Genomic DNA, 115,343 nt, shown 5'->3' on the forward strand with positions numbered 1-115,343 from the left:
CCGTTAAACCTGAATCTGGCTTCATCTGAATCTTTGGAAATCTCCTGGCAGGACAACGCTGGAGGCAATGCCGAAAGGGAAAATGACCTCGTTCAGATCCTTATCTCTGCAGAAACCGAAAACCAGTCTTATTTTGTAGAAAATGCAGCTAAACGATCAGACGGTTCTTACACCGTAAATCTTCCGGTCAATTTCCGGAATAAGACGCTTCACGCCTGGATCGCATTCCGATCTGCAGACGCAATGCTGGCTTCCAATTCTCAGTATGCAGGAAGCATCTCATAACAACAGTCAGCCGGAAGATTTTCTTCCGGCTGCTTTTAATATTAAACTTTGTTAAAAACTTGTTATTTTAAATTTTTATAACATATTTTTGTATTGTTATTGATTCAGTCTATCAATTTTTGAAAATAACTTTAGTTAAACTAATAATTATAAAGCTTTAAATTTTATTATTATGACAAACTCTTACGAAGGTATTTTCGAAAATAATAAGAAATGGGTCGAAGGCAAATTAAAAGCCGATCCCAACTATTTTCATAAACTGGCGAAAACGCAGCATCCGGATTATCTTTACATAGGATGTTCGGACAGTCGGGCAACAGCAGAGGAGTTGATGGGTGTAGGACCAGGCGAAGTTTTTGTTCACAGAAACATTGCCAATGTAGTCAACACACTGGATATGAGTTCTACAGCAGTGATTCAATATGCAGTTGAACATCTGAAAGTGAAACATATTATTGTTTGCGGACATTATAATTGTGGTGGCGTAAAAGCAGCAATGACGTCTCAGGATCTTGGACTTTTGAATCCTTGGCTGAGAAATATAAGAGATGTTTACAGACTTCATCAGGAGGAATTAGACTCGATAGATGAAGATAAAAAATACGATCGTCTTGTGGAACTGAATGTTCAGGAGCAATGCATCAATGTAATAAAAATGGCCTGCGTGCAGGAACGTTATATTTTGGAAGAATATCCGATTGTTCATGGTTGGGTGTTTGATCTTAGAACCGGGAAGATTATAGATCTGGAAATCGATTTTGAGAAGATTTTGAAAGACATCCAGAAAATTTATAACCTGACAGATTCTGATTGGGTAATGAGCAAAAAGAACAACAAAAATCTGAGTTAAGATTGATATATGAAGTTTTGGAGCATAGTAACATTAACGATTTTTCTCAACTTTACGGCACTTCCAGGAGTAGCCGCATTGTTCGGTTGGGAACTGCCGAGAACCAATGTTATCGTGAACGAAGAAGAAACCCACGCCAACACTTTTGTCTTATCAGAAAAGAATATTCCTAAAACTTTGGACATTCATGATTTTTTGAAATTTTATGAATCTGTTCCTCAAAAAAATACAGCAGTGAACTGGGAAGTCAACATTTACTTTTCCCCTTTTCTCAGTATTTTCTCTCCTCCTCCGGAAGCTTAATTTATACTGCGTTTTTCTACAAACGTAAGTTTTTAGTTTGCTGTTCTATTTACAGCAGGCTCTGTTCGGTATTAAGTCAATCAACATTTTTTAGAATAATTGATACTAGCAAGTACTTATATTTTAAAGTACTTCATTCGGGCCATTAGCAAAAAGCTAACTGCTGGGAGCTAATTATCAGTGACTTCTGCTATACTATTATGCAAAAATCAAAATCTTTGATTGGAGGGATCAAAGAAAATTTTCCTTCCGGTCTAGTCGTTTTTCTTGTGGCATTGCCACTTTGTCTTGGGATCGCCTTAGCTTCAGGAGCGCCACCACTTTCCGGCGTCATTGCGGGTATTGTTGGAGGCATTGTAGTCGGACTTATCAGTAATTCCAATGTATCAGTTTCCGGTCCTGCAGCAGGTTTGACGGCAATCGTATTGGTTGCTATTACAGATCTTGGCGCATTCGAGCTGTTTCTCTGTGCGGGAATTATAGCCGGGGTTTTACAGTTAATTCTAGGATTTGTCCGGGCAGGAAGTATCTCGAATTATTTCCCGAATAATGTTATCGAAGGCATGCTTGCCGGGATTGGGATCATTATTATTTTAAAACAAATCCCGCACGCCTTGGGTTTTGACAGCGATTATGAAGGGCACGAATCTATTTTCGACAAAGGCCTTAATTTCGGATACTTCTCAGAATTGTTTGGTGCTATAAATCCCGGAGCAATTGTGGTAACACTGGTTTCTGTAGGTATATTATTGGCTTGGGATCACGTGACTGTTCTTAAGAGACTCAAACTTCTGCCAGGAGCCTTGGTAGCGGTAATAGCAGGAATTCTGCTTAATGAATTTTTTAAATTCACAGGAAGTTCATTAGCCATCTCCGATAAGCACCTTGTTACATTGCCTACGCCATCATCATTGGAAGATTTTAAAAATCTGATCACGTTTCCGGATTTCAATGGCTTTACAAATCCTAAAGTCTGGATTGCTGGTGCAACCATTGCTATTGTCGCGTCAATAGAAACACTACTTTGTATAGAAGCTTCTGACAGACTGGACGTAAGACGCAGAATAACTGATACCAACCTTGAATTAAAAGCTCAGGGAATTGGAAACCTTATCAGCTCTTTCATCGGAGGATTGCCAATGACTTCTGTTGTAGTAAGAAGTTCTGCCAATGCCAACGCTGGTGCAACATCCAAACTATCTGCAATCATTCATGGTGTTCTACTGCTAATATGTGTCTTGACGATTCCTTTTATATTAAATCTAATTCCATTGGCAACTCTGGCCGCTGTTTTAATTTTAGTTGGGTATAAGTTGGCAAAACCAGCCACTTTCAAACATTTTTGGCACAATGGGAAATATCAATTCATCCCTTTCGTAGCAACAGTGGTAGCTGTAGTAGGCACAGATTTATTAAAAGGTGTGGGAATCGGATTACTGATTTCTATTTTCTATATCCTTCAGGGAAATATGAAAAGAGCTTATTACCTCAGCAAAGAAACCCTGGATGATGCAGACGAGATCACGATAAAACTGGCAGAGGAGGTTTCTTTCCTGAATAAAGCAGCCATCAAGAAAACCTTGAAAAACGTAAAATCAGGCTCAAAAGTTATCATTGATGCAAAAACAACCTCTTATATCACGACCGATGTTCTGGAGATGATCCAAGATTTTGCCAATGTAAGAGCGAAGGAAGAAGACATAGAAGTGGAACTGATTGGCTTCAAAACGTCTTACAGAGACTATGCAAGTGACGAAGATTCGCACGTAGTGATTACTCACAAAAGAGCGATGTGATTTTAGCTCAGCAAGTTCAAAAAAACTTGATTGGAATAATTAAATTTACTTTAACAATAAACACAATTTTTAATTTTTAAATAAAAAATATGAAAGCACATACATTTGAAACACAAACGACCATTACACCTGAAAAAGCATTAGATATCCTGAAAGAAGGTAACCAAAGATTTGTAAATAATCTGAAGGCAAACAGAGATCTACTGGCTCAGGTAAATGACACGCGTGCAGGACAATGGCCATTTGCAGTGATTTTGAGTTGTATAGACAGCCGTACATCTGCAGAATTAATTTTCGATCAAGGTTTGGGCGATATTTTCAGTGTGAGAATCGCCGGTAACTTTGTGAATCAGGATATTCTGGGTTCTATGGAATTTGGCTGTAATGTGGCAGGTTCCAAACTGGTTGTAGTCCTGGGTCACACAAAATGTGGCGCGTTAAAAGGCGGATTGGACGCAGCAGCAATCGAAGGTCTTGGGATGGATAATCTGAATCATTTGATTGGACATTTTGATCACATCATCAAGGATATTATTCATGAAGGTGAGGAACGTTCATCTAAAAACGAAGATCTTCTGGAAAGACTAAACCAAAGCAATGTAAGAAATGCTCTGGACGAGATCCGAAGCCAAAGCTCAACACTTAAAAAGCTTGAGGACGAAGGCAAAATCAAAATCGTTGGCGCTAACTACGATGTAGAGACTGGCGTCGTGACCTGGATATAAAACATCTTTTTTTCATACAATTAATTAGGTTCGTAGGCCGGGTAATTTATTTATCCGGCTTACTTATTTGTATTCAGGTTATACGCCAAAAAAATTGTAAAAATTTACGTTATGTCATCTGAAACTTGCATTTAATGTAATGATCGCAAGTATAAGTAGTTTTTTTTGATTATATTTGAAGAAAAAGCTATGAAAAAACTTCTACCCATTTCTATTTTATTCTTTGGAATTACATCTGCACAAAACTATGGTCTTAACGAAAATTTTGAGACTGAAATCAATTCAGTTCGTTGGTCCAAATTAGATTTGGACGGCGACGGCAAGACTTGGAAGCTCACCTCTTCGCAGAACTGGACTTCGGGTCTGGGATTCAATGGTTATGTCTATGTCTCCGATTCTTATGACAGTGTTAATAACCAGCCATTAAATCCGGATAATGTTTTGGTTTCGCCAACATTTATATATGAGGCTCCTCGTATTAAAAATGCTAATGCATTATTGGGCATTTCATTTAGAATATCGGCTTCTGATCCGGTAAAATTTTCAGAGACATATGCAGTATATCTTTTGCCAGCCAATCAAACATTTACCGGAACAGAAACACCAATCTTTTTTGAGACTTTAACTTCTGGAACGACGTCCAAATCAGTTTTTGTAGAACACTGGAATTGGGATAATATAGGGCAGGAAGTGAAATTGTACTTCCGCCACTACAACAGTCAAAATCAAAACGCTTTGGTAGTAGATGAAATAGTAAATTATAATTTTACAATGTCTGTAAGTGATGTGGTTTACAAAAATAAAACTGTTATTTTCCCTAATCCGGCTAAGCGTTTCATTAAAATCGATTTGAAAAACGAAACAGTACAAAGCGTAGAAGTAATAGATGTATCTGGCAGGAAATGTGATATTAAATTAAATAATAATGAAGTAGATGTTGAAGGTTTAAACTCCGGGATATATTATATTAAAATAAATACTAAAAATGCTTCGTACATCAACAAATTTATAAAAGAATAATTGCGGAAGTTACTTCCCATTGAAACCTGTCATTGTATTTTGAATGCCTGCAAATACAAACGATAAAGCGGCTTGAGAAAACTTTTCGATTCTTTCGGAAAGTTTTTCTTTTTCAGCCTCATTCCATTGCCCCAAAACATAATCTACCTGCTGACCTTCTTTGAACTCGGCTGCGATGCCGAAACGAAGTCTAGTATAAAGATTGGTATTAAGAACGGCTTCGATATTTCTAAGTCCGTTGTGTCCGCCGTGGCTTCCCTTCATTTTCATTCTTAATGAACCAAAGGGCAAAGCCAAATCATCTGTAATGATTAAAATATTTTCCAATGGAATGTTTTCTTTCTGCATCCAGAATTTGACCGCGTTTCCGGAAAGATTAACGTAAGTATCCGGCTTCAGAACGAAGACTTTTCTGCCTTTGTATTTACCTTCTGCCAAAAGCCCAAAGTTAGAAGATTTGAAAGGTGCTTCTATCTTCTCGGCAATCTTTTCAGCCACCTTGAAACCGATGTTGTGTCGGGTTTCTGCGTACTCTTCTCCTTTGTTGCCGATGCCGACAATAAGATATTTCATTAATTATTGGTATTCAAATTTTGTTAGGACGTAAGTGGTAGAGACAGAAGTCGGGTAGCCATCTTTGTCGTAGATATAAGTTGCCGTTTGAGTGTCTTCCATATTTGTACCTCCCAGATTAAATATAACATTCACAGTTGCAGAATTATTTTTCGCAAATCCTGTAATACTGCTGGCATCAGCCTCTGCATGAATTGTCGAGATCAAAAAATCTTTTGGTAACAAGTTATACGGATTGATCTTATTATCGTAGTTCGAAAGATTGACAGTCAATTCGATTTCCTGTAAAAAATCAAATACCGGTACAGGTAATCCAAGATCCATCGAAGATTTGAAATGCCATTTTGAAATGTTATTTCCTGTGTAAGAAAGGTTGGATACAAAGTTGGCAACTATGCCGGTGTTAGCCTCATTATATATATCTTCTTTTATCACAGAAGGCCATCCGTTGGAAGCATAGGTAAGGTTGGCAATACTTTTTATAGAACCACCGCTTTCCGTATGTGTCACATTCAGTTTAGTGATTTGATTATTAGTATAAACCGGAACGATTTCTTCCGTACTAATAGTTCCCAGATTATTTTCTGTTCTGATAACTTTTAAGATATTACCGGAAGGCTGATAAGTAATATTTATTTTAATACTGCCATCGTCTGTTGCTACACCAGTTAATTTTTTATCGGCATTATAGGTATAGTTGTATACCAAAACATCGCCTTCATCATCTATTGTTACTTTTTTCAGTAATTTGCTGGGAGTGTTTCCTGGTTCCCCAGTTCCGGGAATTGTAGTAGTCGGATCATAATCTACACCTTGCAAAAAGTCACCGTTTGCGTCCTGATTCGGAACACAAGATGACAGCATCAATATTCCGAAGATGAGTGAGAAATAATATAGTAAGTTTTTCATTGTTTGATTTTCTATTTGCAAAGTTAACTTTTTAAAATAAATTTTGGGATTTCAAATTTTTAAATGAAGATCAGCTACTTATAATCAAAATTCTCTACAGAATTCTGGTTTTTAAGTTTGCTAACTTCTTCAATGTAAATCTTCAGTTGTTTTTCGGTTAGATTTCCGTTTCTCTTGTAGATATCTGTTCTTCTTTTGACTTCAGAATCATAATATTTTTTGAATCCGTCATTGGTTTCATACTTTCGCCACAAAGTATAATATTCGCAGACATTTCCTAGAAGATCATTGATTTCTTCAGTTGTCCTTTCATCCACATTTTTACCTAATGATGTTACGGAGCAATACATCGGCATTTCATCCGTCTCTACCTTTTTATAAAAATCTTTGTATTTATCATCAATCAAATATTCTATCTGTTCTTTATTAAAATAAATATCTTCATTAATGTCTTTCAATGTTGCAAAACTGGCAGCGCTGTTATTTTTATTAAAAATATAATTGGCATAAACTACAACTTCTCCTTTTCCCAAACCTGGCGAAATACCATAATGTTGCGAAAGATAAAAAAGCGCCGGTTCGGAATAATCGATTTGGTCTTTCAGATTGGCGACGAATATTTCTATTCTGATTCCGTCTTTGTCTGTTGCAATCCGTTTTTCAAGATCTTTAAAGGTTCTGTAATCGTACAAAGTATCCGAAGCTTTTTTGAAAGTCCGGATCGGAGATTCTGCGCTGTAGGTTGTAAATCCACTGGCAGCCACATATTTTTTGTTGTAAAGGACGCCATCCATCCGGTACATGTTTTTCCGGTAAGCGTAGTAGAAATTGATGGTATTTCTAATGAATCTTTTTTGAGAATTAAAATCAATGGAATAAACAGGAACGCTCTTGTCTTTAGAATTAAATCTTATCGAGACGCCGCTCAAACTATCATCCTCACTCAGAAAAGTCATCTCTTTGTCATAATGGTATTTCAGAATCTGAGCATCGCAAAAAGCTGCTATCATTAGGAATAGCAATAGAATAAATTTATTTTTATTAAAATATTTGTTCATTAATGATTTAAAATTCGATTCAAAACCAGATTCACCTCATCCACATTTTTCACGTTATCTTTCCGCATCATCAGCTGGTTGTTCTTTTCTTTTAACGTAGCTTCTTTCGGATTTTGTGTGAGGTAAGCAATTATTTTTTTGAATTTATCACTTTGATAGAATTTGTCCTGAGGATTTGCCGGGAAGTAACCGAGAAATACTCTGTTCTTTACTACTAATTTCTCAAAACCAATTTCCGCAGCCAGCCATTTCAATTCTACAGATTTCAATAGATTAATCGCTTCATCAGGCAATTCTCCGAATCTATCTTTCAATTCATTTTCGAAGTTTGCAAGGTCAATTGCATTATTGATTTCAGCTAATTTTTGATATAATGACAATCTTTCCTCAGTCGAACTCACATAATGATCCGGAAGCATCAACTCCAAATCTGTATCAATATTGACTTCTTTATTAGATTTAAATAATTTCTGACGATCTTCCTCATTTTCAAAAAGGTCTTCAAAATCCTCATCATCTTTCAATTCTTCCAAAGCCTCCTGCATCATTTTCTGATACGTTTCAAATCCCATTTCGTTGATGAAACCACTTTGTTCTGCTCCCAACAAATCGCCCGCACCACGGATTTCCAGATCCTTCATCGCAATCTGGAATCCACTTCCAAGGTCAGAAAATTGCTCAATTGCCTCCAATCTTTTTCTCGCATCGGAAGTCATCATATCAAACGGCGGTGTGATGAGATAACAAAACGCTTTTCTGTTGCTTCGTCCAACTCGTCCACGCATCTGGTGAACATCTGCCATTCCAAATCGGTGAGCATCATTAATGAAAATCGTATTCGCATTCGGAACGTCAACACCACTTTCTATGATGGTAGTAGCGACCAGAACGTCATATTTTCCATCCATAAAATCAAGGACATTTTGCTCCAATTGTTTGCCTTCCATCTGTCCGTGACCAATCACAACTTTCGCATCCGGAACCAAACGCTGAATCAATCCTGCAATATCTTTCAGGTTTTCAATTCTATTATTAATGAAATAAACCTGTCCGTCACGCTGAAGTTCATATGAAACCGCATCACGAATAATTTCCTCACTGAAACCGATGATACTCGTGTCAACCGGCTGACGATTTGGTGGTGGTGTTTTGATGACCGAAAGATCTCGTGCAGCCATCAATGAAAATTGCAAAGTCCTTGGAATAGGGGTTGCAGTCAATGTCAGTGTATCTACATTGGTTTTCATCGTCTTCAGTTTATCTTTTACAGAAACGCCGAATTTGTGTTCTTCATCAATAATCAATAAACCTAAGTTCTTGAATTTCACTTTCTCCGAAGCCAATTGGTGCGTTCCAATCACGATATCCACTTTTCCATCTTTCAATCCGGCTAAAGTTTCGGATTTCTGTTTCGCCGTTCTGAATCTATTCAAGTAAGAAATATTAACCGGAAAATCTTTCAATCTTTCTTTAAAACTTCTGTAATGCTGGAAAGCCAGAATCGTCGTCGGAACCAAAATCGCCACTTGCTTGCTGTCCGTCGCCGCTTTGAAGGCCGCACGAATCGCAATCTCCGTTTTCCCGAAACCTACATCACCACAGATCAAACGGTCCATCACGCCTTCGTCTTCCATATCGCGCTTCACATCAAAAGTCGCTTTTTCTTGATCCGGCGTGTCTTCGTAGAGGAAACTCGCTTCCAACTCATTTTGAAGATAAGAATCCGGTGAATATTGGAAGCCTTTCGCGGTTTTTCGTTGCGCATAAAGCTTGATCAAATCAAATGCGATCTGCTTGACTCTTGCTTTTGTTTTTTGTTTTAAGGATTTCCATGCTGGCGAACCGAGTTTGCTGAGGACAATTTCCTTTCCGTCTGGTCCGTTGTATTTTGAAATTTTATGAAGAGAATGGATACTCACATAAAGCAGATCACCATTTTTATAAGTCAGTTTGAAACATTCCTGGATTTTCCCATCATTATTGACCTTCACCAAGCCCATAAATTTTCCAATCCCGTGATCGATATGAGCAATGTAATCGCCGATTTTTAAAGACATCAAGTCCTTTAAAGTCAGCTGTTCGGATTTCGCAAACGTATCTTTGGATTTGTAACGCTGATAACGGTCAAAAATCTGATGATCCGTATAAACCAAAATTTTATGATCAAGATCCACAAATCCTTGATGAAGTTCGGATTTGAAACTTTTAAATGGAATCTGATGTCCCAATTCTTCAAAGATCGATTGCAATCTTTCCCTTTGCTTTTCCGATGAGAAAGAGATCCACGTATCAAAACCGAGAATTTGTTTTTCCTTAAGGTCATCAATCAACAATTCGAAATTCTTGTGAAAACTTGGCTGTTGCGTTTGGTTGAGTTCCAGATTTTTATTTTTTGGAAGTACAAAAGGTTGCGAACTGAAATCAATCGTTTTGAATTTGATCAGTTTATTCTGGAATTCGTTTTCAGAAATGAATAATTCTTCGGGTTTTCTATGGCTGATTTCTTTGCTTAAAGTTTCGAACTTCTCAAACGATTTCTCATAGAAACTCTTGACTTTTTTCACACCAAGAAACAGGTTCTTTGAAACAATTAAACTGTCATTAGAAAGCAATTCGAAGAATGAAACTTTGTTCCCGGAAACCGAAAAATTCATATTGGAAACCAACTGAAATTCAGTGATTTTGTCTAATGAAAGCTGAGATTCTATATCAAAGGTTTTGATGCTTTCTACCTCGTTTCCGAAAAATGTGATCCGGAAAGGTTTTTCATTAGAGAAAGAAAAAACATCCACAATTCCACCTCGGACAGAGAATTCTCCAGGCTCGGAAACAAAATCGGTTTGATTGAATTGGTAATGATTCAGCAACTCATCCACAAAATCAAAATCCAATTGGTCGCCAACTTTGATCTGATGAGAAATAGCCTTGAAGTCTTCTTTCTTCAACACTTTTTCGGACAATGCGCCAACAAAAGCAACGATGACTTTCGGAGATTTGCCGGAATTAATTTTATTAATAACTTCCGTCCTCAAAACCAAATTGGCATTCTGCGTTTTCTCGACTTGATAAGGTTCCAGATGTGTTGCCGGGAAATAAAGCACGTTTTCTTTTCCCAATAAATCTTCCATTTCCGAATTGACATACAGCGCATCTTCCTTATCATCAATAATGAAAAGAATATTTTTTTTGTGTGTCAAAAACAATTCTGCCGTGAAGATAGAAACCGCTGAACCCGCAGTTCCTTTTACAGAAATATGTTGATTGCTATCTAATTGTGAAAATATCTCACTTCCAAACTCTTTCTTGAGCAAATCGGGAAGCAGATTTTCATTGATTTTTTTTAATTCCATTCTGAAATATATGTAAACAGGAAAACGATTCCGAGCTAGTTCCCGGAATCGTAATTCTTTGCAAAATTACGAAATTTAATATTCAATAATAATTCATCTCCGTGATTTTGAGGATGAAAAATTAAACATTAATTTAGTCAAAAATTAAACCATGAAATCAAAATTTATTATTGGTTCCTCAACTCTCGTCCTACTGTTGACAGCTATCAGCTGCGGCCAGGATTATGTAGACAATTCCAGAATCTATGTAGAGGGGAAAATCACTTCTCAGAATCAATCTGTCGACAATGTTGCCGTCAGTTTGGAAAACTCCTATTATGTTCTTTCAAAAACCAATACCGGAAACGATGGCTCTTTCAGATTAGGCGGACCAGACGCAACCGATGAGACGGAATTGGTCTTAAACAAAAAAATCCTCAGTTTCTCTGCAGACCGTCAGGGTTGTGTTTTGCGCAACGATTCACTGTCCATCATCTTACCGGAAGATAGAAATTATGTTAAATTTTCTAACATTACAATTGAATAATGAGAAAAATTATATTATTAACCGCATTTTCATTCTGCGTGTTTTCATTTGCTCAAAAAGCAAAATGCACTTTGGGCGTGAACGGCGTAGGTATTTTCCCGATGGGCAATAATTACCTGAAAGATGGCGTCGAAAGTTTTGCTGGCGTTGGCCTTACCTTTCAAACCATTTTCCGAAACAATATGGGATTTGGAATAGAACTCAACCGGTCCTTTTCTGATGTGAAAAACAAAAGCATCTATGGCGAACTTGACAGTCCACGACTTACGAATATAGGCGCGTATTATATTTACAAATATCCGTTTACCAATTCTTTAGGTGTCCAAGGACAAGTTGGGTATAGCTTGATGGCACTCACAAGTCAATCCAGCAATTGGTCTAATACTTATACAGAAAATGCCAGTGCTTTTTTCTTTGGAACGGAGCTTTCTTATCATTTTCCGAAGGCTAAAATTGTAGAAATCTATGCCTCTCCAAAACTATATTTTTTTGACTCCTTGGTCAAATTTGAGGAGAAGAACATTGACAGATATTATTCCAGAGCGGCTTTGCTAAATATCAATGTTGGCGTAAGAATCTATTTGAACTAAATAATTTCGGTAATAAATATTATAATTAATTAACTTTACGTTCTTTAATAAATAAAACTTTGAAGTTTTCATTTAAAATATTATCCGTTATTGGTTGGATGTGCGTTCTTTTCACACAATGCAAGGATGACGATGCCAATATTTTCCGTGCTTATGTGGAGGGAAAATTTACTTTTTCTGATGCCAAATTATTAGGAGAGCCAATTCATCTTGTGGTTGATAAAAAAATCATTGCAGAATCTTTTGCAAAAGAAAGCGGAAGTTTTGTCTTGGCCGGACCTTATGACAAAGGCGCTTACAAACTTCAGCTGAAAAGTTTTAAAATCAAATCTTTTTCTACCGAAACCGTGGGTTGCAAAATTTCTCCAGATTCCCTCAGTATAGAGATTCCAAACGGTGTGACTTATGTTATCTTTAATGACATTACTTTGAAATGATGAAGAGATCTATTTTATTTTTCATTGTCGTTTTTTCGATTTCGGTTTCTGCGCAGCGGAGAAAACAGGATTGGACAGAACAAGTAAGGTTCTCTGTAGATCCGCACTTGAAGGTAATGACATCGATGGGTAACAATTTCTTGAGCGATGCTTTTGGATATTTCTACGGTTTTGGAATTGGACTCAATACCAATCTTTACAAGAATTTTGGTTTGGGTGTAGAATACACATATTTTCTCGCAACTGTAAAAGACCGTGACAGGTTTGGTTATCTCGGTGCACCGTCAATGAATAATTTTGACTGGTATGTTTTTCATAAAGATAAAATCACGGAAGATTTTTTCGTAGAAGAAATTCTGGGTTACAGCACTTACCGGATCAAAAGTCCATACCTGGATAATTCTGGAAAATTTTCAGAAGGCAGTGGCGGACTTAATTTGGGAGGCAAAGCGATTTATGTTCTGGATGTAGAAGGCGTTCAGGAAGTTGTTTTTGGTGCAAAGCTCAATTTCTACAATGCCAAAATCGGAAATCAAAATCCGGATATTGAAAAATATTATTCTAAAGCGACATTACTGAACATCAGCCTTGCTTACCGATTCAATTTTTAAGGAGATTTTAAGCTATTATAATTTCTGGTTAAAGTTTTATATTTCTCATTTTTAATCAATTATTACTATAAATTTGTTAAACCAAAACATCACAGACATGAAAAATCTATTGACAACATTACTGCTCACTTTCGGGCTAGGAATGGTAACAGCGCAAGCTACACCAGCTGCAACGGTAGCAAAAAAAACAACTCAGAAAACTGAAACACAGGCGAAAAAAGGCGAAGCAAAAATTGAAAAAACAGCAACCGCAGCAACTGTAAAAATGAAAAAAGACGGCACGCCGGACAAACGATATAAAGCCGCCAAAACCCTGAAAAAGGACGGAACGCCAGACAAGCGATATAAGGCTAACAAGTAATTTATCTCGCTCTTTTTAAGAGAAGGATAATTTAATTTTTCATAACTTTTATTTTTTTAAGACTTTGCAAATTTTGTAAAGTCTTTTTTTTGGTTCACGATTTGATTATAAATTATGACCAATCTAAAAATAATCTGCTATGAGTAATCCAAAACCAATGCTTACACTTTCTCAAGTCATGGAAAATTTGAGAAAAAAAGGAATAACCGAAGAATTACGAATGACCGATGAGAAAAAGTTTGTCATCAATGGTACGGAAAAATCATATCAACCAAGTGATTTGAAGATAATCAAAACCTACAGATTCGAGGGTGCAAGTGATCCCGGTGATAATGTTGCGTTGTATCTTGTGACAGACCATTATGATAATAAAGCAATGATAATAGACTCTTACGGGGCAAACAGCAATTATGACGGTCCTGAATTTGATGAATTTCTGAAAAGCATTCCCGAAGAAGAAATTAAAGAAGAATATGATTTCTAAAAAATTACTTTTTTAGTTTTTTATAGAAACCTTGTCTTTTAACAGACAAGGTTTTATTTTTTTAAATCTTGATAATAAGTAAAGTTTTCTTCAAACCATCTTCAATTCCTTTCCAATAGAAGTTAAAGAACGATCTTTCTTTATTTCTCTCAACATAGATGTCCACAGATTCCGGGAATTTCTGAGAATCCTTTTTCACTAGAAGATTCGCAACACCGGACAGGAATTTCTTTTTTTCTTTGGTGTCTTTATCCAGCAAATTCACTTTCAGATCTTTGTGTGTGATCTTGAATTTTCCATTCATAATATCATTATTTCCTTTGAAATTATAATTGAGACTTGTAATAGTTCCGGTCGCAGTGATATTCATATAAGGTTTGATGAATGGATTGATGTCGTTTGCCGGCAGATCATTAATGTAACCGCCAATTGTGAAATTATCCCGAAGATCCGAGGTATCAAAGTTCCAATTGACTTTCATCGGAGAAACGCCCATAAATTTGCAATTGATGACAATCGGAACTTTCGTATTGGCGCCTTTCTTTTTATTGGAATTTAGATTTTTGACATTCATATTAAAATTGGTGAAAAAAACTTTTCCAGGCCCATTATTGTCCGGCTTGTCTTCTTCATAGACCAATTTGGAGTTTACAAGATCCAGATTATCAACAATTAAAGGGAATTTTATATTTCTGAGAACTTTGGAATAGAGCAATTTTTCTTTTGGATTATCCTTCGGGATTTTGCTTCGGAAAATATTAGCGTCTACATTATGAAGTTTCGCGGATTTCAAATGAAGGTCGAGTTCTTTTTCAAAAGTCCAATCGACGCCGGAGAGTAGAATTCTGTTTGCCGAGATATTAAACTGATCATCTTCCATCGGAATTGTTCTCACAAACTCGGCACGCGACATTTTTGGAATCAGTTTAAAATTCACCAAATCAATTAATTGCGAAGACATATTGAAGCTTGACAAACTGAGATTGTAATATTTCCCCGAATCGTAAAAAAATGTGTTTCCAACAATTTTATAATCAGTGAATTTGAAAGGCAGTTTGTTTTTCGAAGTTTCCTCATTCATTACCAAATCTTTCATATTTGCGTCAAATTTCGCTAGAGAAAGTGATTTTTCGCCATTCAATTTTAACATTGATAATTTTCCATTTTTAATATCAATATTGCTGAAATTGAAATCGATTCCTTTTTTCTTAAGATTTGCTTTGATAATTTTCTGATCACGATTTTGGATCACGAATTCCGGATCAATAAACTGCGCATTTTTTAGATTCAATTTGGTCTTATCGAAAACCAAATCAGTGAAAGAAATTTTCTTGCTTTTAATACTGAAAAGACTTTTCTGCTTTGTAAAACTCTTTTCCCAATCTTTAAAATCCAAAACAGATTTCAATTCAAAATCATTGATTTCCAATTGGCCATTATTGGTTTTAATATCCGAAGAATTAATCGTATAAACATCATTGATTCTGGCGAAGAAATCTTTTGCTGTGATTTTGTAGCTATCAAGGGCAAAAGGTAATTCCTCCGGATTATCGTTCAGACTTAGGTTTTTGATTTCAAGATTCAGATTCTTCGCGGCGAAAACTTTTGAATGGTCTGGTTTAATAACTTCGATGTTTCCCTTAATAATATCGACATTTCTGATGAGAAAAGGCATTTTCTTTTTGACTGAATCCACCGTTTTCGGATTTGCCAATGCAATCTTAAGTCTGGGATTAGTTAGCGTTACAGAATTGGTATTGATCTGATTATTTTTAATTAAATCTATAATTCCTAATCTACTGATGTTCAAATCACTTATAAATCCATCGATAGCTAAGACATTTTTGTCTTTCGGATTTTTGGATTTAATTAGAACATTATTTGCCGAAATACTTCCGCTGAGAATTTCGACATTCAACGTTTTATAAGTAATTGCGTAAGGTGTTTTATTTTTGATATAATCCGGAAGTTGATACTTGAGCCAAAGGCTGAATCCGACATTCACTATTAATATGAGAAGCAAGACACTTCCGATAATAATTCCGGTAACTTTTAAAGTTTTTTTCATCTAATTTTTTCTAACTAATTGATTACTAAAAACCGTTCCAACTTTACACTGTCAACTCCACCACATAACCTTCGTGTCCTCTTACATTAATGAAATCATCACCTTCAAAAGCAAGATATTGCCCTTTGATTCCCTTCAAAACCCCATTGAATTCCGGTTTTTTGTCCAGCGTGAAAACATTGATCTTCTCCGGTTTTTCATAAGGAAAATCTAGTTTGATGATATTGTCATCGCTTACAGCAAACTTTTTGAAATCGTTGGGGAAATAGTCTGCAATCTTGTTTCGGAAGTCGATCAGATCTAGTGTATCTTCATAATCATCCAGAAGCATTTTCTTCGGATTGGTTTTGTCGGCAATGTGTTTTTTGAGTTCCACCTCTATCATTCCTGCTTCGTAGCGGTTTTCGGTAATGGCAATCGGCAAGGCGAAAGTTGCTCCCTGATCTATCCATCTTGTCGGAATTTGTGTTTCCCTCGTTACACCAACTTTCACATCGCCCGTGTAAGCCAGATAAACAATATGCGGAACCAGTTGGATTTGTTTCTCCACTTCCAAATCTCTTTCTCCAACGCCAAGATGCGCTGTGGACAATTCCGGACGGATGATTGTGTCACTCGCATACGGACTTTCGAAAAAACATTTTTTGCAGAAACCCATTCGGTAGATTTTCTCATCGCGGCCACAGTTCACACATTCGTAGCCAACGTGTCTGATGTTTAGATTCTTACCAAAAAGCTGATTCATATTGATGAGGTCGCCATTCAGGTTTAGATAATATTGGATTGGTTTTCCATTTTGAGAAATCATTTTCAGGATTTGTCCGGTAAACTGCATTTTGTAGTGGATTTGAAATTGGGATTAAAAGTAAACATTATTAATCAATTTTTAAATCAGACATGGATTAATTGTTTGAAATAAACTTTTGATAATTGGCAATTTAATTTAAAATGATAAATTTGCACCAATTAAAAACATTTTTATGAAAAATATTTACGCATTACTGACTTTCCTAGTAGCAACGTTTGCTTATTCTCAGACAACCATCTATTCAGAAAGTTTCGGAACACCTTCAGCCACAACTCTATTAACCGCTTACACAGGTTATCAGAATAGTTCTCCAATTACCTATTCCGGGACGGCAGATGTACGAACATCCACACCTTCGGATTATGCTGGTGCAAGTGCAGGCGGGTGTGTCTTTATTGGCGCAGTAACCACTGCTTCCGGAACACCCATCAAAACGCTTATCATTAGCGGAATCAACACGTCAAATTACACAAATCTTGCTCTATCCTTCGGACATCAAAAAGGTACAAATGCGAGCAGCAACGAATTGAAAGTTGAAGTAAGTTCTAATGGAACAGACTGGACACCGCTTACTTACACAAGACCTACAGGTGCAGGAACTTCCACATGGCTCGTAGTAAACCCAACTGGAACAATTCCTTCCACATCTACGCTTTCTATCAGATTTTCCAATCCTGCAGATTCTAATGTAGGTTTCAGAGTAGATGATGTAAAAGTAACAGGGAGTGGAACTTTAGCTGTAAGTAATGTGAAGAAAGGACATTTCAATATTTACCCAACTGTTGTAAGCAATGGTATGATCTGCATTACTTCTGAAGGTAATAAAACTAAAAAAGTAACTGTCTATGATTCTGCCGCAAGACTTGTAATAAGCAGAGGTACTGAAAAGGAATTAAATGTTTCACAGCTTGCAAAAGGAACTTATGTAATGAACATCGAAGAAAACGGAGTCGTTGAATCAAAAAAGTTTATCATTAAATAAAATAATCAGTCAAATTGTAAAAGAATCTCCTAATTAAGAGATTCTTTTTTTGTTTAATTCTTATCTTCGCAAGACAATGGATGTTATGAATTATCTTATCACTGGCGGAAGTGGCTTTATTGGTTCTCATTTGGTAGAGCAACTTTTGAAAAATGGACATTCTGTCATTAATATTGACAACTTCGATAATTTTTATGATTATAAGATCAAAGTTCAAAATACTTTGGAATCTTTAGGTTCAAATTCAGAATTTAATTTTACAGAAAAAGAAAATGATATTCGAAATTTAGCAACTCAAACTAAATCAGATAATTATCAACTTTACTATCAGGATATTCGGAATAAGAAAGGCTTGGAAGAGATTTTCCGCAATCATAAGATTGATTTGGTAATTCATTTAGCGGCTTTAGCAGGCGTTCGTCCTTCCATTGAGCGACCTTTGGAATATGAAGAAGTCAACATCCGAGGAACTCAGAATCTTTTGGAACTTTGCAAGGAATTTGGAATAAAAAAATTCGTTTGCGCTTCATCATCAAGCGTTTATGGAAATAATGAGAAAATTCCGTTTGCAGAAACGGATAATGTTGACAATCCTATTTCGCCTTACGCAGCGACAAAAAAATGTGGCGAAATTGTAGGTCATGTTTATCACAGCCTGTATAAGATTGACATCATTCAACTAAGGTTTTTCACGGTTTACGGTCCAAGACAAAGACCAGATCTGGCAATTCACAAATTCACGAAACTGATTTCAGAAAATCAAGAAATCCCTTTCTATGGCGATGGTTCTACGGCAAGAGATTATACATTCATTGATGATATTATTGATGGAATCTTGAAATCAATCAAATATCTTGAGACGAATGAGAATGTTTATGAAATCATAAATTTGGGTGAAAGTGAAGTTGTAACGCTTTACGAAATGCTATCAGTCTTAGAAACCACAATAGGCAAAAAGGCAATCAGAAAAATGTTGCCAATGCAGCCCGGCGATGTGCAAAAAACCAATGCTGACATTACCAAAGCAAAGACATTGATTGGATATGCGCCAAGTACAAACTTCCAAAATGGCATAAAAAAATTTGTGGAATGGTTTTTGGGAAATCCGCAGTATTAAGCTACGAATGCAACCGAATTTAAATATTAAATAAAATAATTTTTAAATATTGTTGAAAATCAGTAGAAAAGTGTATAAAGTATCACCTAATTTTTTACTTTTGCAAAAAATTTAAATTATGTATTGGACATTAGAATTAGCATCTTACCTTAGCGATGCACCTTGGCCGATGACCAAGGCAGAATTGATTGACTACGCTATCAGAACCGGAGCGCCTATGGAAGTTGTAGAAAACCTACAAGCCATCGAGGACGAAGGAGAAATCTATGACGCGATAGACGAAATCTGGAGTGACTATCCTACAGACGAGGATTACCTCTGGAACGAAGACGAATACTAAGATAGCATTTGGCTGATGGCATTTTGCGGTTAGCCTTTGAAAATAAAATTATTAATGCGATTAGCCAAAAGCTAGTTGCCAAAAGCTGAATAAATGAGTTTTTTAAATACAGTTCTTAAAAGTTTTTTGGGAGACAAAAATGCAAAAGATCTTAAAGAAGTAAAAAAAGTTGTCGCAAAAATTAAAACAGTAGAATCTGGAATCCAAGCATTATCTGATGATGGACTGAGAGATAAAACTGCAGAATTTAAAGATAAAATAAAATCTGCAACTGCTAAGTTTACAACCCAAATCGAAGAAACTAAAGAGCAGATAAAAGACTCAACCAATGTTGACGAAAAAGAAGCACTTTTTACCAAAATCGAAACGCTCAAAAAAGAGTCTTACGAAGTTGAAGAAAAAGTATTGGCTGAAATTCTTCCGGAGGCATTTGCTTTGGTAAAGGAAACATCCCGTCGTTTGGCGCAAAACGGAGAAATCCGCGTAACAGCTACAGACAGAGATCGTGAACTGGCAGCTACAAAAGATTTTGTGGCTCTGGAAGGCGATATTGCTGTGTGGAAAAACCATTGGGATGCAGCAGGAACACCTGTAGTTTGGGATATGGTTCATTACGACACACAGTTTATCGGTGGAGTTGTACTTCATCAGGGTAAAATTGCTGAGATGGCAACGGGAGAAGGAAAAACGCTTGTTGGAACTTTACCAATCTATCTTAATGCACTTCCTGGTCGTGGTGTTCACGTTGTAACGGTGAATGACTATCTGGCGAAACGTGACTCCGCCTGGATGGGACCTTTGTACGAATTCCACGGACTGAATATCGACTGTATCGATCTTCATCAGCCAAACTCAGACGCAAGAAGAAAAGCATATCAGGCAAGCATCACTTACGGAACGAATAACGAATTTGGTTTTGATTATCTTAGAGATAACATGGTGACTTCTCCAACTGAATTAGTTCAGGGTGAATTAAACTTTGCTATCGTAGATGAGGTAGATTCTGTTTTGATAGATGATGCAAGAACGCCATTGATTATTTCCGGTCCGGTTCCACAAGGAGACAGACAGGAATTTGATGTTCTAAAACCTTCTGTTGACAGAATCGTAGAAGTTCAGAAAAAAACAGTTTCAGTTCTTTTTAATGAAGGAAAAAAACTAATTGCTGCTGGAAAAACCAAAGAAGGTGGTTTCAAATTATTGCAGGCTTACAGAGGTCTTCCTAAAAACAGACAATTGATTAAATTCTTGTCGGAAAGCGGAAACCGTGCATTGCTACAAAAAGTTGAAGGCCAGTATATGGCAGACAACAACCGTGATATGCCGATCGTAGATAAGGATCTTTATTTCGTCATCGATGAGAAAAATAATCAAATTGATTTGACCGATAAAGGTGTTGAATATATGTCTGCTGGTAATGAAGATCAACAATTCTTTGTACTAACGGACATCGGAACAGAGATCGCTGAACTTGAGAAGAAAAACCTTTCGAAAGAAGAAGAATTTGCTGCCAAAGAAGAATTATACAGAGATTTCTCTATCAAATCTGAGCGTATTCACACTTTAAATCAGTTACTTAAAGCTTATACATTATTCGAAAAAGATGATGAATATGTGGTAATTGACGGCGAAGTGAAAATCGTTGACGAGCAAACTGGCCGTATTATGGAAGGAAGACGTTATTCCGACGGACTTCACCAGGCAATTGAAGCGAAAGAAAATGTAAAAATCGAAGCAGCAACTCAAACGTTTGCGACGGTTACTTTACAGAACTACTTCCGTATGTACAACAAACTGGCTGGAATGACCGGAACTGCGGAAACAGAAGCTGGAGAATTCTGGCAGATTTACAAACTGGATGTAGTGGTAATTCCTACCAACAGACCAATCCAAAGAGATGACAGACAGGATTTGGTTTTCAAAACCAATCGTGAAAAATACAATGCAGTAATTGAGGAGATCGAAAAATTAGTTGCCGCTGGAAGACCTATTCTGGTTGGTACAACTTCCGTTGAGATTTCTCAATTATTGTCAAGAGCCCTTCAATTAAGAAAAATCCCTCACAATGTTTTGAATGCGAAACTTCACAAGAAGGAAGCAGAAATCGTAGCTGAAGCTGGTGGCGCTGGTGTTGTAACTATTGCAACCAATATGGCGGGTAGAGGAACAGATATCAAACTGAAAGGCGAAGTAAAAGCCAACGGTGGTCTTGCGATCATTGGAACAGAAAGACACGATTCGCGTCGTGTTGACAGACAGTTGAGAGGTAGAGCAGGTCGTCAGGGAGATCCTGGAAGTTCTCAGTTCTATGTTTCTTTGGAAGATAACTTGATGCGTCTGTTCGGATCCGAAAGAATTGCGAAAATGATGGACAGAATGGGTCATAAAGATGGCGAAGTGATTCAGCACTCTATGATTTCCAAATCTATCGAAAGAGCGCAGAAGAAGGTGGAGGAAAATAACTTCGGTGTCAGAAAAAGATTGTTGGAGTATGATGATGTAATGAACAAACAGCGGGACGTGATCTACAAACGTAGAAAGAACGCATTGTTCGGAGATCACCTGAAATATGACATCGTGAATATGATCTATGACACCGCTGCAGCAATTGTTTCTCAGCACAAAGCAACCGGAAATTATAAAGATTTCGAATTCGATATCATTAAATATTTCACAATGGAATCGCCTGTAACGGAAGCAGAATTCTCAAGCACTCAGATTCCTGCGCTTACAGACTTGGTTTTTAAAGCTGCAAAAGAAGATTATGATTTGAGATTGAATCTTCTGAAAGAAAATGCTTATCCAATTATTGAGAATGTTTTCCTTAACCAAGGATCAATGTTCAAAATGATTCAGGTTCCTTTCACAGATGGAACTAAGACGATGACGATCGTCACCGACTTAAAAGAAGCTTACGAAACCAAATGTGAATCGCTGATCACAGATTTTGAAAAGAATATTTCTTTATCAATCATTGATGAAAACTGGAAAACACACCTGAGAGAGATGGATGACCTTCGTCGTTCTTCCCAAGGTGCAGTTTATGAGCAGAAAGATCCATTGGTAATTTACAAGCAAGAATCTTTCTTCCTTTTCAGCGAAATGGTAGAAAAAGTGAATAAAGAAATCGTCTCTTTCTTGTACAAAGGTGAGATTCCTGCATAAGGAGATTGCAATATAAATAGAAAACCCGTTGATATTCAACGGGTTTTCTGTTTATATTAATTCTAAATAAAATGATAAAAATCATAAAGTTTGCTAATTTAGAATAAGTAAAAATAATAACTTTGCAAAAATTATTTATAACAATGAAGAAAGTAATTGTAAGTGCTGTGGTTTTGGTTTCCACGTTGGCTTATGCTCAAGAGAACGATACAATAAAGTCAAATAATATTGAGGAAGTTATTGTTAACGGTTATATTACTAAAAATATAGAATCTGCAAACAAAATGCCTCTTAAAGATATTGAAAATCCTCAGGTTTATAATACTGTTAATAAAAATGTTCTAAAAGAACAGGTTGTTACCAACTTCAATGATGCTCTTAAAAATGTAACTGGTATTACGCGACTTTGGGAATCTACAGGTAGAGGGAATGATGGTGGAGAATATTACACAATGCGAGGCTTTTCTCTTCAGCCAACTTTGGTAAACGGAATGCCTAGCTTAGCTAACGGAACTTTAGATCCTGCAGGTATTGAAATCATCGAAGCAATAAAGGGACCTTCCGGAACTTTGTATGGCGGAAGTGTAATTTCTTATGGCGGTATGATAAACGTTGTAACAAAAAAGCCTTACAATCATTTTGGTGGTGAAGTTAATTATGTGAACGGAAGCTATGGATTGAATAGAATAACAGCCGATGTGAATACGCCACTTAGCAAAAACCTTTTTGCTAGAGTGAATACAGCTTATCAGAAAAACAATACTTTTCAAGACGCTGGTTTTAGCGAATCTTTCTACCTCGCTCCATCTGTGAAGTTTGTTGCGAATGACAGATTGACTTTTAATATAAACTCAGAGTTTAAAAATTCTGAGTCGGCAAACGCACCGATGATTTTCTTAAACAGAAATCTTCCGCTAACATATTATTCTATTGGCGTTTTCAAAGAAAATTATAAGAAATCATACACCAATGATGATTTAACAATGAATAACTCTAGTTTCAATCTTCAAGCAGTGGCGGATTACAAAATTTCTGATAATTGGATATCAAAAACAATCCTTTCAAAAAGTAATACTAAAACAGATGGTTACTATCATTATCTATACGATCAATCAAACGGAAAAGACTTTACAAGATATATTGCCAATGTAGGAGGTGAGACAAATACTACTGGAATTCAGCAAAACTTTGTGGGAAATTTCAATTTTGGAAATATTAAAAATAAATTACTTGTTGGTTTCGATTATTTTCAAAGAGATTTCGTACAGGGAGGAACTGGTTGGATCAGTTATGGGGTTGTAGATATCGTAAACCAGACTGATACAAAAGCCGCTTTTTTAACTAAGGGATCTGTTGATAACGCCATAGTGGCAGCTGGAGAATTTGCTGGACAGGAAATTGGTCATGCTGAAGCAAAAATTTACAGTGCTTACGTATCAGATGTTGTAAATATTCTTCCAAATCTATCAGCAATGTTAAGCCTTCGATTAGATCATTTTACCGGAATGGCAACCGCTTACGCTACAGATAACTCAAAAGAAAAAACTACACTTTCCCCCAAATTAGGTTTGGTGTATCAGCCAATTCAAGACAAAGTTTCGATTTTTGGTAACTATATGAATGGTTTCCGAAATGTTGATCCTTCGACAATTCAAATTACTGATGATCTCGGAAATGTTTTGAGCAGTGAACTTCGCTATTTTGATCCTGAACACGCCAATCAATGGGAAGTTGGTACAAAAGCAAATTTAGCTGGCGACAAATTCTCAATTACTGCAAGTTATTACAATATCAATGTAAAAAACAAAGTGATGGGTAATGGCATAAATGTAAATCAAGGTGGAGAAGTAGACAGCAAAGGTTTTGAGGTAAGTGTTTTGGGAAGTCCAATTCCTGGGATGAACTTAATTGCTGGATACAGCTACAACGACAGTAATGTTGTAAAAGGCGACGAAGGATATCCTGGAAACAGAACAGAAGATTCAGGTCCTAAAAATCTAATCAACTTCTGGGGAACTTACAAAATACAGCAAGGAGTTCTTAAAAACTTCGGACTTGGTTTTGGAGGGAATTCTGCCAGCAGATTTTATACGCTGAACAGAGGTAACATTGGTGCTTTCCCACTTCCAAGTTACATCATCATGAACTCTTCACTTTCTTATACAGAAGATAAATACAGCATCATTTTGAAACTGGACAACATTGCCAACAAGAAATATTTCTCTGGATGGTCTACAGTTACACCACAAAGACTTAGAACTTTGTCTTTAAGCTTAAATTACAAATTCTAAAAATAAAAAACCTAAGTTTGCCGCTTAGCTTTTTCAAGATTTATGAGGAAAAAACACCATCATAAGAAGAAACCTGGTTTCTTTAAAACTTGGTCAGCCAAACTGCATTTGTGGTTTGGCTTGTCCATTGGTACGCTGATTTTTATTATTGCGATTACTGGCGCATTGTTCGTTTTCAAGGATGAGGTAGAAAATTTTTCCAGAAAAGAATACATCTACCACCACGAGCAGAATATTGATCAAAAACAAATTCTTCCGATCCGTGTGATGGAAAAATTGGTAAATGAGCAGACCAAAGAAAAATATCCGATCCACTGGGTGAATGTCCCGATTGATAAAACAATGTCCTATCAGTTCTACTGGTATGAGCATCAGCCGGATCAATGGAATTATTTTGATGAATTTCCGATTTATAAATTAGCTTACGTTAATCCTTATACTGGAAAAGTACTGAAAGTTTATGATGAGAAAAACGGATTCTTTGCCATTGTAAAATCCATCCACTGGAGTTTTCTTTTGAAACAAGATTGGGGAACTTATGTTGTTGGGATTCCGGTTATTATTTTCTTATTAATGCTTATCTCCGGAATTATTCTTTGGTGGCCGAAGAATAAATCTGCCAGAAAACAACGCTTCAAATTCCAATGGAAAGATACCACACGGTGGAAACGAAAGAACTATGATCTTCATAATGTCCTCGGGTTTTACTCATCTATTTTTGCTTTGATTCTTACAATCACAGGATTGTTTTACGCATTTTTTGTGGTTCAGGCGATGATCTATTATACTTTTTCCGGAGGCGAAACGGCTTATCCGGACTTTTCAAAGATCACGACCAAAGCACCGATTGAGATGAGAACCGACAAAACTTTGGACAAAATTTCGGACAAAGTGAAAGAGCTTTATCCTACAGCTTACGGTTTCAGTCTGGACCTTGGACATCCGCACATCGATGATCACGAGCATCCAAATTTCGAAGTTTACGTAAAACATTTGTCTTACTCATATCACAAAAGCAGCAGTTTGATCTTTGATGAGAATTCTGGAGAACTTCTTCACACACACGATCCAAAGGACAAAAATTTTGGAGAAAAAACGGTTGCTGCCAATTATGATATCCACGTCGGAGCGATTTTAGGTTTGCCAACAAAGATCATTGCATTTATTGTTAGTTTAATAATTGCCTCAATGCCAATCACCGGATTTATGATCTGGTGGGGAAGAAGAAAGAAAACACAGATAAAATAATTGATAAAAAAACCTGAATTTAATCATTCAGGTTTTATATAAATTTTAATTCATACTATTTTGGTATGAATTATTTATTTTTTACTTTTGCTCCTTATTTTTAACAAACTATGAGCAGAAATTCTTACTTCGTAAAAAAGTGGACATTCCTTTTTTTTACTTTTACATTCATCCATTCCTTCGCACAAAATTCTGTCTATGGGAAAATTTTGGATAGCATTAATAATAAATCAATCAGTTCCGTAAAGATCACTTCGAAGTCTGACAAAAATTTATCTGTACAAACCGATCAAAATGGAAATTTCACCTTAACTAATATTAATGATTTCCCTTTCGATTTTAAAATTCAGAAAAATGGTTTCGAGACCAGATCTTATTTAATCAAAGAAAATCCTACAGACACTTTATTCATAAAACTTCTGCCAAAAGACGTTGAAATCACAGAAGTCATCGTAACAGCAAGACGCCGTGAAGAAACCGCACAACAAGTTCCCATTCCAATCAATGTGATTTCCGGAAAAAAAGCTGAAGAAACTGGCGCCTTCAATGTTAATCGATTAAAAGAATTAGTCCCTTCGGTTCAGTTTTACAGTTCAACTCCCAGAAATACGAGCCTCAGCATTCGAGGTTTGGGTTCTACTTTTGGTTTGACGAATGACGGTTTGGATCCCGGCGTTGGTTTCTATGTCGATGGCGTTTACTATTCCAGACCCGCAGCTACAACTTTAGACTTTGTAGATATTGAAAGAATCGAGGTTTTACGTGGACCACAAGGAACTCTATTTGGAAAAAATACAACGGCCGGAACTTTCAATGTGACTACGAAACAGCCAAGTTTCACAACCGGCGGAACGGCTGAAATCAGTTACGGGAATTATGGTTTCATTCAGGCAAAGACTTCGGTAACCGGAGCTATTTCAGATAAATTTGCCAATCGTTTTTCAGCGTCAGGAACGCATCGGGACGGAACAATTTATAATTCCAGAACCAATCAGGAGCTTAATGATATTAATTCTATCGCAATCAGAGATCAGTTATTATACAAACCGAATGAAAATCTGAAATTCATATTAACCGGAGATTACAACAGATTAAGAGCAAATGGTTATGCTCAGGTAATTGCTGGCGTTGTAACCACAAAAAGAGCAGCTTACAGACAATTCAATAATATTATTTCCGACCTCGGATATACACTTCCAGCAATCGATCCTTTCAACAGAACTGTCGATACAGACACGCCTTGGAAAGCTGAGCAAGATATGGGCGGATTATCATTAAATGCAGAATATACTTTAGGAAAAGGAAAGATTGTCTCCACCTCAGCGTGGCGTTTCTGGAACTGGAATCCATCAAATGACAGAGATTTTACAGGACTTTCGGCTTTGGCAAAATCACAGGCACCCAGCAAGCATCAGCAATGGAGTCAGGAAATCCGCTGGTCAGGAAACTTTAACGAAAATCTAAGCGGTGTTTTTGGCGTATTCGGAATTTGGCAAAGATTAAGAGCCGACGAAAACGGACAAATTGAAGAAGCCGGAAAAGATCAATGGCGGTTTTCTCTTGCATCAACGAATCAGGCTGTCATTAACCAGTGGAAAACGCCTGGATTATTGGAAGGTTATGGCATCAAATCTTATCCAAGTCTTAATTCCTTCAGTGGTGCAGCTTACGGTCAGTTGGATTGGAGTTTTACTGATAAATTAAGTTTGCTTCCCGGAATACGTATCAATTATGATAAGAAAGAGATTGATTTCAAAAGAATCACTTACGGTGGTTTGCAAACCAATGATCCGGCTTTGATCGCTTTGAAGAATTCCGTTTACAGCAATCAGGAATTCAATGCATCAATTGATGACACCAACTTTTCCGGACAACTGACTTTAGCTTTTAAACCAACAAAAAATTACAATCTTTTCGGAACATTTTCAACGGGATTCAAACCAGTCGGACTTAATCTTGGCGGACTTCCAACGAATCCAGACGGAACAGCAATGACAGAACTTGCAGTTGTAAAGCCGGAACGAATTTTACATTATGAACTGGGTTTAAAATCTCAGCCATTTAAAAATTTCATTTTTAATTTAACTGTTTATAATTCAAGCATCAAAGATTATCAGGTTCAGGTTCAGGCGACTGATCTTCAGATCAATAGAGGCTATCTTGCCAATGCAGAAAAAGTTAGAGTTCGCGGCATTGAAACTGATCTTTCTTATACCTTCAGCAATTTATATTTCTATTCAAATCAGGCTTACACAGAAGCGATTTATAAAAAATTCACCAATGCGCCGCCAGCATTAGAAAATACGGGTGGACCAACTTTCGTGGATATTTCCGGAGGCGTTTTGCCGGGTGTTTCAAAATGGGCAGGTTCTACAGGAGGCGAAATTAATTTTTCAGGAAAATTCCTTAATTACAATGGTGATTATTTCTTTGCTTTGGACAGTTATTACCGTTCGACTTTTTCATCAAGTCCTACGCCGTCTCAGTTCTTGAATATTCCGGGTTACGCTTTATTTAATTCCAGATTCGGATTCCGAGTGAGACAAGGTGTCACCACTTATATTTGGGTAAGAAATATTTTCAACCGCGATTATTTTGAGCAATTGCTTCCGGGAGCTGGAAATGCCGGACATTATGCTGCAGTTTTAGGCGATCCGAGAACTTATGGCGTCACAATAAAATATAATTTCTAATTTTTAAAATTAACCAAATATTTAATTCATATTAAATTCCTTTTTTCTAAATTAGGGGTCTTAAAAATTCAATCGATGTCATTAATTGATTTATCACGACAAATCGCCATAGGTATAGATATTGGCGGAACCAACACCAAATTCGGTTTGGTAAACCACCGTGGAGAGATCCTCGCAAAAGGAAGTATAAAAACTGAAGAATACAGGCAGGTAGAAGATTTTATCGAAGCTTTGTATGTCAACATAAAACCTTTGATTGATGAGGTTTCCACCAACACAACTTTGGACGGAATCGGCGTTGGTGCCCCCAATGCAAATTACTACACCGGAACCATAGAATTGGCACCAAACCTTCCATGGAAAGGAGTGGTTCCGTTTGCCAAATTGATGACAGAAAAATTTGGCGTTCCCTGCAAAATGACCAATGATGCCAATGCTGCTGCACTTGGAGAAATGATGTTTGGAGCAGCAAGAGGAATGAAGGATTTCATTATGATCACACTAGGAACAGGCGTAGGAAGCGGAATCGTAGCCAGCGGAAGCCTGATCTACGGTCACGATGGATTTGCCGGAGAATTGGGACATACAGTTGTAAAACCCGGCGGAAGAAAACACTGGAGCACAGGTTCTGAAGGAAGCCTTGAAGCTTATGCTTCTGCTACCGGAATTGCTATTACTGCAAAAAAATTCCGTGCTGAGTTTCCGGATTCTATGCTGAATCAATATCCTGAAGAAACCATCAATTCTAAAACCGTACACGAATGTGCGAAAGCTGGCGACCCTACAGCAATAGAAGTTTTCCGTTATACAGGACAGAAATTAGGAGAAGCATTAGCAAACTTCGTAATGTTCTCTTCTCCAGAAGCAATATTATTATTCGGAGGTGTGATAAAAGCAGGAGATTTCTTATTGAAACCTACCAAATTACATATGGAAAGAAACCTGTTGCCAATTTTCAGATCAAAAGTAAAATTGGTTTTCAGTGAATTAGACGAAGCGGATGCAGCTATTCTTGGCGCAAGTGCCTTGGTCTGGGAAAATAAATAATTGTTATAGAGAAATCCTTTGATGCATCATTTTAATAGGAATAATATTTGCTATTAAGATGGAGGAAAATCAAAGGATTTTTCTTGCGCAAAATGAAACGTTATTTATTAATATTCTTAAGCTTTTTCCTAGTCAACTGTAATGGACAGGAGAAAAAATCAAAACCTTTAACAAATCAAAAAATGGATAAAAACAATTTGGAATATGCCACATTGGCAGGCGGATGTTTTTGGTGTGTGGAGAGTTGTTTCCATATGCTGAAGGGTGTAGAATCTGTAACTTCTGGATACTCAGGAGGTAAGAAAGATAATCCTACTTACGAAGAAGTTTCTACAGGCACAACCGGTCACGCGGAAGTGGTAGAAATCGCATTTGACCCGAAAGTTATTTCTTTCAAACAATTATTGGAAGTATTCTGGTTTCTTCATAATCCTACAACGCTAAACAGACAAGGAAACGATATTGGAACACAGTACAGATCTGCAATTTTTTATCATTCCGACAAACAAAAGCAGGAAGCAGAAGAGTCTATGAAAGAGTCTGAAGCAAAAGGAGAATGGAACGGAAAATATGTAACAGAAATTGTTCCTTTCAAAAAATTCTGGTCAGCGGAAGCTTACCACCAAGGATATTACAACGCCAATCCAAACCAGCCTTATTGTAGTGCTGTAGTCGGACCAAAGATCCAAAAATTCAAAAAACATTTTGGGGAATTGGGTTGGTTACAAGAAAAAGTGGAGCAATAAGCTCCACTTTTTTATTTTAGAATAATTTGTTAATCTTTATTTCCACGCTTGGTTGCGCTTGTCTTCAGATCTTTTTCTTCCATTATCAACATTATAAGCAAAACCAATTCCCAGAGTTTGCTTCAGCTGGGTTTTCTTGATCTGATTGTGATCATACAAAAGATCTAAAGTGACATTTGTAGAGATATATCTATTAACTTTCAAATTAAGAATTCCGGCGTATGAAAGCACCAATCTCTCGGGATGATCCAGATAATTTGAGAAAACTGAAGCATTATTCTGCAACGTAATATTTTCCATCAGCTTCACTTTGTATTGAGCAGTTACCAGGAATCCAAATTGGAAAAGCATAGAATCGCCATCGCTTTTCAAACCATAATTGCCGGCCCATTGCAAATCCTTATCCATCACAAAAGTGAATCTCGCATTTGCAGGCCTCAAAGTCATTGTGAAATTATCACTGGGTTTATAAGTAAAACCCGCACCAACATTCACATAACCCGGTGACATAAAGTTAGAGATTTTTTTTGCTTCGGGATTGTTCCCATCTGCATATCCCGGCGCAAACTGAGAAATCAATCCTGCACCAACAGATGCGTACCAATCTCCTGAAATCTTACGACCATAGTTGGTAGAAATATTAATGACGTCCTGCGTTTTTCTGTTCCCAACGCCTTGCGTGTTATTCATTCCGTAACCCAGAATGACAATGTTCTCCCAAAGATCCTTATCTTTTTCGTAAGTCAGATTGTAGTTCACACCTGCTTGCCAGCCAAGATTATTGGCGCCGCCGGCAACCCAATTGGAGAATGCTGATTGGTTGAGCATTAGCGTATTTTGTCCCACAACAGACCATGCTTTTATGGAATCCTGAGCAGGTTTGTCCTGCGCAAAAGTACTGAAAGCCGCAAGGAGGCTTCCTAAAATAATTGTTTTTTTCATCATTGTGCATTATTTAAGTTGGTTAATTTACAAAAGGTTTTATGACACCAGTTGTTGTATCTCTGTCCACTTTATAGCCGAGATTATAAGTAATCCCAAATCCTAAAGTCTGTTTTCTCTGTAGTCTTTTGATTTGATCGTGATCATAAATCATATCGATCGTCACAACACCAGAAATATATTTGTTGAATTTCAGATTCAAAGCGCCGCTGTAATTGATATCTACTCTTTCCGTATGCTCCAGATAATTGCTGAAGAAGTTGACCTGATTCACATAGGTAATGTCTTTATAAATCTTGATTTTGTAAAGAATATTCAGCATTGCACCAAGCTCCGCTCGCATAGATTGGCCATCTCTTTCCAAACCATACAATCCTTTCATTTGAAGTTTGTCATCAAGAACAAAGGTAAATTTGCCATTCAACGGGCGCAAAATCACCTGAAAATTATCATTGGGATTGTAGGAAAAACCAAGACCCACATTCAGATAACCAGGTGCCATAAATTTAGAAATCCGATCATCAAACAACGGATCTGGCGTATTGGCATAATTAAATCCTGGCGTAAACTGTGACAAAAACTGAAAACCTGTAGATAAATAATAATGTTGTGCTAATTCATAACCATAATTCGTCATAATATTAATGTAATCATCTGTCTTTCTGGTAGATTGTCCGGTGGAAGACACAAATCCGTAACCTAGCTGGATATTATTATCAAGATAGTGTCTGTTTTTTTTATAGACAATATTATAATTTACCTTTCCGATCACGCCAATATTGTTATTTCCTCCCGCATACCAATTCGCAAACGATGATTGATTAAAAACTAAGCTGTTCTGGCCAAAGAAAAACCAACGTTTCAGTATCGGTAAATTAAGGATTGATGAAGGCGTAAGCGGGCTCGTATCTTCCGTATTGGAAACAATGATGGTATTATTGGAAAGCTGTACAGAATCTTTCTTTAATGATCTGATATCAACGATTTTTGGATTGGACAAGCTATCAATATCAATGGCCGTAGAATCCCATCTTCTTTGAGCAATCGAGTCAATCAATTTCTGATAATCAGTAATTTGAGCTTTAGAAAAAAAGACCATTACAACCGCAAAAAACACCAATACCTTTTTCATTAATAACAAATTTTCAACAAAAATAATAAAACTTAATTTTTAAAAAACGGACTTTATAACCAAATTCTCAAATATTCACTTCTTTTTTGAGGACAAAATTACCTTTTCTTCAAAATGGCTGTAAAATTGCGATTCTCAAATCCATGTTTTTGAAAACCTTTCATTTAAGATCATTTTTTGTTCCCATCGTCATGCTGGCATTGATGTGGGGCTTTTTCCTGCTTCAGAATCTTGGATTTTTCGGAGGCTGCTATGGTGCCATTATCCCACTTGTGCCTCAGGGCTTGAGCGGAATTATATTTGCGCCCTTGCTGCACGGCAGTCTGGATCACATCCTTGGAAACTCATTGCCGATAGCAATTCTTCTTTTCTTGTTGTTTGAGTTTTATCCGAAGATTGCCTTTAAGATTTTTTTGATTGGTTGGATTGCGTCAGGATTGTTGGTTTGGATGCTGCCGCCAATTGATATTATCACCGGACAATGGAATTACAGCTGTATCATCGGCGCTAGCGGATTGGTTTATATGTTGGCATTCTTCATTTTTTTCAGTGGTGTCTTCCGATGGAATATGAAATTGTTAACGGTTTCCTTGGTCGTTGCATTATATTACGGAAGTCTGATATGGGGAATTTTCCCGGAAGAGTTTTTCTCCAATTTACAGGAGCCAAGCAAAATCAGCTGGCAGTCTCATCTTGCAGGAAGTATCACGGGAATTATTCTGGCACTAATTTTTAGAAAACAAGGTGAAAAAAAAATAAGATACATCTGGGAATATCCTGAGTATTACAACGAAAGAGACGATAAATTGTGGCAGGAATATATCCAGAATCATCCGGAAGATTTTGAAGAATTACCTCAGTTCAAACAGGAAAATATCTGGCAATATCTGGATGAGATCCGGAAAAATGAAAAATAATTTCTAAATTGGTCATACACAAATGACCGTATGAATTCTGAAGAACATCTCTACATTCTAGCCTTAAAACAGTGCAAAAACATTGGCAATATCAACCTGAAAAAACTGATCAGCAGTATAGGATCAGCTAAAAAAGTTTGGGAATCTTCGCCAAAATCGTTAATCTCCGTATCCGGAATCGGGAAAAGCAGCATTCAGAATATTGGAAATAAAGAATTTCTGAAATCCGCTGAAAAAGAACTGAAATTCTGCGAAAAGCATGAGATCAAAATCATTTCTCAGGAAGAAAATCTCTATCCAAAACATCTTCTGAACTGTGATGATTCGCCGGTTATTTTATTTTACAAAGGTATTTTGAATAACGACCTGAATCCTGTAAGCATCGTTGGGACGAGAAAAATGACTGCTTACGGCAAGCACTTTATTCAGGAGTTGACTTCCGAATTATCCTCCTCAAATGTATGTACTATCAGCGGACTGGCTTTGGGTGCAGATTCCTGTGTTCACGAAGAATCACTTAAAAATGACATTCCAACAGTGGCTGTTTTAGCGCAAAGTCTGGACAAAATCTATCCTGCTTCCAACAAAAATCTAGCTAAGAAAATCATCGAAAACAACGGGGCACTTATCACGGAATATGCTTCGTATGAAGGCATGGCAAAAGAGAATTTCCTGCAACGTAACAGAATCATTGCGGGATTTTCGCCACATTTGATCGTGGTAGAAACGGCTTATGGTGGTGGATCTGTGACTACGGTTACGGCGGCCAATCAATATAACAGAGATGTTTTCGCATTGCCAGGGAAAATTACTGATGTCTATAGCCAAGGCTGTAATCATTTGATAGCGAATAACAAAGCTGAAACTATTGTCGATATAAAAACGCTCGTCAAAAATCTGAATTTAACACCTCAACCAGAATTATTTCCGAAAGAAGAAACCAGAATTGAGATGGATCCTGATAAAAAAGAACATCATAAAATACTGGAAATCATTACGGATAATAAAAATATTTCTCTGGACATATTAGCAGAAAAGTCGGGCATTCTTCATCACAAAATGTTGCCCATTCTTCTTGATCTTGAGTTATACGGCTATATCAAATGTCTTTCCGGACGACTATATCAGTTAAGTTAGGAAAACATACATTTCGGAAATTTGAATTAATTTAATATTAAATTAAACAATCCTTAATACAAAAGACGTAATTATACATTATGCAAAAAAGTTAATTGATATAAATGAATTATCAATAAAAATCAAAATATTACTTGCGAAATTCGAAAAAGAATTTAAATTTGTTGTCATAATTGTAGAACAATGGAATTATTTAACGTTGAAGAAAAGATTCAGGAATTTATGGCGAAGATCGAAGCCAAAAATCCTAACGAACCCGAATTTATCCAAGCTGTAAAAGAAGTTGCGGTCACCGTAATTCCTTTCATTGCTACGAAAAAAGAATATACCGGAATGAAACTTCTGGAGAGAATGGCTGAGCCGGAAAGAGTGATCATTTTCCGCGTGCCGTGGATAGATGACAAAGGCGAGATCCAGGTAAACAGAGGCTTCAGAATCCAAATGAATTCTGCAATTGGTCCTTACAAAGGGGGTATCAGATTCCATCCAACCGTAAATCTTAGTGTTTTAAAATTCTTGGCATTTGAGCAAACTTTCAAAAACTCACTTACAACTTTGCCAATGGGCGGTGGAAAAGGAGGTTCTGATTTTGACCCACAAGGAAAATCGGATATGGAAGTGATGCGTTTCTGTCAGGCATTTATGATGGAACTTTGCAAACACATCGGTCCTGAAACGGACGTTCCTGCCGGAGATATTGGTGTTGGCGCAAGAGAAATCGGATATCTTTTCGGAATGTACAAAAAAATCAGAAACGAATTTACCGGAGTTTTGACTGGTAAAGGCTTGGCTTATGGTGGATCATTAATCCGTCCGGAAGCAACTGGTTATGGCGTTGTTTACTTCGCTGAGCAAATGTTGAAAACCATTAATGAGACAATCGCTGGGAAAACAGTTGTGGTTTCAGGATTTGGAAATGTGGCTTGGGGCGTTATCAAAAAAATCAATGATCTTGGTGGTAAAGTCGTGACTATTTCTGGTCCAGACGGTTACATCTACGATAAAGACGGGATCTCAGGAGAAAAAATCGAATATTTGTTAGAATTGAGAGCAACTGGAAATAACAGAGCTGAAGATTATGCTGTAAAATATCCGGAAGCACAATTCTTCGCAGGGAAAAGACCTTGGGAAGTAAAATGCGATATTGCGTTCCCTTCTGCGACTCAAAATGAGTTGGATCTGGAGGATGCAAAAGTTTTGGTGGCAAACGGTTGTCTATGTGTAACTGAAGCAGCAAATATGCCTTCGACACTGGATGCAATCAATTATTTCCTTGATAATAAAGTGTTGTTCTCTCCAGGAAAAGCGTCCAACGCTGGTGGTGTTGCCACTTCAGGTTTGGAAATGACACAGAACTCCATCAGACTAAACTGGACTTCTGAAGAAGTAGATGCAAGACTGAAAGAAATTATGATCGGCATCCACAAAGCTTGTAGAGATTATGGAAAAGAAGAAGATGGTTATGTCAACTACGTGAAAGGTGCGAATATCGCTGGCTTCGTAAAAGTGGCTGAAGCAATGTTGGCTCAAGGTGTAGTTTAATTAAGATTCTAGAAGTTAGATTTTAGAAATTAGAATCTAAACTTTCATCATAAAAAAGCAGCTAAATTATTTAGCTGCTTTTTGTTTTATTTAGGAATAATATTACTTCGGTAAACCTCTCTTCAAAGCGTAATTTGCACGTTCGATTGCTTTCTTCTCTTTCCAGTTCATGTATTGTCCTTTGAATTTGGTTTTCATAAAATTATCAAAACCTCTCTGAACCGTAAGATTCCAAAGCGAATTAACTTTCACACCCCAACTTTTGTCCCAAGCTCGCAGAGACAATGAAAAACTCCCATCAAGATATTTCATCCAGTGCCACCAGCCGGTCGGCATGAAAAGTGTATCGCCGTGCTCCAGAAAACATTCGATGCCCTGAACGCCGTCTAAGGCAGGGAATTTTTCAAAATCCGGATGCTCTATGTCAAAATCCTCCAAAGCATAAGTCGCGTATGGAAGACAGTACAAACGATCTTTCCATTTTTGTTCGAAAAGCAAAACATGTTTTCTTCCGTTGAAATGCGTGTGGAAAATATGAGCAAGATCGATATCAAAATGTAAAAAAGTCACAGAACTTTCTCCACCGAAAAACATACTTGGATATTTGTCCAGAAAACCACCCATCAATTCTTTTGGAGGGATGTAATCTTTCAGAATATCTGGTGCATGTTTTATTGGATCGAAGAAGAAAATCCTGAGATCTGTAGGCTCCCTTTGGATGAGATCGATATAATCAGCGAATTTCATCTCCGTAGTTGGCGTATTGATAGGCGCCGCAGGATCAGCTTTGGCACTGTCGTACAAAGGAACCGTCACGTCTCCCACCACTTCTTTGATGTAGTCCATTGTCCATTTTTTGTAGGCTGGCCAATTCTTCGCCATATTTTTGATGACAACAGGTTTGCGCGGTTTCAGATACTTTTCGTAAAAATCTTCCTTGCTTATATCATCTACAATATCAATCGGTTTTAAAATAACTCCCATGTTAATCTAATATTAAGAAACAAATTTATTAAATTTTAGTCTTCATTATCTATAATTATTTTAAATAATCGAATATGATGTTATAAATGAATAATTATAATTTATTCATCGAATCATTATCAATTAAAGAATATCAGAGATTTAACTTTCATCTTTTTATGAACTCCAACAAAAAGTTTGTAACATTTTACAAGTTCCTTTTACTAATACTTTAGTGATACATTTAAAACTATGAAAAAACTTCTATCTTTCTTTTTCGTACTTGCTTTTTCTTTAATCGTTTTTGCACAAAAAACCGTGACGGGAATAATAACTGATGCCGACGGAAAAGCGCTTGCAAGCGCAAGTGTAACCATTGAAGAACCTGGGAAAAACGCCATACTTGCTTATGGGATTTCCAATGCAAAAGGAGAATATAAGGTAAGTTTTACCTCTGCGGAAAGCAATCTGGATTTGAAAATCAAGGCTTTCAATCAAAAACCAATTACGCAATCCATCAAAAATGATGATCAGAAACTTAATTTTTCTTTGGATTCTCAGGCAACTGAAATCCAGGAAGTAAGATTAAAAACCAAATTAATTACCAAAAAAGGAGACACCATTTCTTACGATCTCAAATCTTTTGAAAATAAAAATGATCGAACGCTTGCCGATGTTTTGAAGAAAATTCCGGGAATCGAAGTGAATAAAGATGGAACAGTTCTATATCAGGGCGAAGCAATTAACAAATTCTATGTCAACGGAAAAGACCTGATGGAAGGCGGTTATGGAACCATAAACAACTCACTCCCGAAAGACGCTGTTTCCAAAGTAGAAGTTCTGGAAAACCACCAGCCTGTAAGTATTTTGAGAGATAAAGTTCCTTCCGATCAGGCAGCACTTAATATTAAACTTAAAAAATCTGTGACGATGACCGGTCGTGGCGAAGTTGGCGCAGGATTCAGTCCATTACTTTGGAATGTGAAACTGACGCCGATGTTCTTCGGACAGAAAAACCAATGGGTTGTGAATTACAAAGCCAATAACAACGGAGAAAGTGTTGAAAAAGAAGGCAATTTATTGAGTTTTGGAAGCCGCTGGGAAGGCAGAAGATCTCAGACTTCACAAAAATCCTGGACCAATGTAGAAACTGCCGGAACGCCAGATGTTCCTGAAAAAAGATATTTGCTCAATAATGTACACTTCTTCTCAGCTAACCTCTTGACAAGCCCTTTCAAGAACAAAGAATGGGAACTGAAAGCGAATGTGAGTTATACAAATAACGATGTAGAAAGAGATTCTCACACCAAAACGGTTTATGATGATAATGAAATCAATGGAACACTTGCTGGAAGAACTTTAGAGCAATCCAGAAGCAATGATTTCTACACTAATGCTGCAAAAGCAGAATTAATTTTCACTAAAAATGCTAAGAAAGGTTTCTTTAAAAATACAACAACATGGAACGGATTCTGGAACGCCAATCGTGGTTTTTCTGAATTAGATACAAACGTTGATGCTTCACCATATATTTTTGGAAACCAATCTTTGGAATCACCTTCGGGAAGTTTTCAGAACTCATTGAGTACCATCATTCCCTGGAAAGATAAGCTGATCAATGTGATGAGTTATTTCAAATATCAAAGAGACAAGCAGACGATGAGTGTAAATCCTGCGAGTTATACCAATTTCTTTACAAATTTGAATACATCCAATGTTTTTGACACTTACAGACAACAAACACTTTCTGAGACGATGGAAATTAACCATTCCGCTTCGGTTGGATTTACTTTCAAAAAGTTGACAATTATTCCCGAGATTGGTCTTAACATGAACTTTAATAATCTGAAATCACTGTTAACCGGATCAGCTGGCGGAACGTATTACACTGTCAATAACCGTTCTCAGAATAATATTGATTGGAACGAGTTGACACCTTACACGCAAGTGGCTTTCAATTATAAATCTGACAGATTGAATATTAATTTAACAGTTCCGATAAATTTCTACAGCATCAAATATCAGGATAATCTTTACAACCAATTGACTGACAAGACGAAAACTGCTTTCGAACCTACATTCTTTGCAAGCTATGACTTTGCATCGTTCTTCAAGTATTGGGTTTTTGCCAATCAGAGTTATGATTTTGGGAATTTCGGATTTCTGTATGGCGGAGATTTGTTGACTTCCGCAGGAAATCTATCAAGAAGATATGTAACTGATTTGACAGATTCTCAAATGCCGGATTATCTCAGCAGAAATATCGGAACACGTTTGGAATACAGAAATCCGCTAAATAATCTTTTCTTTAACGTACGATACAACTACGGAACTTTGAAAAGGAATATTGCGGAAACATTTGATACAGCGGGCGGAATCGGTGGAACAATTGGAATTGTAGCGGTGGAAAATTCGACAAAATCTCAAAGTGAAAGTGCTGAGATTGGAAAATATTTACCAAAATTCAAAAGTAATATCTCGACAAGTTTTACCAATACAGATTCTAATTCTTTCAGTTTCTTCAACGGCAATTTCATCGAAAGTAAAAACAATATCCAGACTTGGGCAGCGAAGTTTAACAACGCTTATTTCAGTTGGTTAAGCGTGGATTACAATATCAGTATGAACTGGAGCAATAACAAAAACGTGACAAGTTCAAACTCTCAGAAAAACTCCGGCTGGAATCACAATCTTGCGGCTTACATCTATCCTTCCGAGAATCATACTTTTGGTTTCAACTGGGACAACAGCGTCACTTCTACCCAAGGCAACACTTATAAGAATCCATTCTACGACATTTCTTACCAGTACACTTGGGTTAAGAGAAAAATCGATTTCGAATTGAAGTGGCTGAATATTACAAACAGAAAAGTTTACGAAATCGTAAATGTGGATATTACCAGAGGATACACACAGACGCAGAGTTACAACATCCGTCCGAGCCAGTTTATGTTCACTGTAAAATTCAATTTCAAGTAACACACTATTTTAATTATACCAAAAAAGGTAGCATAAATTTTTGTCTGCCTTTTTATTTTTTTTAATTTTAAATCACTAAAAACTTAGTTATGAAAAAAACATTTTTATTTATGATGACTTGTTTGAGTTTACTTTCATTGGCTCAGGGAACAAGGATAATGTATGAGTACAAATTTGTATCAGATCTGGAGAAAAAAGATTCTGCAAATACGGAATTAATGTACTTAGATATTAAGAAAGACGGCAGCAAATTCTACAGCCGGCAGAAGTTCTACAGCGATTCTATCCGCGACGCTTATATCCAAAAACAATTGGCTTCCGGCGCAACCAATTTCACCTATAATGATAACAGTGCCGGAAAGGTAGAATATTCCGTCAGCAAATCTTATCCGGATTTCAAAGTCAATCTGCACACTGCAATTGGCCCAAATCGTTTCAATGTTTCTGATGCAAAAAAGATGGATTGGAAAATCCTTCCGGATAAAAAAAAGATTGACAAGTTCGATGTTCAGAAAGCGACTCTGGATTTTGGCGGAAGAATATGGACAGCTTGGTTCTCGCAGGATTTTCCTTTTCAGGATGGTCCGTATAAATTTCACGGATTGCCAGGTTTGATTTTGGAAATGGAGGATTCCACAGGAACGCACATTCTCAAGTTTGCCGGGAGCAAAAAATTTGATGAGATCGAAAAAATTGAGAAAAAAGATATTGAATCAACAGCTCCGGGCGGAAGAGTTGTGAGGTTTGGAAATATGGCAGGCGGAAAAGAACTGGAGGTTTCTGAAGAACAGTTTATCAAGCAGTGGAAAGAATATAAAAACGATCCGGTGAAAGATATGAGACAAAACCTATCCAGACCAGGCGTGAAGATGAAATTGAATATCAACGGAAAAGAAATGACAGATCCTGCAGAAATGCTGAGAAATATGGAGAAATTCCAAAAAGACCTCATCAAACAGAATAGCAACAAAATAGAACCTGCGCTTTATCCTTAGATTAATTAATAATCCATATTTTTATAGTCCTCTATTTGGAGGACTTTTTTATGCAAAAATTCAATCAACTACAATGAGTTATTTACCTAAACTTAAAAATATAAAAGCGTTTGTGTTCGATGTGGACGGCGTTTTCACAGATGGCAGCGTTTATCTTTTGCCCGACAAAAATATGAGCCGTGTGATGAGCGTCTTAGATGGCTATGCTGTGGTTCAATCCATCAAACAAGGCTATAAAATCGGAATCATCACAGGCGGAAACGATCCAATGGTACAAAACAGAATGGAATATTTGGGAATCAAAGATTATTATGCAAAATCTTCGCACAAGATTTCTGACTATGAAGATTTTAAATCGAAGTATAATTTGAAAAATTCTGAAATATTAATGATGGGCGACGATATTCCAGATATCGGAATTATGAAACTGGCGGAGATTTCTGCTTGCCCTGCCAACGCCGTTCCGGAAGTGAAAGCAATTTCAGATTATATTTCTCCGGTTTTTGGTGGGAAAGGTGCAGTCCGAGATGTTATAGAACAAGTGATGAAAGTACAGGGAAAATGGAATCTGGACGAAGAAACAAAATCAGCCTAGAAATCCGAAAATGAAATTATTACTAGCTTCCCAATCACCCAGGCGAAAAGAATTATTGTCTCAGCTTGGCTATCAATTCGAAACTGTATCAATCGATGTTGATGAATCTTATCCTTCACATTTATTACCAGAAAATATTGCGGAATATGTTTCCAATAAAAAGGCTTCGGCTTTCAAAGTCAATTCAGATGAAATTCTTTTGACTTCGGATACCATCGTGGCGTTAAATCAAAAAATTCTCCTTAAACCAAAAAATGAAGAAGGAGCTTTTGAGATGCTGAAAAATCTTTCCGGAAAAAAACATCAGGTTTACACCGCTTTTACAATCAAAACCATTGATAACGAGATCAGCAAAACAAGCAAAACAGATGTTGAGTTTTCTGAAATAAGCGATGATGAAATCAAGTTTTACATCAATCATTATAAACCTTTTGACAAGGCCGGATCTTACGGAATCCAGGAATGGCTGGGAATGGCAAAGATCAAAAACATCTCGGGATCTTTCTATGCGGTGATGGGTTTTCCTGTAGATCTCGTCTACGAAGAACTCAAAAAACTGAACTGCTTTCCGGAGAATTTTTAAAACTCAATTCTTTAGATAATTTTCCTTGCAAAAATTCGTTATTTTTACAGATTGAATACTCAATTTCAAATTGAAATTAATTAGATGAGAAAATATTTACTAATCATACTTGCTGTCCTAGGCATATTGGCCTGTAACCCTCGGAATAAAAAGAAGAAAACCAGAAGCGGTCCGATCAACAGGTTTATGACTTATCACAATACTTTATTCAACAGTAAGGAAGCTCTGGCTGCAGAAATGGAAAGCCGGGACAAAGGTCACATTGATAATTTTTACGATCCCTATATTTCGGTTTACACAACGGAAGATGTTGCTGCTGAACCAAGTGGTTTTTCCGGTACTTCCGATTCCAACAATGATAGCGGTGCACCAATGGGAATGGGTGGTATGAGAGGCGGATCCAGGTCTGCTAATTCTGCTACTTTTAATAATACCGATAATGAGAAGATCGCAATGGGAGGTGGTGCTGGAAATAATGGCAACAAAAAAGGCGCTAGTATTCTCCAAATCACCGAAGCAAAAGCTACAAAAGCCATCACAAAATACTCGGTTCTGGTAAATGGTGTTGAGAAAAATAAAAAAATATTTGATGCTTATATTCTTTTAGCGAAGGCGAGGATGTATCAGGGAAAATATCTGGAATCTCTGGATGCGCTTAGTTATTTGTTCAATACAATGGATAAAGATAAAAGAATTCCATTAGCCCACATTTATAAAGCTGCGAACTATACAAAATTAAAAGAATATTACCGCGCTGATGAGGTATTTAAAGAATTAGAAGATAATCCGAAAATTAAACTTAAAAAAGAACACCTCAGAATCCTTAAAGTCTATCAAGCAGATAACTTCCTGAAATGGGGAAAAAAGGAATTGGCTGCCGAAGTTCTGGAAGATGCCTTTAGCGTAAACAAAGACAGGAAAACCAAAAGCAGGATTGCATTTTTACGCGGTCAGATTCTTTCTGGGCTTAACAGAAAAGAAGAGGCAAGAGAATCATTTGCTGCTGCTTACAAATATGCAAACAGCTATGAATTCGAAGTGAAATCTCAGATCGAAATCGCTAAAACATTTGACGGAAAAGCCGACAGTTACGAAGAAGCAATGGCTTACCTTGCCAAAATTGCTAAAAAAGGAACTTACGCTTCCCGTAAAAATGAATTGTACTATGCAAGCGGCTTAGTTGCAACCTCTGCTGCAAAAGATTCTATAGCGGATTCTTTTTTCAGAAAGGCACTAAAAGAAAAACAGTCGGATCCGCAAATCCGTGGGCTTACCTATTCCGAAATTGCTAAAAAATATTTTGCCAAAGACGATTATCTTACGGCTGGTATTTATTATGACAGTGCTTTGGCTGTGATGAGCTATCAACCGGAAAAAGAACGACTGACGGACCTGACAGCTAACATCAAAAAATTATCAAAGAATTATTATGTCATCAAAAAAAACGACAGTATTCTCAATCTTTCAAAAATGTCGCTTGACCAGCAACGAGAATATTTTGCGAAACATATCGAGAAGATAAAAGCAAAAGAACAAGCCGCAGAAATTGAAAAAAGAAAAGCAGATCGCAGCAAAGGTTTTGATGACGGAGACTATAACGCCAATTCTATTTTCGCAAACAATTCTTCGGATGCCAACAGTTTTCAGAATTTTGGGATAACTGGCGGGTCAACATTTTACTTTGCGAATTCCAATAATATTCCGAGAGGGGAGAGTTCATTTAAACAAACCTGGGGTAACAGAAGTTTATCTGACAACTGGAGATATTCTGCAAAGACGACAACGATTGAAGAACTTAAAAATGAAGCCTTAGGTTTGGCAAACGCTCCAGACCCAAGACGACTGGAACCTGAATTTTACATTGAGAAAATCCCAACTTCTGCCGAGCAACTGGGAAGACTTAAAAAAGACAGAGACACGGCAAGCCTTGGAATGGGAAGAATGTACGAATCATTTTTCGGTAATACAAAGTTAGCAACCAAAACACTTTTTGATTTGGTGGAAGCCAAGCCTGATGAAGAAACAGATTTGCAGGCTTTATATAATATTTTCGTTTTTAATTACGAGAAGAATCCAGGTGAAGCGGAAAAAGCGAAACAGCAGATTCTGGAAAAATATCCATACACTTCCTACGCAGAATTTGTAAAAAATCCAAAGAGTAAAGATTTTAATAAGTCAACAGAAGACGTGGAAAAACTATATGCAGATGCGTACAAACTTTATGAAACAGAAAAGTTCAAAGAATCCTCGGAGATGATAGACAAAGCTATTGCAGATTATCCGAAAGACGCCTTGGTTCCTAAGTTTTATTTGCTGAATGCTTATAATGCAGGGAAAAACGCTGGTAAAGAAATCATGATTTTGCAATTGGAACAGATTGTCCTCAATTATGCCAAAACGCCTGAAGGTATTAAAGCAAAAGAACTTCTGAAATATCTGAAAAGCGATGTTAAGCTGGAACTGACAGATGATACTGGAAATGTGGTTTCTCAAAAGCCTCAACAGCAAAACCCGAACATTGATGCAGAAAAAGAAAAACAGCTAAGACAGCAGGATGTGGATAAAAACGAAACCGGAAGCATTGCTGCTCCAGTAAGCAGTGGACCAGGAATTCCTGGAAATGACACGATGTCTGGACAGAAAAACGAACTCCAAAATAAGCCCGAGCAAAAGAAATAAAAAAAGAGAGCAATATTAAATTGCTCTCTTTTTTGTTATGTTTGTTTCAATTATACTTTATCCAGCTGCACCGTAAAGTGTCGCAGAATTGCTGGTTCTTTGGTGATTTTATAACCTTTTGTAATAGCGTTTCTCCTTTCAAACACATTGATGATGGCAGCTGCCACATAGTCCATGTGATTATTGGTGTAAGTTCGTCTTGGGATTGCCAACCTTAATAATTCCAGTTTTGGATATCGGTTTTCTCGGGTTTCAGGATCGCGGTCTGCAAGCAAAGTTCCAATTTCCACACCTCGGATTCCCGCTTCCTTGTAAAGTTCGATGGCTAAAGTCTGTGCAGGGAATTCCTCCCTTTTGATATTTGGTAAAAAGTTGAGTGCATCTATAAAAACTGCATGTCCGCCGATAGGTTTCTGAACAGGGATTCCGGCTTCCATTAATTTATTTCCGAGATACTCAACCTGCGAAATTCTACTTTCCAGATAAGCAAATTCTGTTGCCTCATCCAATCCGGTTGCCAATGCCGACATATCTCTTCCGGCCATTCCGCCGTAAGTGATGAAACCTTCGTAAATGATTGTAAAATTCGAAGCTTGTTCAAAGATTTCTCTATTTTTCAAGGCGATGAAGCCACCGATGTTTACCAAACCGTCTTTCTTGGAACTCATTGTCATCCCGTCTCCATAGGAGAAAATTTCTTTACAAATTTCTTTAATAGTTCTGTTTTCCTGTCCTTTTTCTCTTTTTTTGATGAAGTAAGCATTCTCTGCAAACCTTGCGGAATCAAACAAAACCGGAATCCCATATTTGTCTGATAATTCTTTTACAGCTTTAATATTTTCCAGAGAAACTGGCTGCCCGCCGGAAGAATTACAAGTAATCGTAATCAGACAAAACGGAATTTGTTCTTTTGGATGAGAACTGTAAACCGCTTCTAATTTTTCTAAATCAATATTTCCTTTGAAGGGATGAAGATCGTCGATGTCAAAAGCTTCATCAATTGTACAATCGATGGCGTGCGCTTTTCGGAATTCTATGTGGCCTTTTGTGGTGTCGAAATGTGAATTTCCAGGACAAATGTCGCCTTCTTTTACCATTACAGAAAACAGTACATTTTCCGCTGCTCTTCCTTGGTGTGTTGGCAATAAATAAGGAAATCCTGTAATTCTTTCAACAGTGCTTTGCAGCGCTTCGAAAGATCTTGATCCGGCGTAACTTTCGTCACCGATCATCAGTGCGCCCCATTGCTTGTCGCTCATCGCACCTGTTCCGCTGTCTGTCAGCAAATCGATGAAAACGTGGGAACTTCTGAGATTGAATAGATTATAATCGGCTTTTTTCAGCCATTCTTCGCGTTGTTCTTGAGTAGATTGGTATATTTCTTCGACCATTTTGATTCTGAATGGTTCTGCGTAAGGTAATTTCATGATAATGAATAATTAAGAATGAATAATTAATTTGAAAGTTTAAATTAATTGGTAACATCTTGATCAGAAACAGAATCCCGCAGCCCGGCTTGAGTGAAAATCCTTTTTTGTGTGTAATTAAATTCTACTGAACTGAAAGCGTCTGCAAAAAAGATTGACTTCGTCGAACCACTTCGTTAGGTTTGAGAGCGGAAGGCGGATAAAGCTGCCCTAATAAAATGTATAATTAATTTTGTTGAAGTAATAATGAACAGAAACATTCATTATTGATCGTTAATTATTAATTCGAAACTACTCCGGTGCTTTGAAAATGTTATCGTCTGAATGGAATCCGGCAACGCCTCCGCTTACTGCAAATTTCATGGCTTCGGCAGCACTCATTCCCGTCACTTCCTTTACGTTATTGAATTTGGTAATAATGACCCAGCCAGAAACGGCGTAGGAATGCGGCAGATAAACGGCGATCATATGTTCAAGATCTACGACGGACATATCGGATTGTGTCAAAAATCCAATTCTCCATATTTCCGGATTTTCATTGGTCTTGACCCAAACCGGCACATTGAATTTTTTCTTGTCGCCAACGAAAGATCCTAGAACGTCTTTCAGAGAAGTATAGAGAAATTTGATTCCGGGAATATGTTCCAAAACATAATCTACACCGTCAACAATCAATCTTCCAATGATAAATTTATTTCCGAAGAAACCTATAAATGTGGTTCCGAAAATCACGATGAAGAATATCAAGCCAGGGAATCTTTCCGATACAGAAGGTACAAGATTATCTATGCTGAAAACCACACTCCAGATGACCCAAACCGTAATCGCAAGCGGACCGATGATAATCAATCCCTGAATAAAGGATCGTATGAAGAGCCGAAGATAATCGTTGAGATTTCTGTCCATTTTAGATTTTATCCGTGGATGGTTTCTTTGTTTCCGTAGGATTTCATAATGTTGGCTTCGTATTCCAGCCACTCTTCCCAACGTTTGTTCACTTTTTCCGGATCGCCAAGCTGTCTTGCAAACCCGATAAATGTTGTATAATGATTGGCTTCTGAAACCATCAGGTCGTGATAGAATTGCTTTAATTCTTCATCTTTAATATTCTCTGTCAGAACTTTAAAACGCTCGCAGCTTCTGGCTTCTATCATCGCTGCAAAAAGCATTTTATCGATAATCTGCTCGTCGCGGTGTCCACCTTTTACCAGGAATTTGATTAAGTCATTCACATAATCGTCTTTGCGGGTTCTTCCAAGAACGCCACCTCTCTTTTTGATGATCTCATGAACCTGGTTGAAATGATCCAATTCCTCTTGTGCAATTGCCAACAGTTCTGTGACCATTTCTGTATGTTCTGGAACCATTGTGATGAGTCCGATTGCGTTTGTCGCTGCTTTTTGCTCGCACCAGGCGTGATCTGTAAGGATTTCTTCCAAATTATCTTCGGCAATATTAGCCCAACGTGGGTCTGTAAGAAGTTTAAGACGGAACATTTTATATTTTTTGTAAAAATAAGGATTTGTAGCTTCTTAATGAATATTTTATCGATTAAAATTAATTTCAGAATTATGTCATTGTAAAAGATTACAGCAACGAATAAAAGTAATATTTGGCATAGATATTGAAAATATCTCAACAATCAAATAATAATATTATGAAAAATTCAACTATTGCAAACCGTGCTAAATTATTTTTGTTTAGCTTTTTAGCAATCTTTTCTTCCGCTTTAACTTATGCTCAAGATTCAACGGTTGTTAAAACCACTAATGTGACTACTTCTACAGAGGAATGGCAAACCAACCCAACGTACTGGATTATTGGCGGTGTTGTTCTGATCATCATTATCGCAATCATTGCATCACGCGGGCGATCTAGAAGACAAGATTAAAATATCATAAAGCGCTTTTAGAAGCGCTTTTTTTATGGATTCTTTGAAGTTAAGTTTCTCAGGAAAAGGAAAATACTAAGGCTTTGCATTTACCAATCTGTCAAATGAAATTAAGTTTCCGAAATCATTGACTTGAGATTCAATTTTTAAATCGTTGAATTCCTTTTGCATTTTATCTGCATTTTCTTGATAGACAACTCTGAGATTAGGAATTTCACATTCAAAATTTTGGAAGTATTTTCCCAATTTGGATTCAATCTGTTGAACTGAAACCAATCCACTTTCTTCGACATTTCTAAAAAACTTTTTATAATTTTTTTGAATAATGATAAAATCAACCGGCGGAAGAATAACAGGAATATGGTTTGGCCAAACACAAACTCTGTATATTTTTCCATCATTAATATTTTTCAAAAGTATGTATCCCGCAACAAAAAGATCCTCATTCAAATTATCTTGAAGTTGATTTCTATTGAACTGATAATTCCATATATAATCAGAATTTTCTTTTGAATAAAAATCGATTTGAAAAGTTTCAAAATTATCTTTCACGAGTTTTTCATTTTGAATAATCCATTGATTTCCCAAATAATTTTTTTCAAATTTTTGTGGATTATCTGGGTCTATCTCATCTTGCATATTTAAAATATACAAATCCAAATCATCTATAATTTCATCCAGAATAGGAAAAGACTCATATCCGAAAAAGTTTGGTCTGATAAAATTAATGGTAAAACAAAAGTTCAGATTTTCATAATCTTCAAAACTGTCCCAGATTTCTATTTCTTCGTTTTCTGTATTAGGTTCGTTCCAATCAATTCCAAAATAAACTCCCGTTTCTTCATTATGATAACTCCATTGATTTCCATTTTCCTCAAGAACGAAATGATTCAAGTTGTCTAGATAATCCTTTACTTGTTCTTCGGATAAACTGCTGGACTTTCTTTTATAGAAATATAAATCGTAGCTCATATTATAACATTATTAAAAATTACGAAGCTTTCGTTTTGTCTCTCAAAAATTCTAAAACCTTCCAACCCAAATCATCAACTTTTTTTAAACCAATAGAAATCAGAAATGCCAGAAAAATATTGAATGGATAAATAATCAAAACCAAAAGCCACCAACTCATTGAGTCTTTCAACGGAACAACAAGAAAATAAATTAAAGACGAACTCATTCCCTGAGCAAAATAAAAGAAGATCGCGTTTTGTCCGACATTTGTAATGAAGTTGGGTTTCGTGATTTTCAATCGGTTATAAAAAACGAAAAGTGTGACCAATGAGAATAATGTCCAAATAATGTATGGGATTTTCGGCGGGAATTTTTGTTTATTGATCTTATAAAAAATCTCATTTCCATAATTCCAAAACATCCAGGCTAAAGCAATTGCAACAACGCCATACAAAACAGGAATCATTTTGGTCGATATTTTTTTACCTTTCATACGATTGCCTATCAGAAAAACTACCATATAAAACGCAACGTAACCTCCTTGTCCATTAGGATAATAATGTGGAAAAACATTGAATAGCAAAGTTAAGACAACGCAAACGCCAATAAACCAATTGATGTGTTTCGGGAAAAATTTTAAAATTAAAACGCCTAAAACTGTCAGAATATAATAAACTTTCAAATACCAGAAACTGCCCATCACCACAGGAAAAGTATCACAGTTGGAATACTCGTGCAAGTACCAATTTCCCAAAACCTGCCATTGCGGTTCCGATGAGATGCTGGTCGGAACATATTTAGTTCCAAAGGTGGAATAAAAATCCTTTAGCCATTCAAACGAAAAAAACGTCAATCCAAAAACCTTGAAAAAGTAATCGAGGAAAAACAGAAATGTTACGAAAATCATATACGTGATCTGCAGTTTTAGTAATCTGTAAAGTGTTTTCTCTATATTATTCCCGGAAGTGATTCCGCTCAACGCATAAAATAAGGCAACATCAAAGACCAAAGAGAAAACCCGGACTTCTGTCTGAATATAAAATTGTCCGCTCCAAAAAGCCGTGTGAATAATTATAATGGAAATGGTTGCCAGTCCTTTGGCAAAATCAATATAGAGATCTCTTTTCATCGATGGAATTAATTATCTGAAAGTCAAAAATATCATTATTTTCTTAACAACGAGACGAAAATTATCGCAAAGGCGCAATAGGTAAATTTATTGACGCTGAAATTGCGACTTATAAACAAAGAATTGATTTCAAGTTTGAAGCCTTTGCGATAAAACTTTTTTACAATTATTTAACTTTCAGCACTCGATTCTTATCCTTATTTTTACAAGTTCAATCGTAGAAATGTCAGACATTATTCAGCTTTTACCGGATCACGTTGCTAATCAGATTGCTGCAGGAGAAGTGGTGCAACGGCCGGCTTCTATTGTAAAGGAACTTTTGGAGAATTCTGTGGACGCAGGTTCTACCAAAATCCAGCTCATCATTCGTGATGCCGGAAAAAATCTACTTCAGGTTGTGGACAACGGAATCGGAATGTCTGAAACGGATGCGAGATTGGCTTTTGAACGTCACGCTACATCAAAAATCCGCTCGACTGAAGATATTTTCAAGATTGCAACAAAAGGTTTTCGTGGCGAAGCTTTGGCATCCATTGCAGCAGTTGCGCAAGTAGAACTTAAAACCAAACAAAAAGACTCGCCTGTCGGGACGAATATTTACATCGAAGGCGGACTTTTCCAGTTTCAGGATCCTATTCAAACAGTTGAAGGTTCTAATTTTTCTGTTAAGAATTTATTTTACAATGTTCCTGCAAGACGGAAATTTCTTAAAAATGACAATGTAGAATTTCGTCATATCATTGATGAATTCCAGCGTGTTTCTTTGGCGCACGAAAATATAGAATTTGAAATGTTCCACAATGACGAGCCGGTTTTCAAACTGAGAAAAGGTGGTCAGATGCAGAGAATTGTGGATGTTTTCGGGAGAAAATTACAGCCACTTTTGATTCCAATCAAGGAAGATCTTGGCTGGGTTCATCTGCACGGTTATGTTGCAAAACCTGAAGGTGCGAAAAAGGCAAGAGGCGAACAGTTTTTCTTCGTCAATGGAAGATTTTTCCGAAGTGCTTATCTCAGCAAAGCCGTACAGGAAGCGTTTGAAGGACTTTTGCAACCGGGTTATATTCCGTCATTTTTTCTTTATCTTGAAATGGATCCGGAGAAAATCGATGTCAATATCCATCCTCAGAAAACCGAAGTTAAGTTTGAAGACGAAGCATTGATTTTTGCTTTGGTGAGATCCACAATCAAGCGTTCTTTGGGAATTTACAATGTGGCACCAAGTCTGGATTTTGAAAGAGATCCAAAGATGGAAGCATTTTTTGCGCCGAGCAAAAGTAATTACAGTTCGCCATCGCCATCAGCAATTAATGTTGACAGAGATTTCAATCCGTTTTCTGTGGAAAAAACGACGGATGAAGAACGAATCAATCTGGCTGAACTTTATCAGGCAACAGAAGCAGCGCCATCGAAAATTAATCTTTTCGAAGATGATGATCTGGACGAAGATCTGTTCCGATTGCCCAATGGTTATTGGCTTTTGAACAAAGACGGATTGACTTACATGCTGGATCTCGGAAGAATGCATCGTGTGATTATGTCTTCGCATCAGGAAAATCTGCCGACGAAAAAAGCAGGGCAAAGTTTATTATTTTCTTTAGAATATCATCTGAATGAGATCGAGAAAAATAAATACAAATCCATCAAAAAATACCTCCCCGATTTTGGTTTTGAAATGACATTGGCCCAAGAAAATGTCTTAAGAATTGAGACTGTTCCGGAAGCTTTGAAAGAATCTCAGGTCATCAAATTCCTGGAAAAGATTTTCGAAGTTTTGGAATACCGAACAGAAGATGAGTTTTCCAAATATTTTGAATACCAATGGATTAAGCTAAAAACAAAATCTAAATTTGATTTTATTTATAAGACAGAAGTTGAGCAACTGGTCAAAGATTTTATTGATCTTGGATTTCCGCAATATACCGTGAATGGTAAAAAATGTTGGATGGAAGTTCCGTTTGACGATTTTAAAAATAAATTTTAAGAATAATTAAAAAATTATGTTTCCTCAAATAACACCAGTTACGCGAAATATCATCATTTTGAATGTGATTTTTTTCGTTGCAACTTTTCTTCTCACCAATATCAATCTTAATCTGAAACCTTTGCTGGCAGGATATTTTCCTTTGTCTCCAAACTTCAGATCGTGGCAAATTATCACGCATATGTTTATGCACGGCGGAATTATGCATATTGTTTTTAATATGTTTACGCTTTATAGTTTCGGGCCGGTCTTGGAACAGGTTTTAGGACAGAAAAAATTTATTATTCTGTATTTCGCAGCAGGCTTGGGCGGTTTTGCTTTGTATAATGTCTGGAATTATTATGAAGTAAGTCAATTGACTAATTTCCTTGTAGCTCGGGGTTTTGATGTGCACGAGATTTATAAAACGATTGATTACAGCAATTTAGAATATTATCCCAATTTTTCTAATGACGAAGCTGTAAATACTGCAGCTCAAAAACTATTCGGGATTTTAAAAATACCAATGGTTGGCGCTTCAGGTGCAATTTTCGGAGTGATTGCGGCATTTTCTACTTTGTTCCCAGATGCTAAATTGATGTTTATGTTCATCCCTTTTCCTATCAAGGCAAAATATCTGACACCAATTATTATCGTGGTTTCTATATTTTTAGGATTTGGACAGTTTAGTGGCGACAATATTGCACATTTTGCCCATCTTGGTGGTGCATTGATTGGCTTCCTTTATATTTGGAATTGGAAAAAATACAGAGACAGAATGCAATAAATGGGAATCATCAGACTTATTTTAACGATTTTTCACTTAATTATTATTGTTCTTTTATTCGGAACAATGATGAATGCTTACATTCCGCCAAGTGTTTTCGGGATGTTGAATCTCCTGTCTTTGGGATTTCCAATCTTAATGATTATCAATATTTTATTGCTCATATTTTGGATTGCAACCTGGAAAAAACGTGTGGCAGTGTTCCTTATATTATCTTTATTTTTCATCATTCCAACAAGAAGATGGATCAATTACACGCCAACGAAGAAAGAAACGCCGAACCTCAAAATCATTTCTCTCAACGGAAAATCCGGAAAATTCGGGGACGAGAATATTTACAGTTTTCTTAATGACCAAAAAGCCGATGTTGTCCTGACTCAGGAATATAAAAGTGACGAAAATCTGAAAGGTTTTGAATATTTTGAACGCCGATTTCCTGTGGTGAAAATCCAATCCAGATTCCCGATTATTGAAAGTGGAATCGTGGAAACCGATGCAAAAAACGGAAGATGTATTTATGCCGATATCAAGGTGAATGGGAAAATCATCCGTTTAGTAAATGTTTACATGGAACCGTTTTATCTGGATAAAAGTATGATAAAACCAACTCGCGATATGAATGTGAACGAAGAAAAAGCGAAAAGCATCATCCACAAATTAGTTCCGACTTTCCGGAAACATCAAAGCCAAATTGCGCCTATCAAAGGATTTTTGGACAGTTCACCTTATCCGATTATTCTCGCCGGAGATTTTAATTCGGTTCCTAATTCTTATGAATATTACACTCTATCCGAAGGTTTGGAAGATACTTTTCTGAAAGTCGGAAAAGGAAGCGGTACCAGTTTCCACGATTTCAAATTCCCGATTAAAATTGATCACGTTTTTGCATCAAAATCGATAGTGCCAATCAGTTACAAGGTTGACAGAAGTGTGAAAATCTCTGACCATTTTCCTGTGATTGCAGAATTTTTAGTCGATTAAATTTAATAAAATGATGAAGAAAATATTAATTCTAAGTTCGGCTGTTTTAATCATAAGTTGCTCAAAAGAAACCCCGGTTCTGAATAATTCCGATAATCTGGATGCTGCACCGCAAATCACTTATGACACAACAGCAATCGATTCCTTCGGTCCTGGCGCAACTTCGGAAGCTGTGATGGCAAAAATCAATGCAGTCGCTATAAAAAGAGAAGAGGACAGCCTTGCCAAAATTGCTGCGGCTGAACAAGAAAAAATGGATAAAGAAAAAGCGAAATTGGAAGAAGAAAAAGCCAAGGAGAAAAAAGAAGATTTATCCAAACCTAAAGTTGAAAAAATCATTGATAATTCAGCTTCTACAGATCAAAGCCGAGCAAAATCCATAGTTAGTGCTACTTATAATGTTGGAATGTGTGATTTATATATTCCTTAAAAAATCATCTAAGCTGTCATCTTTCGCTAACATCAGCTTTTTCTTTAATCGATAACGTGCATTCTTCACCGTTTCGGTAGAAACATTCAGGATCACAGCTACTTGCTTCATAGACAGTCCCATTTTGAAATAAGCGCACATCCGCAGATTATTCTCGGTGAGATCACTGCAAATAGACTTCAACTTACTGAAAAATTCCGGATGCACTTCATTAAAATGATGAATAAACTTATGGCTTTCTACTTCTGTATTTAGATTCTTCCTTACGATATCAATGATATTGTCTGAGAAATCTTCATTTTCAAGATCATTAGATTTTCCGGCTTTTTGGAGAATTTCCTGAAGGACATCGTTTTTATTAGACAAGATAAGAGAATAGGAAGTCACTTCCCGTACTTTCGCGTCCAGAACCTCTTTATGCTTCTCCTCCTGAATCTGCTGAATGCTTTTCTCATAATCCAGTTGCTTACGAAGTGCTTCTTTTTCTGACTCTTTGATAATGGCCTGCTGTCTTTTTTTCTGATAAAATATTACCAAAACCGCAACGATTAAAAGGATAATAAAAATTGAGGAGATAAGTGTAATCGTCAGCTTTCTTTTTTCCAACATTGTTTTCTGCTTGGAAATCATTATTTCTTTTTCTGCTGAAGCCATAAAGGTTGAGACGTAAGCCTGATAAGAATCGATTGTTTTGGAATTACTTAAGATTTTCTCTTTCTGATAATTGTATTTTTTGAGATACGTGAAAGCCTTGTCAGAAGCGCCTTCTTTCTCATAGATTGTATATTTGACATTGTAAGCCAGAGAAAGCTGTTCTGCATTACCTATTTCGTGGGACAGTTTTTCAGCTTTTTCTATGTAAGATTCGGCATCTTTAAAATCGCCAGTGCCTAATGCGTAAACACTTTCATTGATCAGCAGAGAAGTCATAAAGGATTTGTTTTCTATCTGATTGCCAATCTTCATGGCTTTTTGATAATATTGATGCGCCAGATCTGGTTTATTGTGTAACATATAGCAGCCTCCGATGTTGAGATACAGCACAGCAGAGACGCCTAAATCATTAAGCTTATCGACAGCCGGGATCAGTTTTATCATTCCAGGAATGGCTTTATCAAGTCCAATTTTTGTGAAAGCCTGTGCGCAATACATATTGACTTGAGCCTTCAAATATTCTGCCTTTGGAATCTTTGGCGAAAGCGACTGTTTATAAAATCTTTCGGAAATATCGAAATTCCTGGTCCTGAAACAAATCACGCCTAAAAGCAGCTCGACACGGGATTTAAACAAAGTTTTCTTAAGCTCTTTATATCGAACCAAAGCTTTCAAAGAATTGGTAAAGCTGTCTGTGTAATTTCCAACGATGACATCATTATAAGCCAGCGAATGAAGCAGCAAAGCATTCTCAAACGGATATTTCTTTTCATTAAAAAATTTCAGTTTGGAACCGATAAGCGTATTTATCTTCGGATCTGAAACGCCTTGAGCATAATTTGAAAACGATTTCCAGTAAAGATATTTGGGAACTAGTTCTGGATGTTTGGATGAAATCTTTTCTAATTGCACGATCAAATTCTTTGTTTCAGCATCCCGAATAAATGCTTTTTTGTTGACCTCATTGGAAATGGAATCAAATCTCTGAATGTCATTTGCTGCAATGCAATGATTATTTAAGAGTAAAACTAAAAATATGGTTAAGAAAAAACGCAACTGCATCCTAAATTGAATTTTAATAATAATTCTCAAACGAAATGTATGAAAATTTGAACAATTACAAACATTATTAATAACTCGCTGAAAATGAGAATTAAGAAAATAAATGCACACCATTAGAAATTAAAAAAATAACGCATGCACACCCTTTGCATACCGCAATAATTTGTTGAAAATTGTATTCCCTTCTACATTTGTTCAATACTTTTTTAATTAAATATTATGTACAAAATTAAATCTATTTTTTGCACCATTGTACTTTTGTTGATGTTCGCACCTACGAAAGCTCAATTTTCCGGATCAGGAAGCGGGACAGTAGCTGATCCTTTTAAAATCGCCAATGCAACCCAACTTGACGAAGTGAGAAATTATCTCGGGTTGGCAAAAAGTACTAAGCATTTTTCAATCATTAATGACATTGATTTGACAGAACTAATTGCCACAAAATATCCAACTGAAGGATGGTTGCCTATTGGAAACAAAGAGGAAGAAGATACAAATGCTTTTTATGGCTCAATTAATGGTAATGGTTTCAAAATTATAAATCTTTGGATTTCCAGACCGGAAAGTAACTACATCGGGCTTTTTGGAAATATGCAGGAAGCCGTAATCAATAACTTGAACATACAGCTTGCAGCCGATGGCATTACAGGTGGAGATTATGTCGGAGGTGTTTCCGGCTCAGTTTCCGGCGGAACTGTTACCAATGTAAAAGTAACCGGAACGATTACCGCGGCAAATTACGTTGGCGGACTTTTAGGAAATTCAACATCGAGTACATTAATCCAGAATGATTCTGCTGTTGCAATCATCAATGCAACTGGAAGTTATGTTGGCGGATTGATTGGAGAGAGTGCTTCTCCTGTTGCCAACTGCCAATCTTCCGGAGAAGTGAATGTAGATGGAGACAACGTGGGAGGCCTGATCGGTAAAACGTCAGCTATAGTTACTGGCTGCAGCTCATCCAGCAATGTTAAAAATACAGGAAGCATTTTTGTTGGGAATTTTATGGGTGGGTTAATTGGTGTTAACCAGTCACCAGTCAGCAATTCCAATGCATCAGGAAACGTAACCGGAACCAGCACCATTGGTGGATTGGTAGGAGATTCCTACGCGCCTGTCAGTGATTCTTATGCCACAGGAAATATTTCCGGAAGAACCTGGATTGGCGGTTTGGTTGGTACTTCTGATGCTGTTGAAAATTCCTATGCCACAGGAACTGTATTTGCTGATCAAAAAATTGGAGGTGGATTGGTAGGACAATCTTATGGTACCATCACTTCCAGCCACGCGACAGGAAATGTTAGCGGTAGTCAGTCTATTGGAGGTCTTGTTGGAATTTTGGGAGCCACAGTTTCTTACAGCTATGCTACAGGAAATGTGACACAAATAGTTGCTGATAATATCCCTGAGGGAGGATTTGTAGACATTGGCGGACTTGCTGGTTCCAGCTTTAGTAATTCTTTTATTGAAAATTGCTTTGCTTCCGGCAATGTAAAAGTAACTGACAACAATGCAATGTATGTTGGTGGTTTAATTGGATTAAGCAACGGTATTTCAAATAGTTATGCGTATGGTTCAGTCATTGGCGGTTATTCGCTGGTAGGTGGACTTGCAGGAACAACTTGGGGTCCAATTTCCAATTCTGCAGCACTCAATCCATCAATCCAATCTTCACCTACAGGGAATCTCAATAAAATTCACAGAATAGCTGGCGATGTAGAATTTGATTCAGAATTGACTAATAATTATGCTTTAGATTCTATGATTGTCAACAATCAAACGATTACTACCGGAACAGAAAATGACTGGTCGGGAATGAACAAATCTTTATCAGGAAGCCAGATGAAAACCACTTACGAGAATGGATTGTCTTGGGATTTTACAAACGTTTGGGAAATCAGAGAAGGACACGGTTACCCTTACTTTAAAAATAGTGAATATCTTTCAAGCATCATTCAGGCAAATACCAACAATAAAGAATGGGGAACTATCACGCCAACTGGTATTGTAGCACTAAAAGACGGATCTTCCCAATCATTTCAAATTATGCCTGCATCTGATTACGAACTGGAATCTCTGATGGTAGATAACGTGAGTGTGGAAAAATCTTCAACTTACACTTTCCAGAATATCACAGAAAACCACACCATTACAGTAATTTTCAAAAAAATAGAACTTGGAACAAACGAAACTGGTTTGAAAGGAATCAATGTTTATCCGAACCCGACTTCTGATTATATCTATATTTCAGGTAACAAAAAAATCAATACTTTGGAACTTTATAATGTCAATGGACAAAAGGTCTTGCAAAGCAAAGGAAACACCATAGACATCTCATCACTCACAAAAGGTGTTTACATCCTGAAAACCTTTACAGAAAATAATGAGGTCTTTACAAATAAGATCATCAAAAAGTAAAATTGAAAGACGAAAGGCCAGCTTTTTTAGCTGGCCTTTTTATTAAACAAAAAACCCATCAGACATTCTCTGATAGGTTTCTCAATATAATTCTATGAAAAATTATTTATTGTAAAGTTCTTCCACTTTATCCCAATTGATCACATCAAAAAACGCAGTCACATAGTCTGGTCTTCTGTTTTGATAATTAAGATAATAAGCGTGCTCCCAAACATCCAAGCCAAGAATTGGCGTTCCTTGTTTGTCAGCAACCGGCATTAGTGGATTGTCCTGATTTGGCGTAGAAGTTACCGCTACAGAACCATCAGAATTTTTCACCAACCAAGCCCAACCAGAACCGAATCTGGTTTTAGCCGCGTTGGAAAAATCTTCTTTGAATTTATCAAAACCACCGATTTTCTCGATTTCAGCTTTCACATTTCCAACTGGCTCTTTGCTTCCGCCCGGAGTCAAAAGTTCCCAGAAAAGTGAGTGGTTGTAGTGTCCACCGCCGTTATTTCTTACCGCTGGTTTGTCAGTACCTGTTTTTTGGATTTCTTCAAGAGATTTCCCTTCAAGTTCTGTCCCTGCGATTGCATTATTAAGATTGTCCACATACGCCTGGTGGTGCTTTGAGTGGTGGATTTCCATTGTTTTTGCATCGATGGTTGGCTCCAACGCATCGTACGCATAACTAAGTTTTGGTAATTCGAATGACATAGTTTGGTATTTATTTGTTAATAAATGAATTGTTCAAAAATAGTCAATTATTATTCCAAGAAGCAAGAATTAGACTTATTTTATAAATATTTAACATCGAAAAATATAATAAAATTTGCCGTAACTTTGACGCATTCTAAATAATTAATTATTATTTGGGCAGCTATTTCCGCCTTCCGCTCCCAATCTTTTTTGCAGATGGTTTCCAGTTCAATAGAACATGAGTACACGCAAAAAAGGATTTCCGCTCAAGTCGGGCTGCAAAGATTCAACGTTTAATCATATTTTAAGAGTTTTCCAATTGGTCTAAATTCTAAAATCTAACATCTAATTTAAAATGTTCAACATCAATCATATAAGAGCCCAATTCCCGATCCTGAACCAAGAAGTCAACGGCAAACCATTAGTTTATCTGGACAACGCCGCAACTTCCCAAAAACCAATTTCAGTCCTCAAAACTTGGGAAAAATATTATGAAACCATAAACGCCAACGTTCACCGTGGCATCCATACTTTGAGTCAGTTAGCAACGGAAGAAATGGAACTTTCCAGACAGAAAATCCAGCGTTTCATCAATGCAAAGCACGACTACGAAGTCATTTTCACAAAAGGAACAACCGAAGGAATCAATCTCGTGGCTTACGCTTTAACCAACCAAATCAAACCAAACGATGAAATTATCATTTCTTATTTGGAACACCATTCCAACATTGTTCCGTGGCAGATGCTTTGCGAAAGAACCGGCGCAAAACTCCGCGTCATCCCAATGGACGAAAACGGAATTCTTCAAATCGGTGTTTTGGACGAATGGCTGAATGAAAAAACGAAAATAGTATCTGTAAATCAGGTTTCTAATGCTTTGGGAATCATCAATTCCATCGAAGAAATTATTGAAAAAACAAGAAGACTTTCCAACGCTTACATTTTGATTGACGGTGCACAATCTGCACCACATTTCAAAATCGATGTTCAGAAACTGGATTGTGATTTCTTCGTTTTCTCAGGACACAAAATGTACGCGCCAATGGGAACAGGAATTCTTTACGGGAAAGAATCTGTTCTGGAAAATCTTCATCCTTTCCACGGCGGCGGCGAAATGATTGCGGTTTGTAGTTTTGAAAAAACAACTTATGCAGGATTACCTTTCAAATTCGAAGCTGGAACACCGAATGTGGGCGGAAATATTGCTCTCGGTGAAGCTGTAGATTTTATTGAAAATATTGGTCATGAAAATCTTCAAAACCACGAAAACGAACTTCTGAATTATGCTCAGAAAAAACTTCTGGAACTGGACGGCATCAAAATCTATGGTGAAAAAGCCAATAGAACGGGCGTCGTTTCTTTCAATCTGGAAGGCGCAGGAATCGCTTCTGACACAGGAATGATTCTCGACAAATTAGGAATCGCCGTAAGAACCGGACATCATTGTACGCAACCGATCATGGATTTCTTCAACATCGCTGGAACAGTACGTGCAAGTTTTGCAGTTTATAATACTTTGGAAGAAATTGATGTTTTGGTTGAGGGTGTGAGGAAAGCGCAGAGAATGTTGGTTTAAACTTTAAATAATTGACATGTAAAGCATTTTTATTTTCCGCCATTTTTTGTTTTTATACTCATAAATAGCAGTTTCTTCACAACATTCAGTTATGTAAGAAAAAATGACTCTTTTTCTATCCATTGTAAAAAGAGGTTTATCTATGTAAAAATAAGGAGATAACATTCTCATTTGTTTAAAACGTTCCAAATTACTTAGACTAATATGTTCTCTTGCCAAATTAGGATTTATTTTAAGCAATGAATCGATTATTTCTGATTCTTCTCCATAGAATTTCAAATTTTCTTTTTTAAGAGAATCAGAATTAAAAATATTTTGTTTAAAATATTTCTTATCAACAAAATAATCCTTTCTATTATTTATTTGCTTGGCAATAAAATTGAAGTCTTCTTTTGAAATCGAGGAATTACTTTTTACTTTATTTAAAATCAAAGAATCTTTTCTCAACTTATTACCAATAGATTTATAACGAATAAGTAATTTCGATAGGTTTTCTTCTGGACCAGCTTCCTGATTTGATAAAAAACTTTGAATGAAGATGTTAATATCTTCATTATTAAAAACATCTAATTTCTCTAAATCGAAATTTTCTACTGTTTGTTTTTCGGTGCTTTTACCACAAGAAAAAAAAATAAAATAAAATAATTGCAAAATACTTCATTAGCACTAGTTTTAATTAAAGAACGAACTATGACAAATTGTATTGCTTTTCCTAATGGCACATCTCTTGCGAAATTATAGATTCGTTTAAAACAGTATTGTTTCTCTATTAAAATTGAGGAATGATTTTTATATCAATTAAGATTAATGACATTATGTCATTCAATATACTATGACAGAATTTGATAATATCAACTTTGAAGAGATTCTTGACGAAGGTTTCGGGATTGTAGCAGAAGAAATCAATCTGGATGAACTTGGCAATCACGAAGCAGACAAAACCCAAACGGTTTTCCCAATTCTTCCGGTAAGAAATATGGTAATGTTCCCGAAAGTGATCACGCCAATTACTGCAGGAAGAGAGAAATCAAAAAAACTTTTGGAGGAAGCTCAAAGAGATAATAAATTGGTAGGCATCATCAGCCAGAAAAATCCTAACGAAGAAAATCCGACAGAAAAGGATCTTTATCTTGTCGGAACTTTGGCAAAAATCCTTAAGATCATTACACTTCCGGAAGGTAACATTACTGCAATTATGCGTGGTGTTCAGAGGTTTAAAGTAAAGAAATTTGTTTCTCAGGAACCTTATTTTCTTGCTGAAATTACAAAGCAAAAAGACACCCAACCAAAGGATAAAGAGGAATTTTCCGCACTTATGGACAACATCAAGGATCTTGCGGAAAAAATCATCAACATTGATCCTAACATTCCGAATGCGGCACAATTTGCCATCAAAAATATTGAAGGAGAAGAAGATCTTCTGAATTTTGTTTCTGCCAATGGGAATTTTTCATCTGAGAAAAAGCAGAATTTATTATACGAGAAAACCCTGCTTGGCCGTGCAAAGAATCTTTACGAAATGATGCACGACGATTTCCGACATCTGGAACTCAAAAACCAAATTCATCAGAAAACGAGCAAAGATCTTGATAAACAACAGAGAGAATATTTCCTGAACCAACAAATCCGAACCATCCAGGATGAATTGGGCGGCGGTGCAGAATCTGATGCAGATGAATTCAGAAAAAAAGCATCAAAATTAAAATGGAGTGACGAGGTAGAAAAACACTTTGAGAAAGAATTGCAAAGACTTTCCAGACAACATTCCAGTTCTCCGGATTACAACGTTCAGCGTAATTATCTGGACTTTTTTACCGATCTTCCCTGGGAACATTATTCTAAAGATGCATTTGATTTGAATAAAGCAGAAAAGCTTTTGGATAAGGAACATTTCGGCTTAGAAGACATTAAGAAAAGAATTCTGGAACATATTGCAGTTCTTAAACTTAAGAATGATATGAAATCGCCAATTCTATGTTTGGTTGGTCCTCCAGGTGTTGGGAAAACTTCGCTTGGAAAATCTGTTGCAGACGCTTTGGGCAGAAAATATGTAAGAGTTTCTCTTGGTGGCTTGCACGACGAAAGTGAGATCCGCGGACACAGAAAAACCTACATCGGTGCGATGGCAGGAAGAATTCTTCAATCCATCAAAAAATCCGGAACGTCAAATCCGGTAATTGTTTTGGATGAGATTGATAAACTAGGACAAGGCGCTCACGGTGATCCAAGTTCAGCCTTGTTGGAAGTTCTTGATCCTGAACAGAATAACAATTTCTACGATAACTTTCTGGAATTAGGTTATGACCTTTCTAAAGTAATGTTTATCGCAACGGCAAATTCACTGTCAACTGTTCAACGTCCACTGTTGGACAGAATGGAGATCATCAGCATTGCTGGTTATACTTTGGAAGAAAAGATTGAAATTGCAAAACGCCATTTGATCAAAAAACAACTTCGTGAAAATGGTTTGGATGCCAAATATCTGAAACTCGGAAATGCGGAATTAAAACATATCATAGATGCTCATACATCAGAAAGTGGCGTAAGATCTTTGGAGAAAAAAATTGCTGGTGTTGCCCGTTGGGTCGCTTTACAGATCGCAATGGAAAAAAACTTTGATGCGAAAATTTCTATTGATAAAGTGGATGAAATCCTAGGTGTTCCAAGACCAAAAACTCTGGCAGAAATTACAGATGTTCCCGGCGTTGTAACTGGTTTGGCGTGGACAAGTGTCGGCGGCGACATTCTTTTCATAGAAAGTATTCTTTCCAAAGGAAAAGGCGTTTTGACAATGACTGGAAATCTCGGAAATGTAATGAAAGAATCTGCAACCATTGCGCTGGAATTCATCAAAGCACATTACGAAGAATTAGGAATCTCAGAAGACGATATCGAAAAGAAGAACATCCACGTTCACGTTCCTGAAGGCGCAACACCAAAGGACGGCCCGTCTGCAGGAATCGCAATGCTGACCTCTATGGTTTCCAGCTATAAAAATATCAAAGTAAAACCGCATTTGGCAATGACTAGCGAGATTACCCTTCGAGGAAAAGTGCTTCCGGTTGGCGGAATTAAAGAAAAATTACTTGCCGCAACCAGAGCAGGAATCAAAGAAGTAATCCTTTGTGAAGCGAACAGAAAAGATGTTGAGGAAATCAAAAAAGATTATCTAAAACATTTGAAAGTCAATTATGTGAATAATATGAGTGAAGTGGTTGAAATCGCTTTGAAGTAAAACATATTTAATATCAACTTAAAAATATCAATCCGTCCGGGGAATTTTCTCGGACGGATTTTTATTTTTACATTCAATTCATATTTTTATTAAATTCGTTTGTTAATAAATTTATATGAAAAAAATTTACTCAGGGTTTTTATTTTGCTTATTCTCGTTAAGCCTTGTTAATGCTCAGGAAGTTCTTCCAAAAGGTCTTACATCAGAAGAAAAGCTTCTACTTCCCAATTATAAATTTTCTGAAAGCAAAAGAACTCCGGCGCCTTCGTCTCCTGTAAGAACTGCCGCTCAGTGGGAAGAAGTAGAATATCTGGTCATAAGATGGACTTCTCAATATCAGAACATTCAAAGGCAAATCGTGGAAGCTGCTGTGAAAGAATGTAAAGTTCTCATTGCGACACAAAGTGAAACATCGGTTAAAAATTATTTAACGGCAAATGGTGTAGATCTTACCAATGTGAGATTCCTGAATGCTGCTACGAACAGTATCTGGATAAGGGATTATGCCGCCAATACAGTTTATACGAATGATGTCGGCAGCCGTGCTTTGGTAGATTGGATTTACAACCGTCCGCGACCTTTGGATAACACTTTGCCGACAAGCCACGCTGCTTATGTTGGCGTTCCGCTTTACATAACAGATACTTCGCCGAATGATCTGGTAAACACAGGTGGAAATTTTATGTCAGACGGAATGGGAAATGCATTTGCCTCAAAATTAATTCTAGACGAAAATAAAACTGGAAATTCATACGGCGTCAGTGCAAAAACGGAAGCACAGGTTGATAAAATTTTTAAAGATTATATGGGAATCAATTCTTACCGGAAGATGAATGTTTTGCCCTACGACGAGATCCATCACATCGATATGCATATGAAACTGCTGGATGAAGAAACGATTTTGGTAAGTCAATACCCTGAAGGTGTGGCAGATGGACCTTACATAAAACAAAATATAGATTATATCAAAAGTACCTTCAAAACGCCTTTCGGTAATGATTATGATATTAAATGGATTCCGGCTCCGGCAAGTACGACCGGTGCTTATCCCAATACTGGTGGTGCTTACAGAACTTTTACCAATGCAGTGATCGTCAACAAAACGATTTTAGTTCCTACTTATCGCGCAGAAGTAGATGCTGCGGCTCTTGCCCTTTATAAACAATTGATGCCCGGTTACAAAATCGTTGGAATCGATGTCGATAATTCCGGCGAAGATTTGATAAGTCTAAGTGGCGCAATTCATTGCATCACACATACGATTGGCGTTGCAGATCCACTTTGGATTACGCATGCAAAAGTGAAAAACGCTTCCAGTTTTACAGTTCCTATTGAAGCACAGATCAAACATATTTCCAGAATTTCGACGGCGAAGGTCTATTGGCGGGAATCCGGCGATATTGGCTTTCAGGAAACGAGTATGACAAATTCTGTTGATAACAAATGGGTTGCAAATCTATCATTGCCTTCAACGTCAAAGAAAATCGATTATTATATTTGGGCTCAGGCAAATTCTGGTAAAACGATCACAAGACCGCTAGTGGCACCAGATGGTTATTGGAGGTTTGATGTTTCTGCGCTTTATACAGATGAACTGGCATCAAAAAACATTGAAGGCCCTTTCCCAAATCCAGCTGGAGATAAAGTTCAGTTCAATCTTAAGAATATTTCCGGAGATATTACCGTTTCTATCCATAATCTTTTGGGGCAGAAATTATTCGATCAAAAAATGACGAACTCCAACGGAACTATCAGTCTTGATTTAAATCCTAAATGGAGTGGTGTTTTATTAATTACACTCGAAGGCAAATTTGGAAAAGTAACCAAGAAACTTATCAAAAAATCAGATTTGAATTAATAATAGACTGAAAATTAATTAATCAAAAAGATAGAAATCTAAAAATGGGAATTACCGCACTATTTGTAATTGTATTAGTTATCTCATTATTTTTGGTGTCATATATTCCAAATCTTACACTACGCAAAAAGATCTTTATCGTGATTTCAGTTTTATTAATCTGTTTTGCCGTTTTGGCTTTCCTTTTCGCAACGCAGTTTGGTAAAAGAAAACCTCAGCAGGAAAATAATTCTGTAGAAATAAAAAAATAACAATCAAAATTTATAAACTATGAAATACTTAAAATTTATCGTGTGTCTTCTTTTTGGATTGATGTTTATCAACGCCGGACTGGACAAGTTCTTTCATTATATGCCAATGCCGGAAATCACGGAAGAACAAAAGAAATTGTTTGCTGCTTTTGGAGAAATCAGCTGGTTGATGCCATTAGTTGGTGCTGTTGAACTTATTGGAGGATTACTTTTCATCTTCCCGAAAACCAGAGCTTTGGGTGCAATTGTTATTCTTCCGGTAATGGTTGGAATTGTCCTTCACAACCTTACTAAGTTTCCTACTACAACAGGAATTACAATTAGCTTGATTTTAGCAGCTATCAATTTATTGATGTTGATAGATAATCGGGAAAAATATAAAGTTTTGTTGAGTTAATTGAAAATTACGCTTATATATTTTTATGATTAACGTAAAAATAAAACTTTATTCAAATTTAAAATAACCTTTGTTAAAAAGACAAAGGTTATTTTTATTAATGTAATATTTGATTTTTAAAAAAATTACATGTTTGTATTAATTAAAACACAAAAATGAAAAAAGTTGATTCATCCATTGCTATTATGGCATTGGGGGGTTTGCCTATGGTCAGCTAGGCATCAATACAGACAGTTCAAAAACGACTTTGGACGTCAGTGTAATAAGAGATTCCTCGGGAAATATTGCAGATAATTCTCAATTTATAGGATTACAAGCGCCAAGACTTACCAGAGCAGAACTTACAAGCAATACTGCAGATTATGGAACAGATCAAATCGCTGCACTTGTGTATATTACTGATGTTACATGCGGAGATACCGATGTGCCGATAACTTTTGTGGATTCTGTTGGTTACTACTATTTCGATGGTGTATTATGGCAAAAAGCGAGAGGAACTGGCAGCGGAACCGGCGGAGCAGAGCCTTGGTTTGTCCGAAATACGAGTACTGAAGCGACTCTTAACACCCAAAATATTTGTCAAAAAGGAAATGTTGCCGAACCAATCAGGGAATCGGAACTTTTCATATAGATGCTGCAAAAGATAACCCGACTACCGGCGCACCAAGCAATATTCAGGTCTTGGATGATAGTGTAGTATTGCCCGGCGGGAGAATTGGTTTTATTCTCACTCAGCAGCGCGCCGGAATAGTTTTGAGAACTTGGAAATACACTTCTGTCGGAGGAGAAATCTGGTTTGGAACTTCTTGTGCAAATAACGATGGAAGTGCCGCAACAATTGCAGCCAATAATTATAGAAGGCTGTCCGGTTTTCGAAAGTGAAATGCTGGCTCAAAATGAAGAGAAACTACCAAAAGGAGGTTTATACCGAATCAAAGGAAGTGGTAATCTGATGATTAAATATTATAATAGAAAAAGGGAAGATCAAATTAATCTTCCCTTTTTCTATTATAATTTTTCGATAGCTTTTATCACTGGACCTCTTTCTACAACCATCGCCTGTAGGTGTTCGCCGGAATATTCGATGAACTGTTTTGGTTCTGTTGCATTTTCGTAAATTAATTTTCCTTGCTCAAATGGAACGGTTGAGTCGCCTTTGCTGTAAATGAATATTTTTGGGACGTTATTTAAAGCTTTGATATCTTCTTTTGCGGAATAAGGCGAAACCAGAAATTTCTCAATGATTTCTTTATACTGAGGCGAATAGTGAATTGCAATATCTGTAAACGATGACATTCCACCGTCCAAAATTAATCCTGAGATTTTAGTCTGATTATCCTTTGCTAAATGTGTCGCAACCTGCGAGCCTAATGAAGCGCCGTAAATATAAATTTTTGTATTCTTGATATCCTGACGGGCAATTAGATAATCAAACATTTTTTGTGCGTCTGCAGCTACATTGAGATGTTTTGGCGTTCCTGTGGATTTTCCGTAACCACGAAGGTCAATCATTACTACTTGGAAGCGATTTTCCACCAAAGGTTTTGTGATGTATTGATAAGTTGACACATTACCGTTTGCACCGTGGAAAAAGAGAATTGTTTTCTTAATTGATTTTGACTCTGGTTTCAAAACAACTGCGGTAATCGTATCGTTTTCTACAGGCAAACTAATGTTTTCAATTTTTTTAAATTCTAAAGGTTTCATTTCTTTACTCGGCTGATAGAATTTATCATCCATTTGAGCTTTACAAAAAATTGATAATAAGATCAGGAATAATGAGAAGAATACTGATGTTTTCATAGGCTTGCTTTTTAATTATGATTCAAATTTAGAAAGCCAGAGCTTCATTCAAAAAAATTTCAAACCGAATCGTAAAAAATCCCGACCAAACCGTCAGTTCTCAAGATTAAACAAAAAAAGAGACTTAATAATAAGCCTCTTTTAAATTTTATATTAATAAATAATTAATCTCTCATTCTTGCGATGACGTCTAATCCACCTTTTGTCTTATCTCCGATTTTGCAAAGGATTTCTGTGTCCAATGGTAGGAAAACATCCATTCTGGAACCGAATTTAATAAATCCAAACTCGTGACCGGCTTTTGCCTCGTCCTTAATCTCACACTTGAAAACAATTCTTCTCGCAACGTAACCCGCAATTTGACGGAAAACAACATTGTGATTGGTCAAACTTTTTACGGCAACTGTCGTCCTTTCGTTTTCAGTTGAAGATTTCTCGTGCCAAGCCACCAAATATTTTCCCGGATGGTATTTTTTATAAATCACCTCTCCGCTTACAGGATAACGGCAAATGTGAACATTCAAAGGCGACATAAAGATAGAGACCTGAATGCATTTGTCTTTGATAAATTCGTCTTCAACGACTTTTTTTATCATCACGACTTTACCATCAACTGGTGCAATTACATTTTCTGTATGATCCAAAATCGCTCTTGTAGGAACCCGGAAAAACCAGAATATCAATCCCAGCATTATCAAAAGCGGAATTAAAACCGCCAGCGCCCAAATTTGTAAATAATAAATGGATATGGTTCCTATAAATGCAATAAAAAGAATTGCAACTATCAAAGTCCCTTTTGATTCTTTATGAAGTTTCATATTATTAAAATCTTAAACTAATTTTTCTAAAATAAAATATAAATAGACCACCGGAACGCAGATGATAAAACTATCCAGCCTATCAAGAACACCGCCATGACCTGGCATAATGTTTCCGCTGTCCTTTACTGCAAAACTACGTTTTAACTGACTTTCTACCAAATCGCCTAATGGTGCAAAAACAGAGACCAAGAAACCAACCATCATCCAGTTTCCTCGAAGATCAGGAAAATACTGCTCAACAAAGAATCCTAAAATTAATGTCAGAACTACGCCGCCGGCAAAACCTTCCCAGGTTTTCTTTGGAGAAATCCTTGGTGCCATTTTGTGTTTTCCGAAGAATTTACCCGTGAGATAAGCAAAGGTATCACTGCTCCAGATCAATACAAAAAGCATAAAAACCTCTAAGGTAAATGCTTTGCTCGGATCCAGTGTGCTGAATTTCGGTAGCCCTAATGAAAATGCAAATGGCAAAGTCACATAAACGACCGTGAAAATCAACTTTCCATTTTCAAAGTAAAGTTCTCTGGAATATTTGAAAAGTGTAACTACTGCAATCACAATCAACCCTAATGCGAGAATCTCGCTGAAATAATTGTTTATACTGTAGCCGTTAAGAAAATCGTGATGAAAAAACCGTTTTGTAAAGCGGTAATAGATAATTGCAGCAACCGGGAACACCAGCCATTTGTAAATGCTGTTGTCAAATTTCATTAATTTGATACATTCATAAAGCCCAACCACAAGGAAGAAGGTTATTAATCCGTAAAAAAGATATTGCTGTTTAACTTGTGGCAAGAAGCTGCCAAAGAGATTTTCCCCAAGAGGAGTGGTGCAAATAGCAATCACAAGAACATAAATAATCCCGGAAATTGTACGCTGAATGAAATTTTTATCCAAAACTGAAATTTAATCTTCCAGCAAAAGTAAGAAAAGTTTGGTATTATCCTTATTAGGTGTGTCTAATTTGGACTGACTTCCGCTGATTGAGGTCAGATTTTTAAGATTTCCCGCACGTTTGACCTTCATCATCGCCTCGTTCAGATTGTTTGCGATCTGAGAAACGTTTGCTATAATGATAATTTTGCTCGGCAATCTGGATGAATGGTAATGCAGAATATTGTTATGAGAAAGCATAATTCTGCCATCAAAAGCGATCAGATATTCGCAGGTGATAAAAGCAGCATCGTTTTGTTCTGTCAACTCCGGAGAATAAGGCGTTTTGATGACGTCCAAAAAATTCCTCAGATCCTGATCCCAACAGAATACACTGTTGATCTGTTCAATTTTGATAATCTGATTGAGCGTCTGCAAAGCTTCCGACTCATCTGCACAATAATTAAAAAAACCTCCGGAATGTGTGAAAAGCTGTGCGAACTTATAATCCAGATCGGCATCACGAAGTTGATCCGCCAGTTTGGTAACATCCGGCTGCTCTTCTTCGGGCTGATTCATTATCTTATTGACGAGTTTTTTAAACAGACTCAACTTTTCTATGCTTTTAATTAGTACAAATGTAAAAAAATAATTATAATCGGCTAAAAACCAAAACCTTATTTTAAAAGAAAATCCTAAATAAATTAGGATTTTCTTTTAATTATTATGTTAAATCGTATTTAACTCTCTGGATTTAAGATGTTTCCGGCGTCTGCTGGATTATCAAGACTTGATACAGGTTTTTCTGTCAATTCCGGATCCCAAGCGCGTTTTCCGAAAATTTCTTCAAGATCTTCACGGAAAATCACTTCTTTTTCCAAAAGTTTGTTTGCCAAAGCGTCCAGTTTGTCTCTGTTTTCGGTAAGAATATTAACAGCTCTTTCGTACTGTGTTTCCACCAATTTAGAAATTTCTTCATCAATTAATTTCGCTGTCTGCTCAGAATAGGGTTTTCCAAAACTGTATTCAGATTGGCCTGAACTGTCATAGTAAGAAATATTCCCCACTTTATCATTCAGACCGTAGATTGTAACCATTGCCTGAGCTTGTTTCGTCACTCTTTCAAGATCAGATAATGCTCCAGTAGAAATGTTACCGAAAACAGCCTGTTCTGCAGCTCTACCGCCAAGTGTTGCACAAATCTCATCCAGCATTTGTTGAGTAGTTGTCAACTGTCTTTCTTCCGGAAGATACCAGGCTGCACCAAGTGAACGTCCACGAGGAACTATTGTCACTTTCAAAAGTGGCGCTGCGTGTTCTACCAACCAAGAGATCGTTGCGTGACCAGCTTCGTGGAAGGCAACTCTTCTTTTTTCGGAAGGTTTGATGGCTTTATTTTTCTTCTCAAGACCGCCGATGATTCTATCAACTGCGTCCAGGAAATCTTGTTTATTTACAGATTCGTGAGAGTTTCTTGCTGCGATCAAAGCTGCTTCGTTACAAACATTGGCGATGTCCGCACCGCTGAATCCCGGTGTTTGTTTTGCCAAGAATTCTCTATCGATGGAATCATCCATTTTAATCTTAGCCAAGTGGACATCAAAGATCTGCTGTCTCTCGTGCAATTCCGGAAGATCAACATAAATAGAACGGTCAAAACGCCCGGCTCTCATTAATGCTTTATCCAAGATATCAGCACGGTTTGTAGCAGCCATCACGATTACGTTCACATCTGTACCAAAACCATCCATTTCTGTCAGTAATTGGTTCAATGTATTTTCACGTTCGTCATTTCCACCTTGGAAACCACCTTTTCCTCTCGCTCTACCGATGGCATCAATTTCATCAATGAAAATAATAGCCGGAGATTTCGCTTTTGCCTGAGCAAAAAGATCTCTCACTCTGGAAGCTCCAACACCTACAAACATTTCAACGAAATCTGAACCTGACAGTGAGAAAAACGGTACTTTAGCTTCACCTGCAACAGCTTTCGCCAACAAGGTTTTACCAGTTCCCGGAGGACCAACTAGCAGAACTCCTTTCGGAATCTTACCGCCTAGTTTTGTATATTTTTCTGAGTTTTTCAAGAAATCTACAACTTCCTGAACTTCCTCTTTTGCACCTTCCAATCCTGCAACATCCTTGAAAGTGATCTGCATTTTGTCTTTTTCGTCAAATAATTTTGCTTTAGATTTTCCGATACTGAAGATCTGACCGCCAGGTCCGCCTGCGCCACCACCCATTTTTCTGAAAATGAAGAAGTAAAGCAATGCAAAAAGTCCACCCCAAAGTGCTAAAGTAAAAAGCAACTCGGAGAAACCGCTTTGGCTTTTACCAAATTCCATTCTTGCCTGTGTAGGAAGTTTGGAATTGATACTTTCAAATCTTTCCTGAAAATATCTTAGGTCACCATAAGTCAGGACGAAATCCGGACTTGGTTTGATATTGATCACGGAAAGCGGATCGTCTTTTTTCTCGCCTTTTTTTAATTCTGCCTTAGCACTTTTTGTAAGATAAACATCAGCCTTGAAGTTGTCTCTGTAGACCATTACTTCACCAACTTTGCCTTTCTCTACAAGTGTGTAAAATTCTTTTTCATCAATGTTTTTTACCATAGAATCTCCGAGAAGCCCCGGAAGAAATATAAGTAAAATGAGTCCCAATATAACGGGTATAAACCAGTTGAATCCTTTGTTATTCATTCCTAATTTTTAAATATGATTGATGCCAAGTTTGCATCTTTTAATTTTCTATTTTTGTGATCTTTGCATCACCCCAAAGCTCTTCGATATCGTAATATTCACGGATCTCTTTTTGGAAAATGTGCACCACCACAGAAACGTAATCTACCAGAACCCACATAGAGTTTTCAGTCCCTTCTACATGCCAAGGTCTGTCATTCAGGTCATTTCTTACGTTTTTTTGGATGTTTCCGGCGATTGCAGAAACCTGTGTGTTTGAGTTTCCGCTGCAGATGATAAATGTTTCCGCTGCCGCGTTTTCTATTCCTGTTAAATCGAAGACCAAGATGTCTTCTCCTTTTGTATCTTGAATCGAATCTACGATCTTATCGATTAATAATTGTTTTTCTGTAATTTTACTCATTCAAAAAATTGTCTAATTTGCAAATTTATTGATTTTTATCTATTTATCTTTTGTTTCTCATACTTATTATCTCTTAAAGTTTTCATAAATGAGCCAATTATTCCATCTCGAAAATTGTTTTTCTACGAATGACGAAATTATTCCTCTTTTAAATGAAGACGAACCAACTGGCGTTTTTACTTTTAATCAAACCAAAGGCCGCGGACAATATGGTAATATTTGGAAGGTGATCCCAGATCAGAATCTAGCGTATTCACTTGCAATTAACACTTCAAAAATCAATATTTCCGATACAATCCTCAATTACTATACCGCTATTATCGTTCGGGATTTTCTTGCCAATCTGACAAACGCTGACGCAAAAATAAAGTGGCCAAATGATGTTATTCTTAATGGAAAAAAGGTCTGCGGAATTCTCATCGAAAAAAAGAAAATAAATAATGGAGAATATTTCATCATTGGAATAGGGATTAATATTCTTCAAACCGATTTTACACATCTTCCAAAAGCTGGTTCAGTAATGACTCTCACTGGTTTAAGTTTTGATCTGGTGGAATTTGCAAATCGATTTCATCAATATGTCATTTCAAAAATCGCAAACATAAATTCTGAAGATGAAATCTTAGATTATTACAACCAATCACTCTTCCGAAAAGACGAAATCTCAGTTTTTCAAAATAATAATTTGCGCCAGAATGGCATCATCAAAAATGCTGACAAAAATGGTTTTCTCTGGATAGATCTGGAAAATGAAGGCTTACAAAAATTCTTCCATAAGGAGATTGAAATGCTTTACTGATCAATTGCTATTGAAAATGTTTGAAGTCGATCAAAAACTATTTTTTAAATTTTTCTTCTAGAAGAATTTCCATTTCAACATCTTTAATATTGTAATGTCTTTTATTAAAAAATCCCACAGTTTTAATTGATGGATGTTCTAATATCGGTTTAAGATTTCCATCTAATATATTTGTATTAACAAAGCGAAAATCTTCAAGATTTGGAAAATTTTTGAGGAAATCTAAATTTTGAATTGGACCACATTCGTTGAGGCGTAAAACTTTGAGTTTTTTAAGTTTTAAAAGATTTTCACCCGCAACAAATTTTTTGGATTGCAGAATATTTAAATTTTCTAAGCTTTCACTGAGTAAATCTATATGGTCATCATTTAATAACTTAATACAATATTGCAACTCCAATCTTTTAAGCTTAATAAATCTTTCGGTTATTATTTTGAAATCTGTAACATTTGCCCAGTTTAACTGTAAAAACTTCAAATTATCAGATTTAGGGACTTGGCTTAATGTTTTGTCAGTCGCTTTTAAGTTCCAAAGAATTGCATATTCAGACCTTTCGAAATTTTGATTAGGCCAGTGAATATTATTGTCTTTGTAATCTTTTTGATAAACTAAATTTTCATCTATTTCGTCAAATAAAATTGAATTAAAAGTCCAATCCAAGTTGTTATTGATTAATTACAACTTGACTGATTAAATAAAAAAATTACTGGTTTGCTCTTTTAATATAAAGATAAGCAGCAATAGGTGCGAACACCATATTCGGAAGCCACATTGCCAAAAGTGGTGGTAAGGTTTTATTTTCGGAAACCACATTCAAAACCTGAAAAGAAAATACGAACAGGAACGCCAAAGCAATTCCCAAAGCGAGGTTGAGTCCCAGCCCGCCACGTTTTTTCTGAGATGATAGTGACAATCCCAGGAACGTCAGAATAATAATAGAAACAGGCATCGAGGTGCGTTGGTAAAGCTCATTGTAAAAGGACGTTACGTTGTTGTTTCCTTTTATTTTTTCCCGATTGATCATATCCAGCAATTCGGGTGTAGTTTTATTTTGAGCTACCAATTTGTCCGGAAACAACTCAGACGGCGGCAACTTGAAATCCTGAACTTTCGTAGTTCCTTCTCCAAGAATATCGGTGTCTTTCTTTCCGGCAGTTCTTTCGATATAATTATTAATGATAAAATGCTTTTTCTTCACATCCCAATTGATATCCATCGCAGTGATCTGATATAGGAGTTTTTTATTTCTATCAAATTTCTGATACATATATCCGGAACCACGATTTTCCTTCTTGTTGTAACTGTTGACAAAGATATATTCGTTGGGATTGATATTGGAGGCGATGCTCATATTTCCCAGAAGCTTTTCCTTATTTACTGCATTATAAGTATAGGGCTCCAGGACATTTTTTTTGATATTGGACCAGGGCAAGATGAAATGGTTGACTGCCAAAGTTACTATGAAAATCAGCAAAGAAGTAATCAAATACGGCCTAGCAAATCTGTGGAAACTAGCCCCGCTACTTATGACAGCAACAATCTCCGTATTATTCGCCATTCTGGAAGTGAAGAAAATCACGGTAATGAAAACCAGAATTGACATAAAGGTCAGAATCAAATTCAGGATCCAAAAAGGATAAAAATTGAGTATGAAATAGCCAACTGTAAATCCATTACTTTCAATCCTCGGCGTTTTGGCCTGCACATCCACAACCATAATGATGATAGACAAAAGCGCCAACATAAAAATGAGGGTTCCCAAATATTTTTTGATGACGTAAAGATCTATGATTTTCATCTTTCTATAATTGATAAATGATGATTGATAATTGATTCCTTCTTAATTCTTTTTACTTTTCTCTTGAGACTTCTAAAGCCTTTGTTTCAACTGCGGAATAATAGAATCTTTCCATTGGTAGAAATCTCCTGCAACAATATGCTCTCTCGCCACTTTTACCAAATCAAGATAAAACGCCAAGTTATGAATTGATGCAATTTGTTTTGCCAGATATTCTTTAGAAACGAAAAGATGTCGCACGTACGCTTTGCTGTAAGCGCTGTCTACATAACTTGTCCCAAACTCATCAAGCGGTGAAAAGTCTTCTTTCCATCTTTCGTTTTTCATATTTATCACACCTTGCCACGTAAATAGCATGGCGTTTCTCGCGTTTCTGGTTGGCATTACGCAATCCATCATATCCACACCAAGGCCAATGCTTTCCAGAATATTCCAGGGTGTTCCAACGCCCATTAAATATCGAGGTTTATCTTTTGGAAGAATGTCCGTCACCTCATCAGTAATTCTGTACATTTCCGGTTCTGGTTCGCCGACAGAAAGTCCACCGATGGCATTACCTTCTGCTCCGGCTTCTGAAATTACCTCAGCCGAAATTTTTCTCAAATCAGAGTAACAAGAACCCTGAACAATTGGGAACAATCTCTGTTTGTGACCGTACAATTCTTTATTTTCTTCAGTCCAGTCGATACATCTTTTCAGCCAACGGTGCGTGAGTTCCATTGATGTTTTCACGGCATTATAGTCGCTGGGATAAGCAATACACTCATCAAAAGCCATAAAAATATCAGCGCCAATCTGTCTTTGAATCTGCATAGAAATCTCCGGTGACATAAAATGCAGGCTGCCATCAATATGCGATTTGAATTTCACACCTTCTTCCGTGATCTTTCTGCTTTTCGCTAAAGAAAAAACCTGATAACCACCGGAATCTGTCAAAATCGGAAGATCCCAATTCATAAACTGATGAAGGCCGCCGGCTTTTTCCATAATGTCCATCGTTGGACGAAGCATCAAATGGTAGGTATTTCCTAAGATGATCTGCGCTTTGATATCTTCTTTCAGTTCTCTCTGGTGAACGGTTTTCACGGATGCAACGGTTCCAACCGGCATAAAAATCGGGGTTTGGATCTGTCCGTGATCTGTATTGATAACTCCAGCTCTTGCTTTGGATTCTGAAGTTTTTTCGATTTCAAAAAATTTTTGCATAATTTATCTCGCTTGCGGCGGTATACCCGGATTTTCTTTTAATTTTTTCTTAATGAAAGCCTCTGCCTTCGGGTCTTTTGCTATGATAATTTTCTGAGCGTTATCCAGGATTTCTTTGATGATCTCTGGCTTAGTCATATAATATTCATAGCTTTTTGTGAAAAGTTCGCCTTTGATCTTGTATTTTTTCAGAATAAATCTGGTTGCATTTTCAGAATTGATATTATTCCCAATGGCGTAATTCTGCTCATTGATGGCAAAATCTGCCACAATCTGGGACATCTTGTCTTCCGGCAAAATATCTTTCGGTTTTTCTATGGCTTCTGTACAGGACAAAATGCAGAAAATCATTGATATGTAAAAGAAATACTTCATTATTTACAATTTTCCGATCAGGTTTTTCCATTTCAAGTTCAAAACACCGAAGATGGCTTCCTGGATGATTCCGCCATTCATTTTGCTCACGCCTTCTGTTCTGTCGGTAAAAATAATTGGAACTTCTACAATCTTCATATTTTTTTTGAAAACGCGGTATTTCATTTCAACCTGAAAACCATAGCCTTTCAGTTTTATTTTGTCAAGTCCGATTGCCAAAAGTGTTTCTTTTTTGAAACAGACAAATCCTGCAGTTGTGTCGTGAATCGGAAGTCCCAAAACAAATCTCACATATTTTGAAGCAAAATAAGACAGCAAAACCCTTCCCATGGGCCAGTTTACCACATTCACACCTTGAGAATATCTGGAACCAACGGCCATATCTGCAGTTTTACAAGCTTCGTAAAGTTTAATTAAATCATTAGGATTGTGCGAAAAATCGGCGTCCATTTCGAAAATGTAATCGTAACCGTTTGTGATTGCCCAATGGAATCCGTGGATATAGGCTTTTCCCAAGCCATCTTTTATTTTTCTGATACTAAGATGAAGATATTCAGGATACACAGTCTGAAATTTCTTTACAATATCCGAAGTTCCGTCGGGTGAAGAATCGTCCACCACCAACACGTGGAAATCCTGTTCCATAGAAAAAACAGCCGAAATGATCTTTTCGATGTTCTCTTTTTCGTTGTAGGTGGGAATAATGACTAGTTTCTTCATCCGGCAAATAATCTGCAAAGATAACCTTTAATCGTTAATGTTTATTTGGCGGGTTGGAAATTAACTTTTTTTAATAGAAATATGTGATAATTAAAAAAGCGTATTGAATTTCAATACGCTTTTTAGTCTTATTTGATAAGCACGGATTGCAATTACGCACTATCGGGTTTGAAAATGCGCGCTATATGTTTTTTATTTTCTTTCAGACATCCATTCTTTTCCACAATATTCTTTTAATTGATTTTTAAAAGGTGGTAATTCAGAGGTTTTAAAATATTCATCATTAGAATATTGATTTTTTGGATCTGTCTTTATTGACAGATCTTTAATCAAAAAATCAATAAAATTTATTCCGTCTTTAGAATTAAAAAAATAATTTTTCACCTTCCCATCCACTACAATTGCTACTTTCAATTTATTGGTTCTATATATTTTTTTTGAATGATTTTCAGTCACATAGTTATTTACTTTTTCTAATATTTTTTTATTTTTTACTTCATAAATCGATTGGTTGGCAATATCTATTTTAATGTTAGGCTGATAATTTGTTAAATAAATATCCATTGCGTGATCATAATTTCCGATATACTTAATATTAATCAATATATTCTCTGTTTATTTTGGCAGCTTGTTAAAAGAAAAATTGCACTACAAAATAATATTAATTTTTTTTTCATATTTCTTTATAATTTATTCCTATGAAGTCATTTATTATTTGATAATCAGCGTCTTCTTTTTTACAGGAAAAAATTAGAGAAAACAGGGCGAACAAAACACAAACTTTTATTTCTTTCATCTGTATGATTTTTATAAAGTTAAGCCCGATGGGCGGATTTGCAATCTGTGACTTAACATTCATTCAAATATATAATTTCTTCTTAAATAAAAATATTCTTCTGTATATTTCTGATTCATTAATTATATAGTTCGAATAATGATAAATCTGCAATCCGGCTATGACGGAGAAACGACGGAGGAACCATAGAGACACCTCGAAGAAACACTACAAAAATCTGAATGATAAATTAAAATAATAATCACATTTTATTATCAAAAAATAAATTAACTCTATAAAAGAGATTGGTCTCAAAATAACATACAATCTAAATGCTCAAATTATTCGTATCTAAATTATAACTAGAAATTAAAATGCAAAAACAAATCTTACCATTTCTTTTTTTCGCCTTAACGATCATCAGCTGCAAACCGACAATGATCTACAAAGATATTCCCTACACCAAAAACAACAAGGGAGATGATGTGAAGCTGAATGTCTTCACGCCAAAAAATACCAAAAACAAAAGCAATCCGGTTCTTATCTTCGTCTATGGCGGCAACTGGAACACTGGAAACAAAAATAAATACAATATACTCGGGAGAAATTTCGCCCGCAAAAACATGACTGTCGTGATTCCGGATTATACCTTGAGTCCCAATGCTGATGTGGATGAAATGACCAAAGAAATTGCAGCTGCGATACAATTTACAAAAGCAAACGCTAAAAAATATCACGGCGATCCCGACAAGATTTTCATTTCCGGACATTCTGCAGGTGGGCAGTTGGCAAGTTCCGCCGTGATGAATCCAAAATACGGAATCTCCGAGAAAACAATTTCAGGCATTATCCTAATAGATGCTGCCGGAATTGATATGAAAAATTATCTGGAAAAATACCCTCCAACTTCTGCAGATAATTACGATGTCACTTGGAGCAAAGATCCTGAAAAATGGAAACAGGCTTCGTCTATTTATTTCATTAATGAAAAGACACCGCCTTTTTTAATTTATGTAGGTGAGAAAACTTATCCGTCTATAAAAGTCGCAAATGAGAATTTTGTAAAAGCTTTGAAACCTTTTCAACCCAACATTCAACCAATCGTGCTGAATAAAGAACACGTTCCCATGGTTTTGCAATACTTTTTGCCTTGGAGCAAAAGGTTTGATGAAGCGGTTGGTTTTATGAAAAATGTGAAGTAAATATTTGTCTTGATGTATTAGTATCAGGATAAAAATAAGTAAACAACCATCAATAAATCTCAAATAGTTTTAATTTGAATTTGTAAATTATCGTCTAGGGCAGAGTTTTTTTTTCTTAGACTTTATTGTTGATGTAACCTTCTGTTGCATTCATTTTCGAAGTTATGACAGCAGGATTTCCCAATGCGATAGAATTATCGGGAACATCCGTATTCACATAAGCGTTCGGAGCAATGAGAACATTATTTCCGATGGTGATATTACCGACGATTACGGCATTTGGGCCAATCCAGACTTCGTTTCCAATAACAGGAACGCCTTCATTTTTTCCGCGATTTGCCTGAGCAATAGTTACACCTTGTGCAATGTTGCAGTTTTTGCCAATGTTAGCTTTCGGATTGATGACGAGAGCGCCCCAATGTCCGAGATAGAAACCCTCTCCAATCTCTGTTTCGGGATAGATCTGGAAGCCGTATTTGATCTGATAATGGCGTAGGATTAGTCTGTAAGCTTTCCCTGTTAATGATGATTTAGGATGTTTCTGAGCATTTCGGAACCAATAGATGTAATGCAGATTCGGGCTGAAACACTTTTTCAGCATCTGAAAATGGGATAGATATTTCCCGCTTTCTCTGTAAAAATCTTTTTGAAGAATAGAATGACTCATTGGATAAAATTACAAATTATCAATGATTTCCATAATCTTATCTACAGAATTTTTCAGGTTGAAAGGCATTTCGTAATGCTGCATATTTTCCTGATACGATTTGAAATGTTCCGGATTGGTTAAAGCCAGTTTCATTCCTTCATAGATGCCGTCTTCGGAGTTTTCTGTGATGAAGCCCAGTTTTCCATTTTCAAGCATTTCTGTGACGCCGGAAACATCTGTGGCAATAATATTCTTTTTCAAAGTGATAGCTTCAAACAAAACCGTTGGGAAACCTTCGTATCTTGAACTTAGAATATAAAAATCTGCCGCTTTGAAATAAGGATAAGGATTGTCTGTAAAACCGAGCATTTCAGCAGTTTCATCAACACCCAATTCGGATTTCAGCTTCTTTACATTTTCGAAATCGTAGCCATCGCCAACAATCAGAACTCTGTGCCGAAGACCTTCATCTAATAATCTTTTGTGAACCTTCAGCAATCGGTCAAATCCTTTCTGAGGAAAAACAGTTCCAACGGAAATAAATAAAGGTTGAAGGTTTGCGGTTGAAGGTTGAAGGTCTTCCGATTTCTGGATTCTCACTTCCGACTTCACAAGGATTTCGTTGGTGTCCAAAGGATTATGGATTCTTACGATTTTATTTTTCTCGTCATCAGTTTTTGCTAAATTCAAAAATGTTTCCTGAATTTTCTCAGAAATAACCATCACTTTGTCATATTGGAAAAACCGTCTGATTTTTTCCGGCGTATATCCATTAACCTGCGTGAGATCATTGTGAATCCACATCAGTTTTTTGGAAGATTTCAAAGGACTGTTCAGGATTTCATCCATAAAACCATGAATGGCGGCAAACTCAACGTCGTAAATTTTACTTTTGAGTTTTCTTGTATAAAGAATTTTCGGGTATTTTTTTAAAAGATGCTGGTAAACAACACGGTATATTTTTTCAGGAATGTCTTTTGGGCGGTTTGTTGTGATCATTTCGCCTCGGTTGAGGTACATTACGTTGACCCAATCCGGAACATCAGCAAGATATTTTCCGGAATACAGATTCAATAAAAGATCTATTTCGTATTTGTCCTTTGGAAGGTTTTTGAGAAAGGTTACCAGAACTTTTTCTGCGCCGCCATGACGCATAGAACCAATTCTGATAAGGATCTTCTTTTTCAAAATTCTAGAATTCTAAAATCCCCGCTCCCCAGGAATAGCCAACACCAAAACCTGCAACCATTACTTTGAAGCCTTCTTTAATCTTACCTTGATCCAAAGCTAATTTTAAAGCAATCGGAATACTTGCGGAAACTGTATTTCCAATGTCTTTCATATCCAGGAAGAATTTGTCGTCTGGGATATTGCAAAGATTTTTCAGATAATTCAGCATATAGGAACTTGCCTGATGGAAAACGAAAAGATCAATATCTTCTAATTTCAATTTATTTTTTGCAAGCGTCTCCGTCATTAATGCTGGAATATTCTCCAGTGCAAAAGTAAAAATCTTCGGACCTTTCATAAAAAGAACAGGTTTTTCCGAAGCGTTTCTGGAAGCGCCATTTTCTACAATCAGATTATTGTAACCCGCACCATCTGTACCGACAACATATTGAAAATCTGCTTTAGAATCATCTTTTTCAATAACACTTACCGCTGCGCCGTCTCCAAAAATGCTTCTGTTGGACTTGTCATTCTTGTCCAAAAATTTGGTGTAAGTATCGGAAGTGACCAACAGTATATTTTTAGCCAAACCAATAGAAATCAAGCCTTTTGCTAAAGTAAGCCCATAAACGAAACCAGAGCAACCAAGATTGAAATCCAGGGCGCCAATGTTTTTCGGAAGGTTTAATTTATCTTGTAAAATACAAGCCGTGGTCGGAAGAAAATAGTCCGGGCTCTGTGTACAAAATAGAATAAAATCGATTTTGCTTCTGTCATAATTTTTGAAAAGCTTTTCACAAGCTTCATAAGCCAGGTCAAGCGCCGTCTCATTATCGTCTGCAAAATGTCTGGATTCTACGCCAATTTTTGATTTGATTTTTTCTGCATTCCATTCCGGGAATTCATTAGCAATGTCTTCGTTGGTTAATATATTTTTGGGCAGATAGTATTCTATCGCTGCAATGTTGATCATATTAGCGTGGGGTAAATTTTTGCAAAGATAAGCATCTTAAAATAATGTTATGTATAGAATGTCATCCGAAGCGGACTTTTATGAAACTTTTATGGTTTGTTTTTTAATAAAGATAATCAGATATTATTTTAAAATCTTCAAAATCGGATAGAAAATTACGGCTGATATTTTCAAGAATGGAGAATCCAATTCCTTTATAGTTTTAGAATAAGACCTTTTGTCAACTGCGGAGAATTTGAGATAACCACCTAGGTTTCTGAGTATTGGTTTAGGATTTGTCCAGAGTTTGGAGTGGTAAGCATTCAGAAAAGTTTTGTAATTTTCGGCTAAACCAAATGCATTTTTTTTGTCATAGAATTGATTGGCCAAAGAATGTTCATCATCTTTATCACGGAAATAGATCCTCGTCACTTCATTAATACAATAATGAAAACCCAACTTGTCAAACTGAAATTGAAAAACACCTTCCGGAATAAAACCTTTACCCGAAAGGTCTCCGAAGTTCAATTTCATTTTTTTGTAAATCTCTGTTTTCCCCATTCCCCATTTGTCACCTTTGATTTTGAATTTGTAGCGCATATCGAAAATCGTACATATCAACGGCACTTTCGGGAAATGGTCGCCAACAATATTTCCGAATTGGTCTTCACACAATGTTGAGACAAAAACTATATTTTGGCCCTCAGAAATGCTTTCCCAAGTACCCACCAAAATTTCCATAGAATCTTTCGGCAACGCATCATCTGAATCCAGTGGCGAAAAATATTTACCTTCCGCAAGGTCAATTCCCCGGAAAAAAGTTAAAAATTTGTGCTGATTTTCCTGATGATAATATCGGATATTAAAGTCTGATATTTTCTGAAATTCTTCAATAATTTCTCTTGTGTTATCCGTAGATCCATCGTCTATCACAAGCCATTCAAAATCTTTGAAAGTCTGCTTTTGCAAAGATTCAAAAACTCTGGGCAACGTGTGTGCGCGGTTATAAGAAGGCGTGAGAATGGTGACGGCTGGTTTGCTCATTATTTCAGTTGATATTGGTTTAGAAATACAGCAGTTACATCGTCATAAATCTTTTGATTATCAAATTTTTCCACTCCTTTTTTCGTATTGTCTTTGATGTTTTGGGTAAGGTCAGGATTTGTAAGGAATAATTTCATGCCTTCATAGATTGAATCTTCATCCGGGTTTACGAGATATCCATCAAAATTATGGTCAATCATTTCCGGGATTCCACCTACATCGGTACTGATGATTGGAATATTGAGTCCCATCACTTCGCCAATCGTAAGTGGATAAGATTCTGATTCCGAAGGTAAAACAAAATAATCCGAATTGATGATGTAAGGATAAGGATTGATTTGTGAATCGAGCAGGAGAAAGGTCTTTTCAACGTCCAATTCTTTGGCTTGATTTTTAAGATTCTCCATTTCTCCGCCACCGCCAATCACTGCGATTGAATGCAAAAATCCTTCGTCCAAAAGCCTTTTGTGAATTTTCATCAATGTGTGATAATTCTTGCGGCTGTGCAATCTTCCCATTGATGAAAAAACGGGTCGGGTATCATAACTCACAGGAAACTCTGCAGATCTTTTTCTAACTTCATCAATCTTGATAGAATTGTAGATCACGGAACTTTCCGGATATTCGATATGATAAAGATCTTTGATCACGTCCCTTGTCTGTTTGGATCCAAAAATAACCCAGTCAAATTTTTTAAGATTATTGATTCTGTTCAGAACTCTTTCCCTGTCCGGATCGTAGCCAACATCGGTATGGAACCAAGCTATTTTTCTTGATTTGAGAGGGCTGGATAAGATGTTTTCAAACTCTGAATAAGTGGGTGCAATTTCCAGATCAAAGTCATCTTTGATCACTTTTTTATAAAGTATTTTTGGATTTTTCCTGTAAAAAAGAAGCGTCAGATTTCTTTTGATTAATTGTAAGGTTCTGAGCAATTTATTCTTGCTCATATCTTCTTTTCCTTTCTGCAAAGTAATCAGTTTGATATCCTTCGGGATGCTGTTTCTGAGTTCGCCTTGATTGAGTGTTAAGAAAAATGTAATATCAAAAATATCTCTTGGCAGGTTTTCCAGAAGATCCAGAATAACTCTTTCTACGCCGCCCATTTCCATTGATCTGTGTCGGAAAAGCACTTTTATTTTTTGATGCATTTGTGTAGTTTTCAAAAAAATTATTGTCAAAAAAACAAATATAAGACTGTTTGTGCAATTCTTTTGTATTTTTGCATTTCAAAACATAATTTATGAATAAAATCTCTGAAATCGTTTCTACTTTTTTCGCATATCTAAAGCGTCCGGATCTTTACCCAGAACTCAGACGTAAAATCTGGAAAAATATTTTCAACCGCTCATCTGGTTTACGAGGAAAAGAGGAAGCGGAAAAGTGGTGTGAGAGCATCGCTATTTCTGAAAAAGATTTCATAGAAAATGTCTTGAAAACAACGTTTGTTCCTTTCGAAAAACTTTTTCCGCAAGAGTTTGCAGCAGCATTACAGGCTCAGGCAAAAGCACCTGTAAAAATGGGAGGCGCTGGTTCGTTAAGCGTCATTTATTATATTAATGAATTTGCAAATGCTCAAAAATCAATAGAAACTGGCGTAGCTTACGGCTGGTCATCTTTTGCCGCGTTGGCATCTCTTGTTCACAGAAACGGAATACTTTACAGTTCAGACATGCCTTACATTTTGCAAAATCAGAGTGAGGATTTTGTAGGGTGTGTAATTCCGGAGAAGTACAAAAACAACTGGGATCTTTACAGGTTTGCAGATAAGGAATCATTGCCAAAGATTTTTGAAAAAGCAAGTTCTTTTGATGTCGTGCATTATGACAGTGACAAAACTTATGACGGAAGACTTTGGGCTTACAATCTGCTTTGGAATAAATTGAGAACCGGCGGAATATTTATGAGTGATGATGTAGGAGATAATGCGGCATTCAAGGATTATTGCGAAAAAAATAACCGCAAGCCTTACATTATAGAATTCGATGGTAAGTATGCCGGAGTTATTATAAAAGACTAAAAAAAAGCGCTTCGGATTTTTCCGGAGCGTTTTTAATTGGTTTTGCAACCCAGATCTTCGTATTGACTTTGGAATTTGCGAACCCATTTTTCAAATTCCGGAATGTTGACTTGTTCTGAAACGAAACTTTTAAAATAATCTAAAGAAAAATCTTTCGGAAAGTTTTGCATCGGATCAAAATCGCCTTTTAACCAGGCTTCGTTGATCAAATAATTGAATTGATTGACATCGAAATCAAAACCATACTGGTGGTAAGAATTGGTTGCAGAAGATTGAAAAGTTGTTCTCATGGCTTCTTTTTTGAGTCTGGAAACAAAATTCTTATTTTTTTTATGCTTTTTGTATGAGAGAGACGCGTTTACAAGTTGCTTTTTCTCGTCCACTTTCCCATCCATGTTTTTCCAAATGTCCAGCCAATATTCTTTCTTGTAAAACCCCATTAATATGGAATTCAGCGACCAATACTTTCTTTGTGTGGAGTGATTGACTTGGCGAAGTTTGTACAGGATTGTGAAAAGTTTGAATCTGTTATAAAAAAAAGCTTCCATCAACGGTTTGGGCAAGAGAAGAAGTTTTTTTGGTAAAGCAGAGTTAAGATTTCCGGCGATTGATTTCAGGATGAGGTTTTCCTTATCTTTTTTGTTTCCCAACCAACCCAGCTTTATCAGATATACATCCAGTTTCTCAGCTTGCTTTCTCAGTTCGTCTACGTTGAGTGGTCTTGTAAACCAGACATCATCTTCTGTAACGATGAAGTATTCCGATGCGTTTTTAATGTTTTCTACCCAGAATTTTGTCGGGATTTCGTAGCCATTTATTTGTTTGCCGGAACTTAGATTTTCTGCAATGGATATTACCTTCTTTTCATAATGATCGGAGAAACGTATTTCCGATTCAGGATATTTTTCTAAGATCTTATTCAGGTATTTTCCAGGGGTTCCATCATCTAAAATAATAATTTTGAAATTGCCGGAAATGTTTCTGTAAATAGATGCAATACATCTGTCCAAATAGAAAGGACGATTAAATGACTTGATAAAAATGGCTATCATAATCTGTGTTTTATTGGTTTAGAAATACTTTGTTTACTTACGTATTATATAATCAATAAATTTTCATAAAAATAATAAAATAATCTGATTGTTATGTTAAATATTTAATTATAACAAATTATTTTAATGTTAATCCATTTAATAATCACTTATCAACACTTTACAATAAATCGTTTTTTCTGATTTACAAACCGAATAAACATAAAAAACACCAATTAAAATATAATTGATGTTTTGCTGAATTGTATTTTGATGTTTTATTATTCCACTTTACATCCCATTTGTTGGTATTGCGTTTGAAACTTGTTAACCCATTTTTCAAACTCCGTAATATTAATTTTTTCCGATACGAAACTTTTAAAATAATTCATAGAAAAATCATTCGGAAAGCTTTGCATCGGATCAAATGCTCCGTTCAGCCAAGCTTCGTTTATCAAATGATTGAACTGGTTGACATCGAAATCGAAACCATATTCGTGGTAAGAATTGGTGGCAGAAGATTGAAATGTTGTTTTCATCGCTTCCGTTTTGAGTCTGGAAATAAAATTAGGATTGCTTTTATTTCTCTTGTAATACACCGATGCATTGATGAGCTGTTTTTTCTCGTCCACTTTTCCGTCCATATCTTTCCAAATGTCCAGCCAGTAATCTTTTTTATAAAATCCCATCAGGATAGAGTTGAGTGACCAATATTTCAGAGGTGTAAGATTATCAACAATTTTCAACTTATAAAGAATGGTAAAAAACTTATATTGATTATGAAAGAAAGCCTTCATCAATTTTCTATTAAGCAGCAAAAGATCTTTTGGCTGTGCAGATTCCAGATCATCAGCAGTTGAATTTAAAATTAGATCTTTTCTTTCTCCTTCATTTCCCAACCAGCCTAATTTTAAAAGATTAATATCAAATTTCCGGGCTTGCAATTGTAAATCATCAACGTTTATTGGCCGTGTAAACCAAACGTCGTCTTCTGTAACCATCACATATTCTGAAGCGTTTTTTACATTCTCATACCAGAATCTTGTAGGGATTTCGAAACCATTTATAGATTTTCCGGTTGTCAAATTTTCGTCTATCGCTTTTATTTTTTTTTCGTAATTGTCAGAAAGTAGAATTTCTGCTTCCGGGTATTTTTCTCTTATTTTATTCAGATATTTTTCCGGCGTTCCATCGTCTAAAACCTTTATCTTAAAGTTTCCTGACACATTCAGATATATAGAAGAGATGCAACGATCCAGGTAAAAAGGACGATTAAAGGACTTGATTAGAATTTCTATCATCATTTTTATAAATTAAAAAAACAAGGTTAACAAAGGTGATTGGAATTAATGAAAAGAATTATTTTTTGAATTGAATCTTTTTCTAATTAAGTGATTCAAAGGTTCTTCCAGATATGTGAACATCAAAACAGATAGGATATTCAACAAGATAAAGATAATCAATTTGTTATCGGTAATGTAATCGCTCATAAAAATTGGAATGAAACCTTTGTGAATCAAATAAAAAATATAGGAGCTTTTTCCTAATAATACAAAAATCCGGCTGGATAATATTTTTTGAATGATTGTTTTCTCATGAATAAGTCCCCAAATCAAAGGTGCAATCCCGAAAAAAGACAAAAAGATGATCTCCACCAGTTGTGAATATTTTGTCTCAAAATCAAGATAACCTTTCCCGAAAATGAACAAAACTATGACGGATAGTCCAAACCACGTGACCCAATTTCCGGAAAATGAAAATTTCTTTTTAAGCATCAAATAGGCGAGTGCAATGCCTGCAAAAAACTCGAAAATATTGCAATAAAGATCATACTGTAAAAATCCCCAAGTGTTCTCGGGCACATTTGTGAGCTCTTTCAGGAACTTTCCGGATGCAAATATGAAAACGGGCAGTAGCAGAAGAAACCATTTGTTTTTCCGAATCAACATAAAATAAAAAGGCGCTGTGATGTAAAACATCTCTTCAACTGTAAGTGTCCAGCCTTGTGCAATGCCTGCAAAATAATATTTGGAAAACAAAGCCTTGGTCATCGTAAAAGATAAGACAGCTTCCAAGGTTTTTTCTGCGTCCCAAAAATTATTCTGGAAATAATAAACAATGAAGAAGAATGCTGTTAAAAGAAAATACATAGGATAGATCCTCGCAAAACGGTTGACCATATATTTTTTGAAATCAAGCGGACGTTCATTAAAATATCTGTAGGTAATCAAAAACCCACTCAGTACGAAAAACATCTCTACACCAATATGAAAAGTAGAAACCGCCCGCTTTGCAAAATCCGGATAATTGGGATTGCGAAAAGGCATAAAGTGAAATACAAAAATCATCCAGGCAGCAATAGCCCGATAGCCGGTAAGAGCGGGAAAAAACTGTTTTTCTTTTGTAGACATCAAGAGCTTTTTTATTTTAGTTTGGATGGTTACGAGAACTTTCTCAAAAGCTTTGTGATGATATTATTTTGCTTTGTTTTCAGAAATGCAGGAAGACTGGTTATTTCTGATATGTTTTTGCCATACAGCTTATTGATTTTTCTTCTTTCCAAAGTGTCCAAAATAACTATTTGCCAGTTTTCATTAAGCTTGATTTTCTTAGACGAATCCTGAGAAACGCCGTTTGCGTGCAATCTGTAAAGATAAAGGGGCTCTTTTATAAATGTGAAATTTCCTGTTTCGTATAGTTTAAGATAAAGATCCTGATCTACTGCAGACGTAAGCTCCGGATTTATTCCTGAAGTTTTGTTATAAGCAGACTTTTTAAAAGTGAAAAAATGATTGGCTTCCAGAAAAATATTAAAGAATTTTTTATCGCCATTTTTGATTGCTCTGGAATGCGCAAATGTGCGCTGAGGGTGCAGATTGTTGTCGCAAAGGATAAAGCTGGAGTAGGTAACTATATTATTTTCCGTGTGGTTCTTCAAACTGGTTTCTATAGCGTTCTCTGCCAAAGCATCATCCGGATCTACAAAACCGCAGATTTCCCCGGAAGACATCTCGATACATTTTCTCTTGGTAATGCCAACGCCGCTGTTCTTCTCGTTTCTGAATAATCTGAATCTCGCATCCTCTTGTGTAAGTTTTGTAATTTTTTCAAAAGAATCGTCAGTAGAGCAGTCGTCCACAATTATAACTTCAAAATCTTGGAAAGTCTGATTCAGAAGGCTTTTGTGGCAATCTTTGAAGAATTCAAAGTTGTTGTAATGTGCAATCAGAATGGAGAATTTTTTCATCATTTAATAATATGGCCAAAATTAGTAAAATAATCTTAGATTTGCAGGCTAATATTGCTATATGTGCGGAATTGCGGGCATTGTAAAGAAAAACATTCTGGCAGAGGGTTTTTACAAAAATACAATTAAAAATATGACAGAATCCATCATCCACAGAGGTCCGGATGATGAAGGTCATGAGTATTTTCAGAACTGTTTTTTAGGATTCAGAAGATTGGCTATTGTGGATCTTTCCAAAGACGGACATCAGCCGATGTATTCTGATACCAGAAAGGAGTGCATTGTTTTCAACGGAGAAATCTATGGTTACCGTGATTTGAAAAAGGAAATTACTAATTATCCTTTCCAAAGCAATACAGACACAGAAGTCATACTATCCTTATATCAAAAAAATGGTTCCGAACTTCCTAAGAAACTGAATGGAATGTTTTCTTTCGCCATCTGGGATGAAGAAAAACAGCAGCTTTTCTGTGCGAGAGATAGATTTGGAGAGAAGCCATTTTATTACGCTATCGGGAAGAATGGTGAATTTATCTTTGCGTCGGAGATCAAAGCCATTTTAGCAACTGATCTTGTAAACACAGAACTGAATGACGAAGCAATTCACCATTTCCTGAGACATATGTATGTTGACAGTCAGCAAAGCATTTATAAAAATATTAAGGTTCTTCCGCCTGCTCATCAATTAATCTTCGGAGAAGGGAAAATAGATATTTCCCAATATTGGAATTTCCCTCAGGAAGAACTGCAGATTTCGGAAAAAGAAGCTGTTGAAAAGTTTCAAATGTTAGTCGAAAAATCTGTTGATAAACAATTAGTTGCTGATGTAAAAGTCGGAGCTTTTCTTAGCGGAGGCTTAGACTCGGGAACTTTGGTTGCACTTTCTTCGCAAAAAAATCAGAACCTCACAACGCTCGGTTTTCAGTACGAAGGCGATTGGGACGAGATGCCCGATGCAAGAACGATCGCAGAAAAATATAATACCGATCATAAAGAAGTTGCGCTTCAGAATTCTGACATACCGAAAACTTTAGTAGAAGTTCTGAAAAAACTGGATGAACCCCTTGCTGATACTGCGATCCTTGCAACCTACACAATTTGTAAAGAAGCGGCGAAAAATATGACGGTTGTAATCACCGGAAATGCCGGGGATGAACTTTTTGGCGGCTACAAATGGTATCAGGAAGAAAAACAAATTCTCGACAAAGGCATAGCAAACGCTTCGTTTCTTCCATTTTATAAAATAGGTTCTACCATTAGTGAAAAGCTGGGATTTGAAAAACCAAGACAGTATTTTCTTGATTACATTTTCCGGTCTAAGTTTCCGGATATCGTGGCTTATCAAAAGGGAAAAGTTCATAGCAATTTCACACTGGAGGAAACTTTTATGCTGATGAAATCCAGGCAAACTTACGAGCATCAATATAACTTTGATCTGGATAAGAATAATCTGAATACACCAATGAAGATGGATCTTACAAACGTGATTGCGGGAGACTATCTGGTAAAAGACGACCGTATTGCGATGATGCATTCCATAGAACTAAGAACGCCGTTTTTGGATAAAGATCTGGTTGAGTTTTGTTCTGCGCTGGCGTCAAAATATAAAGTTGACGAAAATCAAACTAAGATAATTTTAAGAAAAGCCTTTGGAGAAAAGCTGACGCAAAATATTCTTACAAAAAGGAAACAAGGCTTTGGTGCGCCAATTTACGATTGGCTGAAAATTCCTGAAATGGAAGCTTTGACCAACGATATTCTTAAAAACGCCTCATCAAAAATATTCGGAAAATTGGATTTCCAGACCGTGCAAAAACAGCTGCATTACAATTACAAGCACTGGAGTCTATTGGTTTTAGGAATCTGGATGGAAGAGCATTAGTATAATTGTGGATCTCTGTTTGCGCTTTTTAAAAATTGATCTGACCAATCATAGAAAACATCTTTCTCCTTAGCTTCCGAGAAAGAAGAAAGGTAAAGCCTGCTATAATCATTTGGAAAATTCTCCTCGATATCTACTTCATCATTCAGCCACTTGCGATTCAGTTTGGAGTTGAATGCTAAAACGTCAAATTTTGCCTTGTACTTTCTGTAAGAATTGGTAGCAGAAGAAATGTAGGTGGTTTTCAAATATTCTTTGTTTGTCCTGGAAATCAGGGATTTATTTTTTTTGAATTGATGATACCACGCCGCAGAGTTTTTCAGTAAGTCCTTCTCATTCACTCTTCCGTCGGAATCCTGCCAGGTGTAAAGCCAAAAGTCTTTTCTGTACAATCCCATTAAAATAGATCCGAGAATGTAATATTCATTTATCGTTTGATTATTGGCCAAGCCTAATCTGCAAAGTAGTGAGAAAAATTTGTACTTATTGTGCAGTACAAGATCCATAATCTGTCTGTTACCAGTAAATAGCTTTGTCGTTGATTGGGAAATCAGATTTTCAGAAATCGGTTTTTCTTCAAAATTCTTCCAAAATCGTTCGTCACTTTGCCAGCCAATCTTTGCAAGATGCACATCATTGGAAGCCATTTCCTCAGCAATTTGTGAAAGGTTGATAAAATCCGTAAACCAGACATCATCTTCAATAACCAAGACATATTCTGTAGCAGATTTTACAGCATCAATCCAAAGAGCAGAAGGTATTTTGTAGCCATCTATTTCCTGATGAGCACTGATCTTTTCTGCTTTTTCCCGATGAAGTTCAGATTTCCTGATTTTAACAAAAGGATATTTTTCTTTTATTTTTTCAAGAAAGACGTCTGGAGTGCCGTCATCAAGAATAATGATGTCGTTGATTCCAGTAACAAATTTTTCAATAGAAAATAAAACCTTGTCCAGATAAAAAGCCCTATTAAAAGATTTTATGATGATATCAATTTCCATAAATTAACAATTAACATTGCAATTAATCTCATTATAATTATTGTAAAATTAGTAATTATAATGAGATTTGATTGCAATATATGTGTTGTTTTTAATTTATGGAGAGAATTGTTGTTGAGTTAAACGTTTATTGATAATTTGTTAATATCGGTAAAGTCGTGGTGTCATGGATGATTCTATCTTTGTATTTTAAACAAAGCGGGGCAAAAATCTGTGAGAGAATTACCAGAAGTCCAATAGGATAGCCTGGGTTTCTACCTTTAATATCACCAGGAAATTTTTGTAGTTCCTCTGCAAATCCGTCCATTCTTTTATTAAGCTCGATGTACCATTCTGCCGTGAATTTTGTATTGGATCTGCAGATAAAACCTCCGGTTCCTACGCAGCTTTTGTAGTAGTATTGCAGATCGTAGTCTATTATGCCCTGGTCTTTTCCCATTCCAAATGGCGTAAGTTCAGTGTAACCCAAAAGCCATTTTTCAGGATCTGATATCATAGAATCAAAAGCCTGTTCCCACTTGTTTTCATTTGTTTTGATATCGCTGTACCCGCCTCCGTAGAAGTGCATAAAATAACATCTCAAATAATCTGATTTGTGTACAAGGGAAAGATTATCATAAGCAGGATGGAGAGGATAATCCGGTAAGATATAGTCCTTCAGGTTTTGAGGTGTAATTAATTTAACATCTACGCCTGAGTTTTTGGCAAAAGATTCAAAACCTCTTTTCCTGTTTTCGGACATCTCATTTTCACCGGTCCAAAAGCAATAGATAATTTTATCTACCTTACTGGTTATACCCGGGAAGACTTCGTGATCATTTGTTGTAAAAAAATTGGGATATCTGTTCTTATCAAAGCGATAAGGAAATATCAGCTGTCTTTTTATACGCCACCAATCTCTGAGTTTATAAAGGTTATTGTAAATTAATTTTAGGTTGTTTTTTGCTATAGAACTGATTACATTTCTGATCGTTCCCATTTTTTCATCGTTTAAAATTTGTGTTTTTTTCTAAGACTCTTTTTTCATCACTGCGGCTATCCTGATTTACCAGTAGCAGCCACCTTCTATTTTTTGAAAATTTTCAGGAATTTCATTTGCAAAAATCCAATTTTCTCCATTGTTTTTCCTAAGTTTTGTGTAGTGCTCCCATTCTTCCCATCTTTTACCTTTGATACCAAAAAGGAGTTGGGTAACGCCTCCCAAATGAATAGCTTGTTTTCCCAGATCTTTTACAAATGATGCCAGCGGAAATCCGTAAGCACCACATCCAATGATGGCGACGTCAAAATCTGTTTTTACGATTTGATCTTTCATAGAATCCAGGGCATCAAACCAGGTTTTGAATTCCGATTTTTGGCCGGCTATTGTTTGCACGGCTCTGATGGTTTTCAATTCAAAATCGGGCAACATTTTTTCATTGTTGTAAATCTGATCTTTGATCAGGAATTGACTTTTGATTGAGTTTTCAAAAGGATGTATCAACAGTACTTTTTTACCTTTCAGCTGGTAAGACCACGGTTCATCATAAAACCACGGCTCCAATTCTCTTATTTTGCAAAGTTTAACAGTTTCCGGAATGTTTTCAACCTGATATTCCATCTCATTCCATACGCCTAGGATATCAAGATTTTTTATGGATTGATTATAAGTTTCAATGAATTTTTCTGCCAGAGAAACATCGTTGGGGAAAAAACCAGAAAGCAGACAAAGATTGTCCAGAAATACGGGATCTTTTTTCCAAAGGATATTAATGTCGCCGGATAATGTTTTGGAAATTCCTACCAAATCAGATTTAATTGTTTTTTGCAATAATTGATTGACTAAAAAACGAGTTTCCGTACTTCCCAATCTTCCGACCATAAATGGTTTATCAGTTTTGATCAAATCAGCAATCAACAGATTGGCGTCTCCGTTTTTTTCACGAGCCAACACATCATCAAAGCGGTTTTTCTGATGTAAAAACGGAACAGTTCTTTTCGCAAGACGATGGAGATAATGATAGTTATTGGAATTGATCATTTTTATAATGCTTTTACCATTTGGTCTTGTTTGTTGATAATGATCGAGTTATCCGGCACATCTTTATGAATCACACAGCCAGCTCCCAAAATGACATTGTTTCCAATCGTTACGTCTTTTAGAATCACAATATTGGCGCCTGTCCAGACATTATTTCCCATTTTCACTTTCCCGATGCTGAATTCGGTTTTTGATACAGAGAAAGGTTCTGTGGTGTACTGGTGATTGTGATCAAAAATTTTCATTCCTTCTCCGAGGATACAATTTTCTCCGATGCTTACTTCTCCCAGGCAAGAGATTGTTCCTCTGGTGATGTAAGTGTTTTTGCCAATACTCAGTTTGGCTTTCGATTTTACGGTAATGAAGTTGAATTGATTGATGGTTACATTCTCTTGAATGTCAAATTGGGCATCTTCCGATATATCCAAAAAATTATCAGAGCCAATTTTGAAGCTTTGATGAACCTTACTTCCGGGAGTTAAAAAAGATTTGCGCTGATGAGAAATGACGCACAAATTCGCAAAGTTTTTTAATTTGATAAATAAATATCCAAGAAATGCTTTCATTTGGTTTTTTTTCGAATCATTTAATACAAAGATAAAGTTTTAGTATTTATTTCTATAATTTTGCTGAAAATTAGTAAATTAATATTTTTCCTATGAATCCCTTGGTAAGTATTGTTATTCCTGTTTATAAAGTCGAAAAATTTATTGTGCGGTGCCTTCAGTCTGTTGTCAATCAAACGTATAAAAATATCGAATGCATCCTGGTAAACGATGTGACGCCGGATTCTTCTATGGAAATTGCTCAGGATTTCATTAATAAAAATGAGAATTTTGATTTTAAAATAATAAATCAACCCTTTAACCAAGGCCTTTCTATGGCTAGGAATGCGGGAATGGATCTTGCCAAAGGTAAATATATTTACTTTCTTGACAGCGATGATGAGATTACGGATTACGCCATAGATCATCTTGTAAAGCTTGCAGAAGAAACTGGAGCAGAAATGGTTTTAGGACAAAGTGTCTGTATCAATGAAGAAGAAGGTTGGAAACGGAATTATTTCCCAATCAATTCTAAAAAAGATATATTGGAAGGAAGTAAAGAAATCGTCTGGAATTTTGTAAAAGGACAATATCCGGTAATGGCTTGCGACAAACTCGTGAGAATGGATTTTCTGATGGAAAATAAGCTGTATTTTGTGAAAGATCTTTTCTCTCAGGACGTTCTTTGGAGTTTCCAGAGTATGCTGAAGTTTGAAAAAATTGCCTTCCTGAGAGAAGACACTTACCTCTATTATTTTCACGGTGCATCCATTATTCATAACCGTGGGGAGAAACATTTTGGAAATTGGATTACGATTGCCGGTTATATGAATCAAGCATATCTGGAAGAAAAAAATCCTTATAATAAAAAATTAATCCTTGAAAATTTAATTGATTTTAAGGCTTCAACTTTGGGGATGAACTGGAAAGCTCAGCAAAACGAAGAACTTTGGAAGAAAAGCTATAAAGCTTATAATCAGTTGTCCGGATTGAGTTTTAGCAATTACATTTCTTCTGCCTATTCTACCAAACTAAAAAAGCAGGACTTATTTTACCGCCTGCCCTTGTTTATTGGATATCCATTTTTCAAATGGAGATTTGAGAGATAATTATAATCTCGTTACGCCACTTTCTTTTTCCAGAATTCCTTTGACATCATAAATAATTCCGTTTTCCGAAAGTAGATTTTTGATGTTTAGATCTTCGAATTCTTTGTGAGAAACAGCTAAAACAACTGCTTCGTATTTTTTGAAAGGCATTTTTGTTGAGGTCTCAAGACCGTATTCGTGTTTCACTTCTTCGGGATTTGCCCAAGGATCGAAAATACTTACTTTAATGCCATAATCTTCAAGGTTTTTAACAACATCTACCACCTTTGTATTTCTGACATCCGGACAGTTTTCTTTGAAAGTAAAACCTAAAACCAAAACATCAGAACCATTTACTTTCAGATCCTGTTTCAGCATTTGCTTTACAGTTTCGCTTGCAACATATTGTCCCATAGAATCATTCATTCTTCGGCCAGCCAAAATAATTTCCGGATGGTAGCCAAATTCCTGAGCTTTCTGAGCCAAATAATAAGGATCTACACCAATGCAATGACCTCCCACCAAACCTGGTTTGAAAGGCAGGAAATTCCATTTGGTTCCCGCTGCAGTTAAAACATCGTGTGTGTCAATTCCCATTAGATTGAAAATCTTTGCCAGCTCATTTACGAATGCAATATTGATGTCTCTCTGAGAGTTTTCTATCACCTTTGCTGCTTCTGCCACCTTGATGGTTGGCGCAAGGTGCGTTCCTGCGATGATAACAGATTTATAAAGATCATCTACAACTTTTCCAATTTCAGGATTGGAACCGGCTGTAACTTTCAGGATTTTTTCAACCGTGTGAAGTTTGTCGCCTGGGTTGATTCTTTCCGGAGAATAACCTGCGAAAAAATCTACATTGAATTTCATCCCAGTGTTTTTTTCCAAAACAGGAATGCATTCTTCTTCAGTTACACCAGGATAGACTGTAGATTCATAAATGACAATGTCTCCTTTTTTAAGAACTTTTGCAACGGTTTCACTGGCTTTGTAAAGTGGTGTCAGATCCGGACGGTTGTTTTTATCAACTGGCGTCGGAACTGTTACTACATAGATATTGGAATCTGCAATATCCTCCAATTTATTAGAACAATATAAACCATTTTCTCCCAATTTAGGATTGCTGGCTACCAAAGCTGACTTCAGCAGATCGTCTTCAACTTCCAAAGTATCGTCTTTTCCAGCATTTAGATCAGCGATTCTTTTTTCATTAATATCAAATCCTACAACCGGATATTTGGTAGAGAATAATCTCGCCAAAGGCAAACCAACATATCCAAGTCCGATTATTGTAATTTTATGACTCATATTTACTTCAGGTTTTCCCAATACCATTTTACAGCTTCTTTCAAGCCATCTTTCATGGATAATTGAGGGTTATAGTTTAATAGATTTTTTGCTTTATCAATACTTGCAAGGGAATGTGGAACATCGCCTTTTCTGTAATCGCCATAAATGATTTCTACATCCGCAATTTTAGGATCAAAATCTGACAAATACTGTTTCAGGTATTTTACGAGATCATTAAGTGTTGTTCTTTCTCCGAAGGCTGTGTTGTACACTTCATTCAAAGATTCTGTTTTATCAGAAGTCAATGCGAGAAGATTCATCAGGATCACGTTGTCTATGTAAGTGAAATCTCGAGAATATTCTCCGCCACCATTGATCACAGGAGACTCATGACTCATCAGCTGCATCACAAATTTCGGAATAACTGCTGCGTAAGCACCATTTGGATTTTGTTTTCTCCCAAAAACATTGAAATATCTCAAACCAATCGTGTCAAAATCATAAGTTTTTTTGAAAACGTCGGCATACAATTCATTCACATATTTTGTAATCGCATACGGGGAAAGTGGTTTTCCAATGATGTCTTCAACTTTTGGAAGGCTTTCAGAATCGCCGTAAGTAGATGAACTTGCAGCGTAAACAAATCTTTTTACACTAGCATCTCTTGCAGCAACAAGCATATTCAGAAATCCGCCAACGTTGACATCATTACTTGTTATTGGGTCATTGATAGATCTTGGAACAGAACCAAGAGCCGCTTCGTGCAGGACAAAATCCTGATTTTCACAAGCTGTTTTACAATCTTCCAGATTACGGATGTCGCCTTCGATTAATTTGAAGTTGGGATTGTCTTTGATGGCTTCCAGGTTTTCTCTCAAACCTGTGGAAAAGTTGTCGAGACAAGTAACGTTTGCTCCTAAATTTAATAGTTCCTCGCAAAGGTTAGAGCCAATAAAACCAGCACCTCCGGTTACTAAAATGTTTTTATTACTAAGTTTTTCTTTAAAATCACTCATAGATTCAAGCGTAATATTTTTCTAAGATTCTGCAAAGATAAGATTCTTTGTCAGTCAATCCGTTTTTCTTAAAATAATATTCAACATCGGGGATATTAATATCATATCCGGAACCTCGCCTGATTAGATTAAGATCCAATTTTATATTGTAAAACCTTTCCATGATTTCCAGAATCTCAATAATAGCGTAGTTTTGAACGTAGGCCAGATTAATTATTTTATTGACTTCCGAATTATCTATTAGTTGAAACGTTATGTTCCTGATATCTTCAGCATCTACAAGATTTCTGGTTGCTTTTGTGTGAACATCAATTGTTTCTTTATTATTGATGGAACGGATGAGGTAATTCATCAGAAGATTAGGATTTCCGCCTTTTCCAACTGCATTACTGACCCTTAGAATCAAATATTTCTTGCAGGAATGCTTTACGAGTTGTTCCATTTTCAATTTATGAAGCACATAATCGCTGCCGGTTTTGGAGGAATCATAAATGCTGCAGGTGGAGAAATACACAAATATTTTATCTGGATTTTCTTCTATCGTTTTTTTGATGAGATTCTCTTCTCTCAGAAATTCTTCCGGGCGAGTTTCTAAGGAGTTGGAAACGCCGGATGCAAAGAAAATGATGTCTTTTCGGTCATTTTCCATAAACAAAGATGCAATAAGACCTCCGCCAACTATCATTGCAAAAGTGTTTTTAATATGATCTGTGAAGCTTTCCCGTCACCAAATGGATTTTTTTCTGACCTGAATATGAACTCTTTCTCGTCATTCCAGATTTTATAAAATTCAGATTTGATTTTCTGTAAATCGTGACCAACCAGAATACCACAATTACAATCCAGAACTTCCGGTCTTTCTGTCTCCTCCCGCAAGATTAAAACACGTTTTCTAAGGCTTGGTGCTTCTTCCTGTATTCCGCCCGAATCCGAAATAATCAGTTTCGCAGCTGCCATTTTTCTGATGGTATCCAGGTAGGGTAGAGGTTCTCTAAAGACTAAGTTTTCAGGCTTTTGATCCTCAAAAACATCAAGAATAATTTTTCTGGTGTTTGGATTTGGATGCAGAGCCCATTCAAAAATAACCCCAGGGTTTTCGATGGCCAATTCTTTAATGGCCTGGGAAATTTCCTGTAATGGTTTTCCGATATTTTCCCTTCTGTGGGCCGTTATGAAAACTTTATTTTGATATTCTACTTCAATATTTTCTTTATTGAGAATATATTGGATCATATCAACAATTGTATTCCCAGTAAGTAAAATTTTATCTTTCGGGATTCCTTCTTCCAAAAGGTTATTTTGTGACAAAGTTGTAGGTGCAAAATTGACATCGCTCCCAAGAGAAACGACTCTTCTGTTGTACTCTTCCGGAAAGGGCATTCTAATGTCTGTGGTTCTAAGACCAGCTTCGATGTGATAAAATTTCCGCTTCTCCAGGAAAGCAACCATTGCAGACGCTAACACTGTAAAAGTATCGCCTTGTGCAACAATTTTCGTAATGTTTTCTTTGTGAACGAGATCTGATAAACTGTTAATTAGTTTTGCAACCAAATTTGAATTGGTGAAATCCAGTGACTGAACGGAAAGCCTAAAGTCTGGTCTGATGTCAAAACTTTCTTCCATCTTAGAAAGGAGATCGTCGTGCTGACCTGTATTGACAATGAAAACTTCCTCATTCTGCAAACGAAATTGATTGATCACCGGAAAAACTTTTAGAAATTCTGGTCTGGTTCCGTAAACAATAGCAATTTTATGACTCATCCGTATGTTTTGTGTAAAAATAATAATTCTTAAGGTTTTATTCTTCTTAAAATATGTTTTAGTAACATTTTCAGAGGAAATTGATTCAGAATTTCGTCGGCTGTAATAATTTTGAGATTATTAACGGCATTGTGGATTTCTTTTTTTCCATCCTTAATTTCTGAAACATTTTTCAGATAATGATAAGCGTGCACATAATCTTTAAACGGATTTGGCGTGTCCCGCTCGTGCCAGGTTCCTACAAAATGATGGGCGGCATAATTCTTCGGAAGATCCAGACAGAAATAGGTAGATGGGTAAATTGCGATTCCGTCTGCAAGTTCCTGATATTCGTCTTTTTCCGGATTTGCTTTGTAATGATTGATAAGAAGATCTGAAACAAAAACAGTGTTGGTTGTCAAATCAAAATCTGTTTTCTGATTGTAAAACTCCAAAACTTTCTTTGGCCAAGGATGTTCTTTTTCTGTCGCCCAAAGTGCGGTAAAAGGCGAACCTTTGATCTCGAACCCTGAAAATGCGCGGTGAACCAGAAACTCATCAAGGGAAAATTTGACTTCTACATCTATGTCCATATAAATTCCACCTTGCTCGAATAAAGCTAGCGCTCTTGCATAATCTGAGACAAAAGCCCATTTTTTCTTTTCTGCAGCCAGCCGAACGTACTCGCAACAATTGATGTCAAAGTTGGACTCGTTCCATTCTATGATCTCATAATCGGGAAGGTTTTTCTTCCAGGAATCCAGGCAGATGTAGAAAGATTCTGGTTTTGGATTGCCGCCAAACCAGCAGTAATGTATTTTTTTTGGGATCATCGTTTAATCAATTTCTTTTTTATAAATGTGTTCATTGGTTTTTCGAAATAGATAAATGAAAGACAACTTAGTAAGAGCGTTACAATAAAGTAAATTCCGGATAAAAGAATTTCATTAAAATTAATAAAATAATTGTCTTTCAGCATATTACCATAAGTTATGACTAAGTAATGAATCATATAAAATCCAAAGCTGATCTCTCCCAAAAACACCAAAATGTGGTTTGATAATAGTTTTGAAATGTAACCTTTGTTCTGTACAAAAGTATAGATAATAAGACACATCGGAATCCAGTAATAAATTGAAAACCTAAAACCTCTGTTAAGGAAATTATGAAAGATAAAAAAGGTAAAAAATGTAATTAAAGTGGCTATTTCTATAATTGTGGCTCTCTTTACAGTTGAAAAATAGGATTTAAACTTCTCATTCTTGAAAAGGTCATATAATAAAATACCCAAAATAAAATCAAAACTTCTGATAATTGGATTGACGTAGAATATTGCTTTTTGATAATGCTCAGGGACTAAGATTATTCCGGCTATTAATATAGCGGGAGCTGCAATATAAAAGATGGTTTTTAATGCCTTTATTTTTTCGAAAAGGATGATAATGAAAGGGAATATCAGATAAAAAAACATTTCGTCTGAAATGCTCCACGCAGGTGCATTAAAACTAAAAAATAGATCTTCTTTCGGGATAAAACTTTGAAGTAAAAATAAATTAATCAAAAAAGAGGAAATACCAAGAGTATTATGAAAATAGATAATAGGAATTGCCAAAATCAGGGTCAGAAAATGCAGAGGGTAAATCCGGGCAAAACGTGCTAGGTAAAATGATTTTCTGGTAATTGTCTCGTGCGAAAATTTGGTTCTGTAACTATAGGCCAAAACAAATCCACTCAAAATAAAGAAAAAGCTGACGCCAAGATAACCTTCGAAAAACACATTTCTCTGGAGCCAATTGAACAAGGAATTTTCGGTCTTCACAAATGACAGATGACTTAGAAAAACAAAAAATGCAAAGAAAAAGCGTAAAGAGGTTAAAGGTTTTATCATACACAGTATTCTAGGTAAATAATTTTTTTATCCAGTTATCTACACGATAATTTTCAACCAGAGAATCCTCCATTTTTACGAAAGGCAGTTCCAGAAAAGCATTGATTTCTTCACTGGTTGTATCGTTGTTATAAATCAGAATATTATTCGTGTTGTAGAAATCATATTCCAGAACATTTTTGTTGGTGGTAATGATCTTTGTGTTGTAGAATAATGCTTCGAAAAACCGGAAAGAAAGTCCATTGTTATACGAAGGATTGATATCGAAAACCACATAAGCATGCATCATCTCTTCCAGATGGTAGGTGTAATCCCTGGACTTATTGATGTATTGTATATGTTCATTCGACAATAATTGATAGGCTCTCAACGGGAAGTTATTGAATAATATATTCCATTGATATTGCTCCTTATTGCTGATTTTAGAAATGATTTTCTCCAGAATTATATCTCTTCTTTCTAAAGTAATATTCCCAAGATAATAAAGCTTTTCGGGATGAGATTTTGGCAATGTTTGCTTTAGCGGATAATAAAAATTAGTAATGAATTTTAGATTCAGAAAGGTGTACCGTTCCAGATCTAATGTGTCATAAGTGAAAAGGTTTTTGAAAAGATGTGCGGATTTTTGCATATCCAGTGCTTCTCCCATCGCAATAGAATCCCAAAAATAGCCTGCCATTTCATTGGAGATTTTCGCAAGATTTCCAATTGATTTCTGATTCAAATAATCCGGTCTTACGATGATGACTTTGTCAAATTTTTCAGTATTTTTTTTGCAAAATTGATTGATGAGTTTTGACCGTTCTCTTTTGTTAAATTTCCTTTCCGCTTTATACAGATAGCTTTTGTAACGGAAGACAGTGCGGAGGAAAATGTTAAGATATTTATTAAGAAAACTTCGGTCATCAAATTTTGGAGCATCGGAAAAATCAATCTTTGTCACATCATAACCTTTCTGCTCCAAAAAATTGCAGCATTCCGTATTTAGGATGTTTCTTTCTATGATTAATATTTTTTCCAAAAGTGTCTTTTAATAAGGCGATTTTACGAAAGCCCAGGATTTATTCAATGCCAGTGCCAGTCTGTAAAAGATAGGTTTCAGATTATATTTTATGCAATTTTCCGGAAAAGATGTTACAGGAAAATTACTGTAATAGATTTTGTGCTCATCTGTCAAAGCTTTCATTAGATAGATGTTTTCCAGATGCTGGAATATTTTATTTTTAGCAAGCGGATTATCTTTATGCTTGATCATTGTTTTGAAGTACGTTGCCTCATTCATCACAGTCTTCTGCTTATGAGAATTGTTGGGATGCAATCTGTACGAACAGGAAATGGTTTCGTCAAAAAGGAAGTCGTATTTACGACTCAATCGAAGCCACATATCGTGATCTTCGCAAGACAGATTCTCATCAAATCCGCTTTCTTTTACAAGATGCTCTCTTTTCATCAGAATAGACATAGCGGGCAGGAAGTTTTTGTCGAGCAGTATCTCGTAATAATTTTCACTTTTTAGACTGAGGTATGATAAATGGCGAGCCAGAAATTTGTTTTGATACAGATTGGAATTTTGATCAATCAGATTGGCGTCAGAAAAAACCAGTGTATAATTTTCCGGCGCATTTTCGAGCATTGCTACGTGGCGTTCAAATTTATCAGGCATCAGAAGGTCATCTAATGCTAGTAATTGGATGTATTTTCCTTTGGATAGGTTCAGTATTTCATTCAGGGACTTTGTGATTCCTTTATTTTCTGTATGTTTTATAAACGTGGTAGTAATTTCGGAATTATTTTTGATCCAGGAATCTACAACCTCTACAGAATTATCTCGGGAGCTGTCATCACAAATCAGTAATTCAAAATTTTTATAAGATTGATTTTTAATACTTTCCAGAGATTCTATAACAAATTGTGCCTGATTGTAGCATAAACAAAGTACACTTACCAAAGGTGAATTTTCCATTGTATTCTAAAAATTATTCAGCGCTGTAATGATCTGGCTTACTTCGTTTTCTCCCAAAACCGGCGATATCGGAAGGCTTAAAACTTCTTCATGGATTTTTTCGCTGATTGGGAAAGACAAATTGTTCCATTCATTGTAAGCCTCCTGCTTATGTGGTGGAATGGGGTAATGTATTAAAGTCTGTATGCCGTTTTCTGTAAGGTAATTCTGCAGAAGTTCTCTGTTGCCAGATCTGATGATGAATACATGCCAAACATGTTCGAGTTCATTTTCAGGATATTCCGGTAGAATTATTTTAAGATTATTGATTTCGGATACAAAACGTTTGGCGATTTTTCTTCTGATTTCATTTTCAGAATCGATGTATTTTAGTTTCACGTCCAGAACAGCCGCCTGGATCTCATCCAACCTGGAATTGAGACCTTGGTAAATATTCACATATTTTTGGTTGGAGCCATAATTTGCCAAAGCACGTATTGTAGCGGCCAGTTGATCATCGCTGGTAGTAATTGCGCCGGCATCGCCCAATGCACCCAAGTTTTTCCCTGGGTAGAAACTAAATCCTGCTGCATCTCCAAGATTTCCGGATTTTTTACCATTCCAATCTGCACCAATGGTTTGGGCATTATCCTCAACGATTTTGAGATTATGTTGAATGGCCAATTGCTGTAATTCTTCAGAAAAAACAATTCTTCCGTAAAGGTGAACAATCAGAATGCCTTTGGTTTTGGAAGTTATTTTGTCTTCAATTTTCGAAATATCAATATTATAATTATCAATATTAGGCTCTACAAGTACAGGAACCAATCCATTGTCTGAGATGGCAAGAATAGAGGCGATGTAGGTATTTGCCGGAACGATGATTTCGTCGCCGGCTTTCATAATTCCAAGTTCAATGTAGGCTCTTAAAATCAACCTCAAAGCGTCTAATCCATTTGCAACACCAATGGCGTGGGAAGAGCCTATGTAAGTAGAAAGATTTTTTTCAAAGTTCTTTACTCTTTCGCCCAGCAAATACCAGCCGGAGCGGAAAACTTCCAATAATGCGGTTTCTATTTCTTGCTGATGAACCAGATTTATTTTTTGTAAGTCAAGAAATTTAATCATTTGTCGTGTTTTTAAGATTAATATTTTTTTTCATCGTATTTAAGATTGCATTCTGTATTACCTCTCTGTATTGTTCAGTTCCGTAATAGGTCAGATGATTTTTATCGTAAAGATAAGGATAGTTTTTAGGAGATAATTGCTTCACGTTTAGATCTAGCAGATTGATGTAGCGCGATCCTAAGTTTTCGTTTAGATAATTATTGATTTTCACCGTGTTATCAAACAAAGATTCTTCATTTGGATAATTGACAGCATACTTTTTTTTAGAATAATAATACGTCGGAAAATCAATAGGATAAACCTTTGTTTGTCCGATAAATAAAACAGGGATTTTATATTTGGAGAAATAATACTGAGAGAATTTTATTTTTTGATCTAATTTTTCTTTAGGATAAGCAGCGTAATTGGATGTGATGACAACCAGATCTATTTTCTTGTAATTAGCCGGGATATAATTTTTGAAAATGTAATTGAAATAATCAATCGAACCTTTCAGAATCCCTTCCGAATCCTTCATAGGATAAGTTCCGTCTGCAGTTATCTGGATCAGATTGTAATTGTTTTCTTTAGTAATATTATTCAAAGTCTGGGCAAACATACCTGCGTGGCTGTCTCCTAATAGCACAATATTTTTTTTGTGGTTATCAGGAACATTTAAAAAAGTCTTGTCAAAATCTGCAAAGTTTCGAGTGCCATTGAAATGTCTGGATTCCAAATTATATTGTTTTTTGGCGGTATTGCTATTTTTATAATTAGCAGTTATGTTGGCAAAGGTTCCTGCATTTTTTAAGTACAGATTTGCATCGGTTTTACTTAGAAAGAAACAGATCCCAAAGAGAATTGCGCTGCGCAACAAAACCTGTTTTACTTTTTTGGAATAATCTCTTTTTTCCACAAAATGATAAGACAAGACAGACAAGATCACGGATAGAATTATAAATATAATACTGTATCTCAACCGCTCCAATCCAAAGAAAAAACTAATGACGAAAATCGGCCAATGATATAAATACAAAGAATAAGAGATATCCCCAATGTATTTTATGATTCTGTTTTTATATATTTCGAATTCGTGATTGATTCCAATAATCAATGCTGTACAAAAGACCGGAATCAAAGTGATGACTGATGGCCAGTTTGTATCTTCGGTTTTAATTATAAAATAGCATATTATCAAAAAACAAATTCCAATAATCAGAGGTTTGATCTTTTGCGAAATCTTCTGTAATTCTTTTTCATACAGAAAAGACAAACCTCCCAACATCATTTCCCAGGCTCGTGTATAGAAAATAAAAAAAGAAAAAGTATTGCTGTAGACGTTATGAAGCAGCATACTGATAAATGACAATGCAACTATTGCAATAAAAATGAAGTTGAATTTCGTCCTGCTATTCCTGTAAGTTTTTTTAAAAATAAGTAACAGCAAAGGCAATATCATATAGAATTGCCATTCTACAGACAAGGACCACGTGTGTAATAAAAAATTGGAATGCGATGACTGGTCAAAGTAACCGTTATTCAGATAATAATAGATATTGGAAAAGAATAAGCTGCTGGAAAACGCACTGTTCAGATACAAAATAAACTGAGTTGGAATGAGTGCATATACAACGACGCCAAAAATCAGAATCATCGTCAGCAATGCAGGAAATATTCTTACAACTCTCTTTTTGTAAAAGTCTAATACATTAAAATTGTCCTTATCAAAACCGGACAAGATTATTTTTGTCATCAGATAACCGGAAATGACGAAAAAGATATCTACGCCAACAAATCCTCCTTTAAAAAAAGAAAAATCAAAGTGATAAAACACCACGGCAAGTACCGATAATGCTCTTAGAAATGAAATATCATATCTAAATTTCAAGGCCATTCTTTTTTTAAAAAAACTTTAGTCGTTTTCGTAGCCGTTACTTTTCTTCCAAGTATCGAATCCTTCTGATTCCCAAGGCATATTTCTGGAAAATTTATAAGGCCAGGGATAGTGAGATTCTCCTGTTTCTCGTGACTTCAGATCTCTTACGTCTTTGATTCTTTTTGCAGGGTTGCCAATGATAAGAGAATAGTCTTCGTATTTCCCTCCTACCAGAGATTGTGCTCCTACCAGGCAGTGCTTTCCGATTTCTGTGGCAGGTAATAAAACCGTTCCTACAGCAATTTGAGAAAAATCACCGATGGTCGCCCCAATGCAAATGTCAGAAGGCGGCGTGGGATCATTTGTTAAAACGACGTAAGGATAAATAAAAACAAAATTCCCAATCTTGGATTGCTGTCCTATATGAACGTTGCTATGCAGCCAGCAGTTGTCTCCAAATTCTACATGGCCTTGGATATCAGTTACTGTTCCCAGTCTGCAATTGTCGCCAAACTTAGATTTTTCACGTATTGTCACTCTATGACCAGTAGAAAAGTTTTTCCCAAAAACAGAATCTGCATAAATAATGGTGTGACTGCGAATCAACGCATTTTCACCGATTATAGTTTTCGGGTTTTCATAATTTTCTTTAAAGTAATAATCGTTTGAAGGTTCACCTATGATACAGTTATTAGAAATAATAGAATTGTCGCCAATGATAACATTGTCATATATAACCGTATTGTCACCGATTTTTACATTGGCTCCAATGATTGCTTTTGGACTGATTTGGACATTGGTATTATTAAATTTCATCTAAGTATTTTTGTGGTTTTATTTGTTTTTTGTCTAGTAAAGAAAAGGTCTTTTCTGACTTTTTAGTAAAGCAATTTATTTCCAGGATTTAAACTCCTCATAACTCCTAAAATAATCTGATTCGTCATAAAGCTCTGATGCAAGACAGAGCAAAACAGCAGTATGAGAGAATTTAATGTCTCTCCAGATTAGCTTTGGTATATATAGACCTCGTGATGGATTGTCTAATATAAAAGTTTGTTTGTTGCCTTCTTTATCTTCTGTATTGAACTCTATAACTCCAGATACAGCAAAGATAATTTGCTGCAAATTCTTATGCGCATGTCCACCTCTCATGACGTCCTGTGGTGTGTAATAGGTCCAATAAACTCGTTTAATTTCGAACGGAATATTTTTTGAGTTTTCCGCAATCGTAATAAACCCCAAAGAAGGATTACCTATTTTATCTAAATCAAAATATTGGATTTTTTTATCCATTTGAGCTTATTTTATAGTCAAAATTAGGACGGATAATGCCAGGCATTAGAGTAAGATTACTCCCAATCTTAACATTCTCTACTTCAAAACCTACTATTTCGTTTGCAATAAAAAGTGCATCTTTTTGATCTTTACCAAAAATAAGTTTGAAATAATAATTTCCGGCGTTCAGTAGATTTTTTGGTATTTCAAATTCTACTGTGTACTCACCTTTTCTACTATCATTCTGCGTGGAAAGCAGAACGCCAGTATGGAACACCACACTTTCTTCATAAGTCCGCAACTCAAAAGTTGTGTCTAAATTGATGTTCTCCTGAAAGTTGTAAAACTTTAATTTGACTTTCACACCAGAATCAATATCAAGAAACCCATCATTTAAAGCTTTAACGGAAAATTCCAGTATTCGGATGTTTTCATTGCCTAAGGCTGAATCCATAGATCCGGTATGCAGATAACTGCTTTGTTTTTGAGAATTTTTCTGGTACTCCATAATGGTATTAGCGACGTCTCCTTGGTAATTTAAAAGTCCTTGGTTTAGCAGAATACCTTTTGAGCACAACTCTTTTACCGCAGTCATATTGTGACTAACAAACAGAACGGTTCTGCCTTCTCCTTTGGAAACATCTCCCATTTTCCCAAGACATTTTTTTTGAAATTCCGCATCGCCAACGGCTAATACTTCGTCCACAATCAAGATCTCGGATTCCAGATTTGCTGCTACAGCAAACGCCAATCTCACATACATTCCGGAAGAATATCTCTTTACCGGTGTATCAATATATCTTTCGACACCAGAAAAATCAACAATCTCATCAAATTTTCTGGTTATTTCTTTTCTTGTCATTCCAAGGATTGCACCATTCAGGAAGACATTTTCTCTTCCTGTCATTTCCGGGTGGAAACCAGTTCCAACTTCCAGTAATGAAGCAATTCTTCCTTTAGTTAATATCCTTCCGGTAGTTGGCTTTGTGACTTTACTTAATAATTTTAATAAAGTCGATTTTCCTGCGCCATTTCTCCCGATGATTCCTACGGCGTCACCTTGTTCTATTTCAAAATTAATGTCACGTAAAGACCACACATATTCGCTTTCTCCTTTTTGAGTTCTGTCATTGGAATCTCCAATTTTAAGATAAGGATCTTCTTTCCCACGGATTTGGTGCCAAAAACGATTGAGATCATGTGTAAGAGAACCGGTTCCAACTTGTCCAAGGCGGTATTGTTTAGATATATTTTCAGCTTTTAATGCTAATGCCATTTTTTTAATTTTAAAATTAAACCGTATCCATAAAGCCTTTCTCCACTTTATTGAAAATCACAGTTCCTATCGCAAGAATTACGAAAATAAGAAACGTGCTTATCATCAGCATCGTCGCGTTAAAGTCTCCAACGCCTAGCCAGGCATATTTGAAGCATTCAAAAATTCCGGTCAGCGGATTGTAAAAAGCAATAGTTTTGAAAATTCCTTTCAGACTGGACGCAGGATAGATAACCGGCGTAGCATACATATACAAACTAATCCCAAAAGTGAGAAGCATTTGTAAATCTCTGTATTTCGTTGTTAATGAGGAAAATATCATTCCCATTCCCAAAGCAAAAACGGCCATCAGAATAATTAAAAATGGCGTTGCAAGAATCCACCAATTTGGCTGAATCTCTCCTTTGAAAAGGTAATAAAAAAAGACAATTAGAAAAAGAATCATTTGAACGCCAAATCTCATCAAATTGGAAAGTACAATGGATATGGGCATAATCAATCTTGGAAAATAAACTTTCCCAAATATTGACGCATTCGCTGTAAAAACATTGGATGTTGCGCTAAGGCAGGAAGAAAAATAATTCCATAATGTGATTCCCGCAAGATAGAAAAGGATTTTGGGTGCACCATCAGTTGATAAATTAGCAATATTTCCAAAAACAACAATGTAAACAATTGTTGTAAAAATTGGATTGATAAAAAACCAAACCGGACCCAGTATCGTCTGCTTAAAACTAGAAACAAAGTCCCGCTTTACAAACATATAAGCCAAATCCCGATAGCGCCAAACTTCTTTAAGATTAAGATCAAAAAGAGAATGGTTGGACTCTATCGTTTCAGTCCATTGATTATTTTGAGAATCACTCATTTGTGTTTGTGTTTTTGTGTTATTTAATAAGGCCTTTCAGATATTCTCCGTATCCGCTTTTGCCATATTTTGAAGCGGTTTCCAGAAGTTTTTCTTCATTGATAAAACCATTTCTGAAGGCAATTTCCTCAATACAGCCGATTTTGAAACCTTGTCTTTTTTCAATCACGCTTACAAATTCTGACGCATCTTGAAGAGAATCGAAAGTTCCTGTATCCAACCAGGCTGTTCCTCTGTCAAGAACACCAACTTCCAATTTACCTTTGCTAAGATAAACATTGTTGATATCAGTGATTTCAAGTTCGCCTCTTGGAGAGGGTTGTATATTTTTGGCAATTTCAACTACTTCATTATCATAGAAATAAAGTCCCGGAACGGCATAATTAGATTTTGGTTCAGTTGGTTTTTCTTCAATAGAAAGTGCTTTAAAATCCCGATCAAATTCCACCACACCATATCTTTCCGGATCTGCAACGTGATAAGCGAATACAACACCGCCGTCCGGATTTGTCTTGTTTTTTAATAAAGTTCCCATTTCGGAACCGTAAAAAATATTATCACCCAAAACTAAAGCTGCGGAATCATCACCAATGAATTTATCACCAAGAATAAATGCTTGCGCTAATCCGTCCGGGCTTGGCTGAACAACATATTCTATATTACATCCCAATTGAGATCCATCGCCCAAAAGTTTGATAAATCCTGCCTGATCGTGAGGTGTCGTGATAATTAAAATATCCTTAATACCAGCCAACAACAATGTTGAAAGCGGATAATAAATCATTGGTTTGTCGTAAACCGGCATCAACTGCTTGCTTACGGCGATTGTTAATGGAAACAATCTTGTCCCGGATCCGCCGGCTAATATGATTCCTTTCATTTATTTGGTATTAGTTTGTGTTTTTTCAATTTCTTTGTTTAGATAACCTGTAAAGTTTGTAATAATAACATTGTTATTAATAAACAGTCCACCAGACTTATCAATTTTTCCATTCAATGATTTATAAAATTGTGTCAGAGCTTTTAAATTCTCTTCTGCGACAAAAGAAAAAGCATTATAAATACTATTTTCTTTAAAAGATTTAAAATCAAAATCTCTTAAAATTAGTTCAGCTTGTTCTTTAGTTAGAATTCTAACATTTTTACTATCTTCATATTTGAACATTTTGGAATACAGATAATTCATTCCAAATTTTTTTAGAGATTCTTCATAGTTAGAAACTTTAATAAATTCTTCAATCAAGGCTATTTGATTCCCTTTTGGCATAGACACAGCTGGTGGCGGAGTTTGTGCATAAGAAAAAAAAGAAAATATGACTAAAAGTATAAAAAATATTTTTTTCATTTTAATTATACTGTCCGTCGTAATATTTCTGATAATCGCCAGACGTCACATTAGCAAGCCATTCTTTGTTTTCCAGGAACCAATCGATGGTTTTTCCTAAACCTTGCTCAAAAGTTACAGAAGGGTTCCAGCCTAGATCTTTATTCAATTTTGAAGCGTCTATTGCATAACGTTTGTCGTGGCCCGGTCGGTCTTTCACGTAAGTGATCAGTTTTTCTGAATGACCTGCAGGTTTTCCAAGCTTTTCATCCATTTGTTTGATTAATTCTTTTACAAGATCAATATTCTGCCACTCGTTGAAACCTCCAATATTGTAAGTTTCTCCGGTTTTGGACTCGTTGAAAATCTGATGAATTGCTTTTGCGTGATCGATTACGAATAACCAGTCTCTTGTATATTTTCCGTCGCCGTAGATTGGCAATGGTTTTTCATTAATGATATTAGAGATGCAAAGTGGAATCAATTTCTCAGGGAAATGATTTGGTCCGTAATTGTTGGAACAGTTTGATAGGATGAACGGCATTCCATAAGTATTTCCGTAAGCTCTTACCAAATGGTCAGAAGCTGCTTTTGACGCCGAATACGGCGATTGTGGATCGTAAGGCGTAGTTTCCAAAAAGAAACCTGTTTCGCCAAGACTTCCATAAACTTCGTCAGTGGAAACGTGGTAGAAAAGATTTTTTCTAGGTTCGTTAGGAAATCTTCCGTGTGTGTGATCCGGGTTTAGAGCCCAGAACTCGATACAAAGATTAAGAAGATTTGCAGTTCCGTTCACATTCGTATTAATGAATGCATTTGGGTCTGTAATACTTCTATCAACGTGACTTTCAGCAGCTAAATGAACTACTGCGTCAGGATTATATTTTTCAAAAACCTTTCTTAGTTCTTCAGGTTTTGTGATATCAGCTTTTTCGAAAACGTAATTCGGCTCGTTTTCGATGTCTTTTAAGTTTTCAAGATTTCCAGCGTAAGTTAAAGCATCAAGGTTGATGATTGTGGAATTTGGATTATTCTTTACGAACTCTCTTACAACGTGAGATCCAATGAAACCAGCACCTCCTGTAATGATAATATTTTTCATAAAATACTATTGTATTGTTTTTAGTTTTTTAAATTTAATCATTCCCGAATAAATCCCGGGTATAAACTTTTTCTTTAACATCATCCAAATCCGGTGTTTTACGGTTGGATATAATGACGTCACATTCTTGTTTAAAAGCTTCTAAATCTCTGTAAACTTTTGAACCGAAAAAAGTGTCTTCTTTCATAACGGGTTCGTAAACAATAACTTCTACTCCTTTTGCCTTGATTCTTTTCATTATACCTTGGATTGCAGAAGCCCGAAAATTGTCCGACCCCGATTTCATTATCAATCGGTAAACGCCAACTTTCTTCGGTTGTTTTGCCAAAATAGAATCCGAAATAAAATCTTTTCGTGTGCGGTTGGCATCCACAATAGCCTGTATGAGATTGTTGGGAACCGAATCATAATTTGCAAGCAATTGCTTGGTGTCTTTCGGAAGACAATAACCCCCATATCCAAAAGACGGATTATTATAATGGGAACCAATTCTAGGATCTAGTCCTACACCTTCTATAATTTGACGGCTGTCTAATCCATGTATTTGGGAATAACTGTCCAGTTCATTGAAGTACGCAACACGCATTGCCAAATAAGTATTTGAGAACAGTTTGATAGCCTCTGCCTCGGTTCCGTTGGTGAAAAGTGTGGGAATATCTTTTTTTATTGCACCTTCTTTCAGAAGATTTGCAAAAACAGTGGCGCGCTCACTTTGCTCACCAATAATAATTCTCGAAGGATAGAGATTATCGTAAAGGGCTTTTCCTTCTCTCAAAAACTCTGGAGAAAATATAATGTTATCAAAATCTAAATCTTTTTTTAGACTTTCTGTGAAACCGACAGGAACTGTAGATTTTACAATAACAACGGCTTTTGGATTGCTTTCTTTAACTTCTTTAATCACATTTTCAACACTACGAGTATCGAAATAATTTGTAGATGGATCGTAATCTGTTGGTGTGGCTACAATTATAAAATCAGCATTTTTATAAGCTTCTTGTTTATCAAGAATTGCTTTTAGACTGAGTTTTTTGGTTTCCAGAAATTCTGTAATCTCGGGATCATCAATTGGGGATTGCCTGTTATTGAGCATTTCCACTTTTTCAGGGATAATGTCCAAAGCAATGACGTCATGATGTTGTGCTAATAACACTGCATTAGAGAGACCAACATACCCGGTGCCAACAATTGTTATATTCAAGATATTAAGTTTTAATTTCGGCAAAAATAAGAAAATTTACTTGAAGTATATGTAAATGAAATATTAGCTTTTTGTTTGTTTTAATAAATTTGATTATCTTTGCCAAAGATTTACGGGAAAATGGGAAGGCTTTCGCAAGAATGCCTTTTTTCGTAGATGTAATTAGGAGGTAATATTTATGGAATTTAAAACAGAATTAAGTCGGTTACTTAATGAGTTTCTAGAAACTAGACCGGATCTTTTTTTAGTAGATCTGAAAATCTCGGCAACGTCTGATGTGACAGTGATTCTGGATGGTGACAATGGCGTTAAACTTCAGGATTGTTTGGATGCCAGTAGAGCGATAGAATTTAATATGGATCGCGAGATTCACGATTTCAGTCTGCAGGTAATGTCTTCTGGATTGAGTGAACCACTTGAATATCCAAGACAGTTCAGAAAAAATATTGGAAGAGAGATTGAGGTAATGTTTGCAGATTCTACCAAAGTTGAGGGCGAACTTTTATCAGTTGATGATGAAAAAATTGTTCTTAGATTAGAATACAGACAACCGAAATTAGTAGGAAAAGGAAAAGAAGATGTAGTGGAAGAACGAGAAATCCCTTACTCTGACATCAAAAAAGCATTAGTAGTAATTAAATTTTAACAATTAGATGAATTGATATTATATCAGTCATCACTTACAATATATATTAGGATATGGATAATTTAGCTTTAATAGAAGCCTTTGGTGATTTTAAAGAAATAAAGAATATCAGCAAAATAGACTT

The 115,343-nt window shown here is 36.2% G+C and carries 109 protein-coding genes (1 of these 109 running past the window's edge); 49 read left to right on the forward strand and 60 right to left on the reverse strand.

What is annotated here, in order from left to right:
- The 6 genes from OPU68_RS10430 to OPU68_RS10455 form a co-directional block, all read left to right on the forward strand.
- Positions 1-285: DUF6266 family protein (locus OPU68_RS10430; RefSeq protein ID WP_498473924.1), on the forward strand; the 285-nt coding region annotated here is incomplete at its 5' end.
- 172 nt (positions 286-457) lie between these two features.
- The gene (locus OPU68_RS10435; protein ID WP_498473925.1) at positions 458-1,135 is read left to right on the forward strand and encodes a carbonic anhydrase; all 678 of its coding nucleotides are present in this window, start codon (positions 458-460) and stop codon (positions 1,133-1,135) included.
- A gap of 9 nt (positions 1,136-1,144) precedes the next feature.
- A complete protein-coding gene (locus OPU68_RS10440) occupies positions 1,145-1,438 on the forward strand; it encodes a hypothetical protein (RefSeq protein ID WP_498473926.1) in 294 nt (97 codons plus the stop codon).
- 200 nt (positions 1,439-1,638) lie between these two features.
- Entirely contained in the window at positions 1,639-3,234 is a 1,596-nt protein-coding gene (locus tag OPU68_RS10445; RefSeq protein WP_498473927.1) for a SulP family inorganic anion transporter, read from the forward strand.
- Positions 3,235-3,323: 89 nt separating this feature from the next.
- Positions 3,324-3,959: a carbonic anhydrase gene (locus OPU68_RS10450; protein WP_498473928.1), complete on the forward strand. Its 636-nt coding sequence runs from the start codon at positions 3,324-3,326 to the stop codon at positions 3,957-3,959.
- A 189-nt stretch (positions 3,960-4,148) separates the two neighbouring features.
- On the forward strand, positions 4,149-4,979 hold the full coding sequence (locus tag OPU68_RS10455) for a T9SS type A sorting domain-containing protein (RefSeq protein ID WP_498473929.1): 831 nt from the start codon (positions 4,149-4,151) through the stop codon (positions 4,977-4,979).
- Between the two features lie 9 nt (positions 4,980-4,988).
- Here the strand turns inward: OPU68_RS10455 and pth are convergent, their stop codons facing one another.
- The 4 genes from pth to mfd all read right to left on the reverse strand — a co-directional run bounded on the left by pth (position 4,989) and on the right by mfd (position 10,869).
- Positions 4,989-5,552, reverse strand: coding sequence for an aminoacyl-tRNA hydrolase (gene pth / locus OPU68_RS10460; RefSeq protein ID WP_498473930.1), 564 nt, complete (start codon positions 5,550-5,552; stop codon positions 4,989-4,991).
- A gap of 3 nt (positions 5,553-5,555) precedes the next feature.
- On the reverse strand, positions 5,556-6,461 hold the full coding sequence (locus OPU68_RS10465) for a hypothetical protein (RefSeq protein WP_498473931.1): 906 nt from the start codon (positions 6,459-6,461) through the stop codon (positions 5,556-5,558).
- 74 nt (positions 6,462-6,535) lie between these two features.
- Entirely contained in the window at positions 6,536-7,471 is a 936-nt protein-coding gene (locus OPU68_RS10470; RefSeq protein WP_498473932.1) for a hypothetical protein, read from the reverse strand.
- A 47-nt stretch (positions 7,472-7,518) separates the two neighbouring features.
- Positions 7,519-10,869 carry a transcription-repair coupling factor gene (mfd, locus tag OPU68_RS10475; RefSeq protein WP_498473933.1) on the reverse strand — a complete coding sequence of 1,117 codons (3,351 nt, stop codon included), beginning with the start codon at positions 10,867-10,869 and terminating at the stop codon, positions 7,519-7,521.
- Between the two features lie 151 nt (positions 10,870-11,020).
- Here mfd and OPU68_RS10480 point away from each other — a divergent pair, with 151 nt between their 5' ends.
- The 6 genes from OPU68_RS10480 to OPU68_RS10505 all read left to right on the forward strand — a co-directional run bounded on the left by OPU68_RS10480 (position 11,021) and on the right by OPU68_RS10505 (position 13,878).
- Positions 11,021-11,395, forward strand: coding sequence for a hypothetical protein (locus OPU68_RS10480; RefSeq protein ID WP_498473934.1), 375 nt, complete (start codon positions 11,021-11,023; stop codon positions 11,393-11,395).
- Complete coding sequence (locus OPU68_RS10485; protein ID WP_498473935.1) at positions 11,395-11,985, forward strand: outer membrane beta-barrel protein; 591 nt, start codon at positions 11,395-11,397, stop codon at positions 11,983-11,985. The genes OPU68_RS10480 and OPU68_RS10485 overlap by 1 nt, the downstream gene beginning before the upstream one ends.
- 59 nt (positions 11,986-12,044) lie before the next feature.
- Positions 12,045-12,422: a hypothetical protein gene (locus tag OPU68_RS10490; protein ID WP_498473936.1), complete on the forward strand. Its 378-nt coding sequence runs from the start codon at positions 12,045-12,047 to the stop codon at positions 12,420-12,422.
- A complete protein-coding gene (locus OPU68_RS10495; RefSeq protein ID WP_498473937.1) occupies positions 12,422-13,033 on the forward strand; it encodes a hypothetical protein in 612 nt (203 codons plus the stop codon). The genes OPU68_RS10490 and OPU68_RS10495 overlap by 1 nt, the downstream gene beginning before the upstream one ends.
- A gap of 97 nt (positions 13,034-13,130) precedes the next feature.
- The gene (locus OPU68_RS10500) at positions 13,131-13,394 is read left to right on the forward strand and encodes a hypothetical protein (protein WP_498473938.1); all 264 of its coding nucleotides are present in this window, start codon (positions 13,131-13,133) and stop codon (positions 13,392-13,394) included.
- A 139-nt stretch (positions 13,395-13,533) separates the two neighbouring features.
- Positions 13,534-13,878 (forward strand): hypothetical protein, encoded by a 345-nt coding sequence (locus OPU68_RS10505; RefSeq protein ID WP_498473939.1) that lies wholly within the window; start codon positions 13,534-13,536, stop codon positions 13,876-13,878.
- 61 nt (positions 13,879-13,939) lie between these two features.
- Here the strand turns inward: OPU68_RS10505 and OPU68_RS10510 are convergent, their stop codons facing one another.
- Together OPU68_RS10510 and OPU68_RS10515 are read right to left on the reverse strand one after the other, a co-directional pair.
- A complete protein-coding gene (locus OPU68_RS10510; RefSeq protein WP_498473940.1) occupies positions 13,940-15,946 on the reverse strand; it encodes an AsmA family protein in 2,007 nt (668 codons plus the stop codon).
- 43 nt (positions 15,947-15,989) lie between these two features.
- Entirely contained in the window at positions 15,990-16,781 is a 792-nt protein-coding gene (locus tag OPU68_RS10515; RefSeq protein ID WP_498473941.1) for a DUF2797 domain-containing protein, read from the reverse strand.
- A gap of 145 nt (positions 16,782-16,926) precedes the next feature.
- Here OPU68_RS10515 and OPU68_RS10520 point away from each other — a divergent pair, with 145 nt between their 5' ends.
- The 9 genes from OPU68_RS10520 to msrA all read left to right on the forward strand — a co-directional run bounded on the left by OPU68_RS10520 (position 16,927) and on the right by msrA (position 30,383).
- Positions 16,927-17,736, forward strand: coding sequence for a T9SS type A sorting domain-containing protein (locus tag OPU68_RS10520; protein WP_498473942.1), 810 nt, complete (start codon positions 16,927-16,929; stop codon positions 17,734-17,736).
- Between the two features lie 85 nt (positions 17,737-17,821).
- Positions 17,822-18,853 (forward strand): GDP-mannose 4,6-dehydratase, encoded by a 1,032-nt coding sequence (locus OPU68_RS10525; protein WP_498473943.1) that lies wholly within the window; start codon positions 17,822-17,824, stop codon positions 18,851-18,853.
- 118 nt (positions 18,854-18,971) lie between these two features.
- Positions 18,972-19,193 (forward strand): DUF2795 domain-containing protein, encoded by a 222-nt coding sequence (locus tag OPU68_RS10530; RefSeq protein WP_027382805.1) that lies wholly within the window; start codon positions 18,972-18,974, stop codon positions 19,191-19,193.
- Positions 19,194-19,286: 93 nt separating this feature from the next.
- The gene (gene secA, locus OPU68_RS10535; RefSeq protein WP_498473944.1) at positions 19,287-22,358 is read left to right on the forward strand and encodes a preprotein translocase subunit SecA; all 3,072 of its coding nucleotides are present in this window, start codon (positions 19,287-19,289) and stop codon (positions 22,356-22,358) included.
- 143 nt (positions 22,359-22,501) lie between these two features.
- The gene (locus tag OPU68_RS10540) at positions 22,502-24,649 is read left to right on the forward strand and encodes a TonB-dependent siderophore receptor (protein WP_498473945.1); all 2,148 of its coding nucleotides are present in this window, start codon (positions 22,502-22,504) and stop codon (positions 24,647-24,649) included.
- A gap of 42 nt (positions 24,650-24,691) precedes the next feature.
- Positions 24,692-25,897: a PepSY-associated TM helix domain-containing protein gene (locus OPU68_RS10545; protein WP_498473946.1), complete on the forward strand. Its 1,206-nt coding sequence runs from the start codon at positions 24,692-24,694 to the stop codon at positions 25,895-25,897.
- 110 nt (positions 25,898-26,007) lie between these two features.
- Complete coding sequence (locus tag OPU68_RS10550) at positions 26,008-28,590, forward strand: TonB-dependent receptor (RefSeq protein WP_498473947.1); 2,583 nt, start codon at positions 26,008-26,010, stop codon at positions 28,588-28,590.
- A 75-nt stretch (positions 28,591-28,665) separates the two neighbouring features.
- Positions 28,666-29,637, forward strand: a complete 972-nt coding sequence (locus OPU68_RS10555) for an ROK family protein (protein WP_498473948.1) — start codon at positions 28,666-28,668, stop codon at positions 29,635-29,637.
- Positions 29,638-29,729: 92 nt separating this feature from the next.
- Positions 29,730-30,383 carry a peptide-methionine (S)-S-oxide reductase MsrA gene (gene msrA, locus OPU68_RS10560; RefSeq protein ID WP_498473949.1) on the forward strand — a complete coding sequence of 218 codons (654 nt, stop codon included), beginning with the start codon at positions 29,730-29,732 and terminating at the stop codon, positions 30,381-30,383.
- A 36-nt stretch (positions 30,384-30,419) separates the two neighbouring features.
- Here the strand turns inward: msrA and OPU68_RS10565 are convergent, their stop codons facing one another.
- A complete protein-coding gene (locus OPU68_RS10565) occupies positions 30,420-31,325 on the reverse strand; it encodes a DUF3078 domain-containing protein (RefSeq protein ID WP_498474173.1) in 906 nt (301 codons plus the stop codon).
- Positions 31,326-31,347: 22 nt separating this feature from the next.
- Entirely contained in the window at positions 31,348-32,457 is a 1,110-nt protein-coding gene (locus tag OPU68_RS10570) for a DUF3078 domain-containing protein (RefSeq protein ID WP_498473950.1), read from the reverse strand.
- Positions 32,458-32,600: 143 nt separating this feature from the next.
- On the opposite strand from OPU68_RS10570, the gene OPU68_RS10575 reads away from it, so the two are divergent.
- From OPU68_RS10575 to gdhA, 3 genes are all read left to right on the forward strand, one after another.
- The gene (locus tag OPU68_RS10575) at positions 32,601-33,374 is read left to right on the forward strand and encodes a rhomboid family intramembrane serine protease (protein WP_498474174.1); all 774 of its coding nucleotides are present in this window, start codon (positions 32,601-32,603) and stop codon (positions 33,372-33,374) included.
- A gap of 30 nt (positions 33,375-33,404) precedes the next feature.
- Positions 33,405-34,511, forward strand: coding sequence for a DNA-processing protein DprA (gene dprA, locus OPU68_RS10580; protein ID WP_498473951.1), 1,107 nt, complete (start codon positions 33,405-33,407; stop codon positions 34,509-34,511).
- Between the two features lie 183 nt (positions 34,512-34,694).
- On the forward strand, positions 34,695-36,053 hold the full coding sequence (gene gdhA / locus OPU68_RS10585) for an NADP-specific glutamate dehydrogenase (RefSeq protein ID WP_498473952.1): 1,359 nt from the start codon (positions 34,695-34,697) through the stop codon (positions 36,051-36,053).
- A 102-nt stretch (positions 36,054-36,155) separates the two neighbouring features.
- Here gdhA and OPU68_RS10590 read toward each other — a convergent pair whose 3' ends face one another.
- Entirely contained in the window at positions 36,156-37,037 is an 882-nt protein-coding gene (locus OPU68_RS10590; RefSeq protein ID WP_498473953.1) for a cupin-like domain-containing protein, read from the reverse strand.
- A gap of 231 nt (positions 37,038-37,268) precedes the next feature.
- Here OPU68_RS10590 and OPU68_RS10595 point away from each other — a divergent pair, with 231 nt between their 5' ends.
- From OPU68_RS10595 to porW, 5 genes are all read left to right on the forward strand, one after another.
- Positions 37,269-39,995, forward strand: a complete 2,727-nt coding sequence (locus tag OPU68_RS10595) for a hypothetical protein (protein WP_498473954.1) — start codon at positions 37,269-37,271, stop codon at positions 39,993-39,995.
- An 89-nt stretch (positions 39,996-40,084) separates the two neighbouring features.
- Positions 40,085-40,990, forward strand: coding sequence for a GLPGLI family protein (locus OPU68_RS10600; RefSeq protein WP_498473955.1), 906 nt, complete (start codon positions 40,085-40,087; stop codon positions 40,988-40,990).
- Positions 40,991-41,063: 73 nt separating this feature from the next.
- Entirely contained in the window at positions 41,064-41,585 is a 522-nt protein-coding gene (locus OPU68_RS10605; RefSeq protein ID WP_498473956.1) for a KdsC family phosphatase, read from the forward strand.
- A 10-nt stretch (positions 41,586-41,595) separates the two neighbouring features.
- Complete coding sequence (locus OPU68_RS10610) at positions 41,596-42,168, forward strand: Maf family nucleotide pyrophosphatase (protein ID WP_498473957.1); 573 nt, start codon at positions 41,596-41,598, stop codon at positions 42,166-42,168.
- Positions 42,169-42,252: 84 nt separating this feature from the next.
- The gene (gene porW, locus OPU68_RS10615; protein WP_498473958.1) at positions 42,253-44,847 is read left to right on the forward strand and encodes a type IX secretion system periplasmic lipoprotein PorW/SprE; all 2,595 of its coding nucleotides are present in this window, start codon (positions 42,253-42,255) and stop codon (positions 44,845-44,847) included.
- A 50-nt stretch (positions 44,848-44,897) separates the two neighbouring features.
- Here the strand turns inward: porW and tnaA are convergent, their stop codons facing one another.
- The 3 genes from tnaA to OPU68_RS10630 all read right to left on the reverse strand — a co-directional run bounded on the left by tnaA (position 44,898) and on the right by OPU68_RS10630 (position 47,770).
- A complete protein-coding gene (tnaA, locus tag OPU68_RS10620) occupies positions 44,898-46,274 on the reverse strand; it encodes a tryptophanase TnaA (RefSeq protein WP_498473959.1) in 1,377 nt (458 codons plus the stop codon).
- A gap of 291 nt (positions 46,275-46,565) precedes the next feature.
- Positions 46,566-47,180 (reverse strand): DUF502 domain-containing protein, encoded by a 615-nt coding sequence (locus OPU68_RS10625; protein WP_498473960.1) that lies wholly within the window; start codon positions 47,178-47,180, stop codon positions 46,566-46,568.
- Positions 47,181-47,188: 8 nt separating this feature from the next.
- Positions 47,189-47,770, reverse strand: coding sequence for a MiaE family protein (locus OPU68_RS10630; RefSeq protein WP_034973487.1), 582 nt, complete (start codon positions 47,768-47,770; stop codon positions 47,189-47,191).
- Positions 47,771-47,931: 161 nt separating this feature from the next.
- Here OPU68_RS10630 and OPU68_RS10635 point away from each other — a divergent pair, with 161 nt between their 5' ends.
- Positions 47,932-48,165: a hypothetical protein gene (locus OPU68_RS10635; protein WP_498473961.1), complete on the forward strand. Its 234-nt coding sequence runs from the start codon at positions 47,932-47,934 to the stop codon at positions 48,163-48,165.
- A 75-nt stretch (positions 48,166-48,240) separates the two neighbouring features.
- Here the strand turns inward: OPU68_RS10635 and OPU68_RS10640 are convergent, their stop codons facing one another.
- A complete protein-coding gene (locus tag OPU68_RS10640; protein ID WP_498473962.1) occupies positions 48,241-49,137 on the reverse strand; it encodes a hypothetical protein in 897 nt (298 codons plus the stop codon).
- 19 nt (positions 49,138-49,156) lie between these two features.
- Positions 49,157-50,248: an acyltransferase family protein gene (locus tag OPU68_RS10645; protein WP_498473963.1), complete on the reverse strand. Its 1,092-nt coding sequence runs from the start codon at positions 50,246-50,248 to the stop codon at positions 49,157-49,159.
- Positions 50,249-50,471: 223 nt separating this feature from the next.
- Between OPU68_RS10645 and mutL the strand changes: the two genes are divergently transcribed.
- The 4 genes from mutL to OPU68_RS10665 are packed head-to-tail and all read left to right on the forward strand — an operon-like array spanning position 50,472 to position 54,409.
- Positions 50,472-52,232 carry a DNA mismatch repair endonuclease MutL gene (mutL, locus tag OPU68_RS10650; protein ID WP_498473964.1) on the forward strand — a complete coding sequence of 587 codons (1,761 nt, stop codon included), beginning with the start codon at positions 50,472-50,474 and terminating at the stop codon, positions 52,230-52,232.
- Between the two features lie 16 nt (positions 52,233-52,248).
- Entirely contained in the window at positions 52,249-52,998 is a 750-nt protein-coding gene (locus OPU68_RS10655) for a rhomboid family intramembrane serine protease (protein ID WP_498473965.1), read from the forward strand.
- On the forward strand, positions 52,999-53,979 hold the full coding sequence (locus OPU68_RS10660) for an endonuclease/exonuclease/phosphatase family protein (RefSeq protein WP_498473966.1): 981 nt from the start codon (positions 52,999-53,001) through the stop codon (positions 53,977-53,979).
- Between the two features lie 10 nt (positions 53,980-53,989).
- Positions 53,990-54,409 (forward strand): hypothetical protein, encoded by a 420-nt coding sequence (locus OPU68_RS10665; RefSeq protein WP_498473967.1) that lies wholly within the window; start codon positions 53,990-53,992, stop codon positions 54,407-54,409.
- Here the strand turns inward: OPU68_RS10665 and OPU68_RS10670 are convergent.
- Complete coding sequence (locus tag OPU68_RS10670) at positions 54,395-56,125, reverse strand: hypothetical protein (RefSeq protein WP_498473968.1); 1,731 nt, start codon at positions 56,123-56,125, stop codon at positions 54,395-54,397. The genes OPU68_RS10665 and OPU68_RS10670 overlap by 15 nt on opposite strands.
- A gap of 219 nt (positions 56,126-56,344) precedes the next feature.
- Here OPU68_RS10670 and OPU68_RS10675 point away from each other — a divergent pair, with 219 nt between their 5' ends.
- Positions 56,345-58,543, forward strand: coding sequence for a GLUG motif-containing protein (locus OPU68_RS10675; protein ID WP_498473969.1), 2,199 nt, complete (start codon positions 56,345-56,347; stop codon positions 58,541-58,543).
- Positions 58,544-58,645: 102 nt separating this feature from the next.
- Here OPU68_RS10675 and OPU68_RS10680 read toward each other — a convergent pair whose 3' ends face one another.
- A complete protein-coding gene (locus tag OPU68_RS10680; protein ID WP_133944700.1) occupies positions 58,646-59,242 on the reverse strand; it encodes a superoxide dismutase in 597 nt (198 codons plus the stop codon).
- 337 nt (positions 59,243-59,579) lie between these two features.
- Between OPU68_RS10680 and OPU68_RS10685 the strand changes: the two genes are divergently transcribed.
- A complete protein-coding gene (locus OPU68_RS10685) occupies positions 59,580-60,800 on the forward strand; it encodes an aminotransferase class V-fold PLP-dependent enzyme (RefSeq protein ID WP_498473970.1) in 1,221 nt (406 codons plus the stop codon).
- Between the two features lie 3 nt (positions 60,801-60,803).
- Here OPU68_RS10685 and OPU68_RS10690 read toward each other — a convergent pair whose 3' ends face one another.
- The gene (locus tag OPU68_RS10690; RefSeq protein WP_498473971.1) at positions 60,804-61,451 is read right to left on the reverse strand and encodes a hypothetical protein; all 648 of its coding nucleotides are present in this window, start codon (positions 61,449-61,451) and stop codon (positions 60,804-60,806) included.
- Between the two features lie 181 nt (positions 61,452-61,632).
- On the opposite strand from OPU68_RS10690, the gene lon reads away from it, so the two are divergent.
- From lon to OPU68_RS10720, 6 genes are all read left to right on the forward strand, one after another.
- A complete protein-coding gene (lon, locus tag OPU68_RS10695) occupies positions 61,633-64,035 on the forward strand; it encodes an endopeptidase La (protein ID WP_498473972.1) in 2,403 nt (800 codons plus the stop codon).
- Positions 64,036-64,150: 115 nt separating this feature from the next.
- On the forward strand, positions 64,151-65,893 hold the full coding sequence (locus OPU68_RS10700; RefSeq protein ID WP_498473973.1) for an agmatine deiminase family protein: 1,743 nt from the start codon (positions 64,151-64,153) through the stop codon (positions 65,891-65,893).
- Between the two features lie 44 nt (positions 65,894-65,937).
- Positions 65,938-66,144 (forward strand): hypothetical protein, encoded by a 207-nt coding sequence (locus OPU68_RS10705; protein ID WP_498473974.1) that lies wholly within the window; start codon positions 65,938-65,940, stop codon positions 66,142-66,144.
- Between the two features lie 19 nt (positions 66,145-66,163).
- A complete protein-coding gene (locus tag OPU68_RS10710) occupies positions 66,164-66,541 on the forward strand; it encodes a DoxX family protein (protein WP_498473975.1) in 378 nt (125 codons plus the stop codon).
- Positions 66,542-66,788: 247 nt separating this feature from the next.
- Complete coding sequence (locus OPU68_RS10715; protein WP_498473976.1) at positions 66,789-67,172, forward strand: hypothetical protein; 384 nt, start codon at positions 66,789-66,791, stop codon at positions 67,170-67,172.
- Complete coding sequence (locus OPU68_RS10720) at positions 67,118-67,423, forward strand: hypothetical protein (RefSeq protein WP_498473977.1); 306 nt, start codon at positions 67,118-67,120, stop codon at positions 67,421-67,423. The genes OPU68_RS10715 and OPU68_RS10720 overlap by 55 nt, the downstream gene beginning before the upstream one ends.
- A gap of 126 nt (positions 67,424-67,549) precedes the next feature.
- Here the strand turns inward: OPU68_RS10720 and OPU68_RS10725 are convergent, their stop codons facing one another.
- The 6 genes from OPU68_RS10725 to rsfS all read right to left on the reverse strand — a co-directional run bounded on the left by OPU68_RS10725 (position 67,550) and on the right by rsfS (position 73,143).
- Positions 67,550-68,344: an alpha/beta hydrolase gene (locus tag OPU68_RS10725; RefSeq protein WP_498473978.1), complete on the reverse strand. Its 795-nt coding sequence runs from the start codon at positions 68,342-68,344 to the stop codon at positions 67,550-67,552.
- Between the two features lie 164 nt (positions 68,345-68,508).
- Positions 68,509-69,162, reverse strand: a complete 654-nt coding sequence (locus tag OPU68_RS10730) for a phosphatidylserine decarboxylase family protein (protein WP_498473979.1) — start codon at positions 69,160-69,162, stop codon at positions 68,509-68,511.
- 12 nt (positions 69,163-69,174) lie between these two features.
- Complete coding sequence (locus tag OPU68_RS10735) at positions 69,175-70,062, reverse strand: phosphatidate cytidylyltransferase (RefSeq protein ID WP_498473980.1); 888 nt, start codon at positions 70,060-70,062, stop codon at positions 69,175-69,177.
- A gap of 9 nt (positions 70,063-70,071) precedes the next feature.
- A complete protein-coding gene (locus OPU68_RS10740; RefSeq protein ID WP_498473981.1) occupies positions 70,072-70,650 on the reverse strand; it encodes an LUD domain-containing protein in 579 nt (192 codons plus the stop codon).
- 128 nt (positions 70,651-70,778) lie between these two features.
- Positions 70,779-72,740: an ATP-dependent zinc metalloprotease FtsH gene (gene ftsH / locus OPU68_RS10745; protein ID WP_498473982.1), complete on the reverse strand. Its 1,962-nt coding sequence runs from the start codon at positions 72,738-72,740 to the stop codon at positions 70,779-70,781.
- A gap of 40 nt (positions 72,741-72,780) precedes the next feature.
- Positions 72,781-73,143, reverse strand: coding sequence for a ribosome silencing factor (gene rsfS, locus OPU68_RS10750; protein ID WP_498473983.1), 363 nt, complete (start codon positions 73,141-73,143; stop codon positions 72,781-72,783).
- Between the two features lie 88 nt (positions 73,144-73,231).
- Between rsfS and OPU68_RS10755 the strand changes: the two genes are divergently transcribed.
- The gene (locus tag OPU68_RS10755) at positions 73,232-73,942 is read left to right on the forward strand and encodes a biotin--[acetyl-CoA-carboxylase] ligase (RefSeq protein ID WP_498473984.1); all 711 of its coding nucleotides are present in this window, start codon (positions 73,232-73,234) and stop codon (positions 73,940-73,942) included.
- Positions 73,943-73,979: 37 nt separating this feature from the next.
- Here the strand turns inward: OPU68_RS10755 and OPU68_RS10760 are convergent, their stop codons facing one another.
- From OPU68_RS10760 to OPU68_RS10785, 6 genes are all read right to left on the reverse strand, one after another.
- Positions 73,980-74,603 (reverse strand): hypothetical protein, encoded by a 624-nt coding sequence (locus OPU68_RS10760; protein WP_498473985.1) that lies wholly within the window; start codon positions 74,601-74,603, stop codon positions 73,980-73,982.
- Positions 74,604-74,646: 43 nt separating this feature from the next.
- Positions 74,647-75,741: an LptF/LptG family permease gene (locus OPU68_RS10765; RefSeq protein WP_498473986.1), complete on the reverse strand. Its 1,095-nt coding sequence runs from the start codon at positions 75,739-75,741 to the stop codon at positions 74,647-74,649.
- A gap of 72 nt (positions 75,742-75,813) precedes the next feature.
- Complete coding sequence (tgt, locus tag OPU68_RS10770; protein WP_498473987.1) at positions 75,814-76,947, reverse strand: tRNA guanosine(34) transglycosylase Tgt; 1,134 nt, start codon at positions 76,945-76,947, stop codon at positions 75,814-75,816.
- Between the two features lie 3 nt (positions 76,948-76,950).
- Entirely contained in the window at positions 76,951-77,322 is a 372-nt protein-coding gene (locus tag OPU68_RS10775; protein WP_498473988.1) for a DUF4296 domain-containing protein, read from the reverse strand.
- Between the two features lie 3 nt (positions 77,323-77,325).
- The gene (locus OPU68_RS10780) at positions 77,326-78,042 is read right to left on the reverse strand and encodes a polyprenol monophosphomannose synthase (protein ID WP_498473989.1); all 717 of its coding nucleotides are present in this window, start codon (positions 78,040-78,042) and stop codon (positions 77,326-77,328) included.
- A 192-nt stretch (positions 78,043-78,234) separates the two neighbouring features.
- Positions 78,235-78,606: a hypothetical protein gene (locus OPU68_RS10785; protein ID WP_498473990.1), complete on the reverse strand. Its 372-nt coding sequence runs from the start codon at positions 78,604-78,606 to the stop codon at positions 78,235-78,237.
- Positions 78,607-79,191: 585 nt separating this feature from the next.
- Here OPU68_RS10785 and OPU68_RS10790 point away from each other — a divergent pair.
- On the forward strand, positions 79,192-80,019 hold the full coding sequence (locus OPU68_RS10790) for an alpha/beta hydrolase (protein ID WP_498473991.1): 828 nt from the start codon (positions 79,192-79,194) through the stop codon (positions 80,017-80,019).
- A 115-nt stretch (positions 80,020-80,134) separates the two neighbouring features.
- On the opposite strand, the gene OPU68_RS10795 is transcribed toward OPU68_RS10790, so the two are convergent.
- The 5 genes from OPU68_RS10795 to OPU68_RS10815 form a co-directional block, all read right to left on the reverse strand.
- Complete coding sequence (locus OPU68_RS10795) at positions 80,135-80,686, reverse strand: serine acetyltransferase (RefSeq protein ID WP_498473992.1); 552 nt, start codon at positions 80,684-80,686, stop codon at positions 80,135-80,137.
- Positions 80,687-80,695: 9 nt separating this feature from the next.
- Positions 80,696-81,823, reverse strand: coding sequence for a glycosyltransferase (locus tag OPU68_RS10800; protein ID WP_498474175.1), 1,128 nt, complete (start codon positions 81,821-81,823; stop codon positions 80,696-80,698).
- 37 nt (positions 81,824-81,860) lie between these two features.
- The gene (locus OPU68_RS10805; RefSeq protein ID WP_498473993.1) at positions 81,861-82,811 is read right to left on the reverse strand and encodes a 3-oxoacyl-ACP synthase III family protein; all 951 of its coding nucleotides are present in this window, start codon (positions 82,809-82,811) and stop codon (positions 81,861-81,863) included.
- Between the two features lie 123 nt (positions 82,812-82,934).
- The gene (locus OPU68_RS10810; RefSeq protein WP_498473994.1) at positions 82,935-83,834 is read right to left on the reverse strand and encodes a glycosyltransferase family A protein; all 900 of its coding nucleotides are present in this window, start codon (positions 83,832-83,834) and stop codon (positions 82,935-82,937) included.
- On the reverse strand, positions 83,834-84,985 hold the full coding sequence (locus tag OPU68_RS10815) for a glycosyltransferase (RefSeq protein WP_498473995.1): 1,152 nt from the start codon (positions 84,983-84,985) through the stop codon (positions 83,834-83,836). The genes OPU68_RS10810 and OPU68_RS10815 overlap by 1 nt, the downstream gene beginning before the upstream one ends.
- Before the next feature lie 92 nt (positions 84,986-85,077).
- Between OPU68_RS10815 and OPU68_RS10820 the strand changes: the two genes are divergently transcribed.
- Positions 85,078-85,854 carry a class I SAM-dependent methyltransferase gene (locus OPU68_RS10820; RefSeq protein WP_498473996.1) on the forward strand — a complete coding sequence of 259 codons (777 nt, stop codon included), beginning with the start codon at positions 85,078-85,080 and terminating at the stop codon, positions 85,852-85,854.
- A 32-nt stretch (positions 85,855-85,886) separates the two neighbouring features.
- Here OPU68_RS10820 and OPU68_RS10825 read toward each other — a convergent pair whose 3' ends face one another.
- The 4 genes from OPU68_RS10825 to OPU68_RS10840 form a co-directional block, all read right to left on the reverse strand.
- Positions 85,887-86,906, reverse strand: coding sequence for a glycosyltransferase (locus tag OPU68_RS10825; protein WP_498473997.1), 1,020 nt, complete (start codon positions 86,904-86,906; stop codon positions 85,887-85,889).
- 260 nt (positions 86,907-87,166) lie between these two features.
- Positions 87,167-88,189 carry a glycosyltransferase family A protein gene (locus OPU68_RS10830; protein ID WP_498473998.1) on the reverse strand — a complete coding sequence of 341 codons (1,023 nt, stop codon included), beginning with the start codon at positions 88,187-88,189 and terminating at the stop codon, positions 87,167-87,169.
- Positions 88,190-88,231: 42 nt separating this feature from the next.
- On the reverse strand, positions 88,232-89,296 hold the full coding sequence (locus OPU68_RS10835; protein WP_498473999.1) for an acyltransferase family protein: 1,065 nt from the start codon (positions 89,294-89,296) through the stop codon (positions 88,232-88,234).
- A 29-nt stretch (positions 89,297-89,325) separates the two neighbouring features.
- Entirely contained in the window at positions 89,326-90,132 is an 807-nt protein-coding gene (locus OPU68_RS10840) for a glycosyltransferase family 2 protein (protein WP_498474000.1), read from the reverse strand.
- A gap of 61 nt (positions 90,133-90,193) precedes the next feature.
- Between OPU68_RS10840 and asnB the strand changes: the two genes are divergently transcribed.
- Positions 90,194-92,014 (forward strand): asparagine synthase (glutamine-hydrolyzing), encoded by a 1,821-nt coding sequence (gene asnB, locus OPU68_RS10845; protein WP_498474001.1) that lies wholly within the window; start codon positions 90,194-90,196, stop codon positions 92,012-92,014.
- On the opposite strand, the gene OPU68_RS10850 is transcribed toward asnB, so the two are convergent.
- The 4 genes from OPU68_RS10850 to OPU68_RS10865 form a co-directional block, all read right to left on the reverse strand.
- On the reverse strand, positions 92,011-93,015 hold the full coding sequence (locus tag OPU68_RS10850) for a glycosyltransferase family A protein (protein WP_498474002.1): 1,005 nt from the start codon (positions 93,013-93,015) through the stop codon (positions 92,011-92,013). The genes asnB and OPU68_RS10850 overlap by 4 nt on opposite strands.
- Before the next feature lie 127 nt (positions 93,016-93,142).
- Positions 93,143-93,994 (reverse strand): capsular polysaccharide synthesis protein, encoded by an 852-nt coding sequence (locus OPU68_RS10855; RefSeq protein ID WP_498474003.1) that lies wholly within the window; start codon positions 93,992-93,994, stop codon positions 93,143-93,145.
- Between the two features lie 66 nt (positions 93,995-94,060).
- Entirely contained in the window at positions 94,061-95,035 is a 975-nt protein-coding gene (locus tag OPU68_RS10860; protein ID WP_498474004.1) for a hypothetical protein, read from the reverse strand.
- A 2-nt stretch (positions 95,036-95,037) separates the two neighbouring features.
- On the reverse strand, positions 95,038-95,601 hold the full coding sequence (locus OPU68_RS10865; RefSeq protein WP_498474005.1) for an acyltransferase: 564 nt from the start codon (positions 95,599-95,601) through the stop codon (positions 95,038-95,040).
- Between the two features lie 92 nt (positions 95,602-95,693).
- Here OPU68_RS10865 and OPU68_RS10870 point away from each other — a divergent pair, with 92 nt between their 5' ends.
- On the forward strand, positions 95,694-96,689 hold the full coding sequence (locus OPU68_RS10870; RefSeq protein ID WP_498474006.1) for a glycosyltransferase family 2 protein: 996 nt from the start codon (positions 95,694-95,696) through the stop codon (positions 96,687-96,689).
- On the opposite strand, the gene OPU68_RS10875 is transcribed toward OPU68_RS10870, so the two are convergent.
- The 18 genes from OPU68_RS10875 to OPU68_RS10960 all read right to left on the reverse strand — a co-directional run bounded on the left by OPU68_RS10875 (position 96,690) and on the right by OPU68_RS10960 (position 114,573).
- Positions 96,690-97,976, reverse strand: a complete 1,287-nt coding sequence (locus OPU68_RS10875; protein WP_498474007.1) for a nucleotide sugar dehydrogenase — start codon at positions 97,974-97,976, stop codon at positions 96,690-96,692. It abuts the gene before it with no gap.
- Positions 97,977-97,978: 2 nt separating this feature from the next.
- On the reverse strand, positions 97,979-98,974 hold the full coding sequence (locus OPU68_RS10880) for an SDR family oxidoreductase (RefSeq protein WP_498474008.1): 996 nt from the start codon (positions 98,972-98,974) through the stop codon (positions 97,979-97,981).
- 4 nt (positions 98,975-98,978) lie between these two features.
- Entirely contained in the window at positions 98,979-99,659 is a 681-nt protein-coding gene (locus tag OPU68_RS10885) for an NAD-dependent epimerase/dehydratase family protein (RefSeq protein ID WP_498474009.1), read from the reverse strand.
- Positions 99,656-100,735: a non-hydrolyzing UDP-N-acetylglucosamine 2-epimerase gene (wecB, locus tag OPU68_RS10890; protein ID WP_498474010.1), complete on the reverse strand. Its 1,080-nt coding sequence runs from the start codon at positions 100,733-100,735 to the stop codon at positions 99,656-99,658. Before wecB ends, OPU68_RS10885 begins: the two co-directional genes overlap by 4 nt.
- Before the next feature lie 29 nt (positions 100,736-100,764).
- The gene (locus OPU68_RS10895) at positions 100,765-101,547 is read right to left on the reverse strand and encodes a glycosyltransferase family 32 protein (protein WP_498474011.1); all 783 of its coding nucleotides are present in this window, start codon (positions 101,545-101,547) and stop codon (positions 100,765-100,767) included.
- Entirely contained in the window at positions 101,544-102,602 is a 1,059-nt protein-coding gene (locus tag OPU68_RS10900; protein WP_498474012.1) for an acyltransferase family protein, read from the reverse strand. Before OPU68_RS10900 ends, OPU68_RS10895 begins: the two co-directional genes overlap by 4 nt.
- 10 nt (positions 102,603-102,612) lie before the next feature.
- Entirely contained in the window at positions 102,613-103,623 is a 1,011-nt protein-coding gene (locus OPU68_RS10905) for a WaaS/CpsH family glycosyltransferase (RefSeq protein ID WP_498474013.1), read from the reverse strand.
- Between the two features lie 9 nt (positions 103,624-103,632).
- Positions 103,633-104,565: a glycosyltransferase family 2 protein gene (locus tag OPU68_RS10910; protein WP_498474014.1), complete on the reverse strand. Its 933-nt coding sequence runs from the start codon at positions 104,563-104,565 to the stop codon at positions 103,633-103,635.
- Between the two features lie 6 nt (positions 104,566-104,571).
- Complete coding sequence (locus OPU68_RS10915; RefSeq protein WP_498474015.1) at positions 104,572-105,672, reverse strand: DegT/DnrJ/EryC1/StrS family aminotransferase; 1,101 nt, start codon at positions 105,670-105,672, stop codon at positions 104,572-104,574.
- Positions 105,665-107,545: an acyltransferase family protein gene (locus tag OPU68_RS10920; RefSeq protein WP_498474016.1), complete on the reverse strand. Its 1,881-nt coding sequence runs from the start codon at positions 107,543-107,545 to the stop codon at positions 105,665-105,667. Before OPU68_RS10920 ends, OPU68_RS10915 begins: the two co-directional genes overlap by 8 nt.
- A gap of 18 nt (positions 107,546-107,563) precedes the next feature.
- Positions 107,564-108,343 (reverse strand): acyltransferase, encoded by a 780-nt coding sequence (locus tag OPU68_RS10925; RefSeq protein WP_498474017.1) that lies wholly within the window; start codon positions 108,341-108,343, stop codon positions 107,564-107,566.
- 75 nt (positions 108,344-108,418) lie between these two features.
- Entirely contained in the window at positions 108,419-108,820 is a 402-nt protein-coding gene (locus tag OPU68_RS10930; protein ID WP_498474018.1) for a sugar 3,4-ketoisomerase, read from the reverse strand.
- Entirely contained in the window at positions 108,813-110,078 is a 1,266-nt protein-coding gene (locus OPU68_RS10935; RefSeq protein WP_498474019.1) for an ABC transporter ATP-binding protein, read from the reverse strand. The genes OPU68_RS10930 and OPU68_RS10935 overlap by 8 nt, the downstream gene beginning before the upstream one ends.
- 16 nt (positions 110,079-110,094) lie before the next feature.
- Positions 110,095-110,946: an ABC transporter permease gene (locus OPU68_RS10940; RefSeq protein ID WP_498474020.1), complete on the reverse strand. Its 852-nt coding sequence runs from the start codon at positions 110,944-110,946 to the stop codon at positions 110,095-110,097.
- Between the two features lie 19 nt (positions 110,947-110,965).
- The gene (rfbA, locus tag OPU68_RS10945) at positions 110,966-111,826 is read right to left on the reverse strand and encodes a glucose-1-phosphate thymidylyltransferase RfbA (protein WP_498474021.1); all 861 of its coding nucleotides are present in this window, start codon (positions 111,824-111,826) and stop codon (positions 110,966-110,968) included.
- Complete coding sequence (locus OPU68_RS10950; protein ID WP_498474022.1) at positions 111,827-112,291, reverse strand: DUF2059 domain-containing protein; 465 nt, start codon at positions 112,289-112,291, stop codon at positions 111,827-111,829.
- Position 112,292: 1 nt separating this feature from the next.
- The gene (gene rfbB, locus OPU68_RS10955; protein ID WP_498474023.1) at positions 112,293-113,372 is read right to left on the reverse strand and encodes a dTDP-glucose 4,6-dehydratase; all 1,080 of its coding nucleotides are present in this window, start codon (positions 113,370-113,372) and stop codon (positions 112,293-112,295) included.
- Positions 113,373-113,406: 34 nt separating this feature from the next.
- Positions 113,407-114,573, reverse strand: coding sequence for a nucleotide sugar dehydrogenase (locus OPU68_RS10960; RefSeq protein WP_498474024.1), 1,167 nt, complete (start codon positions 114,571-114,573; stop codon positions 113,407-113,409).
- Positions 114,574-114,751: 178 nt separating this feature from the next.
- Between OPU68_RS10960 and rimP the strand changes: the two genes are divergently transcribed.
- Positions 114,752-115,219, forward strand: a complete 468-nt coding sequence (gene rimP / locus OPU68_RS10965) for a ribosome assembly cofactor RimP (RefSeq protein ID WP_498474025.1) — start codon at positions 114,752-114,754, stop codon at positions 115,217-115,219.
- A gap of 53 nt (positions 115,220-115,272) precedes the next feature.
- Positions 115,273-115,343, forward strand: partial view of a transcription termination factor NusA gene (gene nusA / locus OPU68_RS10970; RefSeq protein WP_274275565.1) — the start only. Its footprint extends 1,165 nt past the window's final position; the window shows 71 of its 1,236 coding nt (coding positions 1-71); it begins with the start codon at positions 115,273-115,275; its stop codon lies off the right edge, out of view.

The organism is Chryseobacterium sp. TB1-D10 (assembly GCF_059803555.1).

Excerpts from the sequence above, each read along its gene's own strand:
- OPU68_RS10435 (WP_498473925.1), top strand. The coding sequence starts at position 458 with ATGACAAACTCTTACGAAGGTATTTTCGAAAATAATAAGAAATGGGTC.
- OPU68_RS10440 (WP_498473926.1), top strand. The coding sequence starts at position 1,145 with ATGAAGTTTTGGAGCATAGTAACATTAACGATTTTTCTCAACTTTACG.
- OPU68_RS10445 (WP_498473927.1), top strand. The coding sequence starts at position 1,639 with ATGCAAAAATCAAAATCTTTGATTGGAGGGATCAAAGAAAATTTTCCT.
- OPU68_RS10450 (WP_498473928.1), top strand. The coding sequence starts at position 3,324 with ATGAAAGCACATACATTTGAAACACAAACGACCATTACACCTGAAAAA.
- OPU68_RS10455 (WP_498473929.1), top strand. The coding sequence starts at position 4,149 with ATGAAAAAACTTCTACCCATTTCTATTTTATTCTTTGGAATTACATCT.
- pth (WP_498473930.1), bottom strand. The coding sequence starts at position 5,552 with ATGAAATATCTTATTGTCGGCATCGGCAACAAAGGAGAAGAGTACGCA.
- OPU68_RS10465 (WP_498473931.1), bottom strand. The coding sequence starts at position 6,461 with ATGAAAAACTTACTATATTATTTCTCACTCATCTTCGGAATATTGATG.
- OPU68_RS10470 (WP_498473932.1), bottom strand. The coding sequence starts at position 7,471 with ATGATAGCAGCTTTTTGCGATGCTCAGATTCTGAAATACCATTATGAC.
- mfd (WP_498473933.1), bottom strand. The coding sequence starts at position 10,869 with ATGGAATTAAAAAAAATCAATGAAAATCTGCTTCCCGATTTGCTCAAG.
- OPU68_RS10480 (WP_498473934.1), top strand. The coding sequence starts at position 11,021 with ATGAAATCAAAATTTATTATTGGTTCCTCAACTCTCGTCCTACTGTTG.
- OPU68_RS10485 (WP_498473935.1), top strand. The coding sequence starts at position 11,395 with ATGAGAAAAATTATATTATTAACCGCATTTTCATTCTGCGTGTTTTCA.
- OPU68_RS10495 (WP_498473937.1), top strand. The coding sequence starts at position 12,422 with ATGAAGAGATCTATTTTATTTTTCATTGTCGTTTTTTCGATTTCGGTT.
- OPU68_RS10500 (WP_498473938.1), top strand. The coding sequence starts at position 13,131 with ATGAAAAATCTATTGACAACATTACTGCTCACTTTCGGGCTAGGAATG.
- OPU68_RS10505 (WP_498473939.1), top strand. The coding sequence starts at position 13,534 with ATGAGTAATCCAAAACCAATGCTTACACTTTCTCAAGTCATGGAAAAT.
- OPU68_RS10510 (WP_498473940.1), bottom strand. The coding sequence starts at position 15,946 with ATGAAAAAAACTTTAAAAGTTACCGGAATTATTATCGGAAGTGTCTTG.
- OPU68_RS10515 (WP_498473941.1), bottom strand. The coding sequence starts at position 16,781 with ATGCAGTTTACCGGACAAATCCTGAAAATGATTTCTCAAAATGGAAAA.
- OPU68_RS10520 (WP_498473942.1), top strand. The coding sequence starts at position 16,927 with ATGAAAAATATTTACGCATTACTGACTTTCCTAGTAGCAACGTTTGCT.
- OPU68_RS10525 (WP_498473943.1), top strand. The coding sequence starts at position 17,822 with ATGAATTATCTTATCACTGGCGGAAGTGGCTTTATTGGTTCTCATTTG.
- OPU68_RS10530 (WP_027382805.1), top strand. The coding sequence starts at position 18,972 with ATGTATTGGACATTAGAATTAGCATCTTACCTTAGCGATGCACCTTGG.
- secA (WP_498473944.1), top strand. The coding sequence starts at position 19,287 with ATGAGTTTTTTAAATACAGTTCTTAAAAGTTTTTTGGGAGACAAAAAT.
- OPU68_RS10540 (WP_498473945.1), top strand. The coding sequence starts at position 22,502 with ATGAAGAAAGTAATTGTAAGTGCTGTGGTTTTGGTTTCCACGTTGGCT.
- OPU68_RS10545 (WP_498473946.1), top strand. The coding sequence starts at position 24,692 with ATGAGGAAAAAACACCATCATAAGAAGAAACCTGGTTTCTTTAAAACT.
- OPU68_RS10550 (WP_498473947.1), top strand. The coding sequence starts at position 26,008 with ATGAGCAGAAATTCTTACTTCGTAAAAAAGTGGACATTCCTTTTTTTT.
- OPU68_RS10555 (WP_498473948.1), top strand. The coding sequence starts at position 28,666 with ATGTCATTAATTGATTTATCACGACAAATCGCCATAGGTATAGATATT.
- msrA (WP_498473949.1), top strand. The coding sequence starts at position 29,730 with ATGAAACGTTATTTATTAATATTCTTAAGCTTTTTCCTAGTCAACTGT.
- OPU68_RS10565 (WP_498474173.1), bottom strand. The coding sequence starts at position 31,325 with ATGAAAAAAACAATTATTTTAGGAAGCCTCCTTGCGGCTTTCAGTACT.
- OPU68_RS10570 (WP_498473950.1), bottom strand. The coding sequence starts at position 32,457 with ATGAAAAAGGTATTGGTGTTTTTTGCGGTTGTAATGGTCTTTTTTTCT.
- OPU68_RS10575 (WP_498474174.1), top strand. The coding sequence starts at position 32,601 with ATGTTTTTGAAAACCTTTCATTTAAGATCATTTTTTGTTCCCATCGTC.
- dprA (WP_498473951.1), top strand. The coding sequence starts at position 33,405 with ATGAATTCTGAAGAACATCTCTACATTCTAGCCTTAAAACAGTGCAAA.
- gdhA (WP_498473952.1), top strand. The coding sequence starts at position 34,695 with ATGGAATTATTTAACGTTGAAGAAAAGATTCAGGAATTTATGGCGAAG.
- OPU68_RS10590 (WP_498473953.1), bottom strand. The coding sequence starts at position 37,037 with ATGGGAGTTATTTTAAAACCGATTGATATTGTAGATGATATAAGCAAG.
- OPU68_RS10595 (WP_498473954.1), top strand. The coding sequence starts at position 37,269 with ATGAAAAAACTTCTATCTTTCTTTTTCGTACTTGCTTTTTCTTTAATC.
- OPU68_RS10600 (WP_498473955.1), top strand. The coding sequence starts at position 40,085 with ATGAAAAAAACATTTTTATTTATGATGACTTGTTTGAGTTTACTTTCA.
- OPU68_RS10605 (WP_498473956.1), top strand. The coding sequence starts at position 41,064 with ATGAGTTATTTACCTAAACTTAAAAATATAAAAGCGTTTGTGTTCGAT.
- OPU68_RS10610 (WP_498473957.1), top strand. The coding sequence starts at position 41,596 with ATGAAATTATTACTAGCTTCCCAATCACCCAGGCGAAAAGAATTATTG.
- porW (WP_498473958.1), top strand. The coding sequence starts at position 42,253 with ATGAGAAAATATTTACTAATCATACTTGCTGTCCTAGGCATATTGGCC.
- tnaA (WP_498473959.1), bottom strand. The coding sequence starts at position 46,274 with ATGAAATTACCTTACGCAGAACCATTCAGAATCAAAATGGTCGAAGAA.
- OPU68_RS10625 (WP_498473960.1), bottom strand. The coding sequence starts at position 47,180 with ATGGACAGAAATCTCAACGATTATCTTCGGCTCTTCATACGATCCTTT.
- OPU68_RS10630 (WP_034973487.1), bottom strand. The coding sequence starts at position 47,770 with ATGTTCCGTCTTAAACTTCTTACAGACCCACGTTGGGCTAATATTGCC.
- OPU68_RS10635 (WP_498473961.1), top strand. The coding sequence starts at position 47,932 with ATGAAAAATTCAACTATTGCAAACCGTGCTAAATTATTTTTGTTTAGC.
- OPU68_RS10640 (WP_498473962.1), bottom strand. The coding sequence starts at position 49,137 with ATGAGCTACGATTTATATTTCTATAAAAGAAAGTCCAGCAGTTTATCC.
- OPU68_RS10645 (WP_498473963.1), bottom strand. The coding sequence starts at position 50,248 with ATGAAAAGAGATCTCTATATTGATTTTGCCAAAGGACTGGCAACCATT.
- mutL (WP_498473964.1), top strand. The coding sequence starts at position 50,472 with ATGTCAGACATTATTCAGCTTTTACCGGATCACGTTGCTAATCAGATT.
- OPU68_RS10655 (WP_498473965.1), top strand. The coding sequence starts at position 52,249 with ATGTTTCCTCAAATAACACCAGTTACGCGAAATATCATCATTTTGAAT.
- OPU68_RS10660 (WP_498473966.1), top strand. The coding sequence starts at position 52,999 with ATGGGAATCATCAGACTTATTTTAACGATTTTTCACTTAATTATTATT.
- OPU68_RS10665 (WP_498473967.1), top strand. The coding sequence starts at position 53,990 with ATGATGAAGAAAATATTAATTCTAAGTTCGGCTGTTTTAATCATAAGT.
- OPU68_RS10670 (WP_498473968.1), bottom strand. The coding sequence starts at position 56,125 with ATGCAGTTGCGTTTTTTCTTAACCATATTTTTAGTTTTACTCTTAAAT.
- OPU68_RS10675 (WP_498473969.1), top strand. The coding sequence starts at position 56,345 with ATGTACAAAATTAAATCTATTTTTTGCACCATTGTACTTTTGTTGATG.
- OPU68_RS10680 (WP_133944700.1), bottom strand. The coding sequence starts at position 59,242 with ATGTCATTCGAATTACCAAAACTTAGTTATGCGTACGATGCGTTGGAG.
- OPU68_RS10685 (WP_498473970.1), top strand. The coding sequence starts at position 59,580 with ATGTTCAACATCAATCATATAAGAGCCCAATTCCCGATCCTGAACCAA.
- lon (WP_498473972.1), top strand. The coding sequence starts at position 61,633 with ATGACAGAATTTGATAATATCAACTTTGAAGAGATTCTTGACGAAGGT.
- OPU68_RS10700 (WP_498473973.1), top strand. The coding sequence starts at position 64,151 with ATGAAAAAAATTTACTCAGGGTTTTTATTTTGCTTATTCTCGTTAAGC.
- OPU68_RS10705 (WP_498473974.1), top strand. The coding sequence starts at position 65,938 with ATGGGAATTACCGCACTATTTGTAATTGTATTAGTTATCTCATTATTT.
- OPU68_RS10710 (WP_498473975.1), top strand. The coding sequence starts at position 66,164 with ATGAAATACTTAAAATTTATCGTGTGTCTTCTTTTTGGATTGATGTTT.
- OPU68_RS10725 (WP_498473978.1), bottom strand. The coding sequence starts at position 68,344 with ATGAAAACATCAGTATTCTTCTCATTATTCCTGATCTTATTATCAATT.
- OPU68_RS10730 (WP_498473979.1), bottom strand. The coding sequence starts at position 69,162 with ATGAAACTTCATAAAGAATCAAAAGGGACTTTGATAGTTGCAATTCTT.
- ftsH (WP_498473982.1), bottom strand. The coding sequence starts at position 72,740 with ATGAATAACAAAGGATTCAACTGGTTTATACCCGTTATATTGGGACTC.
- rsfS (WP_498473983.1), bottom strand. The coding sequence starts at position 73,143 with ATGAGTAAAATTACAGAAAAACAATTATTAATCGATAAGATCGTAGAT.
- OPU68_RS10755 (WP_498473984.1), top strand. The coding sequence starts at position 73,232 with ATGAGCCAATTATTCCATCTCGAAAATTGTTTTTCTACGAATGACGAA.
- OPU68_RS10765 (WP_498473986.1), bottom strand. The coding sequence starts at position 75,741 with ATGAAAATCATAGATCTTTACGTCATCAAAAAATATTTGGGAACCCTC.
- tgt (WP_498473987.1), bottom strand. The coding sequence starts at position 76,947 with ATGCAAAAATTTTTTGAAATCGAAAAAACTTCAGAATCCAAAGCAAGA.
- OPU68_RS10775 (WP_498473988.1), bottom strand. The coding sequence starts at position 77,322 with ATGAAGTATTTCTTTTACATATCAATGATTTTCTGCATTTTGTCCTGT.
- OPU68_RS10780 (WP_498473989.1), bottom strand. The coding sequence starts at position 78,042 with ATGAAGAAACTAGTCATTATTCCCACCTACAACGAAAAAGAGAACATC.
- OPU68_RS10785 (WP_498473990.1), bottom strand. The coding sequence starts at position 78,606 with ATGGATATTTATTTAACAAATTATCAGCCTAACATTAAAATAGATATT.
- OPU68_RS10790 (WP_498473991.1), top strand. The coding sequence starts at position 79,192 with ATGCAAAAACAAATCTTACCATTTCTTTTTTTCGCCTTAACGATCATC.
- OPU68_RS10795 (WP_498473992.1), bottom strand. The coding sequence starts at position 80,686 with ATGAGTCATTCTATTCTTCAAAAAGATTTTTACAGAGAAAGCGGGAAA.
- OPU68_RS10800 (WP_498474175.1), bottom strand. The coding sequence starts at position 81,823 with ATGCGTCATGGCGGCGCAGAAAAAGTTCTGGTAACCTTTCTCAAAAAC.
- OPU68_RS10805 (WP_498473993.1), bottom strand. The coding sequence starts at position 82,811 with ATGATCAACATTGCAGCGATAGAATACTATCTGCCCAAAAATATATTA.
- OPU68_RS10810 (WP_498473994.1), bottom strand. The coding sequence starts at position 83,834 with ATGAGCAAACCAGCCGTCACCATTCTCACGCCTTCTTATAACCGCGCA.
- OPU68_RS10815 (WP_498473995.1), bottom strand. The coding sequence starts at position 84,985 with ATGCATCAAAAAATAAAAGTGCTTTTCCGACACAGATCAATGGAAATG.
- OPU68_RS10820 (WP_498473996.1), top strand. The coding sequence starts at position 85,078 with ATGAATAAAATCTCTGAAATCGTTTCTACTTTTTTCGCATATCTAAAG.
- OPU68_RS10825 (WP_498473997.1), bottom strand. The coding sequence starts at position 86,906 with ATGATAGCCATTTTTATCAAGTCATTTAATCGTCCTTTCTATTTGGAC.
- OPU68_RS10830 (WP_498473998.1), bottom strand. The coding sequence starts at position 88,189 with ATGATGATAGAAATTCTAATCAAGTCCTTTAATCGTCCTTTTTACCTG.
- OPU68_RS10835 (WP_498473999.1), bottom strand. The coding sequence starts at position 89,296 with ATGTCTACAAAAGAAAAACAGTTTTTTCCCGCTCTTACCGGCTATCGG.
- OPU68_RS10840 (WP_498474000.1), bottom strand. The coding sequence starts at position 90,132 with ATGAAAAAATTCTCCATTCTGATTGCACATTACAACAACTTTGAATTC.
- asnB (WP_498474001.1), top strand. The coding sequence starts at position 90,194 with ATGTGCGGAATTGCGGGCATTGTAAAGAAAAACATTCTGGCAGAGGGT.
- OPU68_RS10850 (WP_498474002.1), bottom strand. The coding sequence starts at position 93,015 with ATGGAAATTGATATCATCATAAAATCTTTTAATAGGGCTTTTTATCTG.
- OPU68_RS10855 (WP_498474003.1), bottom strand. The coding sequence starts at position 93,994 with ATGGGAACGATCAGAAATGTAATCAGTTCTATAGCAAAAAACAACCTA.
- OPU68_RS10860 (WP_498474004.1), bottom strand. The coding sequence starts at position 95,035 with ATGATCAATTCCAATAACTATCATTATCTCCATCGTCTTGCGAAAAGA.
- OPU68_RS10865 (WP_498474005.1), bottom strand. The coding sequence starts at position 95,601 with ATGAAAGCATTTCTTGGATATTTATTTATCAAATTAAAAAACTTTGCG.
- OPU68_RS10870 (WP_498474006.1), top strand. The coding sequence starts at position 95,694 with ATGAATCCCTTGGTAAGTATTGTTATTCCTGTTTATAAAGTCGAAAAA.
- OPU68_RS10875 (WP_498474007.1), bottom strand. The coding sequence starts at position 97,976 with ATGAGTCATAAAATTACAATAATCGGACTTGGATATGTTGGTTTGCCT.
- OPU68_RS10880 (WP_498474008.1), bottom strand. The coding sequence starts at position 98,974 with ATGAGTGATTTTAAAGAAAAACTTAGTAATAAAAACATTTTAGTAACC.
- OPU68_RS10885 (WP_498474009.1), bottom strand. The coding sequence starts at position 99,659 with ATGATAGTTGGCGGAGGTCTTATTGCATCTTTGTTTATGGAAAATGAC.
- wecB (WP_498474010.1), bottom strand. The coding sequence starts at position 100,735 with ATGAGTCATAAAATTGCTATTGTTTACGGAACCAGACCAGAATTTCTA.
- OPU68_RS10895 (WP_498474011.1), bottom strand. The coding sequence starts at position 101,547 with ATGATCCCAAAAAAAATACATTACTGCTGGTTTGGCGGCAATCCAAAA.
- OPU68_RS10900 (WP_498474012.1), bottom strand. The coding sequence starts at position 102,602 with ATGATAAAACCTTTAACCTCTTTACGCTTTTTCTTTGCATTTTTTGTT.
- OPU68_RS10910 (WP_498474014.1), bottom strand. The coding sequence starts at position 104,565 with ATGGAAAATTCACCTTTGGTAAGTGTACTTTGTTTATGCTACAATCAG.
- OPU68_RS10915 (WP_498474015.1), bottom strand. The coding sequence starts at position 105,672 with ATGATTAAATTTCTTGACTTACAAAAAATAAATCTGGTTCATCAGCAA.
- OPU68_RS10920 (WP_498474016.1), bottom strand. The coding sequence starts at position 107,545 with ATGGCCTTGAAATTTAGATATGATATTTCATTTCTAAGAGCATTATCG.
- OPU68_RS10925 (WP_498474017.1), bottom strand. The coding sequence starts at position 108,343 with ATGAAATTTAATAATACCAATGTCCAAATCAGTCCAAAAGCAATCATT.
- OPU68_RS10930 (WP_498474018.1), bottom strand. The coding sequence starts at position 108,820 with ATGGATAAAAAAATCCAATATTTTGATTTAGATAAAATAGGTAATCCT.
- OPU68_RS10935 (WP_498474019.1), bottom strand. The coding sequence starts at position 110,078 with ATGGCATTAGCATTAAAAGCTGAAAATATATCTAAACAATACCGCCTT.
- OPU68_RS10940 (WP_498474020.1), bottom strand. The coding sequence starts at position 110,946 with ATGAGTGATTCTCAAAATAATCAATGGACTGAAACGATAGAGTCCAAC.
- rfbA (WP_498474021.1), bottom strand. The coding sequence starts at position 111,826 with ATGAAAGGAATCATATTAGCCGGCGGATCCGGGACAAGATTGTTTCCA.
- OPU68_RS10950 (WP_498474022.1), bottom strand. The coding sequence starts at position 112,291 with ATGAAAAAAATATTTTTTATACTTTTAGTCATATTTTCTTTTTTTTCT.
- rfbB (WP_498474023.1), bottom strand. The coding sequence starts at position 113,372 with ATGAAAAATATTATCATTACAGGAGGTGCTGGTTTCATTGGATCTCAC.
- rimP (WP_498474025.1), top strand. The coding sequence starts at position 114,752 with ATGGAATTTAAAACAGAATTAAGTCGGTTACTTAATGAGTTTCTAGAA.